The sequence below is a fragment of the Kribbella endophytica genome (assembly GCF_054781295.1).
Map to the genome: position 1 here is coordinate 112142 of NZ_BAAGUR010000006.1, position 115343 is coordinate 227484.

At 69.3% G+C, this 115343-nt stretch carries 96 protein-coding genes and 1 pseudogene (2 of these 97 running past the window's edge); 66 read left to right on the forward strand and 31 right to left on the reverse strand.

What is annotated here, in order from left to right; all coding sequences use genetic code 11:
- Positions 1-15861, forward strand: partial view of a non-ribosomal peptide synthase/polyketide synthase gene (locus ACYVIO_RS38485; protein ID WP_460655941.1) — the 3' portion only. The gene continues 8004 nt to the left of window position 1, outside the view; only the last 15861 of its 23865 coding nucleotides appear in the window; its start codon lies beyond the left edge, outside the window; it ends in the stop codon at positions 15859-15861.
- A gap of 95 nt (positions 15862-15956) precedes the next feature.
- Here ACYVIO_RS38485 and ACYVIO_RS38490 read toward each other — a convergent pair whose 3' ends face one another.
- The 4 genes from ACYVIO_RS38490 to ACYVIO_RS38505 are packed head-to-tail and all read right to left on the reverse strand — an operon-like array spanning position 15957 to position 21543.
- Entirely contained in the window at positions 15957-17693 is a 1737-nt protein-coding gene (locus ACYVIO_RS38490) for an ABC transporter ATP-binding protein (protein WP_460655942.1), read from the reverse strand.
- Between the two features lie 12 nt (positions 17694-17705).
- Positions 17706-19397 carry an ABC transporter ATP-binding protein gene (locus ACYVIO_RS38495; RefSeq protein WP_460655943.1) on the reverse strand — a complete coding sequence of 564 codons (1692 nt, stop codon included), beginning with the start codon at positions 19395-19397 and terminating at the stop codon, positions 17706-17708.
- Positions 19394-20584 carry an iron-siderophore ABC transporter substrate-binding protein gene (locus ACYVIO_RS38500; RefSeq protein WP_460655944.1) on the reverse strand — a complete coding sequence of 397 codons (1191 nt, stop codon included), beginning with the start codon at positions 20582-20584 and terminating at the stop codon, positions 19394-19396. Before ACYVIO_RS38500 ends, ACYVIO_RS38495 begins: the two co-directional genes overlap by 4 nt.
- A complete protein-coding gene (locus ACYVIO_RS38505; protein WP_460655945.1) occupies positions 20581-21543 on the reverse strand; it encodes a methionyl-tRNA formyltransferase in 963 nt (320 codons plus the stop codon). Before ACYVIO_RS38505 ends, ACYVIO_RS38500 begins: the two co-directional genes overlap by 4 nt.
- 88 nt (positions 21544-21631) lie before the next feature.
- On the opposite strand from ACYVIO_RS38505, the gene ACYVIO_RS38510 reads away from it, so the two are divergent.
- A complete protein-coding gene (locus ACYVIO_RS38510; RefSeq protein WP_460655946.1) occupies positions 21632-21850 on the forward strand; it encodes an MbtH family protein in 219 nt (72 codons plus the stop codon).
- Between the two features lie 28 nt (positions 21851-21878).
- Here the strand turns inward: ACYVIO_RS38510 and ACYVIO_RS38515 are convergent, their stop codons facing one another.
- The 3 genes from ACYVIO_RS38515 to ACYVIO_RS38525 form a co-directional block, all read right to left on the reverse strand.
- Positions 21879-22403: a cytochrome b/b6 domain-containing protein gene (locus ACYVIO_RS38515; RefSeq protein ID WP_460655947.1), complete on the reverse strand. Its 525-nt coding sequence runs from the start codon at positions 22401-22403 to the stop codon at positions 21879-21881.
- Positions 22396-23145, reverse strand: a complete 750-nt coding sequence (locus ACYVIO_RS38520) for a molybdopterin-dependent oxidoreductase (protein ID WP_460655948.1) — start codon at positions 23143-23145, stop codon at positions 22396-22398. Before ACYVIO_RS38520 ends, ACYVIO_RS38515 begins: the two co-directional genes overlap by 8 nt.
- 91 nt (positions 23146-23236) lie before the next feature.
- Entirely contained in the window at positions 23237-23521 is a 285-nt protein-coding gene (locus ACYVIO_RS38525; RefSeq protein WP_460655949.1) for a cupin domain-containing protein, read from the reverse strand.
- Between the two features lie 163 nt (positions 23522-23684).
- Here ACYVIO_RS38525 and ACYVIO_RS38530 point away from each other — a divergent pair, with 163 nt between their 5' ends.
- A complete protein-coding gene (locus ACYVIO_RS38530; RefSeq protein WP_460655950.1) occupies positions 23685-24701 on the forward strand; it encodes an alpha/beta fold hydrolase in 1017 nt (338 codons plus the stop codon).
- On the opposite strand, the gene ACYVIO_RS38535 is transcribed toward ACYVIO_RS38530, so the two are convergent.
- The 4 genes from ACYVIO_RS38535 to ACYVIO_RS38550 form a co-directional block, all read right to left on the reverse strand.
- The gene (locus tag ACYVIO_RS38535; protein WP_460655951.1) at positions 24698-25507 is read right to left on the reverse strand and encodes an amidase; all 810 of its coding nucleotides are present in this window, start codon (positions 25505-25507) and stop codon (positions 24698-24700) included. The two genes, ACYVIO_RS38530 and ACYVIO_RS38535, sit on opposite strands and share 4 nt — an antisense overlap.
- Positions 25507-25665 (reverse strand): hypothetical protein, encoded by a 159-nt coding sequence (locus ACYVIO_RS38540; RefSeq protein ID WP_460655952.1) that lies wholly within the window; start codon positions 25663-25665, stop codon positions 25507-25509. The genes ACYVIO_RS38535 and ACYVIO_RS38540 overlap by 1 nt, the downstream gene beginning before the upstream one ends.
- A 213-nt stretch (positions 25666-25878) precedes the next feature.
- The gene (gene snpA / locus ACYVIO_RS38545; protein ID WP_460655953.1) at positions 25879-26541 is read right to left on the reverse strand and encodes a snapalysin; all 663 of its coding nucleotides are present in this window, start codon (positions 26539-26541) and stop codon (positions 25879-25881) included.
- A gap of 193 nt (positions 26542-26734) precedes the next feature.
- Positions 26735-27481, reverse strand: a complete 747-nt coding sequence (locus ACYVIO_RS38550) for a glycoside hydrolase family 16 protein (RefSeq protein WP_460655954.1) — start codon at positions 27479-27481, stop codon at positions 26735-26737.
- Positions 27482-27668: 187 nt separating this feature from the next.
- On the opposite strand from ACYVIO_RS38550, the gene ACYVIO_RS38555 reads away from it, so the two are divergent.
- Genes ACYVIO_RS38555 through ACYVIO_RS38565 form a run of 3 tightly spaced genes read left to right on the forward strand, consistent with a single transcriptional unit; the run spans position 27669 to position 31129 of the window.
- On the forward strand, positions 27669-29105 hold the full coding sequence (locus tag ACYVIO_RS38555; RefSeq protein ID WP_460655955.1) for a GuaB1 family IMP dehydrogenase-related protein: 1437 nt from the start codon (positions 27669-27671) through the stop codon (positions 29103-29105).
- A 45-nt stretch (positions 29106-29150) separates the two neighbouring features.
- Entirely contained in the window at positions 29151-30116 is a 966-nt protein-coding gene (locus ACYVIO_RS38560) for an iron-siderophore ABC transporter substrate-binding protein (RefSeq protein WP_460655956.1), read from the forward strand.
- A 5-nt stretch (positions 30117-30121) separates the two neighbouring features.
- Complete coding sequence (locus ACYVIO_RS38565; RefSeq protein ID WP_460655957.1) at positions 30122-31129, forward strand: methyltransferase; 1008 nt, start codon at positions 30122-30124, stop codon at positions 31127-31129.
- Here the strand turns inward: ACYVIO_RS38565 and ACYVIO_RS38570 are convergent.
- The gene (locus ACYVIO_RS38570) at positions 31081-32424 is read right to left on the reverse strand and encodes a TIGR01777 family oxidoreductase (RefSeq protein ID WP_460655958.1); all 1344 of its coding nucleotides are present in this window, start codon (positions 32422-32424) and stop codon (positions 31081-31083) included. The genes ACYVIO_RS38565 and ACYVIO_RS38570 overlap by 49 nt on opposite strands.
- A 141-nt stretch (positions 32425-32565) precedes the next feature.
- On the opposite strand from ACYVIO_RS38570, the gene ACYVIO_RS38575 reads away from it, so the two are divergent.
- From ACYVIO_RS38575 to ACYVIO_RS38615, 9 genes are all read left to right on the forward strand, one after another.
- Positions 32566-33393 carry a DUF4397 domain-containing protein gene (locus tag ACYVIO_RS38575; protein ID WP_460655959.1) on the forward strand — a complete coding sequence of 276 codons (828 nt, stop codon included), beginning with the start codon at positions 32566-32568 and terminating at the stop codon, positions 33391-33393.
- On the forward strand, positions 33390-34070 hold the full coding sequence (locus ACYVIO_RS38580; RefSeq protein ID WP_460655960.1) for a class F sortase: 681 nt from the start codon (positions 33390-33392) through the stop codon (positions 34068-34070). Before ACYVIO_RS38575 ends, ACYVIO_RS38580 begins: the two co-directional genes overlap by 4 nt.
- A gap of 34 nt (positions 34071-34104) precedes the next feature.
- Positions 34105-34677 (forward strand): RNA polymerase sigma factor, encoded by a 573-nt coding sequence (locus ACYVIO_RS38585; RefSeq protein ID WP_460655961.1) that lies wholly within the window; start codon positions 34105-34107, stop codon positions 34675-34677.
- On the forward strand, positions 34661-35431 hold the full coding sequence (locus ACYVIO_RS38590) for an anti-sigma factor domain-containing protein (protein WP_460655962.1): 771 nt from the start codon (positions 34661-34663) through the stop codon (positions 35429-35431). Before ACYVIO_RS38585 ends, ACYVIO_RS38590 begins: the two co-directional genes overlap by 17 nt.
- Before the next feature lie 365 nt (positions 35432-35796).
- The gene (locus ACYVIO_RS38595) at positions 35797-36699 is read left to right on the forward strand and encodes a MerR family transcriptional regulator (protein ID WP_460655963.1); all 903 of its coding nucleotides are present in this window, start codon (positions 35797-35799) and stop codon (positions 36697-36699) included.
- Between the two features lie 76 nt (positions 36700-36775).
- Positions 36776-38305 carry a cytochrome bc1 complex cytochrome b subunit gene (gene qcrB, locus ACYVIO_RS38600; protein ID WP_460655964.1) on the forward strand — a complete coding sequence of 510 codons (1530 nt, stop codon included), beginning with the start codon at positions 36776-36778 and terminating at the stop codon, positions 38303-38305.
- Between the two features lie 249 nt (positions 38306-38554).
- On the forward strand, positions 38555-39142 hold the full coding sequence (locus tag ACYVIO_RS38605; protein ID WP_460655965.1) for a hypothetical protein: 588 nt from the start codon (positions 38555-38557) through the stop codon (positions 39140-39142).
- A gap of 62 nt (positions 39143-39204) precedes the next feature.
- A complete protein-coding gene (locus ACYVIO_RS38610; RefSeq protein WP_460655966.1) occupies positions 39205-39813 on the forward strand; it encodes a hypothetical protein in 609 nt (202 codons plus the stop codon).
- A 156-nt stretch (positions 39814-39969) separates the two neighbouring features.
- Positions 39970-40608 (forward strand): hypothetical protein, encoded by a 639-nt coding sequence (locus ACYVIO_RS38615; protein ID WP_460655967.1) that lies wholly within the window; start codon positions 39970-39972, stop codon positions 40606-40608.
- Here ACYVIO_RS38615 and ACYVIO_RS38620 read toward each other — a convergent pair.
- Positions 40605-41501, reverse strand: a complete 897-nt coding sequence (locus ACYVIO_RS38620) for a serine/threonine-protein kinase (RefSeq protein WP_460655968.1) — start codon at positions 41499-41501, stop codon at positions 40605-40607. The genes ACYVIO_RS38615 and ACYVIO_RS38620 overlap by 4 nt on opposite strands.
- Before the next feature lie 295 nt (positions 41502-41796).
- Here ACYVIO_RS38620 and ykgO point away from each other — a divergent pair, with 295 nt between their 5' ends.
- The 7 genes from ykgO (at position 41797) to ACYVIO_RS38655 (ending at position 48752) form a co-directional block, all read left to right on the forward strand.
- Positions 41797-41919 carry a type B 50S ribosomal protein L36 gene (gene ykgO, locus ACYVIO_RS38625; protein ID WP_344173580.1) on the forward strand — a complete coding sequence of 41 codons (123 nt, stop codon included), beginning with the start codon at positions 41797-41799 and terminating at the stop codon, positions 41917-41919.
- Between the two features lie 64 nt (positions 41920-41983).
- Positions 41984-42637, forward strand: coding sequence for an HAD family hydrolase (locus ACYVIO_RS38630; RefSeq protein WP_460656185.1), 654 nt, complete (start codon positions 41984-41986; stop codon positions 42635-42637).
- A gap of 169 nt (positions 42638-42806) precedes the next feature.
- Positions 42807-44453: a type 2 periplasmic-binding domain-containing protein gene (locus ACYVIO_RS38635; RefSeq protein WP_460655969.1), complete on the forward strand. Its 1647-nt coding sequence runs from the start codon at positions 42807-42809 to the stop codon at positions 44451-44453.
- A complete protein-coding gene (locus ACYVIO_RS38640) occupies positions 44453-45388 on the forward strand; it encodes an ABC transporter permease (protein WP_460655970.1) in 936 nt (311 codons plus the stop codon). The genes ACYVIO_RS38635 and ACYVIO_RS38640 overlap by 1 nt, the downstream gene beginning before the upstream one ends.
- Positions 45385-46266 carry a carbohydrate ABC transporter permease gene (locus ACYVIO_RS38645; protein ID WP_460655971.1) on the forward strand — a complete coding sequence of 294 codons (882 nt, stop codon included), beginning with the start codon at positions 45385-45387 and terminating at the stop codon, positions 46264-46266. Before ACYVIO_RS38640 ends, ACYVIO_RS38645 begins: the two co-directional genes overlap by 4 nt.
- Before the next feature lie 15 nt (positions 46267-46281).
- On the forward strand, positions 46282-47265 hold the full coding sequence (locus ACYVIO_RS38650) for a LacI family DNA-binding transcriptional regulator (RefSeq protein ID WP_460655972.1): 984 nt from the start codon (positions 46282-46284) through the stop codon (positions 47263-47265).
- On the forward strand, positions 47262-48752 hold the full coding sequence (locus ACYVIO_RS38655) for an arylsulfatase (RefSeq protein WP_460655973.1): 1491 nt from the start codon (positions 47262-47264) through the stop codon (positions 48750-48752). The genes ACYVIO_RS38650 and ACYVIO_RS38655 overlap by 4 nt, the downstream gene beginning before the upstream one ends.
- On the opposite strand, the gene ACYVIO_RS38660 is transcribed toward ACYVIO_RS38655, so the two are convergent.
- Positions 48724-49434 (reverse strand): hypothetical protein, encoded by a 711-nt coding sequence (locus ACYVIO_RS38660; protein WP_460655974.1) that lies wholly within the window; start codon positions 49432-49434, stop codon positions 48724-48726. The two genes, ACYVIO_RS38655 and ACYVIO_RS38660, sit on opposite strands and share 29 nt — an antisense overlap.
- Positions 49434-49979, reverse strand: coding sequence for a SigE family RNA polymerase sigma factor (locus ACYVIO_RS38665; protein WP_460655975.1), 546 nt, complete (start codon positions 49977-49979; stop codon positions 49434-49436). The genes ACYVIO_RS38660 and ACYVIO_RS38665 overlap by 1 nt, the downstream gene beginning before the upstream one ends.
- A 118-nt stretch (positions 49980-50097) precedes the next feature.
- Here ACYVIO_RS38665 and ACYVIO_RS38670 point away from each other — a divergent pair, with 118 nt between their 5' ends.
- The gene (locus ACYVIO_RS38670) at positions 50098-51555 is read left to right on the forward strand and encodes a glycosyltransferase family 87 protein (protein ID WP_460655976.1); all 1458 of its coding nucleotides are present in this window, start codon (positions 50098-50100) and stop codon (positions 51553-51555) included.
- On the opposite strand, the gene ACYVIO_RS38675 is transcribed toward ACYVIO_RS38670, so the two are convergent.
- Genes ACYVIO_RS38675 through ACYVIO_RS38700 form a run of 6 tightly spaced genes read right to left on the reverse strand, consistent with a single transcriptional unit; the run spans position 51552 to position 56922 of the window.
- A complete protein-coding gene (locus ACYVIO_RS38675; protein ID WP_460655977.1) occupies positions 51552-52478 on the reverse strand; it encodes a threonine/serine dehydratase in 927 nt (308 codons plus the stop codon). The genes ACYVIO_RS38670 and ACYVIO_RS38675 overlap by 4 nt on opposite strands.
- Positions 52479-52499: 21 nt before the next feature.
- Positions 52500-52757, reverse strand: a complete 258-nt coding sequence (locus ACYVIO_RS38680; protein ID WP_460655978.1) for a WhiB family transcriptional regulator — start codon at positions 52755-52757, stop codon at positions 52500-52502.
- Between the two features lie 13 nt (positions 52758-52770).
- Complete coding sequence (locus ACYVIO_RS38685) at positions 52771-53625, reverse strand: ATP-grasp domain-containing protein (RefSeq protein WP_460655979.1); 855 nt, start codon at positions 53623-53625, stop codon at positions 52771-52773.
- 38 nt (positions 53626-53663) lie between these two features.
- Positions 53664-55028 carry a glycosyltransferase 87 family protein gene (locus tag ACYVIO_RS38690; protein ID WP_460655980.1) on the reverse strand — a complete coding sequence of 455 codons (1365 nt, stop codon included), beginning with the start codon at positions 55026-55028 and terminating at the stop codon, positions 53664-53666.
- Positions 55025-56266, reverse strand: coding sequence for a DUF2064 domain-containing protein (locus ACYVIO_RS38695; protein WP_460655981.1), 1242 nt, complete (start codon positions 56264-56266; stop codon positions 55025-55027). The genes ACYVIO_RS38690 and ACYVIO_RS38695 overlap by 4 nt, the downstream gene beginning before the upstream one ends.
- The gene (locus ACYVIO_RS38700; protein WP_460655982.1) at positions 56263-56922 is read right to left on the reverse strand and encodes a glycosyltransferase family 2 protein; all 660 of its coding nucleotides are present in this window, start codon (positions 56920-56922) and stop codon (positions 56263-56265) included. Before ACYVIO_RS38700 ends, ACYVIO_RS38695 begins: the two co-directional genes overlap by 4 nt.
- A gap of 111 nt (positions 56923-57033) precedes the next feature.
- On the opposite strand from ACYVIO_RS38700, the gene ACYVIO_RS38705 reads away from it, so the two are divergent.
- Together ACYVIO_RS38705 and ACYVIO_RS38710 are read left to right on the forward strand one after the other, a co-directional pair.
- Positions 57034-57732, forward strand: coding sequence for a response regulator transcription factor (locus tag ACYVIO_RS38705; protein WP_460655983.1), 699 nt, complete (start codon positions 57034-57036; stop codon positions 57730-57732).
- A complete protein-coding gene (locus ACYVIO_RS38710; protein WP_460655984.1) occupies positions 57729-58892 on the forward strand; it encodes a sensor histidine kinase in 1164 nt (387 codons plus the stop codon). Before ACYVIO_RS38705 ends, ACYVIO_RS38710 begins: the two co-directional genes overlap by 4 nt.
- On the opposite strand, the gene ACYVIO_RS38715 is transcribed toward ACYVIO_RS38710, so the two are convergent.
- Together ACYVIO_RS38715 and ACYVIO_RS38720 are read right to left on the reverse strand one after the other, a co-directional pair.
- The gene (locus ACYVIO_RS38715) at positions 58882-59901 is read right to left on the reverse strand and encodes an NAD-dependent epimerase/dehydratase family protein (protein WP_460655985.1); all 1020 of its coding nucleotides are present in this window, start codon (positions 59899-59901) and stop codon (positions 58882-58884) included. The two genes, ACYVIO_RS38710 and ACYVIO_RS38715, sit on opposite strands and share 11 nt — an antisense overlap.
- Positions 59898-60758 (reverse strand): S-methyl-5'-thioadenosine phosphorylase, encoded by an 861-nt coding sequence (locus ACYVIO_RS38720; RefSeq protein WP_460655986.1) that lies wholly within the window; start codon positions 60756-60758, stop codon positions 59898-59900. Before ACYVIO_RS38720 ends, ACYVIO_RS38715 begins: the two co-directional genes overlap by 4 nt.
- Before the next feature lie 77 nt (positions 60759-60835).
- Between ACYVIO_RS38720 and ACYVIO_RS38725 the strand changes: the two genes are divergently transcribed.
- Both ACYVIO_RS38725 and ACYVIO_RS38730 read left to right on the forward strand, forming a co-directional pair.
- Complete coding sequence (locus ACYVIO_RS38725; RefSeq protein WP_460655987.1) at positions 60836-61324, forward strand: hypothetical protein; 489 nt, start codon at positions 60836-60838, stop codon at positions 61322-61324.
- The gene (locus ACYVIO_RS38730; protein ID WP_460655988.1) at positions 61321-62289 is read left to right on the forward strand and encodes an RNA polymerase subunit sigma-70; all 969 of its coding nucleotides are present in this window, start codon (positions 61321-61323) and stop codon (positions 62287-62289) included. The genes ACYVIO_RS38725 and ACYVIO_RS38730 overlap by 4 nt, the downstream gene beginning before the upstream one ends.
- Here ACYVIO_RS38730 and ACYVIO_RS38735 read toward each other — a convergent pair.
- Positions 62271-63929 carry a bifunctional 3'-5' exonuclease/DNA polymerase gene (locus tag ACYVIO_RS38735; protein WP_460655989.1) on the reverse strand — a complete coding sequence of 553 codons (1659 nt, stop codon included), beginning with the start codon at positions 63927-63929 and terminating at the stop codon, positions 62271-62273. The genes ACYVIO_RS38730 and ACYVIO_RS38735 overlap by 19 nt on opposite strands.
- 74 nt (positions 63930-64003) lie before the next feature.
- Between ACYVIO_RS38735 and ACYVIO_RS38740 the strand changes: the two genes are divergently transcribed.
- The 18 genes from ACYVIO_RS38740 (at position 64004) to ACYVIO_RS38825 (ending at position 83839) form a co-directional block, all read left to right on the forward strand.
- Positions 64004-65359 carry an aminotransferase-like domain-containing protein gene (locus ACYVIO_RS38740; protein WP_460655990.1) on the forward strand — a complete coding sequence of 452 codons (1356 nt, stop codon included), beginning with the start codon at positions 64004-64006 and terminating at the stop codon, positions 65357-65359.
- A gap of 78 nt (positions 65360-65437) precedes the next feature.
- Positions 65438-66337: a pyridoxal 5'-phosphate synthase lyase subunit PdxS gene (gene pdxS / locus ACYVIO_RS38745; protein WP_460655991.1), complete on the forward strand. Its 900-nt coding sequence runs from the start codon at positions 65438-65440 to the stop codon at positions 66335-66337.
- Between the two features lie 78 nt (positions 66338-66415).
- Entirely contained in the window at positions 66416-69013 is a 2598-nt protein-coding gene (hrpB, locus tag ACYVIO_RS38750; RefSeq protein ID WP_460655992.1) for an ATP-dependent helicase HrpB, read from the forward strand.
- A 20-nt stretch (positions 69014-69033) separates the two neighbouring features.
- Positions 69034-69597 (forward strand): DUF6891 domain-containing protein, encoded by a 564-nt coding sequence (locus ACYVIO_RS38755; protein WP_460655993.1) that lies wholly within the window; start codon positions 69034-69036, stop codon positions 69595-69597.
- The gene (gene pdxT / locus ACYVIO_RS38760) at positions 69594-70181 is read left to right on the forward strand and encodes a pyridoxal 5'-phosphate synthase glutaminase subunit PdxT (RefSeq protein ID WP_460655994.1); all 588 of its coding nucleotides are present in this window, start codon (positions 69594-69596) and stop codon (positions 70179-70181) included. Before ACYVIO_RS38755 ends, pdxT begins: the two co-directional genes overlap by 4 nt.
- 32 nt (positions 70182-70213) lie before the next feature.
- Positions 70214-70975 carry a YebC/PmpR family DNA-binding transcriptional regulator gene (locus tag ACYVIO_RS38765; RefSeq protein WP_460655995.1) on the forward strand — a complete coding sequence of 254 codons (762 nt, stop codon included), beginning with the start codon at positions 70214-70216 and terminating at the stop codon, positions 70973-70975.
- An 88-nt stretch (positions 70976-71063) separates the two neighbouring features.
- Positions 71064-71525, forward strand: coding sequence for a hotdog fold domain-containing protein (locus ACYVIO_RS38770; protein ID WP_460655996.1), 462 nt, complete (start codon positions 71064-71066; stop codon positions 71523-71525).
- Between the two features lie 69 nt (positions 71526-71594).
- The gene (locus tag ACYVIO_RS38775; RefSeq protein WP_460655997.1) at positions 71595-72350 is read left to right on the forward strand and encodes a lysostaphin resistance A-like protein; all 756 of its coding nucleotides are present in this window, start codon (positions 71595-71597) and stop codon (positions 72348-72350) included.
- A gap of 23 nt (positions 72351-72373) precedes the next feature.
- Complete coding sequence (locus ACYVIO_RS38780) at positions 72374-73546, forward strand: GNAT family N-acetyltransferase (RefSeq protein ID WP_460655998.1); 1173 nt, start codon at positions 72374-72376, stop codon at positions 73544-73546.
- Positions 73547-73637: 91 nt separating this feature from the next.
- Positions 73638-74264 carry a crossover junction endodeoxyribonuclease RuvC gene (gene ruvC, locus ACYVIO_RS38785; RefSeq protein ID WP_460655999.1) on the forward strand — a complete coding sequence of 209 codons (627 nt, stop codon included), beginning with the start codon at positions 73638-73640 and terminating at the stop codon, positions 74262-74264.
- Positions 74261-74860 (forward strand): Holliday junction branch migration protein RuvA, encoded by a 600-nt coding sequence (gene ruvA / locus ACYVIO_RS38790; protein ID WP_460656000.1) that lies wholly within the window; start codon positions 74261-74263, stop codon positions 74858-74860. Before ruvC ends, ruvA begins: the two co-directional genes overlap by 4 nt.
- A 3-nt stretch (positions 74861-74863) precedes the next feature.
- Complete coding sequence (gene ruvB / locus ACYVIO_RS38795; RefSeq protein WP_460656001.1) at positions 74864-75916, forward strand: Holliday junction branch migration DNA helicase RuvB; 1053 nt, start codon at positions 74864-74866, stop codon at positions 75914-75916.
- Between the two features lie 274 nt (positions 75917-76190).
- A complete protein-coding gene (yajC, locus tag ACYVIO_RS38800; protein WP_460656002.1) occupies positions 76191-76658 on the forward strand; it encodes a preprotein translocase subunit YajC in 468 nt (155 codons plus the stop codon).
- A gap of 124 nt (positions 76659-76782) precedes the next feature.
- Positions 76783-78480: a protein translocase subunit SecD gene (gene secD, locus ACYVIO_RS38805; protein ID WP_460656186.1), complete on the forward strand. Its 1698-nt coding sequence runs from the start codon at positions 76783-76785 to the stop codon at positions 78478-78480.
- The gene (gene secF, locus ACYVIO_RS38810; RefSeq protein WP_460656003.1) at positions 78480-79667 is read left to right on the forward strand and encodes a protein translocase subunit SecF; all 1188 of its coding nucleotides are present in this window, start codon (positions 78480-78482) and stop codon (positions 79665-79667) included. Before secD ends, secF begins: the two co-directional genes overlap by 1 nt.
- Before the next feature lie 22 nt (positions 79668-79689).
- Positions 79690-80229 carry an adenine phosphoribosyltransferase gene (locus ACYVIO_RS38815; protein WP_460656004.1) on the forward strand — a complete coding sequence of 180 codons (540 nt, stop codon included), beginning with the start codon at positions 79690-79692 and terminating at the stop codon, positions 80227-80229.
- 118 nt (positions 80230-80347) lie between these two features.
- Complete coding sequence (locus ACYVIO_RS38820) at positions 80348-82720, forward strand: RelA/SpoT family protein (protein WP_460656005.1); 2373 nt, start codon at positions 80348-80350, stop codon at positions 82718-82720.
- A 99-nt stretch (positions 82721-82819) separates the two neighbouring features.
- Positions 82820-83839: a DUF4037 domain-containing protein gene (locus ACYVIO_RS38825; RefSeq protein ID WP_460656006.1), complete on the forward strand. Its 1020-nt coding sequence runs from the start codon at positions 82820-82822 to the stop codon at positions 83837-83839.
- A 604-nt stretch (positions 83840-84443) separates the two neighbouring features.
- Here ACYVIO_RS38825 and ACYVIO_RS38830 read toward each other — a convergent pair.
- Entirely contained in the window at positions 84444-85349 is a 906-nt protein-coding gene (locus ACYVIO_RS38830) for a LysR family transcriptional regulator (RefSeq protein WP_460656007.1), read from the reverse strand.
- A 107-nt stretch (positions 85350-85456) separates the two neighbouring features.
- Here ACYVIO_RS38830 and ACYVIO_RS38835 point away from each other — a divergent pair, with 107 nt between their 5' ends.
- A complete protein-coding gene (locus tag ACYVIO_RS38835) occupies positions 85457-86659 on the forward strand; it encodes an MFS transporter (RefSeq protein ID WP_460656008.1) in 1203 nt (400 codons plus the stop codon).
- Between the two features lie 426 nt (positions 86660-87085).
- Here the strand turns inward: ACYVIO_RS38835 and ACYVIO_RS38840 are convergent, their stop codons facing one another.
- Both ACYVIO_RS38840 and ACYVIO_RS38845 read right to left on the reverse strand, forming a co-directional pair.
- Entirely contained in the window at positions 87086-87925 is an 840-nt protein-coding gene (locus tag ACYVIO_RS38840) for a hypothetical protein (RefSeq protein WP_460656009.1), read from the reverse strand.
- 52 nt (positions 87926-87977) lie between these two features.
- Positions 87978-89204: a DUF349 domain-containing protein gene (locus tag ACYVIO_RS38845; protein WP_460656010.1), complete on the reverse strand. Its 1227-nt coding sequence runs from the start codon at positions 89202-89204 to the stop codon at positions 87978-87980.
- Between the two features lie 235 nt (positions 89205-89439).
- On the opposite strand from ACYVIO_RS38845, the gene ACYVIO_RS38850 reads away from it, so the two are divergent.
- The 5 genes and pseudogenes from ACYVIO_RS38850 (at position 89440) to ACYVIO_RS38870 (ending at position 95446) form a co-directional block, all read left to right on the forward strand.
- Positions 89440-90120, forward strand: coding sequence for an MBL fold metallo-hydrolase (locus ACYVIO_RS38850; RefSeq protein WP_460656011.1), 681 nt, complete (start codon positions 89440-89442; stop codon positions 90118-90120).
- Positions 90121-90124: 4 nt separating this feature from the next.
- Positions 90125-91435, forward strand: a pseudogene (gene hisS, locus ACYVIO_RS38855) (histidine--tRNA ligase); the annotation flags it as partial.
- A gap of 21 nt (positions 91436-91456) precedes the next feature.
- Positions 91457-93250 (forward strand): aspartate--tRNA ligase, encoded by a 1794-nt coding sequence (gene aspS / locus ACYVIO_RS38860; protein ID WP_460656187.1) that lies wholly within the window; start codon positions 91457-91459, stop codon positions 93248-93250.
- Between the two features lie 138 nt (positions 93251-93388).
- Complete coding sequence (locus tag ACYVIO_RS38865; protein ID WP_460656012.1) at positions 93389-94336, forward strand: glycoside hydrolase family 19 protein; 948 nt, start codon at positions 93389-93391, stop codon at positions 94334-94336.
- Between the two features lie 180 nt (positions 94337-94516).
- Positions 94517-95446, forward strand: coding sequence for a glycoside hydrolase family 19 protein (locus ACYVIO_RS38870; RefSeq protein WP_460656013.1), 930 nt, complete (start codon positions 94517-94519; stop codon positions 95444-95446).
- A gap of 6 nt (positions 95447-95452) precedes the next feature.
- Here ACYVIO_RS38870 and ACYVIO_RS38875 read toward each other — a convergent pair whose 3' ends face one another.
- On the reverse strand, positions 95453-96133 hold the full coding sequence (locus ACYVIO_RS38875) for a class I SAM-dependent methyltransferase (protein ID WP_460656014.1): 681 nt from the start codon (positions 96131-96133) through the stop codon (positions 95453-95455).
- A gap of 157 nt (positions 96134-96290) precedes the next feature.
- Between ACYVIO_RS38875 and ACYVIO_RS38880 the strand changes: the two genes are divergently transcribed.
- The 3 genes from ACYVIO_RS38880 to ACYVIO_RS38890 all read left to right on the forward strand — a co-directional run bounded on the left by ACYVIO_RS38880 (position 96291) and on the right by ACYVIO_RS38890 (position 99677).
- On the forward strand, positions 96291-97166 hold the full coding sequence (locus ACYVIO_RS38880) for a hypothetical protein (protein WP_460656015.1): 876 nt from the start codon (positions 96291-96293) through the stop codon (positions 97164-97166).
- Complete coding sequence (locus ACYVIO_RS38885; protein ID WP_460656016.1) at positions 97166-97519, forward strand: GntR family transcriptional regulator; 354 nt, start codon at positions 97166-97168, stop codon at positions 97517-97519. The genes ACYVIO_RS38880 and ACYVIO_RS38885 overlap by 1 nt, the downstream gene beginning before the upstream one ends.
- A gap of 124 nt (positions 97520-97643) precedes the next feature.
- Positions 97644-99677 carry a GxGYxYP domain-containing protein gene (locus ACYVIO_RS38890; RefSeq protein ID WP_460656017.1) on the forward strand — a complete coding sequence of 678 codons (2034 nt, stop codon included), beginning with the start codon at positions 97644-97646 and terminating at the stop codon, positions 99675-99677.
- Here the strand turns inward: ACYVIO_RS38890 and ACYVIO_RS38895 are convergent.
- Both ACYVIO_RS38895 and ACYVIO_RS38900 read right to left on the reverse strand, forming a co-directional pair.
- Positions 99674-100822 carry an MFS transporter gene (locus tag ACYVIO_RS38895; RefSeq protein ID WP_460656018.1) on the reverse strand — a complete coding sequence of 383 codons (1149 nt, stop codon included), beginning with the start codon at positions 100820-100822 and terminating at the stop codon, positions 99674-99676. The genes ACYVIO_RS38890 and ACYVIO_RS38895 overlap by 4 nt on opposite strands.
- Before the next feature lie 25 nt (positions 100823-100847).
- Positions 100848-101435 carry an AMIN-like domain-containing (lipo)protein gene (locus ACYVIO_RS38900; RefSeq protein ID WP_460656019.1) on the reverse strand — a complete coding sequence of 196 codons (588 nt, stop codon included), beginning with the start codon at positions 101433-101435 and terminating at the stop codon, positions 100848-100850.
- A 94-nt stretch (positions 101436-101529) separates the two neighbouring features.
- On the opposite strand from ACYVIO_RS38900, the gene ACYVIO_RS38905 reads away from it, so the two are divergent.
- From ACYVIO_RS38905 to ACYVIO_RS38915, 3 genes are all read left to right on the forward strand, one after another.
- Positions 101530-102327 carry a GNAT family N-acetyltransferase gene (locus tag ACYVIO_RS38905; RefSeq protein WP_460656020.1) on the forward strand — a complete coding sequence of 266 codons (798 nt, stop codon included), beginning with the start codon at positions 101530-101532 and terminating at the stop codon, positions 102325-102327.
- 78 nt (positions 102328-102405) lie between these two features.
- Positions 102406-104889 (forward strand): accessory Sec system translocase SecA2, encoded by a 2484-nt coding sequence (secA2, locus tag ACYVIO_RS38910; protein WP_460656021.1) that lies wholly within the window; start codon positions 102406-102408, stop codon positions 104887-104889.
- Positions 104890-105031: 142 nt separating this feature from the next.
- Positions 105032-106417, forward strand: coding sequence for a replication-associated recombination protein A (locus ACYVIO_RS38915; protein ID WP_460656022.1), 1386 nt, complete (start codon positions 105032-105034; stop codon positions 106415-106417).
- Here the strand turns inward: ACYVIO_RS38915 and ACYVIO_RS38920 are convergent.
- Positions 106414-106848: a SitI3 family protein gene (locus ACYVIO_RS38920; RefSeq protein WP_460656023.1), complete on the reverse strand. Its 435-nt coding sequence runs from the start codon at positions 106846-106848 to the stop codon at positions 106414-106416. The genes ACYVIO_RS38915 and ACYVIO_RS38920 overlap by 4 nt on opposite strands.
- A gap of 43 nt (positions 106849-106891) precedes the next feature.
- Here ACYVIO_RS38920 and ACYVIO_RS38925 point away from each other — a divergent pair, with 43 nt between their 5' ends.
- From ACYVIO_RS38925 to ACYVIO_RS38965, 9 genes are all read left to right on the forward strand, one after another.
- Complete coding sequence (locus ACYVIO_RS38925; protein ID WP_460656024.1) at positions 106892-107212, forward strand: nuclear transport factor 2 family protein; 321 nt, start codon at positions 106892-106894, stop codon at positions 107210-107212.
- A gap of 281 nt (positions 107213-107493) precedes the next feature.
- Positions 107494-107913 (forward strand): DUF948 domain-containing protein, encoded by a 420-nt coding sequence (locus ACYVIO_RS38930; RefSeq protein WP_460656025.1) that lies wholly within the window; start codon positions 107494-107496, stop codon positions 107911-107913.
- Positions 107910-108161 (forward strand): DUF6167 family protein, encoded by a 252-nt coding sequence (locus tag ACYVIO_RS38935; RefSeq protein WP_184795671.1) that lies wholly within the window; start codon positions 107910-107912, stop codon positions 108159-108161. Before ACYVIO_RS38930 ends, ACYVIO_RS38935 begins: the two co-directional genes overlap by 4 nt.
- A 5-nt stretch (positions 108162-108166) precedes the next feature.
- A complete protein-coding gene (gene alaS / locus ACYVIO_RS38940) occupies positions 108167-110836 on the forward strand; it encodes an alanine--tRNA ligase (protein ID WP_460656026.1) in 2670 nt (889 codons plus the stop codon).
- A gap of 136 nt (positions 110837-110972) precedes the next feature.
- Entirely contained in the window at positions 110973-111467 is a 495-nt protein-coding gene (gene ruvX, locus ACYVIO_RS38945; RefSeq protein ID WP_460656027.1) for a Holliday junction resolvase RuvX, read from the forward strand.
- 22 nt (positions 111468-111489) lie between these two features.
- Positions 111490-112680, forward strand: a complete 1191-nt coding sequence (mltG, locus tag ACYVIO_RS38950) for an endolytic transglycosylase MltG (RefSeq protein WP_460656028.1) — start codon at positions 111490-111492, stop codon at positions 112678-112680.
- Positions 112677-113507, forward strand: a complete 831-nt coding sequence (locus tag ACYVIO_RS38955) for a shikimate dehydrogenase (RefSeq protein WP_460656029.1) — start codon at positions 112677-112679, stop codon at positions 113505-113507. The genes mltG and ACYVIO_RS38955 overlap by 4 nt, the downstream gene beginning before the upstream one ends.
- Positions 113494-114966 carry an FAD-dependent oxidoreductase gene (locus ACYVIO_RS38960; protein WP_460656030.1) on the forward strand — a complete coding sequence of 491 codons (1473 nt, stop codon included), beginning with the start codon at positions 113494-113496 and terminating at the stop codon, positions 114964-114966. Before ACYVIO_RS38955 ends, ACYVIO_RS38960 begins: the two co-directional genes overlap by 14 nt.
- 15 nt (positions 114967-114981) lie before the next feature.
- Positions 114982-115343, forward strand: the 5' portion of a protein-coding gene (locus tag ACYVIO_RS38965; RefSeq protein ID WP_460656031.1) for a DUF2330 domain-containing protein. Its footprint extends 658 nt past the window's final position; 362 of the gene's 1020 nt are visible here — the first part of the coding sequence; the start codon lies at positions 114982-114984; the stop codon falls past the right edge of the window.

Below are 115343 nucleotides of genomic sequence, written 5' to 3' on the forward strand. Positions count from 1 at the left end.
GAGCACTTGACGTGGTTGGCCGGCCGGGACTTGGAGGCGGCGCGCGAGGCGTGGAGCGGAGCCCTGGCTGGGGTTGACGAGCCGACGCAGTTCGCGGCTGCTGTGGCTGAGGCGGCGGAGGCGGCGGGCGCGGGTGCTGAGGCAGGGCGAGTGGCCGGTGCGAGTGGGGAGCGGCGGGTCAACTTCGAGCTGTCGCCTGAGCTGACTGAGGTGCTGGTTGCGCGCGCCCGTGAGCTGGGGGTGACGGTCAGCACCGTCGTGCATGTGGCTTGGGGGTTGCTGGTTGCTCGACTGACCGGCAAGCAGGATGTGGTGTTTGGGTCGACGACTTCGGGGCGTGGGACTTCGGTGCCTGGGGTCGAAGAGATGGTTGGGCTGCTGATCAACACCGTGCCGGCGCGGTTGCGGGCGGTTGCGGGGGAGAGCCTTGCCGATCTGCTGAGTCGCTGGCAGGGCGAGCAGGCGGCGCTGCTTGATCACCAGCACTTGGGGTTGGCCGAGATTCAGCGGCAGATCGGTGTAAGTGAGCTCTTCGACAGTCTTGTGGTGGTCGAGAACTATCCGGACAACGGCGGGACGCAGACCGGCGAGCTGACGATCGAGAGCATCGAGTACACGGACGCGACGCACTACCCGCTGACCCTGCTCGCCGAGGTTGGGGAGACTCTGGCGCTGGAGTTGCGGCACGATCTTGCGCTGGTGGGCGACGAGGCGGCGCGGACGTTGGCTGACCGGTATCTGCGGATTCTGGAGGCTGTCGCTGAGGAGCCGAGCCAGGTCGCGACCGCCGTACAGGTGATGGGAGAGGCTGAGTACGACGTTGCGCTGGGCAACGATGCGGTAGTGCCTGTGGTGGACGAGACGATTGCTGATCGGTTTGCTGCGAGGGCCGCAGCGTCTCCAGAGGCGATTGCAGTCACCGCACCTGAGGCCTCGTTGACCTACGGTGAGTTGGACGCTCGCTCCAACCGGCTGGCTCGGCTGCTGATCGAGCGTGGGGTCGGCGCCGAGTCCGTGGTCGCCGTCGCGCTGCCGCGTAGTGCGGACCTGATCGTCGCGCTGCTTGCTGTCGTCAAGGCCGGCGGTGCGTACTTGCCGCTCGACACCGGCTATCCCGCAGACCGCCTTGGGTTCATGCTGGCCGACGCGAAGCCGGTCTGCGTGCTCACGACCACTCGCGATCGCGGCGCGCTGCCGTCGGACGCGCTGGTGCCGTTGCTGCTGATCGACGACGCCGATCTCGAGCGCCTCAGCGCCGCGCCGATCACTGAGCGGCGTGCGGAGCCGGCCAACCCGGCGTACGTGATCTACACGTCCGGGTCGACCGGGCGGCCGAAGGGTGTCCCGGTGCCGCACGAGAACGTGGTGCGGTTGCTGGATCGGACCGAGGCGTGGTTCGGGTTCGACCACACTGATGTGTGGACGATGTTCCACTCGGCGGCGTTCGACTTCTCGGTGTGGGAACTGTGGGGTGCGTTGTTGTACGGCGGTCGGCTGGTCGTCGTCGACAACACGGTCGCGCGGGATCCGGAGCGGTTCCACGCGCTGCTGAAGAGCGAATCCGTGACCGTGCTCAACCAGACGCCGTCGGCGTTCTACCCGCTGATCGATGCGGTCGGGTCGGGGCAGTTGAGCTTGCGTTACGTCGTGTTTGGCGGCGAGGCGCTGGATCTCGCGAGGCTCGAGCCTTGGTATGCGCAGCAGGGGGATGGCGGGCCTCGGCTGGTGAACATGTACGGGATCACTGAGACGACCGTGCACGTGACTTACCTGGAGCTGGATCGCGAATCGGCCGCGGGGGCGAGCGGCAGCGTGATCGGCGTACCGATCGACGATCTTGCGGTTCGGGTGCTGGATCGGTTCCTGCAGCCGGTGCCGTTGGGTGTGACGGGGGAGATGTATGTCAGCGGCGGGCAGGTTGCGCGGGGGTACCTCGCGCGGCCGGGGCTGACGGCGGAGCGGTTTGTCGCGGATCCGTACGGCGCTGCTGGTGCTCGGCTCTATCGCACGGGTGATCTGGCGCGGCGGCTGGCCGACGGGTCGCTGGAGTATCGCGGGCGGGCGGATCAGCAGGTGAAGATCCGCGGGTACCGGATCGAGCTGGGCGAGATCGAGGCTGTGCTGCTGAGCGATCCTGCGATTGCGACGGCGGCTGTTGTTGCGCGGGAGGATCTGCCGGGGGTTGTTCGGCTCGTCGCCTATCCCGTGGCTGTGGGTGGGCGGGAGTTGGATGTGCAGGCGGTTCGGGCGCGGGTTGCTCGGGCGCTGCCTGAGCACATGGTGCCGGCCGCGTTCGTGCCGGTGCCGGTGCTGCCGCTGACGCCGAACGGGAAGCTGGATCGGCGGGCGTTGCCGGCGCCGGACTTCTCCGGTGGTGGGTCTGGGGTGCGTCCTGTGAATGCGATGGAGGACGCGTTCTGTGGGCTGTTTTCTGAGGTGCTCGGGGTTGAGCGGGTCGGTGCTGATGACGACTTCTTCGGGCTGGGTGGGGACAGCATTGTTGCCATCAGTTTGGTGAGTCGGGCTCGGAAGTTGGGTTTGAGGATTTCGCCTCGGGATGTGTTCGAGCAGCGGACGCCTGGGGGGCTGGCGGGGATTGTTCCGGAGCAGCCTGGCGGTGGTGCTGACTTGAAGGGCGGGGCGGGTGCCGGCCTGATTGGTGCTGGGGGCGCGGGTGTGGGCGGCGGCGGGGGCGCGGGTGTGGGCGGTGCCGGGGATGGCGTTGGGGCCGTTACTCCTCTGCCGATTGTTTCTCGGTTGTCGGAGTGGGGTGGGGCGATTGGGCGGTTCAACCAGTCGGTGCTGCTGCGGACGCCGACTGGTGCTGATCAGGATCGGCTGGTTGCGACGCTGCAGGCGGTGGTCGACCATCACGACGGGCTTCGACTGTCATTGAGTCGGCCGTTGCCGGTGTTGTGGTCGTTGGAGACGACGGCCGTCGGCACTGTGAGTGCGGCGAGCGTCTTCCAGCGGGTTGAGGCTGCGGGGCTGAGCGATGAGGAGCTGCGGGCTCGGATCGCGGCCGAGTCGGATGCCGCTGCGGATCGGCTTGATCCGGACAGCGGCGTGATGCTGCAGGTGGTGTGGTTCGACGGGGCTGGGCTGTTGCTGATCGTCGCCCATCACCTGGTGGTCGACGGGGTTTCGTGGAACATCCTGATCGAGGATCTCGCCGCCGCCTACGACTCGGCGGAACTGCAGCCGGTCGGTACGTCGTTGCGTGGGTTTGCGCGCGAGTACGCCGAGCAGGCACAGGATCCGGCGCGGTTGGCGGAGCTGGAGCACTGGACGACCGTGCTCGCGCCTGGGGCGGAGCTGTCGGACGGACTTGCTGGTACGACGTTCGGTGCGGTCACCGATCACATCGTCACCGTGCCGTCGGCGACGACGAAGGCTGTGCTGACGACGGTTCCGGTGGCGGCGAAGGCCGGTGTGACCGATGTACTGCTGGCTGCCCTGGGGACTGCGGTCGCGCGCTGGCGTGGTGCGGGTGAGCTGCTGGTGGATCTCGAACGGCACGGGCGGGAAGAGCTTGCCCACGGCATCGATCTGGCGCGGACGGTTGGCTGGTTCACTAGCATCGCGCCGGTGCGGTTGAGCGTCGGTGCCGATCCGGCCGAGACGTTGGGGTCGACGAAGGCGGCGCTGGGGATCGCGCCGGACAACGGGATCGGCTACGGGATGCTGCGGTACGCGAATGCGCGGACCGTGCCGCTGCTGGCCCGGATGCCGCAGCCGCAGGTGCTGTTCAACTACCTGGGCCGGTCCGGTACGAAGGCGACCGCCGGGACGGACGCCGCCGAGGCTGCTTGGGTCTCGGTGCCAGAGGCTGACGCAATTGCGGGTGCGCCGGATGCTGACCTTGGGGTGCCGTATCTGCTCGCGGTGAATGTGGAGTGCCGGGAGACTACGGACGGACCGGTGCTGCGGGCTGCCTTCGGGGCGGACCAGCAGCAGCTGTCCGCGGCGGATGTGGAGGTGCTGGGAGCGCATTGGGGCGCAGTACTTGAAGAGCTGGCTGAGCCTGCGACTGCCGAGGCGATGCTGCGGTTGGCGCCCTCGGACCTCGAGCTGGTGCAGCTCGACGGCGCGCAGCTTGACCGGGTGACGGCGGCTGCCGGTACGGCGATCACGGACGTCTGGCCGCTGTCGCCTTTGCAGGAGGGGCTGTACTTCCAGCACGCGCTGGACAGCGATTCCGACGCGTACACCGCGCAGTTCTCGCTCGACTTCGGGCATCGGCTGGACGCGGATCGGTTGCGGGCCGCGTTCGGCACGATGATGGACCGGTACCCGAACCTTCGGGCCGGGTTCGCCTCGGACGGCCTGCCGGATCCCGTGCAGTTCGTGGCCGCTGCTGTCGACGTACCGCTGGTGGAGATCGACCTGCGTGCCGAGGCCGATCCGGAAGCGAAGGCCGCTGAGCTGGCGGCGGCGGATCGGGCGCAGCCGTTCGATGTCGCGCGGCCGCCGTTGTTCCGGGCGTTGCTGATTCATCTGGGCGAGGGGCACGATCGGCTCGTCATCAACCGTCAGGTGTTGATCTGGGACGGGTGGTCGGGTGGGCTGGTGATTGATGAGTTGCTGAAGCTTTACGGGGGCGAGGTCGTTGGGGTGCGGGCGACCTCGTACCGCGACTACTTGTTGTGGTTGGGGGAGCAGGATGGTGAGGCTTCCGAGCGGGCTTGGGCGGAGGCGCTGGACGGGTTCGAGACGCCGACGTTGGTGGCTCCGGAGGCTCGGAGTGCGACGCCGAGTGAGCCTGAGCGGACCGAGCTCACGCTCGACGCGCGGTTGAGCGACGGGCTTCGGGCCGCAGCGAGGGCTCAGGGTGTCACGCTGAACGCCGTACTGAACGCGGCCTGGGCGATGGTGCTGTCGGCAACGGTCGGCAGTGACGACATCGTCTTCGGCAGCACGGTGTCCGGGCGGCCGACGGACCTGGACGACATCGACGCGGTGATCGGCCTGTTCCTGAACACGGTGCCGATCCGGATCGGGCTCGACCCGTCCGAATCGGTCGGCGAGCTGTTCGGGCGGATCCAGCGCGACCGCGTCACGCTGATGCCGCACGAGTACCTCGGGCTGAGCGCGATCCAGCGGTCGGCCGGACACACGCGGCTGTTCGACACGTTGTACGTGCTGCAGAACTTCGTGGACTACAAGGCCGACGACGCGATGAGCCGCGAGTACGGCATCACCGGATCGTCGAGCCTGGACCACACGCACTTCCCGCTGACGCTGGTGGTCGCGCCGGCGGAGACGATCCGGATCCGGCTGGAGTACCGGACCGATCTGCTCGACGCGGAGCTTGCGGTCGGGATGATGAGCCGCTTCACGCTGCTGCTCGAGCAGCTGGCCGACCCGGCTGCGGCGGCTCGTCCGGTCGCAGCGCTCGACGTACTGCGGGATTCCGAGCGCGCGGCGTTGGCTGATGAGTGGCAGTCGGCCGAGCATCCGGTGTCGGCGGAGACGTTGCCGGAGATGTTGTCCGAGCGGGCGGTCTCCATTCCTGACGAGATCGCGCTGGTCTTCGGCGACGAGCAGGTGACGTACGCCGAGTTGGACGCGCGGATCCAGCGGCTGGCGCGGCTGCTGCTGACCGAGGGCGCTGGTCCGGAGCAGGTGATCGCGCTGGGCATTCCGCGGTCGGTGGACACCGTGGTCGCGCTGTTCGCCGTACTGGCTACTGGTTCGGCGTACCTGCCGCTGGAGCTGGATCACCCGGTCGAGCGGCTCACCAGCATGCTGGACGACGCCGGGCCGCGGTTGCTGATCACGACGAACGCCGTCGGGGCGACGCTGCAGGCGTCGTCGGTGCCGATGGTCGCGTTGGACGACGTTGCGACGCGGGAGCGGTTGGCCGGTCTGCCGGCGGAGCCGCTGAGCGCCGAGGAGCTCGGGCGGTTTGCGCCCGGGATGCCGCAGCGACTCGAGCACCCGGCGTACGTGATCTACACGTCCGGTTCGACCGGCCGGCCGAAGGGCGTGGTGACGCCGCACCGCGGGCTGACCAACATGCAGCTGAACCACCGGCAGGAGATCTTCGACCCGACGGTCTCCGCGGCCGGGCGGCGGTTGCGGATCGCGCACACGGTGTCGTTCGCGTTCGACATGTCGTGGGAGGAGCTGCTCTGGCTCGTCGAGGGTCACGAGGTGCACGTCTGCGACGAGCAGTTGCGGCGGGACGCAGCTGGGCTGGTTGCGTACTGCGACGCGCACCAGATCGATGTGGTGAACGTGACGCCGACGTACGCGCACTACTTGTTCGAGGCCGGGCTGCTCGACGACGGGCCTGGCCGGCATCGGCCGGTGCTCGTGCTGCTCGGTGGTGAGGCTGTGCCGACGTCGGTGTGGGACAAGCTGCTGCACACCGAAGGGACCGCTGGTTACAACCTGTACGGGCCGACCGAGTACACGATCAACACTTTGGGCGGCGGTACTTATGACAGCGCTACGCCGACCGTCGGGAAGGCGATCTGGAACACCCGCGGGTACATCCTCGACGCGTGGCTGCGGCCCGTCGTACCGGGTGTGGCGGGAGAGCTCTACATCGCGGGCGAGGGTCTGGCGCGCGGGTATCTGGATCGGCCGGCGCTGACGGGTGAGCGGTTCGTCGCGGACCCGCAGATTGCGGGCGGGCGGATGTACCGGACCGGGGACCTGGTGCGGCAGCGGCCGGACGGGAACCTGGACTTCCTCGGACGGACCGATGACCAGGTGAAGATCAGGGGCTACCGGGTGGAGCTGGGTGAGGTCGAGGCGGCGCTGCTGCGGGTGCCGGGCGTCGCGCATGCGGCAGTGGTTGCCCGTGACGACGATCGCGCGCCGGGGCTGCGGAAGCTGGTCGGCTATCTCGTTGCTTCGGGCACCGAGGACGAGCAGCGGCTGGCGCTCGAGGCCGAGCAGGTCGGGGAGTGGCAGGACATCTACTCGGCCGAGTACACCGAGATCCCGACCGCGATCGGCAACGAGGACTTCGCGGGCTGGGACTCCAGCTACGACGGCGAGCCGATCCCGGTCGAGGCGATGCGGGAATGGCGTACGACGACCGTCGAGCGGATCCGCGAGCTGAAGCCGCGGCGGGTGCTGGAGATCGGTGTCGGGACCGGGCTGCTGCTGGACCAGCTCGGGCCGGACTGCGAGGCGTACTGGGCGACCGACTTCGCGGCGCCGGTGATCGAGAAGCTGCGGGCGACGATCGCTGGCGACGAGCGGTTCGGACGGGTGGAGCTGCGGTGCCAGCCGGCGGATGACCTGTCCGGGTTGCCGGCTGGGTTCTTCGACACCGTGGTGATCAACTCGGTGATTCAGTACTTCCCGAGTGCGGACTACCTGACATCCGTGCTGTCCGGGGCGCTGGAGCTGCTGGCGCCGGGTGGGCAGGTGTTTGTCGGCGATGTGCGGGATCTGCGGTTGCTGGAGATGTTCCACACCGACACGCAGGCTGCGCGGGTGACTGATCCCGCGGGGCTGGCGGTTGCGGTCGAGCGGGCGATGGAGCTGGAGAAGGAGCTGCTGCTGGATCCGGCGTACTTCTCGGCGTTCGGAGCTGCTGAGGTGCGGGTGAAGTCGGGTGTGTACAGCAACGAGCTGACGCGGTACCGGTACGACGTCGTACTGCACAAGTCGATGCCTGCGATGGATGTCGCTGATGCGCCTGTCGTTGCCTGGGCTGGGCTGGACGCGTTGAAGGAGGCTCTGGAGTCTGCGGAGCTGTTGCGGGTGACGGGGATTCCCAACACCCGGTTGCAGCGTGAGTTCGGCGACGGCGGTCCGTGGACGGACGACACGGTCGGGGAGTTGGAGCGGCTGGGGCGGCGGGTGCAGGTGACCTGGTCGCCGGATGCTGTCGATCAGCTTGAGGCTGTGTTCGTGCCGGAGGGCGTTGTGACCGGCACCTATCGCGGCGAGGCCGCGGTCGTGGCCAATTCGCCGTTGAAGAGCCGGACCGCGGCGGCGCTGGTCGCGCGGGTTCGGGCTTCGCTGGTGGACGAACTGCCGGACTACATGGTGCCGGCGGGGTTGCTCGTGCTGGACTCGTTGCCGACCAACGCGAACGGGAAGCTGGACCTCAAGGCGCTGCCCGACGCGGCGCCGAGTGTCACGCGGGTGGAGAGCCGGCCTGCTGCGAACGCGACCGAGATCGCTTTGTGCGCTGCCTTCTCGGAGGTGCTCGGGCTGGACCAGGTGGGCGTCGAGGACGACTTCTTCGCGCTTGGCGGACACTCGCTGCTGGCGACGCGGTTGGTGAGTCGGATTCGGGCTGAGCTGGATGTGCAGTTGGCGATTCGGGATCTGTTCGAGGCGCCGACGGTGTCGCAGTTGGCGTTGCGGGCGCAGGCTCCGGTTGCCGGTGAGCGGCCGGCGTTGGTGGCTGGTGAGCGGCCGGAGCTCGTGCCGCTGTCGGCGGCTCAGTTGCGGTTGTGGCTGACTGACGAGCTGGACGGTACGGCGGCGTACACGTATCCGCTCGTGGGTCGGGTGACCGGTGCGCTGGATCTCGCCGCGCTTGAGGCGGCGGTTGGGGACGTGATGTGGCGGCACGAGTCGCTGCGGACTGTGATCGCGGTGCAGGACGAGACGCCGTACCAGCTGGTGCTGGATTCGCTGGGCCAGTTGGTGTCTGTGACCGATTGCGACGAGGCGTCGTTGCCGATGCTGGTCGAGGAGTTGGCGGGGAAGCCGTTCGACCTTGCGAGCGAGCCGCCGATCCGGGTCGACGTGCTGCGGTTGTCGCCGCAGGAGCATGTGGTTGCCATCAGCCTGCATCACATCAGCACCGACGAGTGGTCGGATCGGCCGCTGCTTGGCGACCTGGCGACGGCGTACGCGGCTCGGCTTGAAGGGAAGGTGCCGGAGTTCGAGCCGCTGCCGGTGCAGTACGCGGACTACACGTTGTGGCACCGGCGACTGCTTGCCGAGGGCACGCGTGGTGCGGAGCAGGCGGCGTACTGGAAGGAGACGCTGGCGGAGCTGCCGGACGAGATCCGGTTGCCGGTCGACCGGTCGCGTCCTGCGGAGCGGCTCGGCGTGAGTGGTCAGGTCGAGCTGGAATTGCCGCGGAGCACGTACGACGGGCTGCGGGCGTTGACGCTGCGGACCGGGACGAGCTTGTCGATGCTCGCGCACACGGCGGTGGCGACGCTGCTGCATCGGCTCGGATCCGGAGACGACATCCCGTTGGGTGTGCCGATCGCCGGGCGGACCGATGCGGCGCTCGACGGGCTGGTCGGGTTCTTCGTGAACACGCTGGTACTGCGGACGGACCTGTCGGGTGATCCGACGTTCGTCGAGCTGCTGGCGCGGAGCCGGGACGCTGATCTCGCGGCGTTCGATCACTCGGATCTTGGATTCGACGACGTTGTAACGCTGCTCAACCCGCAGCGGGTGGCGGGGCGGAATCCGTTGTTCCAGGTGATGACGGGGTACCACCACCGGACCGGCGCGGACGGGTCGTTGCTGGGGCTGCCGACCGAGTGGTACCCCGTGCCGCCGGGGCCGGCGAAGTTCGACCTCGACTTCACCTTTGTCGATCGGGTGGAGTCGGATGGTGCGCTGACGCTCTTGCTGGATTACGCACGGGATCTCGCTGATCCGGAGACGGCTTCGGCGTTGCTCGCGTCGTTGGCTCGGCTGCTCGAACTCGTTGCCGGGTCGCCGGATGTGCCGGTGGGTGAGCTGCCGCTGCTGGACGAGGTCGGGCGTGCTCGGGTGCTGGCCGAGGCTTATGGGCCGACGCGGGCGTTGCCGGAGACAACTGTTGCTGGGGTGTTCTTCAGTGCGGCTGCTGCTTTCCCGGAGCGGACGGCGTTGGTGACGGCTGAGCGGGCTTGGAGCTTTGGTGAGTTGGCCTCGCGGGTTGGGGCGATCGCTGGGGCGTTGCAGGGGCAGGGTGTTGGGCCGGGCGATGTTGTTGGGTTGAAGTTGCCTCGGGCAGAGATGGTGCCGGCGATTCTGGGGGTTCTGACTGCTGGTGCGGCGTACTTGCCGCTGGATCGCGAGCTGCCGGCTGAGCGGCTCGAGCTGATGATGTCGGACGCTGCGGTTGCTTGCGTGCTGGACAGCGGTTGGGATGTGCCGGACGGTGCGGCGTTCGAGCCGGTCGTCGTACCGGGAGACAGTGCGGCGTACGTGATCTACACGTCGGGGTCGACCGGGCGGCCGAAGGGTGTCGTCGGCACCTATCGCGGGCTGCTGAACCTGTACGTGTCTCAGCTGGCCGATCTGATCGGCCCGGCGTCGGGTGATCGCGTACTGCGGGCGTTGCACTCGGCGTCGTTCACGTTCGACGCTTCGCTGGAGCCGGTGCTGTGGTTGCTGGCCGGGCACGAGTTGCACGTGCTGGATCTGGAGCAGGTGCAGGATCCTGGTGCGTTGCTGGGGTACTTGGAGTCGGCGCGGATCGACTACCTGGATGTGACGCCTAGCTATCTGGCTGAGTTGGTCGAGCTGGGGTTGCTGGATGGGCGGTACCGGCCGGGGGTGCTCACCGTTGGTGGTGAGGCGATGCCGGCCGATCTGTGGGAGCGGTTGTGTGCGCTGGACGGTTTGAAGGTGCACGACGTTTACGGGCCGACCGAGTACTCGGTCGACGCCTACAGCTGGCACGGTGATGGCTGGGCGGCGCCGGTGGGGAACACGGCGGCGAAGGTACTCGACGCGCGGTTGCAGCCGGTGGGGATCGGGGTGCCGGGTGAGCTGTATCTGAGCGGTGCGGGATTGGCTCGCGGGTACTTGGGTCGGCCTGGGTTGACGGCCGACCGGTTCGTTGCGGATCCGTACGGCGGGCCGGGTTCTCGGATGTACCGGACCGGTGATCTCGTACGGCGGAAGTCGGACGGGAGTCTGCAGGTGCTGGGGCGGACCGACGACCAGGTGAAGCTGCGGGGGTTCCGGATCGAGCCGGGGGAGATCGAGGCTGTGCTTCGTGGGCTCGACGGGGTTCGTGCTGCGGCGGTGGTCGTCCGTGAGGACGTGCCTGGGGTGCAGCGGTTGGTGGCCTACATGGTGGGTCAGGTGTCGGTCGATCAGGTTCGTGCTGAGCTGGGTGGGCGGTTGCCGGCGTACTTGGTGCCGTCGGCCTTTGTTCTGCTGGCGGCGCTGCCGTTGACGATCGCGGGGAAGCTGGATCGGCGTGCGTTGCCGGCGCCGGAGTTGTCGGTCGAGGAGCTGCGGTCGCCGTCGACGCCGGGGGAGAAGCTGGTCGCCGAGGTGATGGCGGCAGTGCTGGGTGTGGATGAGATCGGGGCTGACCAGGACTTCTTCGCGCTCGGCGGGAACTCGCTGCTGGGGATGCGGGTGGTGTCGAGGCTTCAGTCGGAGATCTCTTTGAGGACGCTCTTCGAAGCGCCGACTCCGACTTTGTTGGCCCAGCGCCTGGCTGTGGTCGGTCCGGTGGCGCCTGGTGCCGACGCGGCGGGCGGGCGGGCCTTCGGGCCTCCGCTGGTTGTTGCCGATCGGCCGGAGCGACTCCCGCTGTCGTTTGCTCAGCAGCGGATGTGGGTGCTGAACCAGGTGTCGACCGGTGCCGCGTATAACATTCCGTTGACGTGGCGGCTGCGCGGATCGCTGGATGTCGACGCGTTGCGGTCGGCACTCGGGGATCTGGTCGGGCGGCACGAGGCGCTGAGGACTACCTTCCCGTTGGCTGACGGACAGCCGTACCAGTTGGTGGTCGACGCTGCGCCGGAGCTGACGGTGCACGAGGTCGATCCTTCGGGGCTCGATCGTGCGGTCGAGGCTGCGGCGGCGTACGAGTTCTCGCTGGAGACGGACACGCCGGTCCGGGGATCGTTGTTCCGGGTCAGCGAGGACGAGCACGTCCTGCTGGTGCTGATCCATCACATCGCGGCGGACGAGTGGTCGGATCTGCCGTTGATCCGGGACCTGACCACGGCGTACGAGGCACGCGTCGCGGGTGTTGCGCCTGACTGGGCGCCGCTGCCGTTGCAGTACGCCGACTACACGCTCTGGCAGCGGCAGCTCGATCACGAGGCGCAGCTGGATCACTGGCGTCGGACGCTCTCCGGGCTGCCGGAAGAGCTCTCGCTGCCGACGGATCGCTCGCGGCCGTTGGACCCGGACGGGCTCGGCGGTGAGGTTCGCTTCGCTGTCGACGAGGAGCTGAGCAGTCGGCTCAGGGACCTGGCGCAGGAGCACGGCGCGAGCATGTTCATGCTCGTCCACGCCGCGGTCGCCGCGCTGCTGCACCGGCTCGGAGCCGGACCCGACCTGCCGATCGGTACGCCGATCGCCGGCCGCCCGGACGACCGGCTCGCGGAGCTGGTCGGGCTGTTCCTCAACACCGTCGTCCTGCGCACCGATCTGTCCGGCGACCCGACGTTCGCCGAGCTGCTCGGGCGGGTGCGTGACACCGATCTTGCGGCGTACGAGAACGCCGATGTGCCGTTCGATCAGGTCGTCGAGGCGATCAACCCGGCGCGATCGCTGGCGCGGCATCCGCTGTTCCAGGTGATGGTGATGTACCTGCACGGCGCCGGCGCCGATCGCGGGCTTGCCCTGCCGGGGCTGGAGATCGACGCGGTTCAGGTGGACGACCCGACGGCGAAGTTCGACCTGTCGTTCGACTTCGCCGAAGTTGAGGCCGGGACCGAGGCGACGATCCGGTACAGCCGTGAGCTGTACGACGAGCGGACCGTGCAGGGCTTCGCCGACCGGCTGGTCGCGATCCTGCGGGCGATGGCGGACGACCCGTCTGTGCGTGTGGGCAGCGTCGACGTGCTCTCCGCCGGAGAGCGCGAACTCGTGCTGAACACGTGGAACGCCACCGAGGTCCCGGTCGCCGAGACGACGCTGATCGCGGAGTTCGAAGCGCGGGTGGCCGAGGTCCCGGCGGCGGTCGCGGTGTGGACCGAGCAGGGCCAGGCGACGTACGCCGAACTGGACGCCGAGGCGGTGCGCGTGGCCAAGCTGCTGCGCGATCACGGCGTCGGTCCGGGAAGCGTTGTTGGCGTTGCGGTGCCGCGATCGGTCGCGATGGTCGCGACCGTGCTCGGTGCGTTGAAGGCCGGCGCGGCGTACCTGCCGCTCGACCTGACCCACCCGTCGGATCGCCTGGCGTACATGCTGATGGACTCCGGCGCGCAGATCGTCGTCGGCACGGAGTCGATCGTTGCCGAGCTCCCCGAAATCGGCTCCGGCCGGCTCGTGCTGCTCGACGCGCCGGAGACGGCCGCGCGGCTGGCGTCGTACGACGTGGACTGGACCTCTGGGCCGGATCTCGGGCTCGAGCAGGCGGCGTACGTCATCTACACGTCCGGCTCGACCGGGCGGCCGAAGGGTGTTGTCGTCCCGCACGAGGGGATCGGGTCGCTGGTCGCGACTGCCGTCGAGACGATGGGGCTGCGGCCGGACGGTCGGGTGCTGCAGTTCGCGGCGGTCGGGTTCGATGTCGCGGTCTTCGAGTTGGCGATGGCGTTGTGCACCGGGGCTCGGTTGGTGATCGCGCCGGAGGAGGTGCGGGTGGCCGACAAGGTGCTGTCGGACTTCGTTGCCGACACCGGGATCACGCACGCGATCCTGCCGCCGTCGCTGCTGTCCGCCCTGCCGCCGGAGTGCGACCTGCCGGAGGGGATGACGGTGCTCGTCGGCACCGAGATCGTGCCGCCGGACCTGGTCGCGCGGTGGGCCGACACGTTGCGGATGTTTGTCGCGTACGGGCTGACCGAGGCGACGGTGAACTCGACGCTGTGGCGCACGCGGTCCGACTGGACCGGCGCGCTGCCGATCGGCGGGCCGGACCCGAACACGAAGACGTACGTGCTGGACGCGAACCTGCGGCCGGTCGCGCCGGGGGTTGTCGGCGAGCTGTACGTCGCCGGGCGCGGGCTGGCGCGTGGGTACCTCGGGCGGCCGGCGCTGACGGCTGAGCGATTCGTCGCTTGCCCGTTCGATGCCGGCCGGATGTACCGGACCGGTGATCTCGCGCGGTGGCGGTCGGACGGGAGTCTCGACTTCCTCGGGCGCGGGGACGACCAGGTGAAGGTGCGCGGATTCCGGATCGAGCTGGGGGAGATCGAGGCGGTGCTGGCCGCGCATCCCGCCGTACGGCAGGTTGCTGTGACGGTGCATCGGACGTCCGGGGTGACGCGGTTGGCGGCGTACGCGAATCTGGATGATCCGACGGTGGAGGCCGCTGAGCTGCGGGCGCATCTGGCGGCGAGCTTGCCGGAGTACATGGTGCCTGCGGCAATGACTGTGCTTTCGTCATCGTTGCCTTTGACGCCTAATGGGAAGTTGGACCGGGCGGCGCTGCCGGCGCCGGACTTCGGGGCGGCCTCGACGGGGACTGCGCCGACTACCGCTGTCGAGCGGGTGTTGTGCTCGGCGTACGCCGAGGTGCTGGCGTTGCCCGCTGTCGGGATCGAGGACGACTTCTTCGCCCTGGGTGGGGACAGCATTCTGGCGATCAAGTTGGTCAGCCGGGCTCGGGCTGCTGGGTTGCAGGTGACGCCGCGGGAGGTGTTCCGGCATCGGACGGTTGCGGCGCTGGCTGCTGTGGCTTCGGAGTCTCGGGTTGTTGTGTCTGACAACGGAACTGGGGATGTGCCGGCGAGTGCTGTGCTGCGGTCGCTGTGGGAGGCTGCTGAGCCGCTCGATGGGTTCAGTTCGCCTGCTCTGGTGCAGGTTCCGGCTGGGATTTCTGAGTCGGCTGTTCATGGTGTGTTGCGGGCTGTTGTCTCGCGGCATGATCTGTTGCGGGCTGCGCTGGTGCGGCCTTTGGATTCGCCGTGGTCCTTGCGGGTGCCTGCTGGGGGTGCTGTTGATCCTGCTGCGTGGACCGAGCGGGTGGATGTGTCGGGGGTTGAGGAGCTGACCGAGTTCATCACCCGGCATGCGGCGGAGGCGACGTACCGGCTGGATCCCGACGCTGGGGAGATGGTGCGCGCTGTCTGGTACGACGCTGGGCCTTCGCGGGCTGGGCGGTTGTTGCTGCTGATCCACCACCTGGTGGTTGACGGGGTGTCTTGGCGGATCCTGCTCGAGGATTTGGCGTTGGCGGCTGGTGAGGTGGCTGGTGGGCGGGTGCCGCTGCTGCCTGCGGTGCCGACGTCGTTCCGTCGGTGGACTTCGCGGTTGATCGATGCTGCTTCAGCGCGGGCTGACGAGCTGGGGTTGTGGACCGGGATGTTCGAGGGGGCTGCTGGGTTGCCTGTACTGCGGGCGGTTGATCCGTCGGTGGATGTGGTCGGTGCGCCGGTGGTTGCTTTGAGGCTGCCGGCTGAGGTGACGTCGAGGCTGTTGTCCGAGGTGCCTACGCGGTTGGGGGTTGGCGTCGACGACGTCATGCTCGCTGCGCTGGGGTCGACGGTGGGCACCGGGGGGACGGTGGTCGCCGTACAGACGCATGGGCGGCAGGAGCAGGTTGCTGGTGAGGTTGATTTGTCGCGCACTGTTGGGTGGATTGCGGACCTCGTCCCGGTCCGAGTTGATGCCGGGGACGACGTCGAGGCGGCGGCGCAGCAGGTTGCGGCCCACCGTCGTGGGTTGCCGGATCAGGGCGCTGGGTACAGCCTGCTTCGCTACCTGAACCCGGAGACCTCACCGGTCCTGGCAGCTGCCGGTGCGCCAACCATCACCTTCAACTACGAAGGGCGGTTCGACCGCCCGACGGAGAGCGACTGGGCGTCGGTCCCGGAGGCGGACGAGGTCTTCGCCGAGTGGGGTACCGATCGGCCGGCGCACTACGCCCTGTCGGTCTTCGTCCGAGTGGCCGACCGGCCGGAGGGCCCGGAGCTGATCGCCGAGTGGCACGCTCCCGAGGAGGTGCTCGACAGCACGACGGTGAAGCAGTTGGCCGAGCGCTGGCTAGAAACCCTGCGGGCTCTCTCCATCTGAACACCTTCGCCCCGGCCTGGGCCGGGGCGAAGGTGAGCGAGGGTATCCGGGGACGGAGGCCAGAGGCGGAAGCGCCGTACGGTGTGGAGCTGCTTTCAGGAGGTGCCGGCGCGGGTGCTGGTCCAGGCGGTCCAGAGGGTGGCGTACGGGCCGTTGGCTGCTACCAACGCGTCGTGGCGGCCGGACTCGGTGACCTGGCCGTTTTCGAGGACGATGATCTGGTCGGCGTCGACTGCTTGGGTGAGGCGGTGGACGACCACCAGCGACGTACGACCGGCTAGGGCTGAAGTGGCGGCCTGCTCCAGCAAACGCGCGCCGGCGCTGCCGGCTTCGGCGGTGGCTTCGTCGAGGATGGCGACGGGTGGGTCGGCGAGGACCAGGCGGGCCAGGGCTACCTGCTGGCTCTGGGCTGTGGTGAGGGTGTGGCCGCCGCTGCCTACAACGGTGTCTAGACCGTCGGGAAGACCACGCGCCCAGTCGAGAGCGTCTACCTGCTTCAGCGCGCCTTCGAGTTCTTCAAGACTGGCTGAAGGTTTGGCCAGGCGGAGGTCCTCGGCGAGGGTACCGACGAAGACGTGGACCTCCTGGGTGATGAGGACGACCTGGGTGGTCGTGGAGAGCGTCCCGCTCGTGGGCGGGTGTACGCCGGCGATGAGCTTGGCCAGCGTCGTCTTACCGGCGCCGGACGCACCCACCAGCGCGGTGCGGGTTCCGGGCGAGAGGTCGAGGTCGACGCCCTTCAGGACTTCGTGGCCGGGCTCGTAGGAGTACCGCAGAGCCCTACCCTGTACGCCGACAGCACCAGCGGACCGGTTCTCACGCGCAGGCGTCGTCGTCTCCAGATCGACCACCCCGACCAGGCGGGACAGGCTCACGGTCGCCAGTTGCATCTCGTCGAACAGGAACAGCACCGACGTGATCGGCCCCAGCAGCGCGTGGAAGTAGAGCGCCGCCGCGGTGGCCGCACCGATGCTGACGGCGTCGGCTCGGACCAGCCAGAAGCCGGTCAGCAGGACGCTGGCGAGACTGATCAGCTCGGCCAGGTTGAGACGGTTGAAGAACCTTGTCTGCAAGAGGATCTCGGCGATCCCCAGGTCGGCGTTGGCGCGCGAACGCTGGTGCACCCGCTGCTCGTGCTCGTCGGTGAGGTGCAGCGCGCGGACCGTCGGAGCAGCGCCGATGGTCGCGAGCAGCTGGTGCTGCTGGGCGCCGATGACCGCGCGGTGGCGGCGGTAGAGCGGCATCGAGCGGCGTACGTACCAGCGGGCGGTCGCGACCTGCAGCGGTACGGCGACCGCAGCGGCGATCATGAAGCGCCAGTCGAGGACGCCGAGGCCGACGACGGTCAGCGCGATCATCAGTGTCGATCGGGTGAACTCCGGGAACGCGTACCGCAGCGCCTCGCCGATCTTGTTGACGTCGTTGGTGATCCGCGACGAGAGATCGCCGGAACCCGCTCTCTCGAGCTGATCCAGCGGCAGGCCCATCGCGCGCTCGACGAACGACTCACGCAGCCGGCTGAGCATCACCTCGCCGAGGCGCGAGCCGGCCGCCGTACCGAGGGCGGTCAGTACTCCTTGGCCGACGGCGACAGCGATCAGCAACACGACCGGAGTGGTCAAAGCGCCAGGCCCACGACCGTCGAGGACCAGGTCGACCATGTGGCCGAGCAGCGGCGGGACGAGCAGTCCCGTGGCAGTTGCTGCTAGCAACAGCAGGAGTGCCAGTACGGCGTACCAGCGTCGCTCGCGGAGCAAGCTTCGCAGCGTCGCCCAGGTGCGGGCCGTGCTGGCGATCGGCAGGGTGTCGCGCTCTTCGACGAGATCAGTCACGGTCATTGCCTCTCAGGCCAGTACGGTCGTGCGGTAGACCTCGTGGTCACGCAGCAGCAGGTCGTGGCTGCCGGACGCCGTGACGGCGCCGTCCTGGACCACGATCACCCGGTCGGTCACCTCGAGCAGTGCGGGACTGGTCGTGATCACCAGCGTCGTACGGCCCGATCGCAGCGAACGGATGCCGTGGGCAACGCGGGCTTCGGTGACGGAGTCGACAGCTGTGGTCGGTTCGTGCAGGACCAGTACGCCGGCGTCGGTGGCGAGTGCGCGGGTGAGCGCGATGCGTTGGCGCTGGCCGCCGGAGAGTGCGAGGCCGCGTTCGTTGACGGGTGTGTCGAGGCCCGCGGGCAGGGTGCCCTCGAGCTCGTCGGCACCGCCGGCGCGGAGGACCTGGTCGAGGGGGAGGTTGCCGCGGGCGGCGGCGGTGACGTTGTCGCGGACGGTGCCTTCGAAGAGCGTGCCCTCGTGGTCGGCGACGACGATCGCCGTACGGGTGTCTGCGGGTGGGAGGTCGGTGAGGCGTACGCCGTCGAGCTCTACCCACCCGTCGGCCGACTCTTCTTCGCGCCCTAGGCAACGAACGAGCGCTGACGAGTCGGCGGGGTCGATGGCAACTACTCCGACGAGTTCGCCGGGGTCGATGTCGAGGGTGAAGCTGCGGAGGGGGTGGTGGTCGAGGTCGCGGATCCTCAGCTGGCCGCGGATCGGCAGGTTGAGGTTCTTGCTGCCGGCACCTACTGCTGGGGGTGCGGAGAGGACTTCGGCGACGCGGGCCGCTGATGCTCGGCCCTGGGCCAGTTCGGCGTTGACCACGCCGAGGAGGTGCAGGGGGTCGACGAGGAACTGGGCGAGGCCGACGGCTGCGATGAGTTCGCCGATGCTGATCTGGCCGTGGGCCGCGAGGCGGCCGCCGACGAGGGCGACGACGGCGAGGAAGACGCCGTTGAGGATCAGCAGGAAGCCGTCGTACCAGGCGTTGGCGTTGGTTGCCTTGAGTCTGGCGTGCAGGGATTCCTGGCTGGTACGGCGGTAGCGGGTGACGGCGGCGGCCTGGGCGCCTAGGCCGATGAGGACGCGGAGGCCCGCGATGAGGTCGGCGGCGATGCCGGAGGCGTGGGCGGCGCGGTCCTGCTCGGTGTCGGCTCGTCGTTGGAGTGGTCCGCCGACGAGGTGGATGACGCCTAGGAGGGCGGGAGTGCCGAGGAGGACCAGGAGGCCGAGGGGGATGGAGATCCGGAGCAGGGCGACGGCGGCGACGATCAGGCCGCAGACCGCGCCGACGGCGTGGGCGAGGGAGCCGCAGACGTAGCTGATGCGTTCCGCGTCCGACGTCGCGATGCTGGTGAGGCTGCCGGGGAGGCGGCCGGTCTCGGCGCCGCCTCGGTGGTCGAGCACTCGGCGGGTGAGCTGCATGCGGAGGTCGTGCTCGGAGTCGACGAGGGACTTGCGGGCGAATCTGGCGCCGAAGAGGTAGCTGTAGGACAGCAGGAGGAACACGGCAGCCAGTACGGCGAGCCAAGTGACGATCGCGCCGGCGTCACCGGTCGCGACGCCGCGGTCGATGACGATGCCGAGCACGATGGGGACGAGCGTTTCGCCGACTTGGTACCCGGTGAAGAGCACACCCGCGGCAGCGACCCGGCGCCCCTGGCGCCGGATCGCTCCGCGGAGTACTTGAGTACCGGTGACGTTCCCCGTCACGAAAGGGAGGGGGAGGGGAGGGAGGGGTCGTGCGCCCCCGAAGACCTACCGCCTTCGGCGGTGGTCGGTGGGTTCGCGGCGGGCCCGCTCCCGGCGGTTGGCGTTGCGGCCGCCTTGGGGTCGGCCATCTTGGGGGCGCTGGGGACCTTGGTGGCGGGGTCGCCGTCGACGGCGGCGGTCAACTGGGGGACCAGGCCTTCGGTGATGAACTTGACGCTGAGGACCGTCAAGAACGAGAAGGCGCCGGCGAAGTTGGTTTGTTCGTAGTCGGAGACGGCTACGCGGCCCTGCTTGACGGCGTTCAGGCCCGTGTAGAGCTTGGACTTGAGGACTGCTTCCTGCGGGTTGTTCTGGTCCTCGACGAGCATGACCAGCGCGTCGACGTCCAGCAGGTCCAGACGTTCGTTGCTGATCTCTACGCCGAACTGGTCCTTCGTGACGTCGCGCAGGTTGGCGGGGGACTTGAAGCCGAGCGACGCCATCAGACGGGTGCGCGGGTCGTCGGGGCCGTAGACGAAGGCCTGCGGGCCGGCGGCGGCGACCAGTGCGGTCGCGCCCTCGAACTTCGGGTTCGCGGCGCGGGCGTCGGCGAGCAGCTTCTCGGCGTCCTTGACCAATTTGTCGGCGGCAGCGGGACGGCCGACGGCCTTGCCGACCGTCCGGGCGGCGTCCTCCCAGCCGATGCCGAAGCTCGCGACGCCCTTGGGCGGTGCGATGGTCGGGGCGATCTGGCTCAGCTTCGTGTAGTCGGACTGGCTGAGGTCGGCGTACAGCGCGATGATCAGGTCGGGGCGCAGCGCGGCGACGCGTTCGAACTGGATGCCGTCGTCGCCCTTGAGCACGGTCGGCGTCGCGCCGTTGAGCTCCTTCAGGCGGTCCTCGGCCCACGGGTACAGCGCGCCGGGCCGCTCGCCGAACCACTCCGTCGTACCGACCGGAACGATGCCGAGGGCAAGCAACGGATCCTGCTCGACCAGGCCGACGGTGACCACCCGCTGCGGGTCGGCCTTGACCTCGGTGCTGCCGAACTTGTGCTCGACCGTGGTAGGCAGTGCGCCGTCCTCGACCGCCGTACGGCCGGAAACTCCGGCAGCGACCGGCTTCTCGTCCTGCGCATCGGTGCCGCAGGCAACAAGAGTGGATGCGGTCAGCAGTACGGCGACTGCGATCCGGAGGGGAAACTTCACTGGACTGCTCCCTGCTGCGTGGCGGTCAGGTAGCCGCCCATGTGGGTGAAGTACTCGTTGGCGCTGAGCTCCTGGCCGTCCGCCGTACGGACCCGCTCGACGACGACCGCGTGGTTGGTGCCGTGCCGCGCGTCCGCGCCGGCGACGATCGCGACGCCGGGGCCTTCGCGGAAGAAGATGCGGCCCGGCGTCCCGCCGTACCGGCCGGTGGACAGCGAGGCGGCGAGGATGCTGATCCGCTGGCCGCGGTGGTAGGTCCAGGCGTTCGGGTACGGGTCGGGCTGCGCGCGGACCAGGTTGACGACGTCCTGCGCGGGCCAGGTCCAGTCGATCCGGTTGTCGACGTCGGACCGCTTGTGGAAGAAGGTCGCCTGCGACCGGTCCTGGGCGACCCAGTCGGTCTTGCCCGACGCGATCAGATCGATCGCGTCGACGGTGATCGGGCCGAACAGCTCGAGCGTCTTCTGGAACAGGTCGACCGTCGTCTCGGTCGGACCGACCGGCACGGCGCGCTGCAGCACGATGTCGCCGGCGTCGAGCTCGGCGTTCATCATGTGCGCGGTGACGCCGACCTCGGTCTCGCCGTTGATGATCGCCCAGTTCAGCGGCGCGAAACCGGCGTACCGGGGGAGCAGGGCGTCGTGCACGTTGAGGGTGCCGAGCCGCGGCAGCTCGAAGACCGCCGGCGGGATCAGCGTGCGCCAGTTGGAGGCGACGATCAGGTCCGGCTCGACCGACTTGAGCGTCTGCAGCAGCTCCTCGTCGTCCGGGCGCTCGCGCTCGACCACCGGTACGCCGGCCGACGCGGCCAGGTCGGCGACCGAGTCGCTCCAGATCTGCTCGTAGGCGCCCTTGGCCGGCGGGTGCGTGACGACCAGGACGACCTCGTGCTCGGACTCGAGAAGGGCTTGCAGGGTTCGGTGCCCCCACGTTTGGTACCCGAGCATGACGACGCGCATCAGTGACTCTCCTCTAGCTGTTGGCGGTTAGGTTAGGCTAACCTGAGATGTCAGCTGGATGTAAGTCGTGAGGTAGGAGAGCGCAACGATGACGAACCCGTTCGAAGACCCGGACGCCCGCTACCTGGTGCTCGTCAACGACGAGAACCAGCACAGCCTGTGGCCGGTCTTCGTCGACGTCCCGGCCGGCTGGACCAAGGTCTTCGGTGAGGATTCCCGGCAGGCGTGCCTGGACCACATCGAGGCCAACTGGACCGACATGCGCCCCCGCAGTCTGGCAGAACTGATGGACGCGCCGCGCGCCTGACCGGCGCGCCGCTTCACTGGCTGCCGGCTCACTGGCGGATGCTGGTGAATGCCTTGTAGGCATGGCCTGCGAGCGCCACGGCGATCGCGAACGCGAGGGTGTCGTGGACGACGATCACGCCCGCGCGCGGGATGCCGGACAGGCTGAACTTGAACCACAGCAGCAGTCCCGTGATCACCATCACGACGATCGCGCCGGCCAGCCAGGCGGCGAAGACCTTCTGGCCGGCGTTGAACTTGCCGGAAACCTCGCTGTGGTGGGGGATTCGACGGACCGCGCCGAGCAGCCAGTGGCCGTCCGTACGGGTGAAGCGGTTGAGTCGGCGTACGTCGAGACGTAGTGCTCGGGACAGCAGGCCGAGCAGGAACGGTGCCGGCAGCAGGATGCCCGACCACTCGTGCACGGTCGCGACGACGTGGCGTCTACCGATCGCCGCCGCTATCGGGCCGAAGTAGATCGCGGCTGCCGTGGTGAGGCAGATCACCATCAGGACAAGGGTTGTCTGGTGCACGAGCCGCTCGGCGCGGCTGAACCGGCGTACGGACTTATGCACCGGCCGGCTCCTCGCCGGGGAGCCAGCCGTCGACCGGGTAGCCGTACTCCTCCCAGTAGCCGGGGATCACCTCGTCGGTCACGGTGATGCCGGACAGCCACTTCGCGGACTTGTAGAAGTACATCGGGCCGACGAACAGGCGCACCGGGCCGCCGCTGATGTGCGGGATCGGCTGGTCGAGCATCTGGATCGCGACCAGTACGTCGGGACGGCGGGCCTGTTCCATGGTGAGGCTCTCGCTGTAGACGCCGTCGAAGCAGGTGAAGCGGACGGCCTTCGCGTCCGGCTGGACGCCTGCTGCGTCGAGAAGTTTGGAGAGCTGTACGCCGACGAACGGGACTTGGTCGACCCGCCAGCCGTCGGTGCAGACGACGTCGTGCGTCACTCGGGACTGCGGCAGCTTGGTCAACTGCGGGAGTGTGTACGACGTGGGCTTGGTGACCAGGCCGTCGATCGTGAGCTTGTACGTCGAGGCGTCCTTCTCCGGGACCGAGCCGGCGACGCTGAAGTAGCGGAAGCCGCCTGGGTTCGGGAGTAGGCCGGACAGCCCGGTGGGGTCGCGTTGCGAGGCGGCGCCGAGGAGGTCGCTCCACTTCTGCTGCAGCGCCGGCGCGACGAACAGGCCGGCCATGCCGGCGGCGATCGTCCCGAGCGCGATCCGCCGACCGATCGGGCGACCGGCGGTGTCGTCGGCCGCGCCGGGCTCGGCCGGGTCGGCGGGGTGGCCTGGTTGGTCGGTCATCGGGCATCCTCGCATCGTCACCAGTTCAACTGGTTACGATGATGCCGCGATCATGCGTCACCAGTCAAAGGGGTGACGCATTACCGGTTGCTTACCGGAAGGAACACCCGGGGTCGGGCTCGTCGATCGCCAGCGGCCGGCCGGCCGGGTTCGTGTACAGCACGTCGAGCACCATCGGCGTCGTCCCGAGGTTCTTGCCGATGTGGACGTAGTTGCTGCCCTCGCTGATCGACTGGCCGGCCTTGTAGACGCCGTCGCTCTTGCAGGTCGCGTCGAAGTGGCTCAGCACGCCCTTGGTGACGACGCCATGCAGCGTGCCGGAGTGCTCGTGCCAGCCCGTGCTGCCGCCGGGTGCGAGGCGGGGAGTTCTGGGCATGGCGGGTGGTCCTCCGAGGGGATCTGCCGGTCCGAGCTGGTTGCCCGGGACAACCACTTCGGAGGGTACGGCGGCGATCTACACGTCTGGTCGACGACTCGGCGTAGACAATCTGTCTACGTCCGCGCGGTTAGGTGGAGGTGACCGACGAAGGAGTAGGCGGATGATCAGCAGGAGAAAGTTCACCCAGGGTGTCGTGGCGGCTGGGGTGGCGGGTGGCGCGTTGTCCACGACCGTAGCGAGCGCCGCGTCTGGGGCAGGTCTGCGGGAGGGCGCCGGGGTGCACACCTCGCTGGGGCCGATCAAGCGGGTGAAGGCCGGGGTGCTGGAGACGGCGTACGCCGAGTTCGGGCCGCGGCACGGGCAGGCGGTGCTGTTGCTTCATGGCTGGCCGTACGACGCGCACGCCTTCGTGGATGTGGCGCCGATTCTGGCGGCCGCGGGATATCGCGTGATCGTGCCGTTCCTGCGGGGCTACGGAAACACGCGCTTTCGCTCGTCGAAGACCTTCCGGAACGGGCAGCAGTCGGCGGTCGCGCTGGACATGATCACGCTGATGGACGCCCTGGGGATCGACGAAGCGGTGCTCGGCGGCTTCGACTGGGGTGCGCGGACCGTCGACGTCATGGCGGCGCTGTGGCCGGAGCGCTGCAAGGCGATCGTCGCGGTCAGCGGCTACCTGATCACCAATCTGAAGGCGAACCTCGAGCCGCTCCCGGCGGCGGCCGAGTACGGCTGGTGGTACCAGTACTACTTCGCCACCGAGCGCGGCGTGAAGGGGTACCGGAAGAACTGGCGTGAGTTCAACGAGTTGGTGTGGGGGATCATGTCGCCGCTGTGGAAGTTCGACGAGGCGACGTACGGGCGGAGTGCCGCGTCCTTCGACAATCCCGATCACGTCGACATCGTCATCCACAACTATCGGTGGCGGCAGAGCCTGGCTCCTGGCGAGGAACGGTACGAGCGGTACGAGCGAAAGCTGCAGCAGGCGCCGGCGATCGGCGTACCGGCGATCACCATCGGCAGCGACTTCGACGGAGCCGCTGCCGACGGCAAGGGTTACAGGGACAAGTTCACCGGCAAGTACGAGCACCGGGTCTTCGACGGCATCGGTCATAACGTGCCGCAGGAGGCGCCGCGGGCGTTCGCGCAGGCCGTGATCGACGCCGACAACCTTTAGCAGTTGGGGATGCCGGGCAGCTGCGCGGCCGGGTGGTCGATGTAGATGTTGCTGATGTAACCGCCCTGGTCGCGCAGGCGGGACCACCAGTTGTTGGTGTGCCCCTCGGCTGTCACCGTGTCGCCCTGCTTCTGGCACTGGACGAAGACCTGCGTCGGACCGCCCAGCGTGGTGACGATCGGCGCGTTCAGCCGGGCGTCGGCGCGGACGTTGACGCCGGCGCCGTACGTGCTGAAGTTGTACGTCGGCGGCGGGGTCCCGCCGAGGATCGCCGCGACCTCGGCGCGCATCGTGTCGAGGTTGACGCCGTACGGGTCGATCTTGCCCGTCGTACTGGTCTCGCGGTGGCCGCGGGCGAACGACGCGTCCTTGCCGAGCTGACGCAGGACGGCGGCGGTCGCCTTGAGCGAGGCCTGGTACTGCGCAGTGCTCATCGTCTGGCTGACGCCGTTGTAGTCGATCTCCCAGCCGATCAGCATCGTGTTGCCGTCGCCGGCCGGGATCGGGCCGCTGACCCTCGCCGCGCCCGCGTGGTTACAACGACCGGCCGAGACGAGGTGGAAGACGCCGTTGTAGTCGACGAGCGCCTGGGCCAGCGGGCCTTGCAGGTCGGGGCGGCCATTGATGACGATGTTGAGCGCCGGGTGCGGGTTGCTCGGGCTCGTGGTGGACGACGCGGTGTGGTGCCAGAGCACGCCGATCGGGTTGAACGAACCGCTCACGGCCCGGCCCAACCAGTTGCCTTCTTCAACGACCTGGACGCCGGCGGCGCGCAGGACGTCGGCCAGCCAGGGAATGGTGGCCATCAGCGGGCCTGCAGCAGGTCGGCGACGCATTCGATCACGTGCGGCTGGTGACCGGCGGCCGACGCGGCCCGGGGGGCAAGGGTCGCGGCAGCGACCACGGCCGGTACGCCGAGCAGCAGGCGGCGGCGGGCGACCAGGTGGGGGCGGGTGTTCCTCATGGAACTCTCCTTCAGGGCGGACTGGGAGGAGCTGTCGGTGAAACTTTCCAACGAGTACAACCTGACTCGTTGTCAGCGACCGGCCAAGCCCTTCGGTCCTGGTGAAAAGGCAGCTGCCCCCGCCGGCGGGCGGCCGGCGGGGGCAGAACCTTGCGGTGCGTGATCGGCCCGGGCGATCAGGCCGGGCCGATCAGAGGCTCAGCGAACGATCGCTCAGCGAACGGTGGTGAAGCTCGCCGAGGTGAAGCCGTTCGCCCACAGCTGGTTCACGCGCGAGCGCTCCGCGGAGTTCGGCTGCGAGTTGGTGCACGACGTACCGGGACCGCCGCCGGACATCAGTTCGCTGCACGGGCCGGAGTAGTGGTCGGGCAGGCCGAGCACGTGGCCGGTCTCGTGGGCGGTGACCCGGGTCGAGTCGTACTGCTGGTTCTGCCGGTAGTCCAGGAAGATGTACCCCCGGCCGTGCCCGTTGGTCGACGCGTACGACCCGCGCGAGTCGTTGCCCTCGCGGTAGTAGAAGTCGTAGTTGCTGCCCGAGACCAGGCGCACGTTGGTGACGGCGTTGTTCCAGATCTGGGCGCTACGCGCGATCTGGGTCGCGAACCGCGGGGCACGGCTCGCGTTGTAGACGACCGTCACGGCGGCGGTCTTGTCCGGGTTCTTGGCCTGCTTGGCCCGGGCGGACTTCATCACCGCGTCGTAGAAGGCCTTGGTCTCGGCCTCCTCCTGGACGGTTCCGACGTACGCCGAGGTGGCGGTCTCGGCGGCCGGCGCGGCGGGCGCCGGGGCGGCGGTGGACGTGGTGGCTGCCAAGGCGGGGACGGCCAAAGCGGCAGCTGCGACTGCTGTCAGTGCAGAGATGAAACGGCGGGACATAGGAGCCTCACTCCCTAGTCGGGGCGGAAAGCGATCAGCTGACTACTGACCGCGACGCCACGGATCGTGACACCACGCCGACAATTCCGCATCAGGACGGCGAAAACCCGGGGGTTAACCTTCGCTACCCACCGGTCGCGGCGCCCGCCGCGCAGGTGACAACGAAGGTTCGCCGAAGGTGGTCGTGCGAATCTCAGACGTCGTAGATGCGGACCCAGTCGATGTCGTACGACGCGGGCTGCATGCTGTCGCCGTAGAAGTTGTCGAGCTGGATGGTCAGGTGGCCGGACGGCATGCACTGGATGCACTGGCGGACGTCGTTCGCGCCGCCGGAGTAGCTGAACCACTCCTTGCCGTCGATGAAGCCCTTGACGTGGTCGGCGGTCCACTCGACCGCGACGTTGTGCCACTCGGTCAGCGGCGCGCCGCAGTCCGACTCCTTGGTGAAGATCTGCTGCACCGACGCGTTCGCGTTGTGCGGGTAGTGGATGAACGACTCGGCGCAGGACTGGCCCGGCGCGCCGTTCTCCAGGAAGTCGTACTCGCCGTCCTCGGGCCAACGGTCGGAGTCCGGCCAGATGATCAGCAGCGGGTGGTACTGCCGCCCGTTGTCCGAGCCCTGCGGGGTCGATCGGATCCTGGCCTCCCAGCGGCCGTACTGCTGGCCGAGCTTCGAAGCGAGCCAGCCGGAGTCGCCGTTGGCCAGACCGGTCTGCGTCAGTACGCCGTTCGCGACGTTCGACCGGGACGCGCAGCGCCGGCCGTTGCCCGCGTGGCCGGGCCAGCACTCGCCGGCCTGGCTCCACTTCGCGCCGTCCGGGGCGCCGGTGTAGTCGAACTCGTCCGACTGCGGCAACGGCGTACCCCAGTTGAAGGTCGCGGCGGCGGTCGTGCCGTCGTCCTCGACTGTCGCAGTAGCTGGTGACAGCAGACCGGTCACCAGGGTTACGGAGAGTAGAGAGCCGGCCAGAGTGGCTGTTCGTAAGCGCATCGGGAACTCCTTGGGGTGGGGGTCCGACCACTCTGTAAGTGCCTTTGGTCTCTGATCGCCCGCTGACCGGAAGAGGTCACGTAGCCTCGGGCCCTGAGCTTGTCCGGGCGGGACGAGGGTTAACGAGGTGGTCGGTGTGCGCTTCATCCAGGGACCGGTACCAGGGCAGGATCTGACGTTCAACGACGTCTTCCTGGTCCCGAACCGATCGGCGGTGGCCTCGCGGCTGGACGTCGATCTGTCGACCAACGACGGCAGCGGGACGTCGATCCCGATCGTCGCGGCGAACATGACCGCGGTCTCCGGCCGCCGGATGGCCGAGACGATCGCGCGCTGCGGCGGCCTGGCGGTGATCCCGCAGGACACCCCGGTCTCGGTGGTGACCGAGGTCGTCTCGTGGATCAAGGAACGCCACACCATCTACGACACCCCGCTGGTAATGACGCCGACCGACACCGTCGGTGAGGCGCTGAACCTGCTGCCCAAGCGCGGCCACGGCGCGGTGATCGTGATCGACCAGGGCCGGGCCGTCGGCGTGGTGACCGACGCGGACTGTCATGGTGTCGACCGGTTCACCCAACTCGAGAACGTGATGTCGCGTGAGCTGCTCACGCTCCCGGCCGGGATCGACGCCGAGGCCGCCTTCGATCAGCTGTACGACGGACGCCACCGGCTCGCGCCGGTGGTCGACGCCGACGGGCGCATCGTCGGCATCCTGACCCGCCAGCGGGCTGTCCGGGCGACGCTGTACGAGCCCGCGCTCGACGCCGGCGGCCGGCTGCGGGTCGCCGCGGCGATCGGGATCAACGGTGACGCCGAGCAGAAGGCGAAGGCGCTGCTCGACGCGGGCATCGATGTCCTGGTGATCGACACCGCGCACGGTCACCAGGAGCGGATGCTCGACGTACTGCGGACAGTGCGGGCGCTCGATCCGCAGGTGCCGGTCGTCGCCGGGAACGTGGTGACCGCCGATGGGGTGTCGGACCTGGTCGAGGCCGGCGCCGACATCGTGAAGGTCGGGGTCGGGCCGGGCGCGATGTGCACGACCCGGATGCAGACGGCGGTCGGGCGGCCGCAGTTCTCCGCCGTACTGGACTGTGCGGCGCGGGCGCGTGAGCTCGGGAAGCACGTGTGGGCCGACGGCGGCGTACGGCACCCGCGCGACGTCGCGCTCGCACTGGCCGCGGGGGCGTCGAGCGTGATGATCGGGTCGTGGTTCGCCGGGACGTACGAGTCGCCGGGGGATCCGCACCACGACAGTGACGGGCGGATCTACAAGGAGAGCTTCGGGATGGCGTCCGCGCGAGCGGTTGCGAACCGGACCGCCGAGGACTCGCCGTTCCAGCGGGCCCGGAAGAGCTTCTTCGGTGAGGGAATCTCGACTGCGCGGATGTACCTCGATCCGGAGCGTCCGAGTGTCGAGGATCTGCTCGACTCGATTGTCTCGGGGGTGCGGAGCTCCTGCACGTACGTCGGCGCGGGCACGTTGGAGGAGTTTCACGAGCGCGCGGTCGTGGGGATCCAGACGGCGTCGGGGTACGCCGAGGGGAAGCCGCTCGACAAGAGTTGGTGAGGACCCAACACCTGGACTCTGATTAGGGCAGCCTATCCTTAGTCCATGCGCAGACTTGTGGCCTTTCTGGTGGTTGCTGTAGTTGGCGGGTCGTTGGTGGCGTGTGGGAGTGAATCCGATGCGCCCGCCGGCGGCTCGGCGCCGTACGCGAAGGTGGCGACGAAGTTCGGTGAGGTGAGCATTCCGGCGGAGCCCAAGCGGGTGGTCGCGCTGGGCTGGGGCGACGCGGAGACCGCGCTGGCGCTCGGGGTGCAGCCGATCGGCGCGAGCGACTGGCTCGCCTTCGGCGGCGAGGGCGTCGGAGTATGGGCCAAGGGCAAGTATCAGCAGGCGCCGCAGCTGATCGGGACGCTGGAGCCGGAGTACGAGAAGGTCGCCGCGTTGAAGCCGGATCTGATCCTGGACACGAAGTCGAGCGGTGACCAGGACCGGTACGACACGCTGAAGGGGATCGCGCCGACGGTCGGCGTACCGACCGGAGGTGAGTCGTACAAGGTCTCCTGGGAGCAGCAGACCGAGATGGTGGCCGCGGCGCTCGGGAAGGTTGAGCAGGGCAAGGAGTTGATTGCCTCAACCAAGCAGAAGTTCGAGCAGGCCGTTGCCGCGAACCCCCAGTTCGCGGGCAGGACGATCACGCTCGGTGCGAAGACCGGTGAGGGCTACGGCGCGTACGTCAGCGGGACCGGGCGGGTGAACTTCGTCGAGCGGCTGGGCTTCAAGAACAACCCGACGATCCAGGCGAAGGCGACCGATAAGTTCTCGGTCCCGGTGTCGCGCGAGAACCTCGACCAGCTGAACGCCGACCTGGTCGTGATGGCGCCGATCGGGGTCAAGGCGCAGGACATCACCGGCGACGCGCTGTTCCAGGCGATCCCGTCAGTAAAGGCCGGCCACTCGGTGGTGTTCGACGACAAGACGATCAGCTCGGCGTTCGCGACCGACTCGGTGCTGTCCACGGTCTACGCACTGGACAAGGTGGTTCCGCTCTTCGCGGCGGCTCTGAAAGGCTGACTCCCATGACGCGGACGCCGGACGAAGTCGCACGGGCCTTGCACGAGTTGAACCGGACCGCGGATCTCACGATGCCGTACGCACTGCGGGCGGTGGTGACGCTCGATCTGGCGTCGCAGGTGGCAGGAGGACCACTTGGTGTCCTGGAGCTGGCGGGAGCTGTGGGCGCTCAGGTGACCGGGGTCCGGAAGCTGGTCCGGCTGCTGGCTCGGGATGAGTACTTCACGCTGGACGGCGACCAGGTGGAGCTGGGACCGCGCGGGTGGTTGCTGCTCGAGCCCGTGGTGCGGGCTCGGCTCGACCACGGCAAGGGGTATGCGCGGGTCGACGACGCCTGGCCGGGGCTGGTGGAGGCGATCCGGACCGGCGGATCCGGGTACGAGGCGGCGCGCGGTAAGTCCTTCTACACGGAGCTGGGCGACGACGAGGCACTCGTGTCGTCCTTCGACGGGCAGCTGGCGGAGTGGTCCGGTCATTGGACCGGGCGGCTGGTCGAGGCGCTCGCGCTCAGCGACGAGCACGTCGTGGATGTCGGCGGCGGGACCGGTGCGCTGCTCGGCGCTGTCTTGCAGGCCTACCCGGGGACGCGGGGCACGCTGGTCGAGCTGCCGTCGACGGCCGAACGCGCCGGGCAGTTCTTCGCCGAGCAAGGGCTGAGCGACCGGGTCACGATCGCCACGCAAAGCTTCTTCGAGCCGCTACCCACGGGCGCCGATCTCTACCTGATCGCCCAGGTGCTGCACAACTGGCCCGATGCCGAGACCGTCAGCATCCTCACGCGTCTCGCTAACGCGGCCGGGGACGCGCCGATCCTCATCGTCGAGCGGCTGACGGGCGGCGCGGAGAACGACGCCGATCTGGCCTCCGACCTCTTGATGTACGCCGTGTTCGGGGCCGGCGAGCGGTCCGCGGCGGAGTTCGCCGAGCTAGCCGGGCAGGCTGGGCTCGAACTGGTCGCCACGCGTCAGGTGCTCGGAGCGCTGTCCACGCTGGAGTTGCGGCCGAGGAGATGACGCAGGGCCGGCTCCAGCTCCGGGTAGCGGAACGTGTGCCCGAGCTGATCCAGTACGGCGGGAACGACGCGCTGCGAGGCTTCGGCGAGTTCCTTGGCGCCTTCGGGTCCGAGCAGGATGCGCGGGCCGAACGACGGGACGCGGAAAAGCGCCGGGCGGTGCACGACCCGCGCCAGCGTGGCGGTGTAGTCGCGGTTGCGGACCGGATTGGGGCCGACGCCGTTGACCGGGCCGGACAGCTGGTCGTCGTACAGGGCCCGGTGGTAGATGTCGAGCAGGTCGTCGAGGCCGATCCACGGTTGCCATTGCTTGCCGTCGGCAAGCGGTCCGCCGAGGCCGACGGCGAACATCGGGTACTGCAGGCGGAGGATCCCGCCGGCGGGGGTCTGGACCAGGCCGGTGCGGAGGTTGACGACGCGGACGCCGCCGTCGCGGGCGGGATCGGTGGCGCGCTCCCAGTTCTCGACCAGCTCGGCGAGGAAGCCGGTGCCGCGGGCGCTGTGCTCGGTGAGGAGCTCGTCGCCGCGGTTGGCGCCGTACCAGCCGATCGCCGAGGCGCAGACGAAGACCTGCGGATCGCTGGCGGCGGCGAGGGTCGCGAGTGCGGTGGTCGGGCCGATCCGGGACTCGACGATCGCGTGCCGGTGGGCGTCGGTGAACCGGCCGGCGATCGTCGCGCCGGCCAGGTGGACAACGGCGTCGACACCTTGCAGCAGGTCGTCGGCGGGATGCTCGGGGTTCCACTGCCGCTCTGACGGGCTCGACGGTTCGCTGCGGACGAGCTTGATGACCGTGTGGCCCGCCGTGCCGAGCAGTGCGACGAGGGCTCGGCCGATGGTGCCGTGCGTGCCGGTCACGGCGACGGTCAGCGGGCGGCCGTGCGCGCGGCGCTGGGCGGCCAGGTCGTCAGCGAGCTGCTGGTGCCGGTAGACGAGCATCGAGCGGAGCAGGAAGCCGGGGACGTTGCTGTCGACCCGGTCCGTGATCCGGGTCTGGTCGTTGCCGACAGCATCGAACTGGTGGGTGTGCCGCCAGTTCACCGCCCAGCGCAACGGCGCCGAGGTGAGCTCGTCGACGAAGTGGTCCGGCGGCACGGACTCGCTGTGCTGCGCGACCCACTCGATCCCGAACGGGAAGCCGAGCACGGCGCGGCCGCCGCCGAGGTCGTCGGTCTCCTGCTTGATCCGGACCGGCATCCACGGGGGAGTCAGCCGCTCGATCGCGCCGGGGCGCTCGTGCCAGGCGAACACCTGGTCGCGCGGCGCCGAGACGATGCTGCTGAGGCTCAGACCCACCGGTGTCTCCTCCGCTCGTTGTCCTGCGTCCAGCATCCCACGCCCGAGTTTTGCATAAGTTTGGAGATGAATCTTGTGCATCCGCGGCGCGGCCCCGGCCGGAACAGACAGGCATCAAGACCGCCAACCCAGGAGGGTTCCATGTCTGTACGACGAATCACCGCGCTGACCGCCGCGGGCCTGCTCGCCGCGGCGCTGCCCGTCGCGGCCGTCTCCACCGCGCAGGCTCGGCCGACGGCTACCGCGACGGTTTCGGTGCTGCACGCCGTACCGGGAGCGACTGTCGACGTGTACGCCAACGGGAAGGCGTTGCTGACCGACTTCACGCCGGGCACGCTGACCGATCCGTTGAAGCTGCCGGAGGGGTCGTACGACCTGAAGGTGACCGCGGCCGGAGCGGGTGCGGGCGGTGCGGCCGTGATCCAGGCGAACGACGTCGCCGTACCGGGTGGTGCGAACGTCACCGTCGTCGCGCATCTCAACGCCGCCGGCAAGCCGGTGCTGACGCCGTTCGTGAACGACGTGTCGAAGCTGGCCGCGGGCAAGGCGCGGCTGACCGTGCGGCACACGGCGGCGGCGCCGGCCGTTGATGTCCGGGCTGGTGGGGATCCGGTGTTCAAGGGGCTGACGAATCCGAAGCAGGTGAAGGCGGATCTGCCGGCGGGGACGGTGAAGGCGGACGTCGTACTGGCGGGGACGTCGACGGTCGCGATCGGTCCGGCGGACGTGAACCTGAAGGAGGGGACGAACACGATCGTTTACGCGTGGGGGAGTGCGAGCGGCAAGAACCTGAAGCTGGCCGTGCAGACGATCTCCGGGCTGCATGGTGACCCGAGCGGGGTGCCTGGCGGGACTGGTGGCCAGGCTGCCGCTGGGAGCGGAGTGCCGGTGTGGCTGGGGCTGCTGTGCGGTGCGCTCGCGCTCGGTGTGATCGGCGTCGGCACGTCCGCGGTGCGCTCGCGGTCGTGACGGATCCGCACAGCGCGCGGCTCGTCCGGAGCGCGACCGTGGTCCTGGCGGTCCTGCTCCTGGGCGGCTGCGCCGGCTCCGGCGCCCCGTCGTCGTCGACGGCGTCCGGAGACGGGCGGGTGGAGAGCGTGAGTCCGGCGACCGGTGGTTCCCCCACCCCGGACGCCGCCACGCCTTCACCCGCACCGCCGGTCCGGACCCGGGCCGCCGAGTTGCCCTCGGCAACCGTCGTACCGGCGCCGGTGCGGGTGACGATCGCCTCGATCGGGCTGGCGCTGCCGGTCCGGGCAGTCGGAGTCGCTGCCGACGGGCAGATGGAGTTGCCGGCGAATCCGGCGGTCGTCGGGTGGTACCGGTTCGGGCCGGCGCCGGGGGATCGCGAGGGGTCGGTGGTGCTCGGCGGGCATCTGGACAGTCGCGAGTACGGCGTGGGCCCGCTGGTCCGGTTGCGCAAGCTCCGGCCGGGAGCGGTAATCGAGATCGCGGCCGCCGACGGCGCGAAGGTGCGGTACCAGGTGGAAGGAGTGCGCGATGTCGACAAGCAGAAGCTGGCGGTCGGCGAGCTCTTCGCGCGGACCGGCCCCCGCCGGCTCCACCTGGTCACCTGCGGTGGACCGTACGACGCGAACGGCGGTGGGTACCGCGACAACCTCGTCGTCACCGCGTCTGAGCAGTGACAGGACCCGGCCCCGCGCGGTTAGAGTGCCGCTCGTGAGCAGCGCGGAGCAGGGTGGACCCGCTCCGGCCGAGATCGCGAAGGGATTCGCCGACGGCCGGGAGGACAGCCTGGCCGCCGCCTACCAGCGGTGGTCGGGTCTGGTCTTCACGCTCTGCCTGCGCGCGCTCGGCGAGCGCGCCGACGCCGAGGACGTCACGCAGCAGGTGTTCGTGTCGGCCTGGCGTGGGCGTGACACCTTCGATCCCGCCGTCGGTGAGCTGGGCGCGTGGCTGGCCGGTGTGGCTCGGCACCGGATCGCGGACCGGCTGGCCGAGCGGTACCGGGTCCAGCGTTCCCAGGCCGCGGCTGAGCGCTTGGCCGAGATCGAGGTCGAGCCCGGTCACGACCAGCTGCTGGTCGACCGGGTGGTGATCGCCGACGAACTGGACCGGATCGACGAGCCCCGGCGAACCATCCTCCGGCTCGCCTTCTACGAAGACCAGACGTACCCGCAGATCGCGGACCGGCTCGCTCTACCGTTGGGAACGGTGAAGAGCCACGTACGGCGCGGGCTGCTGCAGCTGCGCGACCGGCTGAAGGAGGTGAAGGGTGACGACGCATCTTGACGAGGAGCTGCTGGCGCAGTGGGCGTTCGAGCAGGTCGAACCCGACGCCTCGGCGGCCGAGCATCTCCGAACGTGTGCCGAGTGCAGTGCGCAGTTGGCCGAACTGCGGCAGTTGATGGTTGCCGTGGACGACCTGCCGCGACTGGAGAGTCCGCCGGTCGACGTCTGGCAGCGCGTCACTGCCGAGCTCGGTCTCCCGGCTGAAAGTGCCTCCAGCTCCCCGGATCACCGGGGAGCTGGAGGCGTGCCTGGCGATGCCGCGGGCAGCGTGGGCATGGCCGGCGATGCTCCGGGCAGCGCGGGAGCTGGATCGGGTCACCGCGTCGGCCGATCAGTGCGGCGGGCTGTTGTCCTTGCTGCCGCGATCGCGGTGGTCGCGGGGATCGGCATCGGCGTCGGCGGGACCCTGCTGCTGCGCTCGGACGACCAGCCGCAGGCCGTCGTACAGCTGGCTCCGTTGGCAGGGAAGAGCGGCAGCGGTACGGCGGGTCTCGTGCAGGACGGCCGGCAGCTGAAGGTCTCGGCGTCGGGTCTCGCCGCGTCCGGCGGGTACTACGAGGTCTGGCTGATCAACGAGGACGGCAAGCGGATGGTCTCGCTCGGCGTACTGGCCGCCGGCCACGACGGCACCTTCCAGCTCCCCGGCGACCTCCCGGCCCAGGGCTACCGGATCGTCGATGTCTCCCTCGAACCGGACGACGGCAACCCGGCACACTCGCTGGACAGCATCATCCGCGGCACGCTGCCGGCCTAGGGCTGCTCCGAGTCCAGCCGCAGGTCCGGGCCGCCTTCGGTGAAGCCTCGGACCTGAGGCTTCGCCCGAACTACCTGTGCTCGGAAGCTGACCTCAGCCACAGAGTGGTCATCGCGCGCCAGCGCGCACTCGCGGGCGGTAGCCCGCCAAACGCCGGCGCCGGCCGGCAGACGCCTGCGCCAAGCAGGTAACTTCCGCCGGCGCTAAGCCGGAGGGTGGGCGGGAGTCGGGCGTAGCGGCCGTCTGGAGGAGCGCAGCGACGGAAGGCGGCTGCGGAGCGCGCATGGGCAGAAGCACCCGAGCAGCCGTGGTGGGCGGCTCGTAGTGCACAACCTACGAGTGAGTTCCGTGTCATCGTAGGGAGCATGACGTCCCCGCAGTCGTCCGTCGTCAGTGACGGGTCCGTCGCCCCGGTGTGGTCGGTCGGCCGGGTGGCGAACATGCTCGGGGTGCCCGCGGTGACGATCCGCAGCTGGGAGGCGCGGTACGGGATCGGGCCGTCGCAAAGGACTCCGGGACAGCACCGGCGCTACAGCGAGGCGGAGGTCGAGAGGCTGCGGCGGATGCACCGGCTGATCGCCGAAGGAATCGCTCCGCAGGACGCCGCGCGGCTGAGCCTGGACCGGGGTGCGGCGAGACGCGGGGGAGTCCTCGACGACACCGAGTCGTTGCTAGCAGCAACAGAATCGTTCCGGGTCGCGACGGTGGCCGAGCAGCTGGACGAGTCGCTGGACCGGCTCGGTGCGGGCCGCTGCTGGGAGGAGCTCGTCTCGCCGGCTTTTCGTTGCCTGGAAGAGCGTTTCAGCCATCGGGGCGACTGCACCGACATCGAGTTGCTGCTCGCACAGGCCATCGCCGAAGCGGTCGAGCGGTACGTCGACCGCCGCCGGCTGCGCCTCGACGGACCGGATCCTGTGCTGCTCGTCTGCTGTCCCGGAGAGCGCCACACCCTGCCCATGGGCGTGCTGCGCGCCGTACTGCTGGAACGTAGTCAGCCGGTGGTTTCGCTCGGTCCGGAAACCACCGATCAGGCGGTCCTGAACGCGGCCGACCGGGTCCGGCCGGCCGCTGTCGTCCTGTGGTCGAGCATCCGCCGGGAAGGCCAGGTCGAGCTGCTCGAGCAGCTCGGCGATCGGGGTCACGACGTCACCGCCGCGGGCGCCGGCTGGCCCCGTTCGGTGGCCGCGGTGAACAGTTTGGAGGACGCCGCCGGCGCGCTGATCCGGCGTCGTACGGCGCGTGCGCCGTCTCGTTCGGGGTCTGACTGACCGCCCGAACTTATGCAGTTGTTGCCAGTTGGTCGATGCCCGTGCATAAATTATGCATAAGTTCTAAGGGGCTTCGATGGCACAACTTCCGGCACCGGTGGCGTGGCTCGACGACCGGGTCGGGATCACCAAGCTCGGCAAGAAGAATCTGCGCAAGGTGTTTCCCGACCACTGGTCGTTCATGCTCGGTGAGATCGCGCTCTACAGCTTCGTCATCCTGCTGCTGACCGGGGTGTTCCTGACGCTGTGGTTCAAGCCGTCGATGGCCGAGGTCGAGTACCAGGGCTCGTACAGCCTGCTCAAGGGCCTGCCGATGTCGGAGGCGTACGAGTCGGCGCTGACCATCTCGTTCGACATCCGCGGCGGGCTGCTGATGCGGCAGATCCACCACTGGGCGGCCGTGCTGTTCGTCGCCGCGATGAGCGTGCACCTGCTGCGGATCTTCTTCACCGGCGCGTTCCGCAAGCCGCGGGAGCTGAACTGGCTGATCGGGATCGGCATGCTGTTTCTCGGAGTGGTCGAGGGGTTCATCGGGTACGGCCTCCCCGACGACCTGCTGTCGGGCACCGGGCTGCGGATCACCGAAGGGCTGGTCCTGGCCTCGCCGGTGATCGGGACGTGGCTGAGCTTCTTCATCTTCGGTGGGGAGTTCCCCGGTGACGACTTCGTCTCCCGGTTCTTCACCGTGCACGTGCTGCTGATCCCCGGGCTGCTGCTCGGGCTGATCACCGTGCACCTGATGCTGGTCGTCTACCACAAGCACACGCAGTTCCTGGGCCCTGGCAGGACCGAGAAGAACGTCGTGGGATTCCCGTTGCTTCCGGTGTACGCCGCCAAGGCGGGCGGGTTCTTCTTCGTCGTGTTCGGTGTCACCGCGGCGATGGGTGCGCTGCTGCAGATCAACCCGGTCTGGCTGTACGGGCCGTACAACCCGGCCGAGGTGACCGCCGGCTCGCAGCCTGACTGGTACATGGGCTGGCTCGACGGTGCTGTCCGGCTGATGCCCGGCTTCGAGACCCACGTGTGGGGCGTGACGCTGAGCTGGAACATCCTGCTGCCCGCGTTGATCGTGCCGCCGCTGTTCATCGTGTTCGTCGCGCTGTACCCGTTCATCGAGCAGTGGATCACCGGCGACAAGCGGGAGCACCACCTGCTCGACCGGCCGCGCAACAACCCGACCCGCACCGGGATCGGCGCCGCAATGGTCACCTTCTACGGCGTGCTCTGGCTGAACAGCGGCAACGACCTGATCGCCACCCAGTTCCACAGTTCGATCAACACCATCACGTGGGTCTGCCGCGTCCTGGTGGTGCTCGGGCCGGTGATCGCGTTCTGGATCACGCGCCGGATCGCGTACTCGCTGCAGCGCGCCGACCAGGAGCGGGTGCTGCACGGTCTGGAGACCGGAGTGATCATGCGCGATCCGGACGGCGGCTACAGCGAGAAGCACGCGCCGATCTCGCGGTCCGAGGCGTACGTGCTGACCACGGCGGCGAAGCCGCGCGCGATCGAGGCGGGGCCGGATGCCGACGGCAACGGCGTACCGGCCCCTGGTCGCAGGCGGCGTCGGCTGCGGGCCGCACTCTCGCGTTTCTACGCGGAGTGAACAAATCGAAAGCGTTTGCGCAAACGGTTCCGCACTTCACAGTGCTGTTGCGGTCACCTTGCGTGTGCGTCACTGAGGGTGCTGCCGGAAATCGTTGTCTGCCGCGTGAATCCGGCCATTAAAGGGTGACTGGGCAACTACTCTGCGCTCATCTGAGCTGTCTGAACGGCGAGGAAGCGGGCACGGTTCCGATCGGCGGGCCGAACTGCTCGCCACCGTCCATCAGCCCGACGTTGGAGTTGAGTTCAGATGCGCAAGGCAACCGCCCTGGCAGGAGTCGCCACCTTGGGAATCTCCGGACTGCTGTCCGTTCCGTCCGCATCCGCCGCACCGCCGTCCGCGCAGCACTGCGTGGGGAGTCGCAGTACCGGCGCCCAGCAGTGCTTCGCGACCTTCACGGAAGCGATCAGTACGGCGACGCACGGCGCGGTCACGTCGGCGCCGGCTCAGGTCCCGGACGCGGCCGGCAAGGCTGCGCTGGATCGTCAGATCCAGCAGGCCCAGACACGTGCCTTAGGCAACAAATCCGGCCGGGACGCGGCCGCCGGTGAGGTCATCCAGGGCACCTTCTTCGACAACCGCGACTTCGGGGGAGCCTCCTTCACGGTCACCGGTGCGGGGCTGTGCGACGGCTCCGACGGGGTGATCAACTACGAGTTCACCTTCCCCGGCGACTGGTTCAACCGGATCAGCTCGGTCCAGCCGTGGGCCAGCTGCAAGATCTGGCTCTACCCCGACGCCAACCTGACCGGCGACCGGGACGGTCCCTTCACGGCCAACACCGGCTGGATCGGCGAGTTCATGGACGACCGGACCGACTCGGTCGGCTTCAGCTGAGCAGCAGTTTCCCCTCCCCTGCGACGGTTTCGCTCCAACCCACCAAGTGAGGAAGTAGAACCATGTCGAAACGAGTGATCGCCCTGACCGGTGCCGCGTTCCTCTGCGCGGCCACCACCTTGACCGCTTCGTCGGCGTACGCCGCGGACGGACCGACCGGGCGGGAGTTGCTGGACAAGTGCAACAACGGGACCGACAGCTGCGTGTTCCACCCATACGGGCCGCCGGAGACGTTCCGCGGTGACATCCACCAGGTCGGCGACACCGTGTTCAACTGCACGGCCGACCTGCAGCGCTCGACGGTGAAGTGGTCCGAGACGACCGGTGAGTCGAACAGCTTCGGTGTCTCGCTGTCGGCCGAGTACGGGTTCTCCGACGTGTTCAAGGTGTCGATCGAGACGTCGTACCAGCACACCTGGGAGAGCTCGAGCACGGTCGGCCAGGACGACAGCATCGACGTCAAGCCCGGCGAGAAGGGGTGGGTCGAGCGGTCCACCGAGATGAACCGGGTCAAGGGTCAGTACGAGATGCACTTCCCGGACCGCTTCTACGACCACTACATCTGGTACCAGGAGTTCGAGGCGGTCGGTCCGGTCAAGGACGCGCCCGGACTGATCACCAAGAAGACCGCCGTGATGAGCCCGGAGGAGAAGAGCCAGCACTGCGGCTGACGCCCGCGAGGTCGCTTAGGTGACTGAACGGTGTCGATTTCTCTCAAGGGCTTGCCGAATCCCTGCTGGAATCGATACCTTCCTTTCCGGCTCGACCTGGCCGTTCCCCCCGTGACGGCCAGGCCGAGCCCCTACTTGTTCGGTACCGTCGAGCGCATGCGGATCCTGTACGTCGGCAACAGCTTCACCTCGCGCAACAACCTTCCCGGCACGCTCGCGGCGATGGCGTCGGCGCGGGGGATCGAGGTCACTCATCAGCTGATCTCCGCCGGTGGTGCGTCGTTGCGGCAGCACCTGAATGCGGGGAAGGCGCTGGCCGAGATCGCGTCGGGCGAGTACGACGTCGTCGTACTGCAGGAGCAGAGCACGTTGCCGGTGAAGAGCCCGGCGCGGATGCGTGAGAGTGTCCGGGACTTGCATGCGGCGATCGAGGCTGCTGGTGCGCGGACCGCTCTGTACCTGACGTGGGCCCGGCGCAACCAACCTGAGGCGCAGGAAGCGCTCACTGCTGCGTACGCCGCTGGTGCTGCTGAGGTTGGTGCCACGCTCATCCCGGTTGGGTTGGTGTGGGAGCGCTTCTTGGCGACGTACGAGGAGCCGGCCTTGCATGACGCCGACAACAGTCATCCCGCTCCGGCAGGCAGCTACCTCGCGGCTTGCGTCTTCCTGATCGCGTTGCTGGAGGAGAACCCGGTGGGGATCGAGCTGCCGGTCAAGGGCGTGGACTCTGAGACGGCGGAACTGATCAGGCGTGCGACATGGGACATCTGCACAGACTTGGTTGAGGGACGCTAGCCGGCGAGGTTTGTCAGCGCGGTCGCGGTCGCGGCTGGGGCGGTGTCAGCCGGAGGGACCGTGGGGAGTTGCGTACGGCGGGGGCGGCGGTGGGGGGATTTCAGGTAGGTGTGCCAGCACCAGGTGGCGACGTCGGTTGCGTCGGGGCGGTCTGCTGGGTTCTTCGCGAGCATGCGGAGCAGGTAGCGGCGGAAGTTGCGGTGGACCTGGTCCGGTTGGGCGGGGCACTGGTGGAGGTGCTGGCGGAGCACGCCAGTGGGGGTTTCGGCGACGAAGGGCGGGTCGCCGGTGAGGAGTTGGTAGAGGACGCAGCCGAGGGAGTAGACGTCGGCGGCGGGGCCCGAGGGTTGGGCGCTGGCTCGTTCGGGGGCCAGGTAGTAGCTGGTGCCGAGGACGTGGCCCGGGGGAGTGTCGTCGGCGGCGGGGTCGGCGACGAAGCAGGCGATGCCGAAGTCGGCGATCTTCACCGTGCGGTCGGCGGTGATCAGCAGGTTGCCGGGTTTGATGTCGCGGTGCACGACGCCTTCGTGGTGGGCCGCGGCGAGGCCCTCGGCGACCTGGGCCGCGATCCACGCGGCGGTGGCCGGCTCGAAGCAGCCCTCGCGGCGGAGCTCGGCGGCGAGGTTGTCGCCGTCGACGAGTTCCATGACCAGGTAGCAGCTGTCGCCGTACGGGCCGAAGTCGTGGACACCGATCACGTGCGGATTGTTGACCACGGCACCGGCATGCGCCTCGCGGCGAAAGCGTTCCATCGCCTGGGGGCCGGTGTGCTCCGGTGGCAGCAGCTTGATCGCGACCGGGCGGCCGAGCAGTTCGTCGGTGGCACGCCAGACCTCGCCCATCCCGCCGCGGCCGAGCACCGTCTCGAGCTGGTACCGATTCGCGATCCGCATCGTGGCCTCCCGCGTCCCCGTGAGCACCTCAGGTACCCCAAGGTGTGACCGGGCATGCGCGGAACGCGATCTTGTGCAGGTGGTTGCGGTACGAAGGGGCGGTTGGCAATGATTGGAAGCGGTCGCGCGCGCTGGTTGGTTCAACGCGCGCGACCTCGGTGATTCGACTACCCGCGGGTCGTTCCAACCACCTGACCACTCGGTGCCCCTTCCTCCTGTTCTCACACCTGCGCACGGCGGGAACATCACGCCGTACTCCGGTGTTCTGTCAGCAGCAGGACGAAAGGAGCAGCAGATGAAGGTCCGGAACTCACTACGCGCCCTGAAGGCACGCCCCGGCGCCCAGGTGGTCCGCCGGCGTGGTCGCGTCTTCGTGATCAACCGTCGCGACCCGCGCGTCAAGGCCCGCCAGGGCTGACCGCAGGTCGACCCGAAGGCCCGTGCGGCGATGGCTGCGCGGGCCTTCTAGGGTTACGGCTGTGATGAGGCTCAAGGTGTCGCACATCGTCTGGGACTGGAACGGGACGCTGCTCGACGACAACAAGGCGGTACTGGCCGCGGCCAACGAGGTGTGCGAGGCCTTCGGGCGCGCCGCGATCACCTGGGACGAGTGGCGTGAGGTGTACGCGCGGCCGATGAAGCTGTCGTACGAGAAGATCCTCGGCCGCGAGCTCGGCGCGGAGGACTGGGCGCGGGTCGACAAGCTCTACCACGAGCGGTACGACCTGCTGCTGCACACGTGTGGGCTGGCGATGGGTGTGCCGGACGGCCTGCGCACGTGGGGTGCGTCGGGGCGGACTCAGTCGTTGCTGTCGATGTGGTTCCACGCGCAGCTGGTCCCGACGATCGACGGGTTCGGGCTGACCGAGCTGTTCCAGCGGGTCGACGGGCTGCAGAGTGCGGTCGGTGGCGGGTCGAAGGCCGAGCACCTGGCGCTTCACCTGCAGGCGCAGGAGCTGGACCCGGCGGACGTCGTACTGATCGGTGACGTGGTCGATGACGCCGACGCGGCCAAGGCCGTCGGCGCGCAGTGCGTGCTGGTGACGACCGGCGCGATGTCCCGTACGGCGTTGCAGGCGACCGGCTTCCCGGTCACCGACTCCGTGCCGGACGCGCTCTCGATGCTGGCCGACTGAACCAGCAATCTTTCGGCGGCCGATTCCCCGGACGGGGGATCGGCCGCTGTTTTTGTTAGCTCTTGCGCGGATCCAGGTCGGCAGTCTACGGTCCCGGTTAACGTTTAAGTGATCGTTGGTGAGCAGTATTGCGGCCAAAAGATCAGAAACAGTCACCGAGGAGGCAGGGATGTCAGGTACGACGGAGCGCAGGTTGGGCCGGCGACGGTTCCTGGGGTTGAGTGCCGCCGCGGTCGGGTCGGTCGCTTTCGCGTCCGCCTGCGGCGACGGGGGTGCGCAGGCGGGCGGCGCGAAGGCGTCCGGGGACGTCGCGCTACCGACGTACAAGCCGTTCGGCGGGCTGACGCCGGACCTGCCGGGCGCCGAGTCGGGCCTCGAGCCGGGCTTCCTGAAGTTCCCGGAGAACGCGATCGCCAGTGTCCAGGGCACGCCGCTCAAGAGCTCCGTGACCGCGCTGACCGAGACGTTCGCGACGCCTCCGCCGCCGATGGGCAGCAACCCGATGTGGCAGTCGCTGAACCAGGCGCTCGGCGGTGAGCTCAAGCTCACCATCGGCACCGACCCGGGTTACCCGGAGAAGTTCGCGACCCTGCTGGCCGGCGACTCGCTGCCCGACCTGATGTGGCTGCCGCCGAACCAGGGCATCCCGAACGTCGGCCCGATGCTCGAGGCCAAGTTCCAGGACCTCACCAAGTACCTGTCCGGCGACGCCGTGCTGGAGTACCCGAACCTCGCCGCGCTGAAGCCGGCGTCGTGGCGGACCGCGGTGGTGAACGGCAAGATCTGGGGCGCCCCGATCCCGTCGACGCCGTTCGGCCAGGTGATGATGGGCAACCCGAAGACCTGGGCGAAGGTCGGCGGTCTGCAGTGCACGACCGCCGAGGACTTCTTCGGCAAGTGCAAGGAGCTGACCAGCGGCACGAACTACGCGCTCGAGCCCGCGATCGTGAACATGCTGCACATGTTCGGCGAGTGGTTCGGCGCCCCGAACGGCTGGCGGGTCAACAAGGACCGTTCGCTGACCCACCTGTACGAGACCGACAACTACAGGGCCGCCGTCGAGTACGCCGCCAAGCTGTGGGCCGCGAAGGTGTTCTACCCCGACCTCAACCTGGCCGACGCGACGCCGAAGACCGTGAACGGCCAGATCGCCGCGCAGGTCACCGTCGGTCCGCGCGCGACGTCGGACTTCCGGGCGCTCGACCCGTCGCTGTTCGTCGACACGCTGATCCCGTTCGGGCACGACGGCAAGGCCAAGCCGGTCTACGACATGGGCTACGGAACGGTCGGGTTCACGCCGTTCAAGAAGACCGACGAGGGCCGGATCCGGGAACTGCTTGCCCTGGTCAACTACCTGTCGGCGCCGTTCGGCACCAAGGAGTTCCTGCAGAAGAACTTCGGTACGGCGGGCCAGCAGTACCAGCTGGACGGCCAGAAGAACCCGGTGCTGACCAAGGCCGGCACCCAGCAGGCGCCCGGGCTGGTCAGCGCGCTGCAGATCATGACCGCGCCGGAGAGCGTGATCTTCAACCCGGCGTTCCCCGACGACACCCGCAAGATCCACGCGACCGAGCAGCAGCTGCTCAAGTTCGCGATGCGCAACCCGACGGCCGGCACCTACTCCGACACCAGCAGCAAGGTCGGGCCGAAGCTGACCGAGGCGTTCCGCGACACGATCGTCGACATCGTCACCGGGCGGCAGAAGATCGACGCGTACGACGAGGCGCTGAAGCGCTGGAAGTCCGGTGGCGGTGACAAGATGCGCGGCGAGTTCGAGGCCGTGCTGCCGGCCGGCGTACCAGTCACGGGGTCGTGATGCGGCGGTCGGACAACCTGCCGTTCGCCGTGCGGTGGCGCCGGGACTGGCAGATGGTGCTGCTGATGATCCCGGGCGTGCTGTTCCTGCTGGTGTTCTTCTACCTGCCGGTGATCGGCAACGTGGTCGCCTTCCAGGACTTCCAGCCGTTCCTCGGGATCATGCACAGCGAGTGGAACGGCGTACAGAACTTCGTCAATCTGTACGCCAACCCGGACTTCTGGGACGCGCTGCGCAACACGCTGATCCTCGCGCTGGTCCAGCTGGTGCTGTTCTTCCCGGTCCCGCTGGCGCTCGCGCTGATCGTGGACTCGCTGGTCAGCAACCGGATCCGCCGTGCGTTCCAGACCGTCGCGTACCTGCCGCACTTCCTGTCGTGGGTGCTCGTGATCGCGCTCTTCCAGCAGTCGCTCGGTGGTGCCGGGTTCGTCAACAACCTGCTCCGGCAGGCCGGGCTCGACCCGATCCCGTTCATGACGAACCCGGACACGTTCCCGTTGCTCGTCGTTGCGCAGCTGGTCTGGAAGGACGCGGGCTGGGCGATGATCATCTTCCTGGCCGCGCTGACCAGCGTCGACGTCGCTCTGTACGAGGCCGCGGCCGCGGACGGCGCCGGGCGCTGGCGGCGGCTGTGGCACATCACGCTGCCGTCGATGCGGACGGTCATCGTGCTGCTGCTCATCCTGCGGATCGGCGACGTACTGAGCGTCGGCTTCGAGCAGTTCATCCTGCAGCGCGACTCGGTCGGACCGGGCGCAGCGGAAGTGCTCGACACGTTCACGTACTACGCCGGAGTCGTCGGTGGTGACTGGAGCAGCGGTGCCGCGGCCGGTCTGGCGAAGGGCGTGATCAGCGCGCTGCTGCTGTGGGGTGCGAACACGATCGCGCACAAGCTCGGTGAGCCCGGCATCTTCCAGAAGAGGGGACAGGAATGAGCGCGCGGCCCATCTGGAAGGAACGGCCGTCGCCGTTCTACCAGTCGGTGAAGACCCTGGTCCTCGGCGGCTTCGCGGTCGCGATCATCGTGCCGATCATGGTGGTGATCTCGACGTCGCTGGCCAGCGACCAGGACATCATCGACGCGGGCGGGTACGTGCTCTGGCCGTCGCACCCGACGGTCAAGGCGTACGAGACGCTGTTCAGCGGCGGCCTGATGGCCCGCGCGATCGGGGTCAGCGTGTTCGTCACGCTGGTGGGTACGGCGATCGCGCTGGCGACCACGATCGCCCTGGCCTACGCGACGTCGCGGCCGGTCCTGTTCGGCCGGCCGGTGCTGCTGATGGTGCTGTTCACGCTGCTGTTCGCGCCGGGCATCATCCCGATGTTCCTGGTGGTCAAGCAGCTCGGACTGATCGACAGCCTGTGGTCGCTGATCCTGCCCGGCGCACTGGGCGCCTTCAACTTCATCGTGCTGCGGACGTTCTTCATGAACGTGCCGGCCGAGCTGCTGGAGAGCGCGCGGATCGACGGCGCGAGCGACTTCACCATCCTGCGCAGGGTGATCATGCCGTTGTCCAAGGCGGTGATCGCGGTCGTCGGGCTGTTCTACGCGGTCGGGTTCTGGAACGCCTTCTTCAACGCGCTGCTCTACCTGAACGACACCTCGAAGTGGCCGGTCCAGGTGATCCTGCGGACCTACGTGCTGCAGGGCAAGTCGCTGTCGGCCGACCAGCTCGGCGTCGAGCCGTTGCCGCAGCCGCAGTCGCTGCAGATGGCGGTCGTCGTGGTCGCGCTGGTCCCGATCGCGATGGTCTACCCGTTCCTGCAACGGCACTTCACCAAGGGCGTCATCACCGGGGCGGTCAAGGGTTAGGACAGAATGTCACTTATGTCCGATCGACCGACTTTGCGCACCGTCGCGGCCGAGGCCGGCGTCTCGATCGCGACCGTGTCCTACGTGCTGTCCGGCCACGAGCGCGGCCGGACGATCTCCGCGACGACGGCCGACCGGGTGCGTGACGTGGCGACCCGGCTCGGGTACCGGCGCAACGACGCGGCGCGGGCGATCCGGACGGGCAAGTCGGACCTGGTCCTGCTCTCGCTGACCGTGCTCGCCGACCCCTGGTCGCAGGCGGTGGCGGCGACGGTCAACGAACGCGTCACGCCGCTCGGCAAGACCGCGCTGATCGTGGCCGACGGCGACTGGCGGACCGTGCTGGCGAACCGGACGCCGGACGTCATCTTCATCGACAACGTCGACCCCGCGCCGGAGGTGGTCGCCGAGCTGGAGCGGTTCGCGGAGCGCGGCGTCCAGATCGTCGCGTTCAGCGAGGTGCTCGAACCGCGCGGCTTCGACGTGATCCGGTCCGGCGCCGAACCGACCTGCCATCGCGCGGTCGAGCACCTGCTCGAGCAGCACACCCGGATCGGGGCGCTGACGTCCGAGGCGCATCGGTCGACCCGCTTCACGGCGTACGTCGAAGGCCTGGCGACGGCCGGTCTGCCGTACCGCGAGGACGACGTCGCGGTCTTCGAGCGGCACCCGGAAGGTGCGTACCGGGCGGCGATGTCCCTGCTGACCAAGGACGATCGGCCGACCGCGCTGTACTGCACGACCGACTTCGCCGCGATCGCCGCGGTCCGGGCCGCGCACCGGCTGCGGCTCGACGTACCGGGTGATCTGGCGGTGATCGGCGTCGGCAACACGCCGGATGGTGAGCATCTGGATCCGTCGTTGTCGACGGTCGGGCCGGTCGGTTTCAACGCCGCGCTGGCCGACATCCTGGTCGGCCGGCTGACCGACCGGGAAGGGGCCCCGGGCAAAGTTTTCGACTTCCCCTGGCAGCTGATCGTCCGTGAGTCGACCGGATGACGCAGCCGAACGTCATCCTGATCTGCGTCGACGAGTGGCGCGGCGACGCGCTGTCCTGCGCCGGACATCCGTACGTCGAGACGCCGCACCTGGACGAGCTGGCGCGGTCCGGCGTCCGGTTCAGCAACGGGTACTCGGCGACGCCGACCTGCGTGCCGGCGCGCGTCGCGCTGTTCACCGGGCAGTCGCAGGAAGCGCACGGGCGGGTCGGGTACCAGGAGGGCGTGCCGTTCGAGGTCGCGCACCCGGTGACCGTGCAGGGCGAGTTCAAGCGCGCCGGCTACCACACGCAGGCGATCGGGAAGATGCATGTCTGGCCCGAACGGGCGCGGCTCGGCTTCGACGACGTCGTACTGCATGACGGGTTCCTGCACTACGCGCGGCGGACGCAGCGGCGGGAGTTCGGGTTCTTCGACGACTACGTGCCCTGGTTGCGGCGGCAGCACGGGGTGAGCCCGGACGCGGACTACTTCGATCACGGGGTGAACTGCAACTCGGTGGTCTCGCGGCCGTGGGACAAGGCGGAGGAGCTGCACCCGACGCACTGGGTCGGGACACAGGCCGTCGAGTGGATGTACCGGCGGGATCCGACGAAGCCGTTCTTCCTGTACTTGTCGTTCCACCGGCCGCACCCGCCGTACGACCCGCCGCGCTGGGCGTTCGAGCAGTACGACGCGTTGCCGGCGTACACGCAGGTGTTGGGGGACTGGGAGAGCGACTGGGACGAGTTCCGGCGCGACGGGGACTACCAGGCGTCTCTTGGTGAACTCCCGAATCGCGTTGTCCATCGGGCCAGGGCCGGGTACTACGGGCTGATGGCGCAGATCGACCTGCAGGTGAACCGGATCCGCGAGTCGCTGATGGAGTTCGGGCTGCTGGACGACACGGTGATCGCGTTCACGTCCGACCACGGCGAGATGATGGGCGACCACCGGATGTTCCGGAAGTCGGTGCCGTACGAGGGGTCGGCGAAGGTGCCGTTCATCGTCGCCGGTGCGCGGTCGGATGCGTCGGCTGCTCGCGGACGGGTGGTGGATCAGGTGGTCGAGCTGCGGGATCTGATGCCGACGCTGCTCGAGCTGGCTGGGCTGCCCGTGCCGGAGTCTGTGGATGGGAAGTCGTTGGCGGCGTACGTGCGCGGTGAGGGTGAGGTGCCGCCCGTGCGGGAGTGGTTGCACGGGGAGCACGTGCACTGGGATCAGTCGCTGCAGTGGATGACCGACGGACGGGTGAAGTACGTGTGGGGGTCGGCGAAGGGGGTTGAGCAGCTCTTCGATCTGGTCGAGGATCCGGGGGAGCTGCACAACCTGGTTCGGGAGGCGCCGGAGTTGCGGGAGTTGTGGCGGGGGAGGTTGATTCAGGACCTGGCGGGGCGTGAGGAGGGGTTCGTGGTGGACGGGGAGCTGGTGACCGGGCGCCCGGTGGTGACGATCCTGGAGCACACCCGCCGGCGGATCACTAAAGGCTCGGCACGGTCGGGTCGGTGACCAGCGCGACGAGTTCGGCCTGCTCGATACGGTGCATGAACACCAGCTCTGGTCCGTCGGACGGAGCGTTGGCGTCCTTGTCGAGCTGGGCCATCACCAACGTCCCGTCCGCCCGGAGCGCACTGGCGAAGTAGGCCCGGTCGTCGCGGTGCCCGACGCGGACCTGCTGACCGCTCCAGACGATGACCGAGCAGGTGGTGAACTCGGTGAGCTGACCGCGGATCCTGCAGACGTCGGGGGAGTCGGGCTCACCACCGCCCAGCACGGCCCGGAGTTTGGCGACGCGCACGACCGCGGCGGTCCCGTCACTGGACGCGACCGTCATCGTGAGGGCGGAAGGACCGCTGGACATGGAACCGTTGGTGAGGCCGAAGTACTTGTTCATCACCGCGGTCAGGGCCGGAATCGCCCGGTTCTCCAGCTTTCGGGGGTCGACGGTCTGCACCACGGAGGGTCTGTCGGTGGCCACCTCCGACTGGTGCCCACCAAAGGTGGCGCGGATATCGGTGAAGGTCGCTGCGACGGCCGCGGTCAGCAGGAGGCCGGCGGAGGCGGCGACGGTGAGCCGGCGCCGGCGGATTCGGCGGCGGCCGGCGGTGATGAGGGTTTCTGGGTTCAGTTCGATGTGATCGGTGCGGTGGGCGCTGGTGGTGATCTTGTCGATCAGGTCTTGGTCTGACATCAGCACTCCTCCGTCAGCAGGGCGTAGCGGGAGTCGGACAGGTGGGTTCTGAGGTTCTGCAGCGCCTTGGCGCTCTGGCTCTTGACGGTGCTCGCGGTGACCTGGAGGTCGGCGGCGACTTCCTCGATGGGGAGGCCGAGCCAGTAGCGCAGTACGACGATCCGGCGTTGTTTCGGGGCGAGGAGCGCCAGGGCGGCGACCAGCTCGTCGCGGTCCTCGACTCCGTGGTCGGGCGGCTCGGCGACCTCCGGCAGGTCCGCCGTACTGCGTTCCCTGCGCCAGGCGCGGCGGCTGGAGTCGATCGACGCGTTGACCAGGATGCGGCGGACGTAGGCGTCCTCACCACCGGAGCGCTGGACGCGCGGCCAGGCGACGTACAGCTTGGTCAGGGCGGTCTGGACCAGATCCTCGGCGCTGTGCAGGTCGCCGCAGAGCAGGTAGGCGGTGCCGAGCAGCCGGGACTGTCTGGTCAGCACGAACTCGGTGAACTCGCGATCGCGGCGTTCGCCCATCGGCGTCCCCATCTCCTGGTCGTGCTTGGTCAACGGTAGATACGGACCAGGTCAGCTCCAGGACGCCTCGGTGTCGGTTGCGCATGGGGGTGGGGTTCCTGGGTAACCTTGCGGGCGCCGCCCGGCCCGGCGGTCCATCGGATAGGAGACGATGTCCCCCGTGACCTCACGTGACGCCCAGGACGCGCAGGCTCGGCCGGCTCCGTCGGAGGCCGATCCGGCTGTCGCCGGCCTGACGGTGGGGCTGGGTGGCCCGGCGGGGCGGTTCGCCCGGTTGAGCTCGTCGTGGTGGACGCCGCTGCGGATCGCGCTGGCGGTCTGCACGATCACCTTCGCGCTCGGCGTCCTGCAGAAGGCGCCCTGCATGGAGGCCGGCTGGGACCGGCAGAGCTGGCGGCCGTTCAAGGCGCTGTGCTACTCCGACATCGGCTACCTGTACCAGGAGCGCGGTTTCGCCGAGGGCAACCGGCCGTTCCTCGACACCGGCAACTACCCGGTGCTGGAGTACCCGGTGCTGACCGGTGGGTTCATGGAGGTCGCGGCGCAGATCACCTGGGTGATCACCGGTGACCCGAAGCACGACGTCACGGTCGAGCAGAAGCGCGACACCGCGGGCGTCTTCTTCGTGGTGAACGTGGTGCTGCTGTTCCTCTGCGCGCTGCTGCTGGTCGGTCTGACCGTCGCGACCGCGCGGGGAGTCGCGTCGCGTCCGGGCGCGGCCCGTGGGCAGCCGCTCGACGCCCTGTACGTCGCGGCCGCGCCGGTGCTCGCGCTGACCTCGACGATCAACTGGGACCTGTTCGCCGTCGTACTGACCGCTGGTGCGATGTGGGCGTGGTCGCGGGGCAAACCGATCTGGTTCGGCATCCTGCTCGGACTCGGTACGGCGGCCAAGTTCTACCCGTTCCTGCTGCTCGGCCCGCTGCTGATCGTGTGCCTGCGCGGGCGGAAGCTGTGGCCGTGGTTCCAGGCGACGGTCGCGGCGGTGGTCGCGTGGGGTGTCGTCAACGCGCCGATCTACCTGCTGGCCAAGAACGAGTGGATGTCGTTCTGGGTCTTCAACGACGAACGCGCGAGCGACTACGGCTCGATCTGGTACGTGCTGAAGCTGGCCAACCACGAGGTCGCCGACGTCAACAAGCTGAACATCGTGATCTTCGCCGGCCTGTGCCTGTCGATCGCGATCCTCGGGTTGATGGCGCCGCGTCCACCGCGGTTCGCGCAACTGGCGTTCCTGGTGGTCGCCGCGTTCCTGCTGATCAACAAGGTGTACTCACCGCAGTACGTGCTCTGGCTGCTGCCGCTGGTCGCGCTGGCCCGGCCGAAGCTGCGGGACTGGCTGATCTGGCAGGCCTGCGAGTGCTTCTACTGGATGATGGTCTGGCTGCATCTGGCGCAGTTCCTCGCGCCTGGGCAGCCGGATGCGCCGGACAAGATCTACTGGTTCTCCGTCGTACTGCGGATGGCCGGGACGCTGTACCTGATGCTCGTGGTGTCGCGCGACATCCTGCTGCCCGAGAGAGATCCGGTACGGCAGGGGGAACTGGTCGACGATCCGGGCGACGGAGTCGTTTCCGATCTGCCGCCGCGGGAGCGCGTTCCCGTTTAGTACAGCTTCGAGACGTCCAGGTTCCCGCCGCTGACGACGCTGGTGGTGGGGCCGGTGAGCTGGAGCTTGCCTTCGAGCAGAGCCGCGAAGGGTGCGGCCGCGGCGGGTTCGAGGGCGAGCTTGGTGCGGGACATCACCAGGCGGGTCGCCTCCAGGAGGGCGTCCTCGCTGACGCGGACCACCTCGTCGACGTACTGCTGGATGATGCCGAAGTTGTGCGTGCCGCAGACGGGGGCGGCCAGGCCGTCGGCGATGCTCTTCGCGGTCGGCAGCTTCTGCGGTGAGCCGGCCGCGAGGCTGCGGCTGACCACGTCGGCGTTCTCGGGCTCGATGCCGACGACGCGGATCGTCGGGTCCAGCAGTTTGACCGCGAGGGCGACGCCGGAGATCAGTCCGCCGCCGCCGACCGGGACGAGCACGGTCCTGGTGTCCGGTGCGTCGGCGAGGAGTTCGAGGCCGAGGCTGCCGTGGCCGGTGATCACGTCGAGGTCGTCGAACGGGTGGACGCCGGTCAGCTTCCGCTCGTCGCGGATGCTCTCGTACGCCGCGATCAGGTCGCCGTCGACGAGTTCCACCTGCGCGCCGTACGCACGGGCGGCGTCGACCTTGGCCTGGACCGCGGTCTTCGCCATCACGACGGTCGCGGGGACCTGGGCGTTCTTGGCGGCCCAGGCGAGCGCGCCGGCCGCGTTGCCCGCGGACACCGTGATCACGCCGCGCTCACGTTCCTCGGCGGTGAGCTGCAACGTCTTGTAGAGCAGGCCGCGCACCTTGAAGCTGCCGGTCTTCTGGAACAGCTCGGCCTTCAGCGTCAGCGGCCCGCCGAACAGCGCGTCGAGGGCGGTCGACGTGACCACGGGGGTGCGGTGGATCCGTCCCTCGAGCTGAGCGGCGGCACGGCGTACGTCCTCGAGAGTCGGCATGACGCCGAGCCTAGTGCGCCGTCAGGCGGCGGAGTTGGGCTTGCCGCGTCGGCGCCCTTCGAGGAACCGTTCGCCGGCGGTGGTGCCGGTGAACTTGGTCCGCCGTGCCCACGCGTGGCACTCCGCGAGCACCGGGCACTCGGACAGGCACAGCCGCAGAGCCGCCCGCTGCTCCCACTTGCTCGCCGTCTCGTCGTACGACGTCCCCTGCCCGATACACGCGGCCCGACTCATCCACCGGTCGGCAGGATCCACAATCACCGTCAGCGTCGGCCTCATGACCGAAAGACTACTAATTCAGTGTACTTAAAATACTCTGTGTCAGATGCTGGTACGCGGCCGGGTGGTCGGGCAGGAAGAGGTAGGGCTCGATCAGCTCGAGCTCCATCAGGAGGAAGCGGCCGTTGGAGACGATGCCGTCGACTCTCGCGTACGGCGCGGTGGTGGCGCCGGCGGCGGTGAGGGCGGCGGTGGCGCCTTCGAGGATGGCGGAGGTGGGGTCGACCAGCTCGACGCTGCCGCCGAACTCGTGCTGGACGCGGTAGTCGTCGGCCGCCGGCCGCTTCACGACCGCGTGCGAGAAGGTGCCGCCGAAGTACATCAGCGACCACTCGCCGTCGGTCTGGATCTCCGGCTGGAACGGCTGGACCAGGTAGACCGTGTCGGGCAGGTCGTCCATCGCGCGGCTGAGCTCCTCGGAGCCGGCCAGGCCGCGGACGGTGTGCAGCGCGCTGGCGCTCACCGTCGGCTTGATGACGATGTCCCGGCCGGACAGGCCGCCGACGACCTCGCGCAGGCAGTCCCCGGCCGCGACCTGGGACGGCACGATCGCGACGCCGCGCTCACGCAGCTCGAGCAGGTAGGACTTGTCGGCGTTCCAGCGGACCAGGGTCGAGTCGTTCAGCACCCGGACGCCGGCCTTGTCGAGCTGGCCGAGCCACTCGGTGAACTCCAGGTACCGGGTGTGGTAGTCCCAGACCGAGCGCAGCAGCACGGCGTCGTACGACGACCAGTCGACCGACGGGTCGGACCAGAGCTCGACCTCGGGCGTGAGCCCGGCGTCGCGGAGTGCGGCGACGAGCGGGAGGTCGTGCTCGTGCAGGTCCGGGTGCTCGGCGGAGGTCGCCAGTGCGATACGCACGGTCACGGTGGTGCCTTTCGGGTGCAGCCTTCGAGGCTCCGTGGCTACGGCGCCCGGATCAGTGTCCGAGCGGTGCGGCCAGAAATCAACCGGGAAAGCGCGTCCGGGCGGTGACGCAGCGTGATCGTTATGACAACGACGGTCAGCGCGGCGAGCTGGATCAGGCCCTGCCGGAGGTCGTGACCGTAGCTCGCGTAGGACCAGTACGCGGCCAGCGGTACGGCGATCCACTCGATCCTTCCGGCGAGTACGGCGAGGGCGATCAGGGGCAGGCCGTACCAGGGGTACGTCGGCGTCGCGACGAGCAGCGCTGCGCCGTACAGCCAGCAGCAGGTGACCGCGACCGGCTCGCGTCCGTGCCGTCTGATGGCAAGCAACGCCAGCCCGACCGCGAGGACCCCGGCGACGAGCTGGCGTGCCTCAGGGGGCAGTACCAGCGCGAGAATCGCGAATCGGGAGCTGCCGTCGGAGAAGCCCTCCTGGTTCAGGTAGCCCGGCAGGAATCCGGCGACGAGCGCGCCGGCCACGGCCAGGTGTGGGACGTAGCTCGCCAGGAAGGTGCCGACGGCAACGAATTTGGGGCGGAGCTTCGGGATGGCGGGAAGGAGGAGCAGCGGGAGCAGTTTGACGGCGCCGGCCGCGCCGAGGAACAGGCCGATCAGCCAGGTGCGGCGGCGGGTGAGGGCCACGACGATCAGCAGCGCTGCGAGCACGTCGACGTGCGCCGCGCTGCCGGCCTCCAGGGCGACGATCGGTGACCAACCCCACAGCGCCGCCCAGCGTGGATCGCGTCCGCGTCGCCGCAGCTCTACGGCGAGTAACCAGGTGAGCGCGACGGCGATCGCTGCTGCGGCTAGTTGCAGGCCGAAGGTGCCTGCTGACCAGGGAGTGACCAGGGCGACCACGGTGAAGTAGGCCTGGGCGACTGGTGGATAGATGGTCGGTACTTGGGGGCGGTTGATCCTCGTGCGCGGGTCGTCGTCGACGGGAGCGTCAGCAGTCGGTGGAGCGGTAACGCCGGTGCGGTCCTGGGGTGTGAGTCCGGGGAACAGGATCGGGTCGCGGAGTTTGGCGAGGGCGTCGTCCAGGGGGACGTGCGAGTACGGCGAGGAGCCGGAGAGTTGGACTCGGCCGTCCCAGACGTATCTGTAGGCGTCGGTGCTGGTGATGGGGGCGTGGGTCAGGCCGGGGACTTGGCAGAGGGCTGCGCCGGCTAAGAGGAGGAGGACGGACTTGGTCCGGGCGAACTTGATCAGCAGGAGCAGCAGGACGGTGGTGCCTACTAGAAAGAGGTTGGGGTGCCAGTTGTGGGCGGCGGTGAGGATGACGGCCGTGCTGCAGGCGACCGCGAGGAGGAGGACCGCCGGAGTGCTGATCGACCGGCGGCTGCTCACCAAGTCAGGCTTCACCGGCGGAAGGTGAGGAAGGCGCGGTGGTTGGTCCGCCAGTCCTCGGTCGGGTGCAGGCCGGCGGCGTAGGCGTGGCGGAGGACGGCGCGGGTGCCGAGGCGCGCCCAGGGGAGCGGATGGGAGCGGCGGCCGGTCGTCGTACGGAGGACGATCGGATGGGTGTCGTCGAGGTCGTCGTCCGGATCGACCTCGACCAGGACCATGCCGTCGGGGCGGATCAGTTCGGCGCACCGTCGCAGCAGCGACTCCGGCTGCCCGCCGATGCCGATGTTGCCGTCCATCAGCAGCACACTGCCCCAGCGGCCTTCGCCGGGCAGAGCCGACTCCACCGGCCGGAGCAGTGCGGGAGCTCCACGCTTGGTGGTGAGCCGGACTGCCTGCTCGGAGATGTCCACGCCGAGTGCCGCGATGCCCTGCTCGGCGAGGGCTGTCACGATCCTGCCCGGCCCGCAGCCGATGTCCAGTACCGGCCCCTCGCAACGGCTGAGCGCCAGTCGGTCCGCCTCATCGGCCGGAGCGCTCCAGCGGTCCACCTCACTCAGTGACGGGACCGTTCGCCCGTCGGTGCCGGTAGCAACGACCTCCAGGCCGTCCAGCGCTCGCTCGAACAGCAGGGCCGGGTGCGCCGAGGTCTGCAGCCGCTTGTGCAGCCGGGACACCCGCAGCTCCGGGTACGCCGCGGCGATCACTGCCGCGTCCACCGGGGTGTCCATGTCGCGCAGACTCGGCAGCAGCTTCACCTTGTAGCCCAGTGCCTGCAGCCGGGTCAGCTGGTCCCGGCCGGTGTGCTCGGTCGACATCGGTACGCCGACCAGCGCCCACCGGTCAGGCGCGCGCAGTCCGAGACACCAGTACCCGCCGTCCTCGGTCAGCCCTAGTACGGCGTCGTGGCCGTCCCAGTCGGTGCTCAGCAGGGCCGGCGTCACCTGCGGGGTGTCCATGCCGACCAGCAGCATCGGCGACCCGTCGTACGCGTCCTCGAAGGCACCGGCCAGGCGCTCGTCGAGTCCGTTGCCGCGCTGGGCGACAACGGCGAAGTGGTCCGGCAACCAGGGGCCGGTCTGGCCGTCGAGCGCCACGACGTACCGGTTCGCAGGAGTCGCGCTGACGGCGGCCAGGGTGTCGGAGAGCGACGCCCGAGCAAGTGCGGCCGCCTCCTGCGGGGTGAACTCGGACTGCAGCCGGGTCTTGACCTTGCCGGGCAGCGGCTCCTTGGCGATGACGATCAGCGTGTTCAACGGGCCAGCACCTTCGACATGTCCTTCACGGCGCGTGCAGCACCCAACGGCGTACCGGTGACCTTGGAGCGGCCAGACCGGGGCAGGTAGTCCACGTCGACCTCGGCAATCCGCCAGCCGGCGTCGGCGGCCTTCACCACTGTCTCCAGCGGGTAGCCAGAGCGCCGGTCGACCAGCTGAAGCCCTAGCAGCGCCTCACGCCGGGCAGCACGCATCGGACCGAGGTCGTGCAGCTGTACGGCGGTCCGACGGCGGATGCGGCGGGACAGCTCGGCGTTGGCCAGCCGCAGGTGCCACGGCCAGACACTGCGACCGACAGGCCGGCGCCGCCCGACCATCAGGTCGATGCGGCCGGACAGAACGGGCGCGGTGACCCGGACCAGCTGGCGGGGGTCCAGCGACGCGTCGGCGTCCAGGAACGCGACCACCTCGGCGGTCGCCGCCTCCAGCCCGGTGTGGCAGGCCGCGCCGTACCCGCGGGTCGTGCACGACACCACAGTGGCTCCCAGCTGCGCGGCGATCTCCGCCGAGCCATCGGTGGAACCGTTGTCCACGACAACAGCCCGGACGCCGTCCGGCAACCGGCCCAGCACCCATGGGAGGGCCGCGGCCTCGTTGAGACACGGCAGGATCAGATCGACCTCGGCAGCAGACACACCTCGACCGTAGGGAGATTTCGGCGGCTTGCGGCGCATCTGGTGGCTACAGGTCGCTTACGGACGGTTCACCTGGCCGGACCGGTCCGGCGGACGACTTAGGCTCTTACCGTGGCTACTCGTGTGCTCGTGGTGGACGACGACCCGACCGTGTCGAATGTCGTCTCGGCGTACCTGACCAAGGCCGGGTACGACGCCCGCGTGGTCGCGGACGGCGTGACAGCGGTCGAGGTCTGGCAGCAGTGGAAGCCGTCGGTCGTCGTACTGGACGTGATGCTGCCCGGGCTGTCCGGCCTGGAGGTGCTGCGCCGGCTGCGTGCTGCCGACGACGGCGCGGCGGTGATCATGCTGTCGGCCCGCGGCGAGGAGGAGGACCGCCTGGTCGGGCTGGAGTTCGGTGCGGACGACTACGTGGTCAAGCCGTTCAGTCCGCGCGAGCTGACGCTGCGGGTGCAGGCCATGCTGCGTCGCGAGGAGCGGCTGGCCGGTCTGGACCTGACGCCGACCAAGCTGCACTCCGGTCCGATCATCGTCGACACGGCCGCCCGGACGGCGACGCTGGACGGGGGCGAGCTGTCGCTGACGCATCGCGAGTTCGACCTGCTGGCGTTCCTGGTCGCGCACCCGGGCAAGGCGTACACGAAGGCCGAGCTGCTGCGGCGCGTGTGGGGCTGGGACTTCGGCGACTCGTCGACGGTCACCGTGCACATCCGCCGGCTGCGCGAGAAGATCGAGGCCGACCCGTCCGACCCGAAGCTGGTGCTGACCGTGCCGCGGACCGGCTACCGCTTCGCGGGTGAGGCGCAGTGAACCGCGACCAGGTCACGATCCTCGCGCTGACCGCGCTGTGGACCTTGGTGGTCGGCGCGATCGGTGCGGCGGTGCTGTGGCAGTTCAGGCGGCGGTCGTTGCGGGTCACGATCATCGTGGTCGCGCTGGCTCCGCTGGCGGCAGCGCTCGCGGCGGTCGGCCAGAGCGTGCGCGCGATGTTCATCTCGGCGCACGACTCGCTGGTAGTGCTCTGGACACTGGCGTTCTCCGGGCTGCTCGGCCTGGCGATGTCCGTGGTGCTCGCGCACTGGATCAGCACGGGCTCACGCGATGTCGGACGTCGCCTGCGAGACCTCGGTACGTCGTACGAGTCAGTGGGCGTGGCGACGAACGGCAACGTGCCTGCCGAGCTGGCTGACCTGACCGACGAGCTGGAGTCGACCAGGGCTCGCCTGGCGGCCTCTCGCGAGCGGGAGCGCGCTCTGGAGTCCAGCCGGCGGGAGCTGGTCGCGTTCATGTCCCACGACCTCCGTACACCGCTGGCTGGGCTGCGTGCGCTGTCGGAGGGGTTGGAGGACGGCGTCATCGAGGATGCGCCGGGTGCGCTGCGGCAGATGCGGACCACGGTGGACCGGATGACCGGGCTGGTGGACGACCTGTTCGAGCTGTCCCGGCTGTCGGCCGCTCCGCCGCCGCGGCGCCGGTCGGCGGTCAGCCTGCGGGAGCTGGCCGAGGACGTGGCGGGGGAGACCTCCGAGCACGCTCGTGCCAACGGGGTGACGGTGGCTGTGTCCGCACCGGCCGACGACGACCGCCTGGCTGTTCACGGCGATGCCGACGAGCTCACGCGCGCTGTGACGAACCTGGTGGGCAACGCGATCCGGCACACGGCCCCTGGCGGCACGGTGAAGGTAGCGGTCGACCGTGAGACTGACGGCCGGGTGCGGCTGGCTGTGATCGACGGCTGTGGCGGCATCCCCACCGACGACCTGGAGCGGGTGTTCGACATCGGCTGGCGTGGCGACGAGCAGCGGACGCCGGCCGCGACTTCCGCCGACAGCAGTGGTGGAGGCCTGGGGCTGGCCATCGCTCGGGGAGTGGTCGAGTCGCACGAAGGCACGATCGAGGTCAACAACGTGCCGGGCGGCTGTGCGTTCAGTATCGATCTGCCGCAGGTGAACGCACCCGTCAACGGCTGACGAGGTCCGCGACGCCGGTGGCGAGGTCGTAGGTCGGCTTCCAGCCCAGAGTGTCGCGCAGGCGCTGGGAGCTGGCGGTGATGTGCCGGACGTCGCCCAGCCGGTACTGACCGGTGACGACAGGCTTCGGGCCGTTGAGCGCGGTCGCCAGTTCCGTGGCGAGGTCGGCGATCGTGTGGACCGTGCCGCTGCCGACGTTGTACGCCGTGAAGGCGGGCGCGTCCTGCACAGTCGTGGCGGCTGTTGTCACCGCGGTGGCGATGTCGTGGACGTGGATGAAGTCGCGCCGCTGGCCGCCGTCCTCGTAGACCCGCGGGGCCTCGCCACGGGCGAGTGCCGAGCGGAAGAGCGACGCGACTCCGGCGTACGGGGTGTTGCGGGGCATGCCGGGGCCGTAGACGTTGTGGAAGCGCAGCGCGGCGACCCGGCCGCCGGTCTCCCGGGCCCAGGTGGAGGCCAGGTGCTCGCCGTTGAGCTTGGTGGTGGCGTAGGTGTTGCGCGGGTCGGCCGGTGCGGTCTCGTCGACCAGGCAGGGGCGCAGTTGCTCGCCACAGATCGGGCAGGGCGGCTCGAAGCGGCCGGCGTCCAGGTCCTCGGTACGGCGGGGGCCGGGCGCGACCAGGCCGTGGCTGTCGCACTCGTAGCGGCCTTCGCCGTACACGACCATGGAGCTGGCGTAGACGAGATTGCGGACGTTGCTGTGGGCGAGTTGCTTGAGCAGTACGGCGGTGCCGAGGCTATTGCTCGAGACGTAGTCGTCGATGTCGTCGAGGTCCACGCCGAGGCCGACCTTCGCGGCCAGGTGGATCACCACGTCGACGCCTTGCAGCACGGCGGCGACAGCGGCGGGATCGCGGATGTCGCCGACGGTCAGGTCAATCGCGGGCGGGGTGGTGTGGACGTCGGGGCGGAGTGAGTCGAAGACGACTGGGGTGTGGCCCTCGGCAAGCAACTGGGTGCGGACATGCTGCCCGATGAAGCCGGCGCCGCCGGTGAGCAGGACTCTCATCGGGCCGCCTGGGTTGTCCACAGGTGCTCGGCGGCGGTGCCGTCGAGGGAGTGGTGGCAGGTGCAGTCGCCGGTCGGGAGCTGGCCGATCACGTCGGTGAGCAGGGCCTTCAGGCGCTCGATGCTGCGGCCGAAGACCTCGAACACCTCGGCCTGGGTGACGCCCTCGCCGCTGGCGATGCCGGCATCGTGGTCGGTGACGACGGCGACGGAGGTGTAGCAAAGCGCCAGTTCGCGCGCGATGGATGCTTCGGGGGCGCCGGTCATGCCGACGAGGGACCAGCCTTGCGCGGCGTGCCACTGGGATTCGGCGCGGGTGGAGAACCGCGGGCCGTTGATGACGACCATGGTGCCGCCGTCGACGATCGCGTTGCCCGGCCCGCCGTCGACCACGCCGTTCTCCACGCCACCGCCGGTCGCGGTCGAGTTGCCGGCAGCAACGATCGTCTTGCGGGTGACCGGGCAGTACGGGTCGGCGGGGGAGACGTGGACGACCGGGCGCTGCTCGCCGTCGTACAGGGTGTGTTCGCGGCCCCAGGTGCGGTCGACGAACTGGTCGGGGACGACGATCGTGCCCGGCGTGAGCTCGCGGCGCAGGGAGCCGACCGCGCACGGGCCGAGCACGGTGCGGACGCCGAGGGAGTGCAGGGCCCACAGGTTCGCGCGGTAGTTGACGCGGTGCGGCGGCAGGCGGTGGTCGGCGCCGTGGCGCGGGATGAAGGCGACCTCGCGGCCGTTCACCTCGCCGACCACCGGCGGCTCGCTGGGTGGGCCGAACGGCGTCTCGACCGCGACGGGCCGCGCGTCGGCCAGGAACGAGTAGAAGCCGGAACCACCGATCACACCGATCTCTGCCATGCCTTCGAACCTATTGGCTGGTCGCCGGGCCCTTGGGCGATTCCTGGGGATCGTCAGCGGCCCGTAAGAATGGGGGCGTGGAGTTCACTGGCGTACTGCTGCTGGCCGGCGCGGCCGTGCTGCTGGTGGTGATCCTCTACGGCAGCTGGACAGTCGGCCGGCTCGACCGGCTGCACCACCGCGTGGCCACCGCCCGGGCCCGGCTGGAGACCGAGCTGGCCCGCCGGTCCGCTCTGGTCGCCGAGCTGGCCGGCAGCGGCGTACTGGACCCTGCCTCGTCGCTGCTCCTGCTGGACGCCGCCCACCGGGCCAGGACCGCGCCGGACGAGGAGCGGGAGCAGCGGGAGTCCGCACTGACCAGAGCGATCGCCGCGACCGGTACGGACGAGCAGCCGTGGGCGGGGGAGCTGGCGGCCGCTGTACGGCGCGTGCAGCTGGCTCGGCGGTTCCACAACGACATCGTCGTGTCCACGCGCGACCTGCGGACCCGGCGGCTGGTCACCTGGTTCCGGCTGGCCGGGCACGCGCCGATGCCGGGCACGATCGAGCTGGAGGACGGCAGTTGACGGACTTCGTCGCGGAGGCCGAGCGCTACCGGCACGAGCTGCGGGTGCACTGCTACCGGATGCTCGGCTCGTACGACGACGCCGAGGACCTCGTCCAGGAGACCTACCTGCGCGCCTGGCGGTCCCGCGACAGCTTCGAGGGGCGGTCGAGTCTGCGCGCCTGGCTGTACCGGATCGCGACCAACGCCTGCATCGACGACGTACGCCGTGCTTCCCGTGTCCTGCCGTACCAGCTGGAGCCGGAGTCGTTCCCTGCTGAGGCGCTGCCGGCCCGCGACGACCTGCCGTGGCTGCAGCCGTTCCCGGACGTGCTGCTGGACCGGGCCGAGGAGCCGGACGCGCAGGTGATCCGGCGGGAGACGATCGAGCTGGCGTTCCTGACCGCGATCCAGCAGCTGCCGCCGCGGCAACGGGCGGTGCTGATCTTCCGGGACGTGCTCGGGTGGTCGGCCAAGGAGACCGCCGAGGTGCTCGACCTGTCGGTGGCGGCCGCGAACTCGGCGCTGCAGCGAGCGCGGCCGATACTGCGGGAGCACCTGCCTGAACGGCGTACGGAGTGGTCGGCTTCGCCGTCCGCTGGGGAGCAGGCCTTGGTAGCGAAGTACATCGCGGCCTTCGAGGCGGGGGACGCTGCCGGGCTGGCGGCGTTGATGCACGAGGACGTGCGGGTCACCATGCCGCCGTACCCGTTCTGGTACAGCGGGCGGTCCAGGGCGGAGCAGGTGTTCGCGGCGAACTTCGCGCCGGGCGGGCCGGTCAACCGGGGCGCCTGGCGGTTCGTTGCTGTGGGCTTCAATCGGCAGCCGGCGGTCGCGGCCTACCTACGTTCGCCGGGTGACGATCGGTTCCGGCCGTTCGCGGTGACCGTGTTCCGGGTCGAGGCGGGGTTGGTGGCCGAGATGACCGCGTTCGAGGGCGTGGACTTCGCGTTGCTGGGGCTGCCGGGCTACTTGGCGTCGGCGTAACACTCGACGATCGCGGTGCCGAACGGGAAGCGGGTCGGCGTCGTACCGAAGCAGAGCGTTCCCGCGAGGTCGCCGGCGGCCTGGATGGCGGCGGCGACCTGCTCGGCCTCGTCGGCGGGGCAGTGCACGATCACCTCGTCGTGCTGGAAGAAGACCAGCTCGGCCTTGAGCGTCGCGATCGACTGCCGCAGCGCGGCCATCATCAGCACCGCCCAGTCGGCAGCACTGCCCTGTACGACGAAGTTGCGCGTGAAGCGGCCACGGGCGCGAGCCCGGCGTCCGTCCACCTGCGGCTCGTCGGCGGGCGGACCTTCCAGCTGCGCGGCGTCGAGCTGCGAGCCGGACGGGGGACAGGTGCGGCCGAGCCAGGTGCGGACCAGGCGGCCCTCCTCGCCGGCGCGCGCGGCGTCGTCGACGTACTGGACGGCTTTGGGGAATCGCTTGCGGAGGTCGGCCAGGTTCTTCAGACCGTCGCCGGAGGTCTGGCCGTAGATGGCGCCGAGCACGGCGATCTTGGCCTTGTCGCGATTACCTTCGAAGGCCTTGTCCGAGACCGCTTTGTAGAGGTCGGCGGCGTCGCCGGCGACCTGCATGAAGGCGTGGTCGCGGGAGATCGCGGCCAGGATGCGTGGCTCGAGCTGGGAGGCGTCGGCCACGACCAGCCGCCAGCCGGGGTCGGCGACGACCGCGCGGCGGATCACCTTCGGGATCTGCAGGCCGCCACCGCCGTTGGTGATCCAGCGGCCGGAGACAGTGCCACCGGGGACGAAGCCGGGGCGGAAGCGGCCGTCGTGGACCCAGTCGTGCAGCCAGGTCCAGCCGTTCGCGGTGTAGATGCGGTAGAGCTTCTTGTACTCGATCAGCGGCTCGACCGCGGGGTGGTCGATGGTCTGCAGCTCCCAGCGTCTCGTTGAGCTGAGCTGGTGGCCGGCCTGCTTGAACGCCTTCAGTACGTCGGCCGGGAGGTCCGGTCGCACGCGCCTCCCGAAGGCGGCGGAGACCTGCTCGGCCAGCTCGGTCAGGCGGCGCGGCTCGCCGCCACCGGCGTACCGGTCGCCCAGGAGCTCGGTGAGGAGGGCACGGTGGCCTTCGGCGCTCCAGGGGAGGCCAGCTCGGTCCATCTCGGCGGCGATGAGCCAGCCGGAGGACTCGGAGGCGGTGAGCAGGCGCATGCGGTCCGGGTGCTCGGTGTCGTGGTGGCGACGGAGCTGGTCGGCGTAGACGCGGAGGAGCGCTTCGAAGGGGAGCGGCTCGGTCTCGATGTCGAAGAGGGAGGACTGCTCGCCGCCTGGTTCGGTGGCGCGCATCGGTGGGTCGGGTGGGACGGGCTGGTTGGTCAGGCGCGCCCATGCGGCGGCTGCTGAGCGTGGCTCGCCTAGCCGGCCCGCGTGGCCGAGGAGGAGGCCTTCGGCGGTCTCGATGTCGTAGCAGCGCTCTACTCGTACGCCGGCGGCCAGGAGGCGGGGGTAGATCTCGGCTGTCGAGCGCCAGACCCAGCGGGTGACGTGTGGCCGGGAAGCTACGGCAGCTGCCAGGTCGCTTTCTTGGACGATTTCACCGGCGGGCTGACCGTCCGGATGAAGGGCAACGAGCAGTGCGCCGCCGCCTTCGGTCGGAGCAATCGCCCATCTCTCGTCCACACGGAGATCCTCGCACCCGCCACCGACAGTCCGATCATTCAGTCTCATCAGGCCAGTGGTGTCAGACTGGACTCATGTGGCGGGGGAGTGATCTGGACCCGGCGGACGGGAACCGGACCGAGCAGGTCGAGGCGTTGGTGCTGCGGCGGATCGAGCGGGGGGACCTGTCGATCGGGTCGCGGCTGCCGTCGGAGCGGGTGCTGGCGGAGCGGCTCGAGGTGAGTCGGGTGACGGTGGTCCGGGCGCTCGACCAGTTGCGGGCGGACGGCGTACTGGAGACCAGGCGGGGGTCCGGCACGCATGTGCGGCCGCTGGACCGGCTGCTGGACCCGATCGCTCCGGTGTCGACGGTGACGCCGGGGGACCAGCCGTTGCTGGACCTGCGGTTCGCTACGACGGCGGCTCCGCATGATGTCGCCGAGGTGGCGGCGCAGATCGTGGCCGAGGGGCTGCCGCAGGCGATGGGCGGCGACGGACCGCCGTCGGGAGGCTCGCTGGAGCTGCGTACGGCGCTGGCCGAGCGGCTGACGTCCGAAGGCGTCCCGACCGAGCCGGGGCAGCTCACGCTGACGGTTGGTGCGGCGGCTGGGCTGAACGCGGCCCTGGCCGGGCTGGACCTCGGACCGGGCGTCGCGATCACCGAGACCCCGACGTACCCGGCGGCCTTCGACCTGCTGCGCAACCACCGGCTGGACGTCGTCGGCTGGCCTGCTGGTGTCTGGGACACCGACCAACTCGCTCACCTCTGCCGGCGCCACAAGCCCAAGGTCATTTATCTGCAGGCCGACAACCACAACCCGACCGGGCTGAGCCTGCCGGCGGACCGGCGTACGGCGGTGGTGGAGATCGCCCGGCGGTACGGCGCCGCGCTGATCAGCGACGAGACCATGCGACCCCTCTGGCTGGCCAGCGGCAAGCAGGCCGACCCGCTGAGTCGCTATCCGCGCACTGTCAGCGTCGGCTCGCTCAGCAAGACAGTGTGGGGAGGCCTGCGGGTCGGCTGGGTCCGGACCGGTCGCCAGCTGCGCAGGAGGATCAACACCTCGGCGCACCTGAGTGTGACGTCGCCCAGTGCGCTGGACGACCTGCTGGCATTGGCGATCCTGGACCGGTTCGACCGGGTGATCTCACGGCGCAAGACCCGGCTCCGGGCCAACCTGACCGCACTGGAGACTGGACTGAAGACGGTGCCCGGAGTGGCCTGGGCGACTCCCACCGGTGGCATGACCCTGTGGCTGGAGCTCACCGACGTACGGGCTCGTCGAGTGCTGGAGGCAGCGCGTGAGCAGGGGCTGCTGCTGGGCGCCGGTGATCTGTTCACGCCGGACGGCACCGACCGGCGGCACTTGCGGATCCCGTTCACCGCGCCTCCTGCGACGCTGCGGCTGGTCGTGGCCCGGCTGACCACCGCGATCGCTCAGTCCAGTTGATTCAAGGTGGACTGAAACCGGCAGCGGTCGGAGTCCTAGGCTGGAGGCGTACCCCAGTTCTGACCAGGAGGACCCGAAGTGACTGAGACGACCGCACCGCAGACCGGTACCGCGAAGGTCAAGCGTGGCATGGCGGAGATGCTCAAGGGCGGCGTGATCATGGACGTCGTCACCGCCGAGCAGGCCAAGATCGCCGAGGACGCCGGCGCTGTCGCGGTGATGGCGCTGGAGCGGGTCCCGGCCGACATCCGCGCCCAGGGCGGCGTGTCCCGGATGAGCGACCCGGACATGATCGACTCGATCGTGCGCGCGGTCTCCATCCCGGTGATGGCCAAGTCTCGGATCGGTCACTTCGTCGAGGCGCAGGTGCTGCAGAGCCTCGGTGTCGACTACATCGACGAGTCCGAGGTGCTCACCCCGGCCGACTACGCCAACCACATCGACAAGTGGAACTTCACCGTTCCGTTCGTCTGTGGCGCGACCAACCTGGGCGAGGCGCTGCGCCGGATCACCGAGGGCGCGGCGATGATCCGCTCCAAGGGCGAGGCCGGCACCGGTGACGTCTCCAACGCGACCACCCACATGCGCCAGATCCGCCAGGAGCTGCGCCGCCTGCAGAACCTGCCGGAGGACGAGCTGTTCGTCGCCGCCAAGGAGCTGCAGGCGCCGTACGAGCTGGTCAAGGAGGTCGCTCAGCTCGGCAAGCTCCCGGTGGTGCTGTTCACCGCCGGTGGCATCGCGACCCCGGCCGACGCCGCGATGATGATGCAGCTCGGCGCCGAGGGCGTGTTCGTCGGCTCCGGCATCTTCAAGTCCGGCAACCCGGCCCTGCGCGCCGAGGCGATCGTCAAGGCCACCACCTTCCACGACGACCCCGACGTGATCGCCAAGGTCTCCCGCGGTCTGGGCGAAGCGATGGTCGGCATCAACGTCGACGAGATCCCGCAGCCCCACCGCCTCGCCGACCGCGGCTGGTAAAGAGGTGTTCCGGCTCATGCCGCCGGCGGCGGCATGAGCCGCGCGGATTCCGCGCCGGCGGTCGGTTAGCGTCGGGGCGTGCTACTTCCTGAAGCCTCGGTGCCGGGGGCGGATCTGCCGGTTCGGGCGGTGCTGCCTGCCACGGTCGATGCGGTGCGTTCTGCCGGTACGGCGGTGCTGGTCGCACCACCTGGGTCGGGGAAGACCTCGTTGTTGCCTCTGGCCTTGGGTGATGCGCTCGGCGGCACGATCGTTGTCGCCGAGCCGCGCCGGATGGCGACGCGTGCGGCGGCTGCGCGGTTGGCGATGTTGGTTGGTGAGCCGCTCGGGCAGCGGGTTGGCTATGCGATGCGCGGTGAGCGCAGTGGCGGTCGAGGGCTGCGGGTTGAGGTGGTGACGACCGGGTTGCTCGTACGGCGGTTGCAGCAGAACCCGGAGTTGCCGGGGGTTGCGGCGATCGTCATCGACGAGTGTCACGAGCGACATCTCGATGCTGATCTGCTGCTGGCGTTCTGTCTCGATGTGCGGGCGAATCTGCGGGAGGACCTGGCGATCGTCGCGACTTCGGCTACTGCGGACACTGTTCGGTTGAGTCGCGCTCTGGGTGCTGCGGGTCCGGCGCCGGTGATCACTGCGTCTGCTGCGTTGTTCGACGTGGGGGTCGAGTGGGCGCCGCCTCCGGTGCCTGTGCCGCTGCTTCCTGGTGGGCGGGTGGATCCGCGGCTGCTGGATCACGTTGCGGCCGTCGTACGGCGGGCGGTGGCGGAGAACGAGGGCGACATTCTGGTGTTCGTGCCGGGGGAGGGCGAGATCAACGGGGTGACTCGGCGGTTGGCCGACCTCAATGTGTTGCCGTTGTTCGGTCGTCAGTCGAGGGCCGAGCAGGATCGCGCGTTGGCGCCGGGCGCTGCGCGCCGGATCGTGGTTACTACGTCGGTTGCGGAGAGTTCGCTGACGGTGCCTGGGGTTCGGGTGGTGGTGGACTCGGGGCTGGCTCGGGAGCCGCGGACGGATCAGTCGCGTGGACTTGGGGCGTTGGTGACGTGCCGGGTTTCGAAGTCGTCGGCCGAGCAGCGTGCGGGGCGTGCTGGGCGGGAGGCGCCTGGGCGGGTCTACCGGTGCTGGTCTGCCACTGATCACGCGCATCTCGACGATCATCCGGCGCCGGAGATCGCGATCGCCGATCTGGCCGCGTTCGCGCTTGACCTTGCGGCTTGGGGTGCGCCTGGTGGTGACGGGCTGACCTTGCTCGAGGCGCCGCCTGTGGTGGCGATGACTGCGGCCACCGAGTTGCTGCGCCGCCTCGATGCCATCGACGACGGCGGTCGGATCACCGAGCGAGGACGTCGGATGGCGGCGGTCGGGGCGCATCCTCGGTTGGCGCGTGCGTTGCTGGACGGTACGCCGAGGGTCGGTGCTGATCGGGCGCGTGAGGTGGTCGCGATGCTCTCGGACGATTCCGGTCGGGACTTCGGTGATGATCTGCCGGCTCGCTGGCGAGCGCTGCGGCGCGGCGAGGACCGCGGAGCTACAGCCCGCTGGAGAGAAGAGACGAAGCGCCTCGGCCGAGGGACGACCGGCGACCCGTCGGGTGGGGCCGGAGCGCAATCGGCGGTCGGTGGGAGCGCCGTGGCCAACCCAACGCGTCCGTCGGGTGGAGACGGAGCGCCGCAGGCTGGTCGCGGCGTGGCCGCCGTACCGGATGATCTTGCGGCGGGGATCGTGGTCGGCTTGGCCTATCCGGATCGGATCGCTCGGATCCGCGGGGCCGACTCTGCGACGTACCAGATGTCTGGTGGGACAGGTGCCGCTCTGGATCCGCAGTCTCCCTTGCGGACCACGGCCTGGCTGGCGATTGCGGTGGCTGATCGGGCGCCTGGTCGTGCCGACGCGAGGATCCGTTCCGCGGCGCCGCTCGACGAGCAGACCGCGCGGGACATCGCGGGCGATCTCCTCGCGACCACCGATCAGATCCGCTGGGACGACGGCCGGATCGTGACGCGGCGGGTCGAGGCGCTCGGTGCGATCGTGCTCAACGACGTACCGCTGGCCAAGCCCGACCGGCTGCTCGTTCAAGCGGCCGTCCGCGACGGGATCCGGCGAAGCGGGCTGTCTGTACTGCGCTGGTCCGAGGCCGCAGTCGCTCTGCGGGAGCGGCTCGCGTTCTGCCACGCCCACCTCGGAGCCCCGTGGCCCGCGGTCGACGACGAAGCGCTGCTGGCCAACCTGGACGAATGGCTGGGGACCGAGCTCGCCTCGGTCCGACGCTCGGGCGATCTGACCCGCATCGACGTGGCATCGGCGCTCCGGCGACTCCTGCCGTGGCCCGCGGCAACCCGGTTCGGCGAACTCGCACCGGAACGGCTCAAGGTCCCCTCGGGCTCCGAGGTACGACTCGCGTACGACGGCGTCGAGCCGCCGGTCCTCGCAGTGAAGCTGCAGGAGGTCTTCGGCTGGACTGCCACGCCAGCCGTCGCCGATGGTCGCGTCCCGGTCGTGCTGCACCTGCTGTCGCCTGCCCGCCGACCGGTCGCGATCACGAGCGATCTCGCCTCGTTCTGGAAACAGGGTTATCCACAGGTCCGCGCCGACCTGCGAGCCCGCTACCCGCGCCATCCGTGGCCCGAAGACCCACTCACCGCCGTACCGACCAAACGCGTGAAACCGCGCCAATGAACGGAGCTAACCTGAACACCATGGACGTACTTTCTGCGGCGGGCGAGCGGACTGCTCGCGAGCTGCGTGGGCTCGCTCGCGTGCTCGTCCGTTCCGGCTACGCGGACCGCGCCGCGGTGACGGCTGCGCTGACCGAGGCCGTCCAGGAGGACGCGCCCGCGGCGGACCCGGCGGTCGTCGTACCGGAGCTGATTGCCGAGGCATTGGCTGACCTGCGGGCTGATGCTTCGGATTGGCCGGCGGAGACCGCGCCCGACCGGTTGGACGCCGTACTGGCCGAGCTGGAGTCGCTGGGGATCGTGGTCGTTCGCTATTGCGCGGACCATCACGACGCCCGCCGGGCGCTGGAGGCGGCGACGGATCCGAAGGGGCTGGTGTTCTTCACCGACACCGACGTCTGGCACGCGGTGGACTTCGGGATGCTCGAGCTGAAGGTCTGGCACCCCGACACCGCCAACGTCGCGCCCGGTGAGCCGCTGTTGGACGACGTACTGGCTCTGCTGACCGAGCGGGAGCTCCCGGCGACCTTCGACGAGGGCCGCATCGAGGTCACCGTGAGCTGGCAGCGGAGGGTCGAGCTGTGATCGGCGTCTTCGCACTGCAGGGCAACGTCCGCGAGCACCTGCAGATGCTGGCCCAGGTCGGCGAGGAGGCCGTGCCCGTACGACGGCCGTCCGAGCTGGAAGCGGTCGACGCGCTCGTACTGCCCGGCGGCGAGTCCACGACGATGTACAAACTGGCCCGGTCGTTCGACCTGTTCGAGCCGCTGCAGAAGCGGATCGCGGACGGGATGCCGGTGTTCGGAACGTGCGCCGGGATGATCATGCTGGCGGACCAGATCAACGGCGGGATCGAAGGCCAGGAAACGCTCGGCGGGCTCGACGTCACCGTCCAGCGGAACGCGTTCGGACGGCAGGTGGACTCGTTCGAGGCCGATCTGGAGTTCGCCGCCTTCGACGCGCCGTACCACGCGGTGTTCATCCGGGCACCGTGGGTGGAGCGGGTCGGGCCCGGCGTGGAGGTACTGTCGACGGTGAGGTCTGGACCGGCGATGGGTAGGATCGTCGCGGTTCGCCACGATCGGCTGCTGGCCACGTCGTTCCACCCTGAGATGACGGGGGACGCCAGGCTGCACGGGTACTTCGCCGACCTGGTGCGTGACCTCTAAGTCTGTTCGGCGGTAGAAGGGTTGGGTTCGCGATGTCAGGCCACTCCAAATGGGCCACCACCAAGCACAAGAAAGCGGTCATCGACTCGAGGCGCGCCAAGCTCTTCGCGAAGCTGATCAAGAACATCGAGGTGGCCGCCCGTACCGGCGGCGGTGACCTGGCCGGGAACCCGACCCTGTACGACGCGGTGCAGAAGGCCAAGAAGTCGTCGGTCCCGAACGACAACATCGACCGCGCGGTCAAGCGTGGCTCCGGCGCCGAGGCGGGTGGCGCGGACTGGCAGTCGATCACGTACGAGGGCTACGGCCCGAACGGCGTGGCGATGCTGATCGAGTGCCTGACCGACAACCGCAACCGCGCCGCGGCCGACGTCCGGACCGCGATGACGCGCAACGGCGGCTCGCTGGCCGACCCGAACTCGGTCGCGTACCTGTTCAACCGCAAGGGCGTCATCGTGGTGAACAAGGAGCAGGACGGCAAGACCTACTCCGAGGACGACGTGATGGAGGCCGTGCTCGAGGCCGGCGCCGACGAGGTCAACGACCTCGGCGAGGCGTTCGAGGTGATCAGCGAGGCGACCGACCTGGTCAAGGTCCGGACCGCGCTGCAGGACGCCGGGATCGACTACGAGTCGGCCGACGCGTCGTTCGTCCCGTCGATGACGGTCGAGCTGGACGCCGACGGCGCGAACAAGATCTTCCGGCTGATCGACGCGCTCGAGGACAGCGACGACGTGCAGAACGTCTTCGCGAACTTCGACGTCTCCGACGAGGTCATGGCCGAGGTCGGCTGACAGTGTTGTGACCAGCGGCGCCCGGGATGCCTCCCGGGCGCCGCTGCTGTCTTGTGGTGCTTGTTAACTCACGGGTAACATCGGCCGCATGGCGACTCAGGTGCTGGCGATGTGGGAGCGGTTGCGCACCGTCCCGGGCGGTCCGCGGATCTTCTCGTTCGCGTTCAGCCGGCGGGCGCCGTACTTCGGGTCGATCCGGCCGCGTTTCGTCCAGGTCAGCCCGAACTTCGCGTCCCTGGTGCTGCCCAAGCGCCGCGCGGTGCAGAACCACATCGGCACCGTGCACGCGATCGCCGTCTGCAACGGCCTGGAGGCCGCGATGGGCGCCCTCGCCGAGGCGACCGTCCCGACCGGCAAACGCTGGCTCCCGAAGGGTATGGACGTCGCCTACCTGGCCAAGTCCACCTCGGACCTGACCTGCACGGCCGAGACCGACCCGACCGCCTGGACCGCCGGCCCCGACGTACCGGTCCGCGTCAAAGCCACCCGCACCGACGGCACGGTAGTTGTCGAGGGCACGATCAACCTCTGGGTCACCGACAAGAAGTAGCTGACCTGCCCGGCTGGAACAATCCGCCCGATGAGGCGATGGGTTCTGGCCGGGGGAGTCCTCGTCTAAGTGGCGGCGGTCGCCGTACTGGTTGCTACTGGCAACACCGACATCCGCTACAGCGCCGACAGCGACGACACCCAGCCGATGTGGCTGCGCTGGATTCCGGCGGCAGTGGGCATCCTGCTGATCCGGTTGACTCCGCCGCAGCTCGAGCGGCAGGCCGGGGGAGTGCCGGATCGCCGCCAGGCCTGGATCCTGACCGGACTCGCGCTCGCGTTCGCCGTACTGCTGAAGCTCTTCGGGCTCTTCGAGGTGTGGAAGCTGCTCCTGCTGCTCGTGGTGCCGCTGGCTGTGTTCCGATGGCTCGGCGGCAAGCCGACAGCGCTGTGGCCGGCTACTGCGCGCTGGGCTCCGGCCCTGCCAGTGGGTGCCTGGCTGCTGCTCACGTACGTCGGTCCGCTGGCGCAGGAGGGCTCGCGGCCCGACCTGGCGGCGCTGGAGCTGGTGGTGACGATGCTGGTGGTCTTCTTGGTCAACAGCCTGTTGGAGGAGGTGTTCTACCGGCGCTGGCTGCAGACGCGCTGGGAGCAGCTGCTCGGGCCCTGGCCGGCCATCGTGATCTCCTCACTGCTCTGGTCGGTCTGGCACATCGGTATCCAGGGACGTGGTGAGCTGGCCGTCGACCTGGCGGCGGTAGTGGTCAACCAGGGGGTGCTGGGGTTGTTCCTGGGCTACCTGTGGAGCCGGTATAGGCGGATGTGGCCGGTGGTCACCGTGCACGGTGCGGTGAACGCGATGGGGATATTGGTGTCGCTGGTCTGAGGGGCTCGTCGTAGGGTCTGGGCGTGACTGATGCGCTGCGACTCGTCGACATCACCGAGGACCATCTGGACGCCGTACTGCGAGTGAGAGCTCGGTCGTTCGGGCCGCTGCCCGCTTCCTCGCGGGAGCAGTGGCGCAAGGACGCGGTGGAGTTCCTGGAGGACGGCCGGTACGTCGGGGTGGTGGACGGCGACGAGGTGGTCGCGGCGTCGCGGATCTGGGACTTCCGGCAGTGGTGGGGCGGGCGGCAGGTGCCGATGGCTGGGATCGCCGGCGTGGTCGTGTCGCCGGAGTACCGGGGGCGTGGCGTCGGCAGCATGCTGATGCGCGGAGTGCTGCAGCGGAGCATCGACCGGGGCTTCCCGCTCACCGCGCTGTACCCGGCGACCACGGTGATCTACCGGAAGCTCGGCTACGAGTTCGGCGGCGGGCGGTACCGGTTCTCCTTCCAGGCGGCGGATCTGCGGTCGCTGGGCGGTCGCGGCGTCGACATCCGGCGGGCCGGTCCTGCTGACGCCGGGCGGTTCCTGGAGCTGGTCGCACAGGCGCATGAGGGCGGGCGCGCCAGCGGCGTACTGGGTTGGCCGGAGTCGAAGGTGGCCGAATGGCTGGCCGACGACGAGGACACCTTCGCCTACCTCGCCGACGACGGGTTCGTCGTCTACAACTGGGACGGCAACAACCTGCGCGTCGACGAGCTCATCGCCCACTCCGAAACGACCGCCCGGGCGCTGTGGGCCACTGTCGGCTCCGGCTCGTCGACGGCTCGGTCCGTGCACGCCTACATCTCGCCGAACGACCCGGTGCACCTGCTGGCGCAGCTGGAGGCGGACAAGGAGACTCACGTCCAGCACTGGATGCTGAGGCTGCTCGACGCCCCGGCTGCGATCGCCGCTCGCGGGTTCGCGCCTGGTGCGGCGGTTGAGGTTGAGTTCCAGCTCGACGACGCCGAGGTGCCGGCCCACTCCGGTCGCTGGCACCTGTCCGTGGCCGACGGCTCCGGCAAGCTGATGCCGTCCTCCGGATCGGGCGACGCACTGCGGCTCGGGTCGCGCGGACTGTCTGCCTTGTACGCCGGTACGCCGCTGGCTTCCCTGCGCGCGGCCGGTCTGGCAGTCGGTGGGTCGGTGGCGGCTGACGGCTTGCTCGACACGGCGTTCGGTGGCGCTCCGGCGTACATGCTCGACTTCTTCTGATCGCCGTTGTCCACAGGAGCGCGGCGCGTCGATTTCGTCGCGGTGGGACCACCTGCATAGTCTTTGTCGAACAAACGTTCGGAGGTGGTCCATGCGCGTGCTCGGCGTCGACCCGGGGCTGACCCGGTGTGGTCTCGGCGTGGTCGAGGGTGCGCCCGGACGGCCGCCGAAGCTGGTCGCCGTCGGCGTGATCCGGACGCCGACCGACCTGGACGTTGCGCGCCGGCTGGTCCAGATCGAGGCCGGCATCGAGCAGTGGATCGACGAGCACAAGCCGGACGCGGTCGCGGTCGAGCGGGTCTTCGCGCAGCACAACGTGCGGACCGTGATGGGCACCGCGCAGGCGTCGGGGATCGCGATGGTGGTGGCCGCGCGGCGTGGATTGCCGGTCGCGCTGCACACGCCGAGCGAGGTGAAGGCCGCGGTGACCGGCTCGGGCCGGGCGGACAAGGATCAGGTGACCACGATGGTGACCAGGATCCTGCAGCTGCCCGAGCGGCCGACCCCCGCGGATGCCGCGGATGCGTTGGCGCTGGCTATCTGTCATGTGTGGCGCGGGGGAGTGACAAGCCGGTTGCAGGACGCGGCGAAGTCTCAGTTGGAGGCCCGCGCACAAGCACAGTCCAAGGTCCAAGTGGCAAAGGTTCAAGCGGCGCTGGCACAGGCGACCGAAGCCCGGGAGGCACAGCTCCGGGCAGTTCGAGGAGGTAGGCGATGATCGCGTTCGTGCGTGGCCCGGTGGCTGCGATCGGGCTGGACAGTGCGGTGATCGAGGTCGGTGGGATCGGGCTGCAGGTGTACTGCCACCCGGGCACGCTGGCCGGGCTGCGGCCTGGGCAGGAAGCTCGGGTGTCGACCTCGATGGTGGTGCGCGAGGACTCGCTGACGCTGTACGGGTTCGCGGACGACGACGAGAAGAGCCTGTTCGAGCTGCTGCAGACCGCGTCGGGCGTCGGGCCGAAGCTGGCGCAGGCCGCGCTCGCCGTACTGAGTCCTGACCAGCTGCGGCAGGCCGTCGCCTCCGAGGACCTGGCGGTGCTGGTGAAGGTGCCGGGCATCGGGAAGAAGGGTGCGCAGCGGATCGTGCTGGAGCTGAAGGACAAGATCGGTGCGCCGTCCAAGACGGTCGCCGGGCGCCCGCTGCAGCCGACCGAGGCCTGGAAGGGCCAGGTGCAGGCCGGTCTGGTCGGCCTGGGCTGGTCGGCTCGCGACGCCGAGGACGCGGTGATCGCCGTGTCGCCGCTGGCCGACGAGGGCGAGCCGTCCGTCCCCAACCTCCTGCGCGCCGCGTTGCGCGTGCTCTCCAAGGCGTAAGAGATGGAAGACAACGTCAGGCCCCTGGTGTCCGCGGACGCGGTCGACCTCGAGGAACGCAAGATCGAGTCGGCGCTGCGCCCGCGCACGCTGGCCGAGTTCGGCGGGCAGCGCCGGGTCAGCGAGCAGCTCGAACTCGTGCTGCACGCGGCCCGCGGCCGCAACCGCGCGCCCGACCATGTCCTGCTGTCCGGTCCACCCGGACTGGGCAAGACCACGCTGGCGATGATCATCGCGGCCGAGCTGTCGGCCCCGCTGCGCATCACCAGTGGTCCGGCGATCCAGCACGCCGGCGACCTGGCGGCGATCCTGTCCGGGCTCAGCGAAGGCGAAGTGCTGTTCCTCGACGAGATCCACCGGATGTCGCGGCCGGCCGAAGAGCTGCTCTACATGGCGATGGAGGACTTCCGGGTCGACGTCATCGTCGGCAAGGGACCCGGCGCGACGGCGATCCCGCTGGAGATCCCGCCGTTCACGCTGGTCGGCGCGACCACGCGGGCCGGCCTGCTGCCGGGGCCGCTGCGGGACCGGTTCGGCTTCACCGGGCACCTGGAGTTCTACGAGGCCTCCGAGCTGGAGAAGATCGTCAACCGGTCCGCCGCGCTGCTCGACGTCGACATCACGCCCGAGGCCGCCATCGAGATCGCGTCGCGCTCCCGCGGCACACCCCGGATCGCGAACCGGCTGCTCCGCCGGGTGCGCGACTTCGCCGAGGTCCGGGCCGACGGCATCATCACGGTCGCCCTGTCGAAGTCCGCACTCGACCTGTACGAGGTCGACAAGATGGGCCTCGATCGGCTCGACCGCGGCGTGCTCGACGCGCTCTGCCGCCGCTTCGGCGGGGGACCGGTCGGCCTGTCCACGCTGGCGGTCGCGGTCGGTGAGGAACGCGAGACGGTCGAGGAGGTCGCCGAACCGTTCCTGGTCCGCTCCGGCTACCTGGCCCGTACGCCGCGCGGCCGCGTCGCCACCCCGGCCGCCTGGCGCCACCTGGGCCTCAGCGTCCCCAAGAACGCGACCTTCGCCGACACCCTCTTCGACGCCGAGGACGAGTAGGCCCCGGTCAAGGGCACGTCGGCCGGGGGAACTCCGTGGTGCGTCGTACGCGTTGAAGCAGTACACCGTGCACCCAGTGCGGTGGATCGGGTACGCCGCGCGAGCCGGGATCGGCGTACGGTGGCGAGTAACGCAAACGTGACCCGGTGTCATGCGGCACTTGTTGCCGCCCAGGGTTAGACTCCCCGGTGGCCTGACCTCGGGCCATCCCGTGACGACCTGCGCGCGCAGAGCGTGCCGGGCCCCCGCAATCGACGAAGGATTCTGAGTCCCGATGGAACTGCTCGCCGTACCGATGGCCTCCTCCGGGGGCGGCTCGGGCTTCACGCTCCTGCTCCCGCTGATCCTGATCGTGGGAATGATCTGGTTCATGAGCCGCACGCAGCGCAAGCAGCGCCAGAAGCAGGCCGACACGGTCGCTGCGCTGTCTCCCGGCACGAAGGTGGTCACCACCAGCGGCATGGTCGGCGTCGTCGAGGAGGTCGACGACGAGTACGTCATCCTCGAGATCTCCGACGGCATCCTGGTGCAGTTCCTCAAGGCCGCGGTCGGCCGGGTGCTCCCGGAAGACGCCGCCGACGAGGAGCTGACCGCCGACGCGGCGGCCGACGAGCCGACCGAGGCCCCGGTGGAGGACCGGGTCACGGACGAGGTGCCGGAGCGCGACACCGTCGACGTACCGGAGACGGGCGACACCAAGGCGCAGGAAAAGAAACTGCCGCCGACGCACACCGAGAACTGAACTTCCCCGTCCTATCGGCGTGCGGCGCGCCCCGGCGTCACCCTGACACCCCGGCGCGCCCAGAAGCGCAAAGGTTGAATCTCACGTGGCATCAACGACGACATCCCGCCCAGGGCGGCTCCTGATCGTTTTGGGAGTCATCCTGGTCCTGCTGTTCGGGATCATGGGGCTGACCAAGCACTGGGAGCCCAAGCTCGGCCTGGACCTGCGCGGTGGCACCACCATCACGCTCACCGCGAAGTCCCTGGCCGGCGGCGGGAGCATCACCGCCGAGCAGCTGGCCGAGGCGAAGAACATCATTTCGCAGCGGGTCAACGGCGCGGGCGTCGGCGAGGCCGAGATCACCACCGCGGGCCGCGACCACATCAACGTCGCGGTCCCCGGTGCCAACCAGGACAGCCTGGTCAAGCAGGTCGGCCAGACCGCCCTGCTGTACTTCCGGGTCGTGTACGACGCGCAGCAGGCCGTCCCGCCGCCGGCTCCGACGGCCACGCCGACCGGCAAGCCGACGACGACGCCGAAGCCGAGCACCACGCCGAAGCCGTCGACCACGCTGAAGCCGAGCACCACCCCGTCGCCGAACGGCCGGGCCTGGAGCAGCGCGCTCAGCGAGGCCGACACCCCGACGCCGACGCCGACCGCGAAGCCCAGCACCCCGGCGACCCCGCCGGCCACGCCGCCGGTCGCCGCGGGTGACCCGCTCGCCTGGCAGCCCGACGCGGCCACCACGGCGGCGTTCGGGACCTTCAAGTGCCCCGACGAGAAGAACGCGAAGCCCGAGGACAACCCGGACAAGCCGCTGTTCTCCTGCGACAAGGCCGGCACCAGCAAGTACCTGCTCGGCCCCGCGATCCTCAAGGGCACCGACCTGTCCGACGCCAGCGCGGGCATCCCGCAGGGCGGCTTCCAGTGGCAGGTCAACCTGAACTTCAACAGCGAGGGCGGCGACAAGTTCCTCAAGGCCACCACCGCGATCTCCCAGCGCGGCCAGGGCAACAACCTGTTCGCGATCGTGCTGGACGGCGAGACCATCTCGACGCCGAGCGTCGACCAGCCGATCCCCGGCGGTCAGGCGCAGATCAGCGGCAGCTTCACCGAGACCGAGGCGCGCGACCTGGCCAACGTCCTCAAGTACGGCGCGCTGCCGGTCTCGTTCGACGTCTCGTCGGTGGAGACCATCTCGCCGCAGCTCGGTGGTGACCAGCTGTCGGCCGGTATCACCGCGGGCCTGATCGGCCTCGCGCTGGTGATCATCTTCTCGTTCCTCTACTACCGCGGCCTCGGCCTGGTCGTGGTCGCCTCGCTGGCGGCCGCGGCGGCGCTGACGTACGCGTCGGTGGTGCTGCTCGGCCAGGCGATCGGGTTCACCCTGACGCTGGCCGGCATCGCGGGTCTGATCGTGGCGATCGGTATCACCGCGGACTCGTTCGTCATCTACTTCGAGCGACTCCGCGACGAGGTCCGTGAGGGCCGCAGCCTGCGCTCCTCGGTGGAGACCGGCTGGGCCCGCGCCAAGCACACGATCATCGCGGCCGACTCGATCTCGCTGCTGGCCGCCGTCGTGCTGTACATCCTCGCGGTCGGTGGCGTGAAGGGCTTCGCGTTCACGCTCGGCCTGACCACGCTGATCGACCTGCTGGTGGTCTTCATCTTCACCAAGCCGCTGGTCACGCTGCTGGCCCGGACCGACTTCTTCGGCCACGGCCACAAGCTGTCCGGCCTCGACCCCGAGCACCTCGGCGTCGAGCGCCTGCCCGGCCAGATGAAACCGGCCGCCCGTCCGGCCAAGTCGACGCGCAAGCCCGTGGGAGGGGAGGTCTGATGTCGAAGCTCGGAAACATCGGTGCGAAGCTGCACCGCGGTGAGGTCTCCTACGACTTCATCGGCAAGCGCAAGGTGTGGTTCACCGTCTCGCTGATCCTGGTCGCGGTCTCCGTGATCGGCCTGGCCGTCCGCGGCCTGGCGCTCGGCATCGAGTTCAAGGGCGGCACGGAGTACCAGACGTCGGTGCGCGTCACCGACACCACGGTCGACGACTTCTCGAACGCGGTGAAGGCGACCAACGCCCAGGACCTCGGCGACCCGGTCGTCACCACGGTCGGCAGCGACAAGGTCCGGATCCAGACCCGGCCGCTGAGCCAGGACGACATCACCAAGGTCCGCAACGCCATCGCGCAGCAGGCCGGCGTCCAGCCGAACCAGGTCAGTACGTCGCAGATCGGCGCCTCCTGGGGTGACCAGATCGCGAACAAGGCCGTGCTCGCGCTGATCGTCTTCCTGGTCCTGGTCTTCCTGGTGATCTGGATCTACTTCCGCGAACCCAAGGCCTCGATGGCCGCCATCATCGCCCTGCTGCACGACGTGCTGATCACGGTCGGCGTCTACGCGCTGGTCGGGTTCGACGTCACCCCGGCGACCGTGATCGGCGTCCTGACGATCCTCGGGTACTCGCTGTACGACACCGTCGTGGTCTTCGACAAGGTCCGCGAGAACACCCGCGGCATCACCGGCTCGAACCGCTTCACCTACAGCGACGCGACCAACCTGGCCGTCAACCAGACCGTCGTCCGGTCGATCAACACCACGCTGATCGCGCTGATGCCGGTCGGATCGATCCTCGTCGTCGGTACGGTCGTGCTCGGCACCGGTCCGCTGAAGGACCTGTCGCTGGCACTGTTCGTCGGTATCGCCGTCGGCGCGTACTCCTCGGTCTTCATCGCCCCGGCGCTGCTGGCCACCTTCAAGGAGCGCGAGCCGGGCATGCAGGCGCTGCGCCGCCGGGTGCTCGCCAAGCGGGCCCAGCAGAGCGGTTCGGCCACGGCGCCTGTCGCCGGTGGAGCCGAGCCGGCCGGCGCGCTGGTCGGAGGCGGCAGCACTGCGACCGCCGTACGGCCTCAGGATCGGCCCAAGGCCGGTACGCCGGTGCCGTCGAGCCGCCCGGTGAAGCCGACCAGTTCGGCCGGACGGCCGCAGCCGAGCCGCAAGCCGCGCTCCAAGCGCGGTAAGTGAACACGTTGACGAAGGGTTGCTGATGCGCTCGCTGGATGAGGTCCTGGCCCAGGGCATCCGCGACATCCCGGACTACCCGCAGCCGGGGGTGCTGTTCAAGGACATCACCCCCCTGCTGGCCGACCACACCGGGTTCACCCAGGTGGTCGAGGCACTCGCCGCGTTCGGCAAGGACGACGACGGCGAGGTCGTGGTCGACAAGGTGGTCGGGATCGAGGCCCGTGGCTTCATCCTGGCCGCCCCGGTCGCGCTGGCGCTCGGGGCCGGGTTCGTCCCGGTCCGCAAGCAGGGCAAGCTGCCGGCGGCGACGTTCGCGGAGTCGTACGCGCTGGAGTACGGCGAGGCGACGATCGAGGTGCACCAGGACGCGTTCGCGCCGGGGGACCGGGTGCTGGTGATCGACGACGTGCTCGCGACCGGCGGCACGGTCGAGGCGTGCCTGCGGCTGATCCGGCGCTGCGGGGCCGAGGTCGTCGGTACCGCCGTACTGATCGAGCTGTCGTTCCTGCCCGGACGCAAGCGGCTGGCGGACGAGCGTGTGGACGCTCTCGTCACTGTGTGAAACCGGCCGGTTGGTCAAATCGGCGTGTTGTCCACAGGCCGTGTCCACCTCGTTGGCCGTGACCCCCTAGACTGGTGGTCTGTCGGCGGAGGGACACAACGTGGGCGAAGACCCGGCGATGACGTCAGCGGTACCGGATGTGGTGCCGCACGAGCCCCCGCGCGCGCCCGCACCGGTGCGCCCGGTCAGCTCGGCGCCGCCGCCTGCCGCCCAACCGCCGAGGATCGCGCCCGCCCGGGTGCGCGCCCGGCTCGCCCGTCTGGGTGGCACCCGCCACCCGAACCGGGCCCCGATGCTGGAGCCGCTGTTCCGGGTCGTCCGGGCGACCCACCCCAAGGCCGACCTGGCGATGATCGAGCGGGCCTACCGGACCGCCGAGAAGCACCACACCGGCCAGTTGCGCAAGAGCGGTGACGCCTACATCACCCACCCGCTCGCCGTCGCGACCATCCTGGCCGAGCTGGGCATGACCGCGCCGACGCTGTGCGCCGCGCTGCTGCACGACACCGTCGAGGACACCGACTACACGATCGCCGAGCTGACCAAGGACTTCAGCGAAGAGATCGCGATGCTGGTCGACGGCGTGACCAAGCTGGACAAGGTCAAGTACGGCGAGTCCGCGCAGGCCGAGACGATCCGCAAGATGGTCGTCGCGATGGCCAAGGACATCCGGGTGCTGGTGATCAAGCTCGCCGACCGGCTGCACAACATGCGCACGCTCGGCTTCCTGCGGCAGGAGAAGCAGGAGCGGATCGCCCGCGAGACCCTCGAGATCTACGCCCCGCTGGCCCACCGGCTGGGTATGAACACGATCAAGTGGGAGCTCGAGGACCTGTCCTTCTCGACCCTGCACCCGAAGGTGTACGACGAGATCGTCCGGCTGGTCGCCGAGCGCGCGCCGTCGCGCGACGAGTACCTGGCCTCGGTGATCGACCAGGTGCACGAGGACCTGCGTGCCGCCAAGGTGAAGGCGACCGTCACCGGCCGGCCCAAGCACTACTACTCGATCTACCAGAAGATGATCGTCCGCGGCCGCGAGTTCGGCGACATCTACGACCTGGTCGGCATTCGCGTGCTGGTCGAGTCGGTCCGGGACTGTTATGCCGCGCTCGGTGTGCTGCACGCGCGGTGGAACCCGGTCCCCGGCCGGTTCAAGGACTACATCGCGATGCCGAAGTTCAACATGTACCAGTCGCTGCACACCACCGTGATCGGCCCGCAGGGCAAGCCGGTGGAGCTGCAGATCCGGTCCTTCTCGATGCACCGGCGCGCGGAGTACGGCATCGCCGCGCACTGGAAGTACAAGGAGGACCCGAACGCACCGGCTCCGGAGGTGGGCGCCCCGCCGACCACCGAGATCGGCGCGCCGAACGACATGCCCTGGGTCCGGCAGCTCGTCGACTGGCAGCGGGAGACCTCCGACCCGTCGGAGTTCCTCGACTCGCTGCGCTTCGAGATCAACAACTCCGAGGTCTACGTCTTCACCCCGCGCGGCGACGTGATGTCGCTGCCGACGGGTTCGTCGCCGGTCGACTTCGCGTACGCGATCCACACCGAGGTTGGGCACCGCTGCATCGGCGCCCGGGTGAACGGCCGGCTCGTGCCGCTGGAGAGCACGCTCGAGAACGGCGACGTCGTCGAGGTCTTCACCTCGAAGGCGCAGGGTGCCGGTCCTTCTCGCGACTGGCTCGGCTTCGTCAAGAGCCCGCGCGCGCGGAACAAGATCAAGCACTGGTTCTCCAAGGAACGCCGCGACGAGGCGATCGAGCACGGCAAGGACGCGATCGCCAAGCAGTTGCGCAAGGAGGGTCTGCCGCTGCAGCGCCTGCTGTCGCACGAGACGCTCACGGCTGTTGCCAACTCGCTGCGCTACCCCGACGTCACCGGGCTGTACGCCGCGGTCGGCGAGAGCCACGTCAGCGCTCAGGCCGTCGTACGGCGATTGATCGAGACGTACGGCGGGGAAGAGGGCGCGGCCGAGGACCTGGCCGAAGGCCTGCGGCTCCCGCAGACGCGCGAGCGGCGTAAGCGAGCGGCGCGTGGTGACGCCGGTGTCATCGTCAAGGGTGCGACCGACGTGCTGTCGAAGCTCGCCCGGTGCTGCACGCCGGTGCCGGGTGACGAGATCATCGGCTGGGTCACCCGAGGGGCCGGCGTCTCGGTCCACCGGGCCGACTGCGCCAACGTCGCGGACCTGCAGACCCAGCCCGAGCGCATCGTCGAGGTCGAGTGGGCCCCGACCGCCCAGTCGGTCTTCCTCGTCGCCATCCAGGTCGAGGCGCTGGACCGGGCGCGGCTGCTGTCGGACATCACGCGGGTCCTCTCGGACTACCACGTGAACATCCTGTCGGCGGCGCTGACGACAACCCGCGACCGGATCGCCAAGTCGCGCTTCACGTTCGAGATGGGCGACCCGACACACCTGGGCCACGTCCTGAAGGCAGTGCGCTCGGTCGAAGGCGTCTTCGACGTCTACCGCGTCACGCAGTAACTTGCTGGAGGTGTGCGCCGGCCGAGACTTTCGGCCGGACACTCCCGCACTGCACAGTGTCTTGTGTAGTTCACTGTCCAGCGACTGGGGGAGTTGGGGATGGTGGCGTTCGAGTCCGGCTTGGAGCTGAGTGCGCGCTTCTACGCGGAGGCTGTTCGGCCGATGCTGGACTCGGCCGTTCCTGGTCTGCCGCACGCGGCGGCCTTGCTCGGGCGCGGCTCGGAGGTGCTGGGCTTCGACGACCCGATGTCCACGGACCACGACTGGCTTCCGCGGATCCAGCTGTTCCTGCGCGACGAGGACCTGGACCGGTACGCCGAGGTGCTGCGCGAGCAGGTCCCGTCGTCCTTCGCGGACCGCACCACCGACGTCACCGTCCACACCGTGCGGACCTACTTCGCGAAGCACCTCGGCATCGACTCTGAGGCTCCGCTGGAGGCGCAGGACTGGCTGACGTTCTCGGAGCAGAGCCTGCGGATGATCACCGCCGGCCAGGTCTTCCACGACGAGGTTTTGTTGGAGTCGGCCCGCGAGCGTTTTGCCTATTACCCTCGCGATGTCTGGCTCTACCTGCAACTGGCCGGCTGGTGGCGCATCCATCCCGAGGTCAACCTCGTCGGCCGCGCCGGCCAGGCCGGCGATGAGCTCGGCTCGGCGTTGATCGGTTCCCGGCTCGTACGCGACCTGATGCACCTGTGCTTCCTGCAGGACCGCGTCTACGCGCCGTACGCCAAATGGTTCGGTACGGCGTTCAGCCGCCTCGCCGGTGCCGCCGAGCTGACGCCGGTCCTGTCGGACGTCATCCAGGCCAGGTCGTGGCGTGAGCGCGAGGACGCGCTGCTGACGGCGTACGAGCTGATGGCTGCCCGGCACAACGCGCTGGCCATCACGCCACCGGTCGCGACCGAAGTGGTCCAGATGTGGGACCGCCCGTTCAAGGTGCTCTGGGGGCCGTTCCCGGAAGCACTCGCCGCGAAGATCACGGATCCCGCCGTGCAAGCCCTCGCCAACCGCTGGCCCGTCGGCGGCGTCGACCAGATCCGCGAACTGCTCTGGCATCCCCGCGAGCGCCCAGCCCTCCTCAACCTCCTGGCGCCACCGCCCGATCAGTCGGACTAGCTGCCGTCAGGGCCACTGGGCTAGTAGCCGTCCGAGGTGTCGGGCTAGCTGCCGTCTGAGCCGCCCGGCTAGTAGCCGTCCGGGCGCCGGCCTAGTGCTGCCGAGCCGCCCGGGCCGGCTGCCGTCCAGCACCCCAGCGTCTGCCGCGCTGCCGCCTTCTCCACCGCAGCCGCCAGCGCGTCGCCGCTGAGCTAGCAGCCGTGCAGCACCCGGGCGCCGCTGAGCTGGCGGCCGTGCTGCACCCGGCGCCGCTGAGCTAGTAGCCGTGCAGCACCCCAGCGCCCGACGCTGTCTCCGCCGCAGCCGCCGGCGCGTCGCCGCTGAGCTAGCAGTCGGGGCGCCGCGGGGCGCCCTGCCCTGCGTCGGCTTCTGAGCCGCCGGACCGCTCGCGCTCGCGCCCACTGGCGCTGCTCGGCGATCTCAACCTCGCCACGGACGAGCCTCTGGCTTAACCACCGAGTGGCCGCCGTACGGGCTCATCTGCCTTCTGGCCTGGGCCGGCTTCTGAGCTGCCGGGGCGCTGCGGTCGCGCGGCCTGGCCCTGCTCGACGCTGTCACCTTCGCCGAGGACCTGCTGGTTCAAGCGAGTGGCCGTCGTACGAGCTCACTTGCTCGAGTGCAGTGGTTCCTGTCGTGTGCCGGTGGGGATGTTGAGGCCGGCGAGGAAGGCCGTGGCGGCTGGGGGGCGGGTGAAGCGGTTCCAGACGACGTACTCGACGCGGCCGGGGGCGTCGGTGACCTCGATCGTCGTGAGGCCGGTGAGCTGGGGGACGTAGGCCGACGGGAGTAGCGCGATGCCGAGGCCGTTGACGACCAGCCGGGCGATGAAGTCGGCGTTGGTGACCTCGTACGCGACGTCGCGGGTGAGGCCCGCAGCCGCGAAAGCCTGGTCGGTCTGGGCGCGGCCGGCGGTCCTGGCGGGGAGATCGACGAAGACCTCGGACGCGAGCCTGCTGAGGCTTACGGCTGACTCGCCGGCCAACGGATGGTCCGGCGCGACCGTGGCGACCAGGCGATCGCGGCCGAGTTCCCAGGCGTCGACGCCGTGCGGCCGGGCGGTGGTCGGCAGCCCGAGGAACGCCAGGTCGATGGCTTCGGCCTTGACCTGCTCGACGAGTTCGTCGCTGGCGCCGACGCGCAGGCTGATCCGAACGTCCGGGTACCGCTCGTGGAACGTGCGCAACGCCCGCGGGAGATCGACCGCAGCAACCGTCGGGATCAGGCCGACCGCAAGGCGGCCGCGGATCTCACCGACCGCCGCGGCCGCGAGGGCGGTCGCGCGCTCGGCGGCGTCCAGGCACTGGCGGGCAGCCGGCAGGAACGCCGTACCGGCTGGGGTCAGTTGCACACGGCGGCTGCTGCGTTCGAACAGCCGGAACCCCAGTTCGCGCTCGAGGCGCGCGATCTGGTGACTGAGCGCGGACTGGACCACGTGGCAGCGCTCGGCGGCCCGGGTGAAGTTGTTCGTCTCGGCGACGGCGACGACGTACCGGATCTGCTGCAGCTCCATCGAACCATCGTGAATCAAGATCGATCCGATGACAAACATGTGTTGGACTCATCGATCGGCTCGGCCGGAGACTTTCAGCGACACATCTAGCAAAACGCTGAGGAGAAATGGCCACCACCGTAGAAAGTCCGCCCTCGACCGTGAAGTCGTGGCTGGGCGTCGCTGTCATCACCGCCAGCCTGTTCACATTCGTCACCACCGAGCTGATGCCGGTCGGCCTGCTCACCCCGATCGGCGCGAGCCTCGGGATCTCCGTCGGAGTCGCCGGGCTGATGGTCACCCTGTACGGCGTCTCGGCCGGTCTGGGCGTGCCGTTCATCGTCGCGTGGACGCGGCGCGTCAACCGGCGCGCATTGCTGTCCGCGCTCCTGGCAGTCCTTGCCGTCGGCAACTTGATCACCGCGATCTCGCCGAACTACCCACTCGTGCTGACCGCGCGGCTGCTGATGGGATTCGCCAACGGCGTGTTCTGGGCCATCGGCGTCAGCATGGCGATGCGCCTGGTCCCGCAGCACCGCGCCGGCAGAGCCGCCGCGATCGCGCTGTCCGGCATCTCGATCGCCACCGTCGCGGGGATCCCGTTGGGCACGTTCCTGGAGAGCCTCACGAGCTGGCGTGCGACGTTCCTGATCTGGAGCGGCCTCAGCGCCCTGGTCCTCGTGGCTGTCGCCGTCGTCGTACCGTCGCTCCCGTCAAGCAACGCTGTTCCGGTCCGCGAGGTCTTCGCCCTACCACTCAAGAACGTCCCGCTGCGCCTGGTGATGATCACCGTATCCCTTTACGTACTAGGACATTTCGCGGCCTACACGTTCGTCCGCCCGTACCTGGAGGAGAACTCGTCGGTCACCGCCGGCTTCGTCGCCACCCTGCTGATCGTGTACGGCGCAGGTGGTGCCATCGGCAACTTCGTCGCCGGCTACACCACGACGATCAACCTCCCCGCCACCTTCACCATCGCCCGCACCGGCCTGGTCGTAGCCCTCCTCCTACTTCTCACCATCGGCCACACAACCACCGGCGCCATCATCGCCCTGGCCCTCTGGGGCCTCTCCTTCGGCGCCGCCAACCTCTGCCAAATCAACCTCACCCTCGCCGCGGCTCCCAACACCTTCGAAGCTGCCATGTCGATCAACACCCTCGCCTACAACACCTCAATCGCCCTGGGCGCCCTCCTAGGCGGCCTGATCGCCGACCACACCGGAGTAACCGCCGCCGTCTACTTCGGCCTAGCCCTAACAGCTGCCTCCCTACTAGCCACCTTCATCCGCCGACTTACGTCCACCAGCACCAGCCGACTCCCGCAGCCCTAGCCGCTCCCAAGCAGCCCGCACGCCCAAGCAGGCCGCACGCCCAAGCAGGCCGCACCCAAGCAGGCCGCGCCCAAGCAGGCCGCAGTGCCCGGGGGCGGCCTGCTTGCCGCGCCGAACTCGATCCGCCGCCGGCGCTCACCGCCACCAACCACTGACCAACCACGGCTGGCCGCCAGACCCAACGCTCAACAGGCAGGCTTGAGTCCGCTCCACAGCAGGTTGATCAGCGCTGGCCGTCGATGTTGGACGTCGGCTAGGTAGATGCCCAGCTGCCACCGCCACCTTGCCCAGCTCTCCGTCGCCAGTGCGCCTAGCGGCTGGCTGGCGATAGGGAACAGGCCGACGCTCTGGCTGCACAGGACGGCCAGGAGCAGCCCGACCGGTTCGCGGATGACGACTGCGCACGTTGAGCGGAAAGTGCGCCTTCTACCAGCGGCGGGGGAGGCGGGGTTGTTGGCTGAGGTAGCTGCCTACTGCTAGTTCCAGGGCGGGGTAGCTGCCCCAGAGGTCGGGGCGGCGGACGGAGATGATGTGCCAGCCTAGGGCGGCCAGTTCGTCTTGGCGGCGTTCGTCGCGGGCCTGTTCGCGGGGGCGGGAGTGCCAGCGGTCGCTGTCGTATTCGAGGCCTAGGCGGCGGCCGTCTTCGAGGGGTTGAGGGAAGGCCAGGTCGAGGCGGTACTTGCCTGCGTGAACCTGAAGGGTGGGGCGGGGGAAGCCCGCGTCGAGGAGTCTGAGGCGGAGCCAGGATTCGCCGGGGGACTCGGCGCGGGGGTCGGCGTAGCCGAGGATCTGGCGGGCCTGCCAGATCCTCGGGTGGTCGGAGTGCGATGCCAACTGACGGAGGACGTCGAGGGTGGTCACGCCGGAGCGGAGAAAGGCGTCGATTGCCGACAGAGCAAAAGGACGCGGCAGGTTCGTGGCCAACGCGAGGGCGGTGGAGGCGGGCGTGGTGACTTGGAGTCCGGCGATCTCGACGGTGTCGGTCGGTTCGTTGGTCCAGTGCAGGCCGGGTTCTTCGGACTCGCCGAGGGCGGTGGTGTCGATGCCGTGGATCCAGGCTGCTGTGCGGCCGCAGGCGGTCGCGTCGGGTGGGAGCAGCCGAATGATCGACGTGGCACGGAGCTCGGGGGAGTCGGGGACACGGACGTCGACGTAGACGCCCTTCAGCACAGGACGTATCTGCCCCGAGCCCAGGAGCCAGTTGAGTTTGCGCCCGACCTGGCGACCCGTGAAGGGCAGGCCGCAGAAGTACAGCGGGGAGTCCATCACCGAAGGATGGTCGATGACCACCCTTCGGTGATTTCAGTTGTCCACAGGGTCAGCTGAAGTCTGACAACGCGTTCTGGGCTTGGGTCAGCCATTCTCGGCGGGCTGCGATGGCTTCTCGGGCTTCCTTGGCCTTGCGGGCGTTGCCTTGGGACTCGTGCTTGGTGGCTTGCTTCTCCAGGTCGGTGATGAGGGACTGGAGTTGCTTGACCGTGGCCTCGGCGCGGGCTCTGGCCTCGGGGTTGGTGTTGTTCCAGACCTCGTCCTCGGCGGACTTGACGGCTTGTTCGACGGCGCGCAGGCGGCCGTCGATGGTGCGCATCGAGTCGCGGGGGACCTTGCCGATCTCGTCCCAGCGGTCGAGCAGGCCGCGGAGCTGGTCGCGGGCGGACTTGGCGTCGTTGACCGGGAGGATCGCCTCGATCTCGACCAGGAGGGTTTCCTTGGCCTGCAGGTTGGCCTGCTGCTCGACGTTCTCCTCGGCCTGTACGGCGTCACGCGCGCCGAAGAACGTGTCCTGGGCGCTGCGGAAGCGGGCCCACAGCTTGTCGTCGACCTCGCGCGGCGCGGGGCCGGCGGCCTTCCACTGGCGCATCAGGTCGCGGAAGCGGCCCGAGGTCGGGCCCCAGTCGGTCGACGAGGCGATCGTCTCGGCCTCGGCGGCCAGCCGTTCCTTGACGGTGGCGGCCTCGTCGCGCTTGGAGGACAGCTCGGCGAAGTGCTGCTTGCGGTGCCGCGTGTACGTCGTACGGGCGGACGAGAACCGGTGCCACAGCTCGTCGTCGCTGGACTTGTCGAGGCGCGGCAGCGCCTTCCACTCGTCGAGCAGCTCGCGCAGGCGGGTGACGCCGTGGCGCCAGTCGGTGCCGGCGGCGATCGTCTCGGCCTCGGTGGCGATCTTGGTCTTGGCCTCGCGGGCCTCCTCGACCTTCGCCGCGCGCTCGGCCTTCTTCTTCTCGCGCTGCTGGGCGACCAGCGGGGTGAGTGCCTCGAGCCGGGTGAGGAGACCGTCGAGATCGCCGACCGCCTGGGCGTCGGTGATCGAGCTGGTCACCTTCTTCACCGCGGCGCGGGCGTCGTCGGGCGACACCGTGCCGGCCTGCACCCGCTTCTCCAGCAGATCCACCTCGAACGCCAGCGCGTCGTACCGTCGGGTGTAGAAGGCCAGGGCCTCCTCCGGGTTCGCGTCCGGCCACTGGCCGACCGACCGCTCGCCGTCCTTCGTCCGGACGTACACCGTTCCGTCGTCTGCTACCCGGCCCCAGCTTTCCTCGGCCACAACTCGCCCCTTCCGGCGGTATGCACTGCGCTCGTGCCCATTCTGGTCGGCCCTTGGTTCAACCAGGTGAACAGGGCTGCCCTGGGCGCGTCGGAACCCTGTCCCGACAGCTATCACTGAACAATCACAAACTCCCCGCCTCCGCGCAACGGTGTTGCGTCACAATCCGGTGCGAGATCGGCGCCGGACGACCGGTAACCTTGGATGGTCCCGCACCCGTTCAGGAAGGTCAGTCGTGCTCATCGCCGGGTTCCCCGCGGGGTCGTGGGGTACGAACTGCTACGTGGTCGCCACCGGCCAGGGCGCTGAGTGCATCGTGATCGACCCCGGTCAGGACGCCGCGCCGGGCGTCGACCAGGTGGTCCGGGAGAACAAGCTCAAGCCCGTCGCCGTACTGCTCACGCACGGTCACCTCGACCACATGTTCTCGGTCCTCCCGGTCTGCGGTACGTACGACAGCACGGCCTGGATCCACGCCGACGACCGGCACCTGCTGGCCGACCCGATGGCCGGGATCAGCGCGGAGAGCGCACGGATGCTGCTCGGCGGTGACCACAAGTTCGCCGAGCCGGACGACGTCGCCGAGCTCAAGGACGGTCAGGAACTGGAGCTGGCGGGACTGCGGTTCACCGTCGACCACACGCCGGGGCACACCCGCGGCTCGGTCACCTTCACCACGCCGTACGACGGGCCGGAGGACGTTCCCGCGGTCCTCTTCTCCGGTGACGTCCTGTTCGCCGGGTCGATCGGCCGGACAGATCTGCCCGGCGGCGACCATCCGACGATGCTGCATACGTTGGCCACCAAGATCCTGCCGATGCGCGACGAGATCGTCGTCCTGCCGGGTCATGGTGGCCAGACGACCATCGGCCGGGAGAAGGCGACCAACCCCTACTTGCAGGACCTGGAGACGTAAAGCAATGAGCAAGGTGACCCCGATCAGTGGGTTCCCCGAATTCCTTCCCGCCGACCGGATCGTCGAGCTGCAGTTCCTCGACTCGATCCGGGAGACGTTCGAGCTGCACGGTTTCGCCTCGATCGAGACCCGTGCGGTCGAGCCGGTCGAGCGGCTTTCGAACCAGGGCGAGGACGCGGACAAGGAGATCTACGGCGTACGGCGGCTCGCGGCCGGCCCGGACGACGACGGCCCGGGCCTCGGGCTGCACTTCGACCTGACCGTGCCCTTCGCGCGTTACGTGCTGGAGCACGCCGGCAAGCTGGCCTTCCCCTTCCGCCGGTACCAGGTGCAGAAGGTGTGGCGCGGCGAGCGTCCCCAGGAGGGCCGGTACCGCGAGTTCACCCAGGCCGACATCGACGTGGTCGACAGCGGTGAGCTGCCGAACCACTACGAGGTCGAGCTGCCGCTGGTGATCGCCGACGCGCTGCGCAAGCTGCCGGTGCCGGAGTTCGTGATCAAGGTCAACAACCGCAAGATCCCCGAGGGGTTCTACCGCGGGCTCGGCCTGGACGACGTGACCACCGTGCTGCGGATCGTCGACAAGATCGACAAGATCGGCCCGGACAAGGTCGTCGAGCGCCTGGTCGAGGCCGGCGCGAGCGACAAGCAGGCCAGGCTGGCCGTCCAGCTGGCCGACATCTCCAGCACCGACACCTCGTTCGTGGAGCAGGTGCGGGCGCTCGGCGTCGAGCACGAGATCCTCGACGAGGGCCTGGAGCAGCTCAGCCAGGTGATGGCCGCCGCGGCCGAGCACGCGCCCGGCCTGCTGATGGCCGATCTGCGGATCGCTCGAGGCCTGGACTACTACACCGGCGCCGTCTACGAGATCTACCTGGTCGGCCAGGAGTCGTTCGGCTCGGTCGGCGGCGGTGGCCGGTACGACGCGCTCGCGTCCGACGGCAAGACGACGTACCCGGGTGTCGGCATCTCGATCGGTGTCTCCCGGCTGGTGCACCGGCTGGTCAGCCAGGGCCTGGTCAAGGGCAGCCGCAGTACGCCGACCGCCGTACTGATCGCGCTGACCGCCGAGGAGGACCGCGCCGACGCGATGCGTACGGCGGCAGCTCTTCGTCAGCGTGGCATCCCGGTCGAGGTCGCTCCCGCGGCGGCCAAGTTCGGCAAGCAGATCAAGTTCGCGGACCGTCGCGGCATCCCGTTCGTCTGGTTCAGCACCGAGAACGGCCCCGAGGTCAAGGACATCCGCAGCGGCGAGCAGGTGCCGGCCGACCCGGCCACCTGGACGCCCGGCGCGCACGACGTACGACCCAGCATCGAAACCCCCCCAGGAGAACTCGTGATCCGTACCCATTCCGCCGGCTCGCTCAGGGCCGAGCACACCGGGCAGACCGTCACCCTGGCGGGCTGGGTGGCGCGGCGGCGCGATCACGGCGGCGTGGCGTTCATCGACCTCCGTGACTCCAGCGGCACCGTCCAGGTCGTCATCCGCGACGAGGACGCCGCGCACGGCCTGCGCTCGGAGTACTGCCTGAAGATCGTCGGCACCGTCGCCGCGCGCCCCGAGGGCAACGCGAACGCCGACCTGCCGACCGGTGAGATCGAGATCATCACCGAGGAGATCGAGGTCCTCAGCGAGGCCGCGCCGCTGCCGTTCCCGGTCGAGGAGCACCACGCGACGCCGGTCAACGAGGAGGTCCGGCTCAAGTACCGGTACCTCGACCTGCGTCGTCAGGGCCCGGGCTCCGCGCTTCGCCTGCGCAGCAAGGTGAACAAGGCCGCCCGCGACGTCCTGGCCAAGCACGACTTCGTCGAGATCGAGACGCCGACGCTGACCAAGTCGACGCCGGAAGGCGCTCGCGACTTCCTGGTCCCGGCGCGCCTGCAGCCGGGCTCCTGGTACGCGCTGCCGCAGTCGCCGCAGCTGTTCAAGCAACTGCTGATGGTGGCCGGCATGGAGCGGTACTACCAGATCGCCCGCTGCTACCGCGACGAGGACTTCCGCGCCGACCGGCAGCCGGAGTTCACCCAGCTCGACGTCGAGATGAGCTTCGTCGACCAGGACGACATCATCGCGCTGTCCGAGGAGATCCTGGTCGAGCTGTGGAAGCTCGCCGGGCACGAGGTGCAGACGCCGATCCAGCGGATGACGTACGCCGAGGCGATGGCCCGCTTCGGTTCCGACAAGCCCGACCTGCGGATGGGTCTCGAGCTGGTCGAGTGCACCGACTACTTCAAGGACACCCCGTTCCGCGTCTTCCAGGCCCAGTACGTCGGTGCCGTGGTGATGCCGGGCGGCGCCGACCAGCCGCGCAAGCAGCTGGACGCGTGGCAGGACTGGGCCAAGCAGCGTGGCGCCAAGGGCCTGGCGTACGTGCTGGTCGGTCAGGACGGCGAGCTCGGTGGTCCGGTCGCGAAGAACCTGTCCGAGGAAGAGCGCGCCGGGCTGGCCGACCACGTCGGCGCGAAGCCGGGCGACTGCATCTTCTTCGCCGCGGGCCCGGTCAAGTCCTCGCGGGCGCTGCTCGGTGCGGCCCGCCTGGAGATCGGCCGTCGCGGCGGTCTGATCGACGAGTCGGCCTGGTCGTTCCTGTGGGTTGTCGACGCGCCGCTGTTCGAGCCGGCCGACGACGCGACCGCCGCCGGTGACGTCGCCGTCGGTTCGGGCGCCTGGACCGCCGTGCACCACGCGTTCACCTCGCCGAAGCCGGACTCGCTGGCGACGTTCGACACCGACCCGGGCTCGGCGCTGGCCTACGCGTACGACATCGTCTGCAACGGCAACGAGATCGGTGGTGGGTCGATCCGTATCCACCGCGAGGACGTGCAGAAGCGCGTGTTCAAGGTGATGGGCCTGACCGACGAGGAGGCGACCGAGAAGTTCGGCTTCCTGCTCGACGCGTTCAAGTTCGGCGCCCCGCCGCACGGCGGCATCGCGTTCGGCTGGGACCGGATCACCGCGCTGCTGGCCGGCGCGGACTCGATCCGCGACGTGATCGCGTTCCCGAAGTCCGGCGGCGGTTACGACCCGCTGACCGCGGCGCCGGCCCCGATCACCCCGGAGCAGCGCAAGGAGGCCGGCGTGGACGCCAAGCCGGAGGACAAGGACGCGAAGGCCGACGCCAAGGCCTAGGCCCCAAGAGCCGGCGCCAAGCGCCGGTTGTCCACTTGAGCAACGCACTCTCGGTAGTGGGAAAGTGACAACGCCGTGGGAATCTTCTGACAGATTCCTACGGCGTTCCCGTCCCTCCTCCCGCCCCAGGAGAACGTCATGCTCAAGCGAACGCTGTCCGCCGCACTGGCACTGGCCGGCCTGACCGTCGGGTTGGTCGCCACTCCGGCCCACGCCGTCGGCTTCCGGACCACCGCGACCAACCTCAACATCCGGTCCGACGCCTTCCTGTCGTCGTCGGTGATCAAGGTGCTCGCCGGGCCGACCACCGTCGACGTCGACTGCCAGAAGGCCGGCGACACCGTCACGGTGACCGGCCGGCCCGCGACCCGGTGGTGGGCGCATCTGCCCGCCCACGGCGGCTACGCGACCGTCGCCTATCTCGACACTCCCGGCGACAAGCTCCCCGGCGTACCGGAGTGCATCGTCGATCCCAATCCGCCGACAGGCGACGTGACGCTGGCCGACGTACAGGCCATGTTCGGCAGCCGGATCGCGAACCCGACGCTCGTCAACACCGGGCTGCCGTCGCTCAACCAGGCGATGCGGGACGCCAACATCAACACCCCGCGGCGCAAGGCGGCGTTCCTCGCGACGCTCGTGCACGAGTCGCGGCTGGAGTACAACATCCGCGAGATCGGGGACACTCGCGTGTACGGCGGTCGCGGGTACATCCAGCTGACCGGCGACTTCAACTACGGCCCGGCCGGCCGGTACTTCGGGATCGACCTGCTGGGCAACCCGGAGCTCGCCCGGTCGCTGCAGTGGTCGGCGCCGATCGCGCGCTGGTACTGGACCGTGGCGCGCAACATCAACCCGATGGCCGACGCACTCAACATGGGCAAGGTGAACGCCGCGATCGGCTACCCGGCCGGTGCGGAGGACGGGCGCCGGTGCGACTCGTTCAAGAACGCGCTGCGCTACCTGACCGGGTCGGTGCCGTCCGGAGTGATCTGCACCCGGTCGAAGGCGTACGCCGGTGACACCAGCAAGCTGACGCGGGCGCAGTTCGACGCGCTCGGGCAGGCGCCGGGGACGGTCGGCTGACCGTCGTACGCGCTCTGAACGCACGGTGCCGTGGCAGTTACCTGTCACGGCACCGTGTCACGGGCATGGAAAGGGTTGAGTGTCGGCCAGCGCCGGTGGAAAGTGACAGTGTCGCCTCGTGGGCAGACAACTTTTCACGACGCGACGCTCCGTCCGCCCTTCCCGCCCCGGGAGCACGTCATGCGCAGATTCCGTCATCTCCTCACCGCCGCCCTGGCCCTGACCGTCGCCGGTCTGGTCACCGCCCTCCCCGCCCAAGCCGCCGTCTTCCAGACCTACGGCACCGGCGTGAACGTCCGGGCCGACGCCTTCATCTCGTCACCGGTCGTCCGCACGCTGCCAGGCCCCACCGCGATCGACGTCGACTGCCAGAAGCTCGGTGACCTGGTCACCGTCAGCGGCGGCTCCAGCCGGTGGTGGGCGCACGTGCCCGCGCTCGGCGGGTACGTCACGGTCGCGTACGTCGCGATCCCCGAGGACAAGCTGCCCGGCGTCGCCGAGTGCGGTGGCACGAACCCGCCGGCCGGTGACATCACGCTGGCCGACGTCCAGGCGATGTTCGGCAGCCGGATCGCCAACCCGTCGCTGGTCCAGACCGGCCTGCCGTCGCTGAACCAGGCGATGCGCGACGCGCAGATCAACACGCCGTACCGCAAGGCCGCCTTCCTGGCCACGCTCGTGCACGAGTCGCGGCTGGAGTACAACATCCGCGAGATCGGCGACACCCGCCCGTACGGCGGTCGCGGGTACATCCAGCTGACCGGTGACTTCAACTACCGGCCCGCCGGGCAGTGGCTCGGCGTCGACCTGATCGGCAATCCCGAGCTGGCGCGCGACATCCGCTACAGCGCCCAGATCGCGCGCTGGTACTGGACGGTGGCACGCAACATCAACCCGTACGCCGACCAGCTGAAGATGGGTCGCGTCAACGCGGCGATCGGCTACCCGGCCGGTGCTGAGGACGGCCGCCGGTGCGCGACCTTCCAGACGGCCATTGCTTATCTCACCGGTCAGCCGGCGCCTGCGGTCAACTGCAGTCGTACCGGGAAGCTCGCCGAGGACACCAGCAGGCTGACTCGCGCGCAGTTCGAGGCCATCGCCGGCAAGTAGAAAACCCTATAAAAGCTGGGTTGTGAGCCAGGTGTGGTCTGGGGTGAGGTAGTCGACCTTCCCCAGACCCTCCTCGGCGAGCAGGGCTTCCAACTCCTCGTCCGTGAAGTTCTGAACGACGACGCGTTGGCTCCACGTGCGACCGGTGACCGTGTGGGTCATCGTCGCCGCATCGATGTCGCCTGGCAGGTGTTCGACCTCGGAGATTTCGAGGCGGTGGTCGGGGCGTTCCATCACCATCGGCTCGGCGAAGGATGCCCGGTCGTGGCGTTGGAGGATGACGACTCCGTCCGCGCGCACGTGGTGGGTGCAGGTCGCGAGCAGGCGACGGCGTACGGCGTCGTCCGGCGCGTTGATGAGGAACGACATCATCAGCACCACGTCGAAGCGCCGGTCGAGACGGAGGTCCTCGATCGAGCTCTGGATGGTCTCGCTCGTGACGTGGGAGAGCATGTCGGGCGACTCGTCGACGGCGACGACTTGATGGCCGCGGGCGGTCAGCGGGCGGGTGATCCGGCCGGTGCCGCAGCCGAGCTCGAGGATCTCCGCGTACGGCGGGAGGGCGGCCGCGATGACCTCGTCGTCGCCGTGCGCGCCGGCGTCGACGTACAGCTCGACCGGGCTGCCGTCGGGCGTGATCGCGCCGGGACCGGTGCCGCCTTGTCCGGAACTGCCTCGGATGTCCATGCCGCCAGCATCGCCGATCCGCCGGGGGAGCGGCAGACTTTCGGCGCCTGCCGAATGTCCGGAGCGAGCGTCAGCTTCAGGCTGGTTCGACGGTGCTTGACAGCCTCCTCTTTGTATCAATACATTTGGTACAACGACTCGGAGGGATGTGGCAGCGATGGATCTGCTGTGGCTGGTGGGGATCATGGTCCTCGCCCTGGTGGTGGTGTGGTTCTTCCGCAAGAAGGCCGCGAAGGCCGAGGTGGACCGGTTGGTGGACCGCGGCGGACTACCGCCGGAGCCGGAGCTGGTCGCCTCGGCGCTGCGGTGGCATGAGCAGCGCCAGAGGATCCTGATCCTCGGCACCCTGATCGGCACCCTCGCGGGGGGAGCGATCATCGTGCTCGCCGACCAGGTGGTGGAGATCGACCTGGTCGCCAGCGACGGGCTCGACGTCCGCCTGCTGACCTGGATGCTCGCGGCCGCGGCGGCCGCCGGCGGTGTGGCGACTCTGCTGCAGAGCTACCGTTCCGTGCGCGCGGCGGGCAGTGACGGACCGCGAGCCGCCGCACTCCGGCCGCGGCAGCTCAGTGACTACCTGAGTCCGATCGAGATCGCGATCCACCGCGGTGTGGTCCTGCTGCCGTTGGCCGCGGTCGGGCTCGGTGTGGTGGTGCTCAGTGGAAGTGATCACCCGGCCAGTGGGTGGATCCTGATCGCGAGCGGACTGATCGCGGTCCCACTGTGGATGGCCGGGCTGTGGCTGCAGCAGTTGGCGTTGCGGGTCAATCAGTCCTCTGGCGGCGAGTCCGAGTTGCGCTGGCAGGAGGCGCTCCGCGCCGCGACCCTGCGCGATCTCGGCGCCGCCGTGGCGACCGTCGGCTGGCTGCTCGGTGCGGCGGTCCCCCTCTCGTTCCAGTGGCCGAGTGACGTCCCCGGCTTCGTGGAGCCGGTTGCGTCCGGGCTGTTCGTGGTCGCGATGGCGGCCATGTGTGTGATCTGGGGAATCGCCGCCAGTCGTCGCGGCCTGCAGCGGGTTCAGCGGGTGGCCTGATGATCATCACGGTGGATCCGGCCGCCACTCGGCCGCCGTACGAGCAGGTGCGTAGTCAGATCGAGCAGTTGATCCGTCGCGGGGAGCTGGCGCAGGGGACGCGGTTGCCGACCGTGCGCCAGCTGGCGGGGGATCTCGGGCTGGCGGTGAACACGGTCGCCCGGGCGTACAAGGAGCTCGAGGCGGACCGGCTGATCGAGACCCGCGGGCGCAACGGCACGTTCGTGCTCGCCTCGCGCAGCGAGGTCGACGACGAGGAGACCCGCGCGGCCGCGACGGTCTTCGCCCGCGCCGCCCGCCGCGCGGGTCTCAGCCTCGCCGAGGCGACCCGCGTCCTCGACGAGGCCTGGTAGTTCAGCTCGGAAACGATTCCAGATTTCTCCTTCGACAACGTTGTCGAGGTCTGTACAGCGTGTAGCCCCGTTGTTACTGTCGCCCGCATTTGACAGCGATGTCAGCGACAGGGGAGTGGTCACGATGGTCTCGAGACGAACGTTCCTGGCGGGCAGCGGCGCGGTGGCGGCCGGTGGATTCGGCTGGTTCCAGGCCGGATCCGCGGCGGCGACCGGGCAAGTCGGCAGCGGTCTGGTGAGCGCTGCGAGCAACACCGGGGGCCGGCGCCTGCTGCCGGCCTTCGCCCGCCCCAAGCACCTGCACTACGGCGATGTCAGCAAGCTGAGCGGTGGTGACCAGACCCTGCTCAGCACGCTCCAGGGCGTGGTGAACCGCAGCCGCCCGGAGCTCTACTACTTCTTCTCGACGATGGACAACGACGGGGTCGACGGCCGGTGGCTGCGCGATCTCGGCGTACCGACCACCCGGTACGCCGACCCGCTGGACCTCGTCGCGAAGTACAAGCGCCACATCCGCGGCGCGATCCTGCACGACCCGGAGGTTCCCGATTCGCTCAACGTCGCGACCACCCTGGCCGGCTTGGAGAACGCGGTCGTCGCTGACGCCGCCCAGGCCAAGGCGCACGGGCTCCGCGTCGTGAAGGACCTGCGCGGCATGTTCGACGACGACCGTGTGAAGACCTACCGCTGGCAGCTCACCAATCTCTTCCCACGCTGCTCGCACCAGCTCCTCGCGGGTCTGCCACCGACCATGGTTGTGCAGTCCGAGAACCTGACCTGGCACGAGATCGCCCGCGAGACGCGGCAGATCCGCGACGAGTCCAACCGCGGCACGTTCACGCTCGACGTCTCGCCCGCACTCGGCCAGGGCACCGTGTACGTGCGCTTCCAGGACTCTTTTGGCGACGACGGCTGGGGCCCCTCGGTGCTGTCCGTCTCCGCGAAGGCGAACGGCACGACGATCGCCACGTTCGCGCCCGGCACCCCCGAGGAGGCGCCGTTCCTGTTCGACGGCCTGAACTCCTCGATCGGTGGCTCCAGCAACCGTTTCGCCGACGGCGGCGGCTACTTCATCTACCAGTTCACCCCGCCCGCCGGTACGACGAACCTGACCGTCACCGTCGAGATGTGGAACCAGTACCTGGTCACCGCCACCGACACCGCGCCGACCAGGGTCGAGCCGTTCCCGTACTTCCGCGACTACGTCGTCGCCACCAAGTCGCTGGTCAGCTGGCTCCCGCCGAACGGTCCGACCGGCGACCTCCTGCGTGAGCACTTCAACAAGGTCGGCCCGACCACGCCGTACGCCGGCTGGTTCGCGAACGACGTCGCGGGGGAGTGGAGCGGCGTCGACCTGGCCGCGCAGGGCGGCTCCGAAGTGCTGCCGGCCGACTTCTACATGAACGGCACGGTCCACTCCGGCGTCGTGGCGCCGATCTCGGACAAGGTCAAGAAGTTCACGCCGATCAAGCCGCAGAAGAAGATCTACGTGACGCTGACCTTCGGCGAGGGCGACAACGTGCAGTACTGCCAGCGGCACATGCGCGACCTGTGGGACGACCCGCGCCGCGGCGACGCCCCGGCGAACTGGACCGTCAGCCCGTTGCTGGCCGACATCGGCCCGGGCATCTTCAGCCACTACCAGCGCACCGCGACCAAGAACGACCTGCTGGTCTGCGGCCCGTCCGGCGCCGGCTACACCTACCCGGGCGCCTGGCCTGCCGACCAGATGGAGGCCTATCTCAAGCTCTCCGGGACCTACGTACGCCGTACCGGCATGGACCTGGTCTACGCCTACAACCACCGCGAGGGCGACGCGTGGGTGCCGTTCTCGGAGGCGATCGGTCGCGCGTACGCCGAGCACACGCAGATCCGGGGCATCATCCAGTCGTGGGAGAAGGGCGACCTGCTCGTACGCCGGGGAGGCCTGCCGGTGATCGGCAACTTCTCCCCGCCCGGCAAGGCCGCCGAGTACAAGGCGGCCCTCGACGAGCACACCAAGGCCTGGACCGGCGACGCTCCACTCTTCATCGCCGGCGGTGTGAACGCCTGGTCCTGGACCCCGACGGACGTCGCCGAACTCGCCGAGCTGCTCACCGCGCCGTATGAACTGGTGCTGGGCAACGTGTTCTTCGACGCGCTGAACAAGGTCCTCTAGGGCTCGGTCCGGGGAAGGACCGCGGAGATCGCGACCAGCACGGCCGAGAGCGCCAGCGGCAGGAACATCGCCTGCTGGATCCCGACGCGCTCGACCAGCTGGCCGATGATCGCCGGGCCGACCAGGAAGGCGGCGTACCCGAAGGTGACGACGATCGCGAGCATCCGGCCACCGCCGACGTGCCCTGCGACGGCGTACACCTGCGGTGCGACCAGTCCGACCCCGAGACCGACCAGCGCCCAACCGACCAGCAGCAGTGGCAGCGGGTCGGTGAACACCGTGACGAGGTAGCCGGCCACGGCCGTCACGCCGCCGACCCGTACGACGGCGCGACGGCCGAACCGGGCCACGACCTGGTCGCCGAGCAGGCGGACGACGACCATGAACCCGCTGACCGCGACCAGGCCGAGCGCGCCGGTCGACGGGTCGATGTGCGCGACGTCGGTGACGTGCACGGACGACCAGTCGACGGCCGTGCCCTCGGCGAGGCCGAAGCAGAACGCCATCAGGCCGAGCGCCCAGGCCAGCCGGGGGATGGCGATCCGTACGCCGTTCTGCTTGTGCTCGATCCGGCGGCCGTTCGGAACGATCCGGTACGCGATCGCGATGCCGATCAGCCCGAGAACGGCCAGCGTGCCGAGCGCCGGACCGACGTTGCCACCACCGGAGCGGTCGAGCAGGCGGCCGACCAGTACAACGGTGCCGGCGGCGGTCAGGTTGCCCAGGCTCCAGAACGCGTGGAAGCGGCTCATGATCGGCTTCGGCCGGGACTGCTCGATCTCGACGCCGAGCGAGTTCATCGCCACGTCCATCGCGCCGTTGCCGAGGCCGGCCAGCACCATCCCGACGATTGCCCACGGCAACGAGTGGGTCAGCGCGAGCGTGCCGACCCCGGCGGTGAGCAGGCACAGCGTCACGAGCGCGACCGGCCGGGCGCCGATCCGGTCCGCGAGGCGGCCGCCGATCTGCATCGAGACGACCGCGGACACCGCCAGGCAGAACAGCAGCAGCGACAACCCGGACGCGCTGACGCCGAGCCGGTCGCGCATCGCCGGGAGCGTGCCGCCGACGCCGCCGATCAGCGCCCCGTTGACGCCGAACAGCAGGAAGACGGCGCCGGCTGCCGTACGGGAACCCATGTGCATGGGCTCATTCGATCACGGCAAGCGATTACCAGCGGTGGGCGACGTCCACGACGAGACGGTGGGAGTTGCCCGGTCCGGTCAGCAGGTGGGACTGGAACGGCAGCCGGGCCCGGACGCCGAGCGCCAGAGTCGTCCGGCCTTCGAAGCTGCCGCCCCAGGCCACTTGGCGGAAGGTGTCGTAACCGCTGACGTTCGACACCTCGCGCAGGTTCTTCAGCGGGTACGTCGGGCGGCCGGCGTCGTCGTACGCGGGCGCCTCGACGTCGATCCGGAGCTTCGCGCCGCCGCGGGCCGGGATCGGGTCGCCGGAGCCCTCCTGCTGCACGACGTTGACGTACTGCACCTGGTACGCCGTGGCCGGGCCGGCCAGGTCGATCACCAGGCGGTCGAAGCACGCGTGCCGTCCGGTCCGGACGTTCTCGACCGTCGCGGGACGCAGCGTCTTGGTTGCCTCAGGCAATGAACCCCAGCCGGACGCGCACTCGGCGGACGGCCGGGCGGCGGTGGTGTCGGGCGGCGCTGCCGCCGCGGGGAGGGCGGCGACGGCGAACGCGGCCAGGCCGGTCCCGATCGTGGTGCGGACAGGGTGTCGAACGCTGCTGAACATGGTCATGGTCGTTCTCCCTTCCGATGCTCTTCTGGTGCCCACTTCGTAGACGTCCTAATAGAGGTGACGGTTGACACCGCGGCGAGGAAGATGAGCCTCGATGATGAATTCCGCTGAGCTCCTCGACGTCTTCCACCGCCGCATCCGCCTTCCGGACGCCGACACGATCCCGGGCTGGAAGGTCGAGCACGACGGCCTCGTGCACCGCTCGTACGCCGAAGGGCCGGGTGGCGGCGGCTTCGTCGAGACCCCGCGCGGCCTGGGCGACGACCCGGACGCGGTGATCGCCCGCGAGCTCGCGTTCTTCCGCGAGCGCGGTCTGGCCTTCGAGTGGAAGACCTACGCGTACGACGAACCGGCCGACCTCGGCGAACGGCTGGTCCGGCACGGGTTCGTCGCCGAGGACCCGGAGACGCTGATCCTCGGGGACGTCGAGACGATCCTCCAGCGGCCGCTGACGCTGCCGTCGAAGGTGGTGATCCGCGACGTCGACGAGGCGGCGGACTTCCACCGGATCGCCGTACTGACCGACACCTTGTGGAACAACGGTCTCGAGCGGATCGAGGAGCAACTGGCGGGAGAGGCGCGGATGTTCCCCGATCGGCTGGTGGTCAGCGTGGTCGAGAACGCGCTGGACCAGGGCGGGCCGGTGCTGACGTCCGGATGGATCCGGTTCCATCCCGGGACCGGGTTCGCGAGTCTGTGGGGCGGCGGGACGCTGCCGGAGTGGCGGCGGCGCGGGCTGTACTCGGCGATGCTGGTGCACCGCGCGCGGATCGCTCGGGAGCGGGGTTACGAGTACCTGCGGGTCGACGCGTCGCCGGACTCGAGCCCGATCCTGCAGAAGCTGGGGCTGCACGCGGTCACCACGACTACGCCGTACACCTGGACGCCGTGACCGGCCGGGCCGTGCTCGCGCGGTAACACGCGGGTCGCCGTACGGAACGACCGGGTCACGTTGTACGTTGCGGAGATCATGGCTCTGAAACTCACCTCGCGCTTCCGCCGGCTCCTGCAGCGCCCCGGCTCGATCGACCTCGGCCCGTACGAGAAGCTGACCGTCGCGGTCGGTGAGGCGGGCGAGTCCTCCACCGGGCTCACCGACGAGGAGCTGACCGAGGTGGTCGCCGAGATGCGGACCGAGGGCGGCCTCGACGAGGACGGCCTGATCGAGTTCCTCGCGCTGGCCCGCGAGGCCGGCGAGCGCGCGATCGGCGAGCGGGCCTTCGACGGCCAGATCGTCGGCGCGCTGGCGCTGCTGCAGGGCCGGGTCGTCGAGATGGCGACCGGTGAGGGCAAGACCCTGGCCGGCGCGTTCGCCGCCGCCGGGTACGCGATCGGTGGCCGCAAGGTCCACGTGCTCGCGGTCAACGACTACCTGGCCGAGCGCGACGCGGAGTGGATGGAGCCGCTGTACAAGCTGCTCGGCGTCACGGTGAGCCACGTCGGGCAGGCCTCGTCGCCGGAGGAGCGCCGCGCGGCGTACCAGGCCGAGGTCTGCTACGCGCCGGTGAGCGAGGTCGGGTTCGACGTACTGCGTGATCGCCTGGCCGGCGACGTCGCGGACCGGGTGTCCGCGGAGCCTGACGTCGCGTTGGTCGACGAGGCGGACTCTGTGCTGATCGACGAGGCGCGGGTGCCGCTGGTGCTGGCCGGTGCGACCCGGTCCGAGGAGCTCGACGACGACGTCGTCCAGCTGGTCCGGACGCTGCGTGCGGGCGTGGACTACGAGGTGGACGGCGACGGCCGGTCGGTCGCGCTGACCGACAAGGGCACCGACACCGTCGAGGAGCACCTCGGCGGGATCGACCTGTACGACGACGCGAACCTGGACAAGATGACCCAGGTCAACGTCGCGCTGCACGCCGAAGTGCTGCTGCGGAAAGACGTCGACTACCTGGTCCGTGACGGCAAGGTCCACCTGATCAACAACAGCCGCGGCCGGATCGCCAAGCTGCAGCGCTGGCCCGACGGGCTGCAGGCCGCGGTCGAGGCGAAGGAGGCCGTGCCGGTCAGCGAGAGCGGCGAGGTGCTCGACAGCATCACCGTCCAGGCGCTGATCAAGCGGTACCCGAAGCTGTGCGGCATGACCGGTACGGCGGTCGTCGTCGGCGAGCAGCTGCAGGAGTTCTACGCCGTCGAGGTCGCGGTCGTCCCGCCGAACAAGCCGAACATCCGGATCGACGACACCGACCGGCTCTACCTGACCGTCGAGCAGAAGAACAAGGCGCTGGTCGCGCACATCAAGGAGATCCACGAGACCGGGCGGCCGATCCTGATCGGCACGCACAGCGTCGAGGAGTCCGAGCAGCTCAGCGACCAGCTCGAGGCAGCCGAGGTGCCGCACGTCGTACTGAACGCGAAGAACGACGCCGAGGAGGCCGCGATCGTGGCCGAGGCCGGTGTGCCGGAGACGGTGACCGTGTCGACGCAGATGGCCGGCCGCGGTACGGACATCCGGCTGGGTGGTCGCGACGGATCGAACGGCCGCGAGCGGGCCGCCGAGCTGGGTGGTCTGTACGTCGTCGGGACCGGTCTGCACGCCTCGCGGCGCCTGGACGACCAGCTGCGCGGGCGCGCCGGACGGCAGGGTGACCCGGGTGGGTCGCTGTTCTTCGCGAGCCTGGCCGACGAGCTGGTCACGCGGTACTCGATCACCTCCGGCCTGCGGCCGTCGCCGGACAAGGACGGCCGGCTGACGGATCGCAAGGCTGTCGGGACGCTGGAGCACGCGCAGCGGGTCGCCGACGGCGCGAACGCTGAGCTGCTGCGTACGACGTGGTCGTACAGCCGGCTCACCGAGCAGCAGCGGGCGATCGTGCTGGACACGCGGGAGAAGATCCTGGTCTCCGACCTCGCCGCGGAGAAGCTCGCGGCGTCGTCGAAGGAGCGGTACGACGAACTGGTCGAGGCGCACGACGAAGACATCGTCAAGGACGCCGCACGCCGGATCGCGCTGCACCACCTGGACCGCCGCTGGACCGACCACGTCGCGTACCTCGCCGACCTCCGCGAGGGCATCCACCTGCGCTCGCTCGCCGGCGGCATCGTGCACCTGAAGCCGATCGACGAGTTCAACAAGTCCGCGATCGCGTCGTTCGACACGCTCATCGACGACGCCTGGAAGGACGCGGCGGAGTCCCTCGACAGCGCCGAGATCACCGAGAACGGCCTGGACGAGGAGAAGTCCGGCGTTCCCCGCCCGACCGCGACCTGGACCTACCTGGTCAACGACAACCCCTTCGGCACCGAGGCGGACCGGATCCTCGGCCGTCTCCGCAACGCCATCAAGGGCGACGAGTTGGTGACCGTCGAGGACGACACCCCGGTCGAACTGGCCGACGAGGACCTCCCCGAGGAACTCCGAGACCTCGACGAGGACGACCTGTCCGACGAGCTCCCCGAGGAACTCCGCGAGGCGGACGACGACGAGGACAGCGGCGACCACAAGCAGAAATAAGCGGCTGCCTGCCACCTGACTCTTTCCGGCCGGAGCGGCCTCGCACGCTGCAACCTGGTCGGCCGCACCTGCAGGGCCTCGTTGGAGGAGTCTGCTGGGCCCTTCACCGCGGGGTGTCGGCGGGCCTAGGTAGGCTCGTCGGGTGACCGAAGGCTTGTTCGATCTTCCTGGTGCTCCTGCTCCCGCGCGCGGGGGTGGGAGTCTGGCGGACGCCGATCACACCTCGGCGCCGCTGGCGGTGCGGATGCGGCCTCGGAGCCTGGACGAGCTGGTCGGCCAGCAGCATCTGCTGGCGCCTGGGTCGCCGTTGCGGCGGCTGGTCGAGGGCGACCAGCCGATGTCGCTGCTGCTCTGGGGACCGCCGGGGACCGGCAAGACGACGATCGCCGCCGTGGTCTCGCACCAGACGAATCGCAAGTTCGTCGAGTTGTCCGCTGTGACGGCCGGGGTGAAGGACGTTCGGCAGGTGATCGACGCTGCTCGGCGGGAGTTGTCGCGGCCGGGTGAGTCTGTCGAGACCGTGCTGTTCATCGACGAGGTTCACCGGTTCACGAAGGCTCAGCAGGACGCGTTGCTGCCGGGCGTGGAGAACCGGTGGGTCACGCTGGTCGCCGCCACGACGGAGAACCCGTTCTTCTCGGTGATCTCGCCGCTGCTGTCACGGTCGTTGCTGCTGACGCTCGAGTCGCTCACCGACGACGACATCGCCGTACTGCTCGATCGTGCACTGACCGACGAGCGGGGCTTGAACGCCGAGTTCGAGCTGGCGGCGGACGCGAAGGATCACCTGCTGCGGATGGCGGGCGGTGATGCCCGGCGTGCGCTGACGTACTTGGAGGCAGCCGCCGGGGGAGCACGCGCGAAGGCTTCCGACACAGAAGATGACAAGCCGGTACTGATTGACCTGAAGACCCTGGAGACCGCCGTTGATCGCGCGGCGGTGCGCTACGACCGGGCGGGGGATCAGCACTACGACGTGACCTCGGCGATGATCAAGTCGATCCGGGGCTCGGACGTCGACGCTGCGATGCACTACCTGGCGCGGATGGTCGAGGCCGGCGAGGACCCGCGGTTCATCGCACGCCGACTGGTGATCTCGGCCAGCGAAGACATCGGCATGGGCGACCCGACCGCGCTCGGCGTCGCGATCGCGGCGGCCGAGGCGGTGCAGCTGATCGGCATGCCGGAAGCGCGGATCAACCTCGCGCAAGCCGTCGTCGCGCTCGCTCTCGCGCCGAAGTCGAACGCGGTGATCACGGCGATCGACGCCGCGATCGCGGACGTGAAGGCCGGCAAGGTCGGCCCGGTGCCGTCGCACCTGCGCGACGCGCACTACGCCGGCGCGAAGAAGATCGGCCACGGTTCGTCGTACAAGTACTCGCACAACGACCCCCGCGGTGTTCTCCCGCAGCAGTACGCGCCGGACGTCGTCGACAAGGTCGACTACTACCAACCCACCCGCCGCGGCGGAGAAGCCGCGTACGCCGACCGCGTCGCCGCCATCCGGAAGATCCTCCGGGACCGCTAGTCCCCGGGGTAGGCCATCGGACGGCGTTCGTACGGCGACGGCAGCAGGGCCAGCAGCTCAGGTGTCCAGAACGTCTCGCCGACCGTCAGTTCCCGGCCTCGTCGCAGCAGCAGGATCCGTTCGAAGTCCTGCTGCAGGACGGCGTCTCCGGCCTGCGCGGCGAGCAGTACGACGACGAGCCGCACCATCTCGGCGTTCTGGATCTCGAAGTCCGCGAACTTGTCGAGCCGGAAGCCGACCGAGATCTCCGGCTCCTCCAGGACCAGGTCGGCCGCACCGTCGAAACGCACGGTGACCAGCAACCCTCCGGCACTCTTGTACGCCGAGACCGGCGCCTGCCAATCGACCGCGGTCAGTGGTGGAACGAGCAGCGCGCCGATGGCCTCCGGGGCCGTGGAACTGCACAGCTGCAAGCAGTACTCGATCGCCACCCGACCGACTCTAAGCCGCCCCCAGGCCAGTCCACACTGGGACATGGACAACTCACGGAGTGCGGCCGAGCACGTCGAGGCCTTCAACCAGGCCGTCACCACCGGCGACTGGGAGACCTTCTCCGATCGCTTCGCCGACGACGCGACGATGACCTTCACCAACGTCCCCGCCGGCCCGTTCCGCGGGCGGGACGCGATCGCCGAGGCGTACCGCACCAACCCGCCCACCGAAACCATGCGCCTGCTCGACGCGACGCACGACGGCACCGCCCGTTTCGCCTGGGCCTCCGGTGCGACCGGCACGATGGAGCTCGCCTGGGACTCCGAGGGAAAGATCCGGCAGCTCACCGTCACGTTCGACTGAGCCCCAACGGGCGGTGACCGTCCGCTCTCACATGTCGCGGTTCGCCATCGCGCACCTCCTATCGGGCTGCCCCAGCAGTCAATCCGGTGCGGCGGCACCTGGGCACTGTCTTCGACGCACGAGCAACTGATTGACAGGCGCCGGTTGTCCACAGCGGGCGAACAGCCGAGTTGGTGGGTGACTGTGATCTGGGGGATGGTGTCCTGGAGCGGAGTGCGGTAGGGCCGCGCGATAAGGTCGGGCGGTCCACGTGGTCGCAACGGGAAGGTGGATCGTTTCCAATGAGCGTCGGTGAAGTCGCGGGGCTGATAGCGGCCTGCGCACTGCTCGTCCTGGTGGGCCTGCTGGCCTATCCGATCCTGAAGCTGGGCAAGGTGCTCGACGAGACCCGGCTGATGGTCAAGGGCGTGTCCGACTCCAGCATCCCGTTGCTCGGCGAGGTCACCGAGACCGTCGCGACGACCAACGCGCAGCTGGCCAAGGTGGACACGATCACCGACAACGCGACCACGGTGACGACCAACGCCGCGGCCCTGGCGTCCCTGTTCGCGGCGACCGCCGGCGGTCCGCTGGTGAAGGCGGCCGCGTTCACGTACGGCGTGCGCAAGGCGCTCGGTGACAACCAGCGCCGCGACGTGGCCCGCCGGGTGAAGGACGACATGAAGGCCGAGCGCAAGGCGCGTAAGCGAGGCGACCTGTGATCAAGCGGATCCTGTGGTTCGTGATCGGCACCGCCGTCGGCGTCTACGCCGTCACCCGGCTGAAGAAGCGGGCCCAGGTGCTCGCGCCGGAGAGCCTCCAGGCCTCGGCGGACAAGATGGCCAGCGCGATCCGGCACTTCGGCGACGAGGTCCGGGCCGGGATGGCCGAGCGGGAGACCGAGCTGCGCGACGCGCTCGGCATCGACACAGCGGCAGCACACCAGACACAGCGTGAGGACGACCGGTAACACCCATGGAAACCAGTGAGATCAGGCGGCGGTTCCTGCAGTACTTCGAGGACCGCGGTCACACCGTGGTGCCGAGCGCGCCGTTGCCGTCGCCGGACCCGAACCTGCTGTTCAACGTGGCCGGGATGGCCCAGTTCGTGCCGTACTTCGTCGGCCAGCAGACGCCCCCGTACGCGCGGGCGACCAGCGTGCAGAAGTGTGTCCGGACCCTCGACATCGAGGAGGTCGGCAAGACCACCCGGCACGGCACGTTCTTCCAGATGAACGGCAACTTCTCCTTCGGGGACTACTTCAAGGAAGAAGCCGTCCAGTTCGCCTGGGAGCTGGTCACCAAGCCGCAGAGCGAAGGTGGCTACGGCTTCGACGAGTCGGTCCTGTACGCCTCGGTGTACTACGAGGACGACGAGGCGATCGACATCTGGAAGCGGGTCGCCGGGCTGCCCGACGACCGGATCGTCCGGCTCGGCATGAAGGACAACTTCTGGTCGATGGGCATCCCGGGTCCGTGCGGCCCGTGCTCGGAGATCCTGATCGACCGCGGCCCGCAGTTCGGCGCCGACCGGGACTGGGAGGCGGGCGACCGCTACCTGGAGTTCTGGAACCTGGTCTTCATGCAGAACATCCGCGGCGAGGGTGGCGGCAAGGACGGCTACCCGATCCTCGGTGAGCTGCCGAAGAAGAACATCGACACCGGTCTCGGCCTGGAGCGGGTCGCGTACCTGCTGCAGGGCGTCGACAACATGTACGAGATCGACGAGATCTTCCCGGTGATCGAGAAGGCCTCGGAACTGAGCGGCCGCAAGTACGGCTCCGAGCACGTCGACGACGTCCGCTTCCGCGTGGTCGCCGACCACGTCCGCAGCGCGCTGATGCTGATCGGCGACGGCGTCACCCCGGGCAACGAGCAGGGCGGGTACGTCCTGCGCCGCCTGCTGCGCCGCGCGATCCGTTCGATGCGCCTGCTGGGCTACGAGGACCCGAGCCTGGTCGAGCTGCTCCCGGTCAGCCTGCAGCAGATGAAGAAGTCCTACCCCGAGCTGGAGGCCGACTTCGGCCGGATCAGCCAGGTCGCGTACGCCGAGGAGGAGGCGTTCCGCCGCACTCTCACGGCCGGTACGACGATCTTCGACCTCGCGGTCCGCGAGACCAAGGCCGGCGGCGCGCACCAGCTCGAGGGCGCGAAGGCGTTCCAGCTGCACGACACGTACGGGTTCCCGATCGACCTCACGGTCGAGATGGCCTCCGAGCAGGGCCTGAACGTCGACACCGAGGGCTTCCGCTCGCTGATGAAGGAGCAGCGCGAGCGGGCCAAGGCCGACGCGCGGGCGAAGAAGGCCGGCCACGCGGACACGTCGGGCTACCGCGAGCTGCGCGAGTCCGGCGCGACCGAGTTCACCGGGTACGCCGAGCTGGCGACCGACTCGCGGGTCCGCGGGCTGCTGCGCGACGGCGTCGTGGCGAACGTGGCCGAGCAGGGCGAGACCGTCGAGGTCGTGCTGGAGAAGACCCCGTTCTACGCCGAGTCCGGTGGCCAGATTGCCGACGCGGGCCTGATCGTCGCCGACGGCGTGAAGCTGAAGGTGCTCGACGTCCAGCGGCCGGTGAAGGGCCTGATCGTGCACCGCGTCGAGGTCCTCGAAGGTGTCCTGCAGCCGGGCACGGACGTGCACGCGCAGGTCGACCACGACTGGCGGATCCAGGCCTGCCAGGCGCACTCGGGCACGCACGTCGTGCACGCCGCGCTGCGCCAGGTGCTCGGCCCGAACGCGCTGCAGAGCGGTTCGTACAACAAGCCCGGCTACCTGCGGCTCGACTTCGCGTGGTCGTCGGCCCTGGACCAGGCGACCCGGTCCGAGATCGAGGAGGTCGCGAACCTCGCCGTACGGCAGGACCTCGCGGTGTCCGCTCAGTACATGACACTGCCCGAGGCCCGTGAGTGGGGCGCGCTGGCGCTGTTCGGTGAGACGTACGACGAGCAGGTCCGCGTCGTCGAGATCGGCGGCCCCTGGTCGCGCGAGCTCTGCGGTGGCACGCACGTGAAGCACTCGTCGCAGGTCGGCGCGCTGACCGTGACGAGCGAGTCGTCGGTCGGTGCGGGCGTCCGCCGGATCGAGGCGTTCGTCGGCATGGACGCACTGCACTACCTCGGCCGCGAGCGGTCGCTGGTCCGGCTGCTCAGCGAGAACCTGAAGACCCGTCCCGAGGAGCTCCCGGCCAAGGTCGCCGACCTGGCCGAGCGGCTGCGGGCGGCGGAGAAGGAGCTGGAGAAGGTCCGCGCGGGTCAGGTCCTGGCGGCCGCGGGTGACCTGGCGAAGAGCCCGAAGGACGTCTTCGGGGTCGCCTTCGTCGGAGCCCGTACGCCGGACGGCGTCGGTGGTGGCGACCTGCGCAAGCTGGCGCTCGACGTCCGTGGCCGGATGCCGGCCGACAAGCCGGCCGTGGTCGCGCTGGTCGGCGTGAACGACGGGAAGCCGGCCGTCGTGGTCGCGCTGAACGACGTCGCCCGCGAGTGGCGGCTCAAGGCCGGTGACCTGGTCCGGGTCGCCGCCGAGCAGCTCGGTGGCCGCGGTGGCGGCAAGGACGACGTCGCCCAGGGCGGTGGCACGGACCCGGCCGGCACCGACAAGGCGCTGTCCGCGGTCGAGCACGCCGTCGGCCAGCTGGTCACGGGCTAGGACGCACGATGAGGAGGTCGTCGACCGCCGCGACCGGGTCGGCGACCGCCGTACGGCGTACGTCAGACGCGCGCCGCTGGGCCGAGGGGCCGCGCGGCGCCGGGGCGTCCGCATGCCCCCTGGCTGAGGCACACTGATGCGCCGGGGGGTGCGGGTCGCGCTCGATATCGGCGACGCCAGGATCGGCGTCGCCAGTTCTGATCCGCACGGGATCCTGGCCACTCCGGTGGAGACCGTACGGCGTGGGCCCGGGGACCTTGACCGGATCGTTACGCTCGTACACGATCTCGAGGCGTTCGAGGTCGTCGTCGGGCTGCCTCGTTCGTTGAACGGGGGTGAAGGGCCGGCGGCGGTCAAGATCCGGGAGACCACCGAGCTGCTCCGCCAGAAACTGGTGGCCGGCCAGGACAACCCGAACGCGACGGACGGAGTGGAACAGGTGCGGACGACGTCGGTGCGGATGGTGGACGAGCGGTTCACCACGGTCACCGCCGAGCGGATGCTGCGGGAACGGGGAAAGAAGGGCGCCAAGCGGCGCGCGGTGGTCGACCAGGCCGCGGCGGTCGTGATTCTGCAACACGCGCTCGACTTCGAGCGGGAGACCGGCAACCCACCCGGGAGGCCCCTGTGAACGGAACAGCGGTGGTCGAAGGATGAGCAGGACGTACGGCGAAGTGGACGAAGGTGACGACCTCGACGTCGATCTGGGCCTGCGCCCGGAGAGCCGGACCGAGCGGCGCGCCAACCGCAAGAAGCAGCGGGCCCGGCGCGGCTTCGGCTGCTTCGCGGGCATCGTCTCGCTGGTGGTCGTCGCCGGGCTGATCGGCGGCATCGTGTTCGGTTTCGGCAAGGGCCGCGACTACCTGGAAGGCCTGTTCGCCGCGCCCGACTACGAGGGCGAGGGCACCGGCTCGATCCAGGTCGAGGTGACCAAGGGCCAGAGCTCGCAGGCGATCGCGGACACGCTGGAGAAGAAGGACGTGGTGAAGTCCGCCCGCGCCTTCGAGCGGGCCGCCCGCGAGGACCCGCGCAGCACGCAGATCCAGGCCGCGACGTTCACGCTGCGCAAGAAGATGTCGGCCAAGGCCGCGCTGGCGCTGATGCTCGACCCGGCCAAGTCGATCCGGGTCACCCGGGTCGGGGTGAACTCCGGCTGGACCAAGGAGCAGGTCGCGCAGAAGCTGCAGGAGAACAAGACGGTCAAGCTGCCGCCGGGTTCGGTCGCGGCCGCGATGAACAAGCCCTGGTCGCTCGGGCTGCCGTCGTACGCGAAGAACAACCCGGAGGGCTTCCTCTACCCGGGCACGTACGACGTCCCGAAGAACGCCACGGCGTACACGATCCTGAAGCTGATGACCGCGCAGTTCGCGAAGACGCAGGCCGAGCTGAAGCTGCCGCAGGTCGCGCAGCGCAAGAAGCTCGACCCGTACCAGGCGGTGATCGTGGCCAGCATCGTCGCCGCGGAGACCAACCGGTCCGACGACTACGGCAAGGTCGCCCGGGTGATCTACAACCGGCTGCAGCGCAACATGCGGCTGCAGATGGACTCGACCGTGCACTACGTGACCGGGCGCAACGGTGGGGTGTTCACCAGCGACGAGGAGCGCGACTTCGACTCGCCGTACAACACGTACAAGTACCGCGGGCTGCCGCCGACGCCGATCAACTCGCCCGGCAAGGACACCCTGCGGGCGGCGCTGAACGCGACGCCGGGGCCGTGGCTGTACTTCACGCTGGTCAACCTCGACACCGGTGAGACCGCGTTCGCGACCACCGACACCGAGCACCAGGCGAACGTCGCCAAGCTGCAGGCGTGGTGCCAGGCGCACAAGGGCCGCTGTTGATCACTCGCTGTGCCGTGCTCGGCAGCCCGATCGCGCACTCTCTGTCGCCGGCGATGCATCGGGCGGCGTACGCCGAGCTCGGGCTGGACTGGCGGTACGACGCGTACGAGGTCGCGGAGGACGAGCTGCGCGGGTTCCTCTCCACGCTCGGTGACGACGTGCGCGGGCTGTCGCTGACGATGCCGTTGAAGCGGGTCGCGCTGGAGCTGGCAGACACTGTCGACCCGATCGCCGAGCTGATCGGCGCGGCGAACACGATGCTGTTCGAGCCCGACGGGTCGCGCTCGGTGCACAACACCGACGTACCGGGCCTGGTCTCGGCGTTCGCCGAGCGGGGGATCACCGGCGCCGACTCGGCCGTCATCCTCGGTGGCGGCGCGACGGCGGCGTCGACGCTGGCGGCGTTGCGTGGCGGGTTGAAGGTCAGCGAGGTGACGCTCGTCGTCCGGGACATCGCGAAGGCCGAGCGCCTGCTCGACCTGGCGGCCGCGCTCGACCTCAAGACCTCGGTGACCGACTTCCAGCAGGTCGAGCAGATCGGCGGCTTCGACCTGTGCGTCTCGACGCTGCCTGGCGGTGCGGTCGATCCGTGGGCGGAGCACTTCGCCCAGGTCGCGCCGGTGGTCTTCGACGTCGCGTACCACCCGTGGCCGACGCAGCTGGCGCTCGTGGCGCACCGGATCGGTACAGAGCTGTTGAACGGTCTTGATCTGCTCGTGCATCAGGCGACCTTGCAGGTCGAGATGATGACCGGTAGGTCACCCGCGCCGCTGGCGGCGATGAGGGCCGCAGCGCGTGAGGAGCTCGACGATCGTGAGCCGCAGTGAGGATCTCTGGAACCGCCGTACCGTCCTGAAGGCCGGAGGTCTGCTCGCCGCGGGCGCTCTGGCGACCGCCGCGGGCGCCGAGGTGGTGCACGCTGCGACCGGTGCCACCGCCGCGCCTGACTGGGCGGCGCTCGACCGCGCGGTCAAGGGCCCGCTGTTCCGGCCGGGGCAGACCGGGTACGCCGCGTCGCACCAGCTGTTCAACCCACGCTTCGACTCGATCCAGCCCGCCGGCGTCGTCCGGGCCGGCAGCGTCGAGGACGTTCGGCAGGCGATCCTGTTCGCGAAGAAGAACAAGCTGGTCTGCGTCCCGAAGGGCGGCGGTCACTCCTACGTCGGCGCCTCGGCGGTGACGAACGGCCTGATGGTCGACGTCGGCCCGCTGCGCGGACTCACCTACGCGAGCAACGCGATCCAGATCGGCGCCGGCGCGCGCCTGTACGACGTGCACGCCTACCTCGACAAGTTCGCCCGCTCGCTGCCGACGGGCACCTGCCCGACGGTCGGCATCGCGGGCCTCGCGCTCGGCGGCGGGATGGGGATCCACACGAGGACGTACGGGCTCACCAGCGACCGCGTGCTCTCACTGCAGGTGGTGACCGCGGACGGCGTCGTACGGACGGCGAGCCCGACGCAGAACGCGGACCTGTACTGGGCGCTGCGCGGCGGAGGCGGCGGGAACCTCGGCATCGTCACGTCGTTCCGGCTGGCGACGATCGGCGCGGGCAAGCTCGGGTTCTTCCGGCTGACCTGGCCGGAGTCGAAGGCGGCGGCCGTCCTGAAGGGCTGGCAGCGGTTCGCGAAGGAAGCGCCGGCGACCTCGTGGGCGAACCTGCACATCACCGGCACCAGCAGCGGCGCGCTGTCGATCCACGTCGTCGGGATCTCGACGACCGGGTCCGCGACGTCCGCGGCGGCCCAGCTGGAGTCGTTCATCGGCGCCAAGGGGTCGACCCGGTCGATCTCGGTGAAGACGCACATGGAGGCGGTGAAGTACCTCGGCGGCGGTACGACGAGCCCGCGGCAGGGATGGCTGGCCGGCTCCGACGTACTGCGTGGGCCGATGGACGCCGCGACGATCAACGGGCTGCTCGGTGCGGTGAAGACCGCCGCGAAGGCGAAGGTTGCCGCGTCGGCGATCCTCGATCCGCTCGGTGGTCAGGCGGCGAAGCAGCCGCCGGGCGGTTCGGCCTGGCCTTGGCGGTCGGCGCTGGGCGTCATCCAGTGGTACTCCGGGCTGCCGGCGCACCCGACGACCGCGCAGCTGCGTGCGGCACAGGGGTTCGTGACCAACGGGCATCACGCGGTGACCAAGTTCTCGGCCGGCGGCTACATCAACTACCTGGAGGCCGGCCGGTCCAACCCGTCGTACTACGGCGGGAGCCTGGCGCGGTTGCACGCGATCAAGCAGAAGTACGACCCGACGAACTTCTTCCACGCTCCGTACACCTTTGCCTGAGTAAGGTTCCTCGCCATGAAGGCATGGCGTGTGGTCGCGGGGATGCTTGCTGCCGGTCTCGTGCTCGGCGGGATCACTCCGGCGTGGGCCTGTGCCTGCGGCGGGTACCTGGCCGACGCCGAGTCGCGGGCCCGCGCCAACGGTGAGCACGCGCTGGTCAGCTTCGACGGCACGACCGAGGAGATCGTGCTGTCGATGGCGATCCAGGGCTCGTCGAAGAAGGCGGCCTGGATCATGCCGGTGCCGGCCGCGGCGCAGGTGACGCTGGGGGAGTCGTCGACGTTCGACGACCTCGCGGAGATCACCGCGCCGAAGGTCGTCGAGCGGACGACGTACTGGCCGTTCCGTGACACCGGGCTCTTCGGGCGCGGGAGCGG

Bases quoted from the DNA above. Each gene is read 5' to 3' on its own strand.
- ACYVIO_RS38715 (WP_460655985.1), bottom strand. From the start codon at position 59,901: ATGAGAGTCCTGCTCACCGGCGGCGCCGGCTTCATCGGGCAGCATGTC.
- ACYVIO_RS38630 (WP_460656185.1), top strand. From the start codon at position 41,984: ATGAGGCTCAAGGTGTCGCACATCGTCTGGGACTGGAACGGGACGCTG.
- ACYVIO_RS38820 (WP_460656005.1), top strand. From the start codon at position 80,348: ATGACGTCAGCGGTACCGGATGTGGTGCCGCACGAGCCCCCGCGCGCG.
- ACYVIO_RS38640 (WP_460655970.1), top strand. From the start codon at position 44,453: ATGCGGCGGTCGGACAACCTGCCGTTCGCCGTGCGGTGGCGCCGGGAC.
- ACYVIO_RS38655 (WP_460655973.1), top strand. From the start codon at position 47,262: ATGACGCAGCCGAACGTCATCCTGATCTGCGTCGACGAGTGGCGCGGC.
- ACYVIO_RS38925 (WP_460656024.1), top strand. From the start codon at position 106,892: ATGGACAACTCACGGAGTGCGGCCGAGCACGTCGAGGCCTTCAACCAG.
- ACYVIO_RS38870 (WP_460656013.1), top strand. From the start codon at position 94,517: ATGCGCAGATTCCGTCATCTCCTCACCGCCGCCCTGGCCCTGACCGTC.
- ACYVIO_RS38675 (WP_460655977.1), bottom strand. From the start codon at position 52,478: ATGCCGACTCTCGAGGACGTACGCCGTGCCGCCGCTCAGCTCGAGGGA.
- ACYVIO_RS38510 (WP_460655946.1), top strand. From the start codon at position 21,632: ATGACGAACCCGTTCGAAGACCCGGACGCCCGCTACCTGGTGCTCGTC.
- secF (WP_460656003.1), top strand. From the start codon at position 78,480: ATGTCGAAGCTCGGAAACATCGGTGCGAAGCTGCACCGCGGTGAGGTC.
- ACYVIO_RS38645 (WP_460655971.1), top strand. From the start codon at position 45,385: ATGAGCGCGCGGCCCATCTGGAAGGAACGGCCGTCGCCGTTCTACCAG.
- ACYVIO_RS38835 (WP_460656008.1), top strand. From the start codon at position 85,457: ATGGCCACCACCGTAGAAAGTCCGCCCTCGACCGTGAAGTCGTGGCTG.
- ACYVIO_RS38895 (WP_460656018.1), bottom strand. From the start codon at position 100,822: ATGCACATGGGTTCCCGTACGGCAGCCGGCGCCGTCTTCCTGCTGTTC.
- ACYVIO_RS38815 (WP_460656004.1), top strand. From the start codon at position 79,690: ATGCGCTCGCTGGATGAGGTCCTGGCCCAGGGCATCCGCGACATCCCG.
- ACYVIO_RS38875 (WP_460656014.1), bottom strand. From the start codon at position 96,133: ATGGACATCCGAGGCAGTTCCGGACAAGGCGGCACCGGTCCCGGCGCG.
- ykgO (WP_344173580.1), top strand. From the start codon at position 41,797: ATGAAGGTCCGGAACTCACTACGCGCCCTGAAGGCACGCCCCGGCGCC.
- ruvB (WP_460656001.1), top strand. From the start codon at position 74,864: ATGGAAGACAACGTCAGGCCCCTGGTGTCCGCGGACGCGGTCGACCTC.
- ACYVIO_RS38840 (WP_460656009.1), bottom strand. From the start codon at position 87,925: ATGGACTCCCCGCTGTACTTCTGCGGCCTGCCCTTCACGGGTCGCCAG.
- alaS (WP_460656026.1), top strand. From the start codon at position 108,167: ATGGAAACCAGTGAGATCAGGCGGCGGTTCCTGCAGTACTTCGAGGAC.
- ruvC (WP_460655999.1), top strand. From the start codon at position 73,638: ATGCGCGTGCTCGGCGTCGACCCGGGGCTGACCCGGTGTGGTCTCGGC.
- ACYVIO_RS38930 (WP_460656025.1), top strand. From the start codon at position 107,494: ATGAGCGTCGGTGAAGTCGCGGGGCTGATAGCGGCCTGCGCACTGCTC.
- ACYVIO_RS38880 (WP_460656015.1), top strand. From the start codon at position 96,291: ATGGATCTGCTGTGGCTGGTGGGGATCATGGTCCTCGCCCTGGTGGTG.
- secA2 (WP_460656021.1), top strand. From the start codon at position 102,406: ATGGCTCTGAAACTCACCTCGCGCTTCCGCCGGCTCCTGCAGCGCCCC.
- qcrB (WP_460655964.1), top strand. From the start codon at position 36,776: ATGGCACAACTTCCGGCACCGGTGGCGTGGCTCGACGACCGGGTCGGG.
- ACYVIO_RS38615 (WP_460655967.1), top strand. From the start codon at position 39,970: ATGCGGATCCTGTACGTCGGCAACAGCTTCACCTCGCGCAACAACCTT.
- mltG (WP_460656028.1), top strand. From the start codon at position 111,490: ATGAGCAGGACGTACGGCGAAGTGGACGAAGGTGACGACCTCGACGTC.
- ACYVIO_RS38885 (WP_460656016.1), top strand. From the start codon at position 97,166: ATGATCATCACGGTGGATCCGGCCGCCACTCGGCCGCCGTACGAGCAG.
- ACYVIO_RS38770 (WP_460655996.1), top strand. From the start codon at position 71,064: ATGGCGACTCAGGTGCTGGCGATGTGGGAGCGGTTGCGCACCGTCCCG.
- ACYVIO_RS38565 (WP_460655957.1), top strand. From the start codon at position 30,122: ATGACGCGGACGCCGGACGAAGTCGCACGGGCCTTGCACGAGTTGAAC.
- ACYVIO_RS38670 (WP_460655976.1), top strand. From the start codon at position 50,098: ATGTCCCCCGTGACCTCACGTGACGCCCAGGACGCGCAGGCTCGGCCG.
- ruvA (WP_460656000.1), top strand. From the start codon at position 74,261: ATGATCGCGTTCGTGCGTGGCCCGGTGGCTGCGATCGGGCTGGACAGT.
- ACYVIO_RS38535 (WP_460655951.1), bottom strand. From the start codon at position 25,507: ATGGCCACCATTCCCTGGCTGGCCGACGTCCTGCGCGCCGCCGGCGTC.
- snpA (WP_460655953.1), bottom strand. From the start codon at position 26,541: ATGTCCCGCCGTTTCATCTCTGCACTGACAGCAGTCGCAGCTGCCGCT.
- ACYVIO_RS38905 (WP_460656020.1), top strand. From the start codon at position 101,530: ATGATGAATTCCGCTGAGCTCCTCGACGTCTTCCACCGCCGCATCCGC.
- ACYVIO_RS38505 (WP_460655945.1), bottom strand. From the start codon at position 21,543: ATGCGCGTCGTCATGCTCGGGTACCAAACGTGGGGGCACCGAACCCTG.
- ACYVIO_RS38650 (WP_460655972.1), top strand. From the start codon at position 46,282: ATGTCCGATCGACCGACTTTGCGCACCGTCGCGGCCGAGGCCGGCGTC.
- ACYVIO_RS38825 (WP_460656006.1), top strand. From the start codon at position 82,820: ATGGTGGCGTTCGAGTCCGGCTTGGAGCTGAGTGCGCGCTTCTACGCG.
- ACYVIO_RS38755 (WP_460655993.1), top strand. From the start codon at position 69,034: ATGGACGTACTTTCTGCGGCGGGCGAGCGGACTGCTCGCGAGCTGCGT.
- ACYVIO_RS38660 (WP_460655974.1), bottom strand. From the start codon at position 49,434: ATGTCAGACCAAGACCTGATCGACAAGATCACCACCAGCGCCCACCGC.
- ACYVIO_RS38740 (WP_460655990.1), top strand. From the start codon at position 64,004: ATGTGGCGGGGGAGTGATCTGGACCCGGCGGACGGGAACCGGACCGAG.
- ACYVIO_RS38560 (WP_460655956.1), top strand. From the start codon at position 29,151: ATGCGCAGACTTGTGGCCTTTCTGGTGGTTGCTGTAGTTGGCGGGTCG.
- ACYVIO_RS38620 (WP_460655968.1), bottom strand. From the start codon at position 41,501: ATGCGGATCGCGAATCGGTACCAGCTCGAGACGGTGCTCGGCCGCGGC.
- ACYVIO_RS38900 (WP_460656019.1), bottom strand. From the start codon at position 101,435: ATGACCATGTTCAGCAGCGTTCGACACCCTGTCCGCACCACGATCGGG.
- ACYVIO_RS38635 (WP_460655969.1), top strand. From the start codon at position 42,807: ATGTCAGGTACGACGGAGCGCAGGTTGGGCCGGCGACGGTTCCTGGGG.
- ACYVIO_RS38865 (WP_460656012.1), top strand. From the start codon at position 93,389: ATGCTCAAGCGAACGCTGTCCGCCGCACTGGCACTGGCCGGCCTGACC.
- ACYVIO_RS38890 (WP_460656017.1), top strand. From the start codon at position 97,644: ATGGTCTCGAGACGAACGTTCCTGGCGGGCAGCGGCGCGGTGGCGGCC.
- ACYVIO_RS38525 (WP_460655949.1), bottom strand. From the start codon at position 23,521: ATGCCCAGAACTCCCCGCCTCGCACCCGGCGGCAGCACGGGCTGGCAC.
- ACYVIO_RS38540 (WP_460655952.1), bottom strand. From the start codon at position 25,665: ATGAGGAACACCCGCCCCCACCTGGTCGCCCGCCGCCGCCTGCTGCTC.
- ACYVIO_RS38720 (WP_460655986.1), bottom strand. From the start codon at position 60,758: ATGGCAGAGATCGGTGTGATCGGTGGTTCCGGCTTCTACTCGTTCCTG.
- yajC (WP_460656002.1), top strand. From the start codon at position 76,191: ATGGAACTGCTCGCCGTACCGATGGCCTCCTCCGGGGGCGGCTCGGGC.
- ACYVIO_RS38605 (WP_460655965.1), top strand. From the start codon at position 38,555: ATGCGCAAGGCAACCGCCCTGGCAGGAGTCGCCACCTTGGGAATCTCC.
- ACYVIO_RS38520 (WP_460655948.1), bottom strand. From the start codon at position 23,145: ATGACCGACCAACCAGGCCACCCCGCCGACCCGGCCGAGCCCGGCGCG.
- ACYVIO_RS38830 (WP_460656007.1), bottom strand. From the start codon at position 85,349: ATGGAGCTGCAGCAGATCCGGTACGTCGTCGCCGTCGCCGAGACGAAC.
- ACYVIO_RS38530 (WP_460655950.1), top strand. From the start codon at position 23,685: ATGATCAGCAGGAGAAAGTTCACCCAGGGTGTCGTGGCGGCTGGGGTG.
- ACYVIO_RS38575 (WP_460655959.1), top strand. From the start codon at position 32,566: ATGTCTGTACGACGAATCACCGCGCTGACCGCCGCGGGCCTGCTCGCC.
- ACYVIO_RS38680 (WP_460655978.1), bottom strand. From the start codon at position 52,757: ATGAGGCCGACGCTGACGGTGATTGTGGATCCTGCCGACCGGTGGATG.
- ACYVIO_RS38610 (WP_460655966.1), top strand. From the start codon at position 39,205: ATGTCGAAACGAGTGATCGCCCTGACCGGTGCCGCGTTCCTCTGCGCG.
- ACYVIO_RS38595 (WP_460655963.1), top strand. From the start codon at position 35,797: ATGACGTCCCCGCAGTCGTCCGTCGTCAGTGACGGGTCCGTCGCCCCG.
- ruvX (WP_460656027.1), top strand. From the start codon at position 110,973: ATGCGCCGGGGGGTGCGGGTCGCGCTCGATATCGGCGACGCCAGGATC.
- ACYVIO_RS38765 (WP_460655995.1), top strand. From the start codon at position 70,214: ATGTCAGGCCACTCCAAATGGGCCACCACCAAGCACAAGAAAGCGGTC.